92 protein-coding genes, 1 tRNA gene, 1 other RNA gene and 1 pseudogene are annotated in these 91,447 nt (G+C 41.7%); 39 read left to right on the top strand and 56 right to left on the bottom strand.

What is annotated here, in order from left to right; genetic code table 11:
• Positions 1-432 precede the first annotated feature (432 nt).
• Positions 433-1,077 carry an orotate phosphoribosyltransferase gene (gene pyrE, locus V7783_RS16370; RefSeq protein WP_335679621.1) on the bottom strand — a complete coding sequence of 215 codons (645 nt, stop codon included), beginning with the start codon at positions 1,075-1,077 and terminating at the stop codon, positions 433-435.
• 24 nt (positions 1,078-1,101) lie between these two features.
• Positions 1,102-1,815, bottom strand: coding sequence for a ribonuclease PH (gene rph / locus V7783_RS16365; protein WP_064667926.1), 714 nt, complete (start codon positions 1,813-1,815; stop codon positions 1,102-1,104).
• A gap of 178 nt (positions 1,816-1,993) precedes the next feature.
• Between rph and V7783_RS16360 the strand changes: the two genes are divergently transcribed.
• The 6 genes from V7783_RS16360 (at position 1,994) to V7783_RS16335 (ending at position 8,411) form a co-directional block, all read left to right on the top strand.
• Positions 1,994-2,854: a YicC/YloC family endoribonuclease gene (locus V7783_RS16360; protein WP_335679620.1), complete on the top strand. Its 861-nt coding sequence runs from the start codon at positions 1,994-1,996 to the stop codon at positions 2,852-2,854.
• A gap of 112 nt (positions 2,855-2,966) precedes the next feature.
• Complete coding sequence (gene gmk, locus V7783_RS16355; RefSeq protein ID WP_335679619.1) at positions 2,967-3,587, top strand: guanylate kinase; 621 nt, start codon at positions 2,967-2,969, stop codon at positions 3,585-3,587.
• A gap of 117 nt (positions 3,588-3,704) precedes the next feature.
• Complete coding sequence (rpoZ, locus tag V7783_RS16350; protein WP_064667923.1) at positions 3,705-3,980, top strand: DNA-directed RNA polymerase subunit omega; 276 nt, start codon at positions 3,705-3,707, stop codon at positions 3,978-3,980.
• A 128-nt stretch (positions 3,981-4,108) separates the two neighbouring features.
• Positions 4,109-6,214, top strand: a complete 2,106-nt coding sequence (gene spoT, locus V7783_RS16345) for a bifunctional GTP diphosphokinase/guanosine-3',5'-bis pyrophosphate 3'-pyrophosphohydrolase (RefSeq protein ID WP_335679618.1) — start codon at positions 4,109-4,111, stop codon at positions 6,212-6,214.
• Positions 6,215-6,226: 12 nt separating this feature from the next.
• Complete coding sequence (locus tag V7783_RS16340) at positions 6,227-6,619, top strand: RidA family protein (protein ID WP_335679617.1); 393 nt, start codon at positions 6,227-6,229, stop codon at positions 6,617-6,619.
• 187 nt (positions 6,620-6,806) lie between these two features.
• Positions 6,807-8,411 carry a DUF342 domain-containing protein gene (locus V7783_RS16335; protein WP_335679616.1) on the top strand — a complete coding sequence of 535 codons (1,605 nt, stop codon included), beginning with the start codon at positions 6,807-6,809 and terminating at the stop codon, positions 8,409-8,411.
• Between the two features lie 52 nt (positions 8,412-8,463).
• On the opposite strand, the gene asnA is transcribed toward V7783_RS16335, so the two are convergent.
• Positions 8,464-9,459 (bottom strand): aspartate--ammonia ligase, encoded by a 996-nt coding sequence (asnA, locus tag V7783_RS16330; protein ID WP_335679615.1) that lies wholly within the window; start codon positions 9,457-9,459, stop codon positions 8,464-8,466.
• A 198-nt stretch (positions 9,460-9,657) separates the two neighbouring features.
• On the opposite strand from asnA, the gene asnC reads away from it, so the two are divergent.
• From asnC to recG, 3 genes are read left to right on the top strand one after another with little or no spacing between them, the layout of a single operon-like run.
• A complete protein-coding gene (gene asnC / locus V7783_RS16325; RefSeq protein ID WP_064667918.1) occupies positions 9,658-10,116 on the top strand; it encodes a transcriptional regulator AsnC in 459 nt (152 codons plus the stop codon).
• Positions 10,117-10,170: 54 nt separating this feature from the next.
• Positions 10,171-10,857: a tRNA (guanosine(18)-2'-O)-methyltransferase TrmH gene (gene trmH, locus V7783_RS16320; RefSeq protein WP_064667917.1), complete on the top strand. Its 687-nt coding sequence runs from the start codon at positions 10,171-10,173 to the stop codon at positions 10,855-10,857.
• 60 nt (positions 10,858-10,917) lie between these two features.
• The gene (gene recG / locus V7783_RS16315) at positions 10,918-12,999 is read left to right on the top strand and encodes an ATP-dependent DNA helicase RecG (RefSeq protein WP_335679614.1); all 2,082 of its coding nucleotides are present in this window, start codon (positions 10,918-10,920) and stop codon (positions 12,997-12,999) included.
• A 50-nt stretch (positions 13,000-13,049) separates the two neighbouring features.
• Here the strand turns inward: recG and V7783_RS16310 are convergent, their stop codons facing one another.
• On the bottom strand, positions 13,050-13,967 hold the full coding sequence (locus V7783_RS16310; protein ID WP_335679613.1) for a porin: 918 nt from the start codon (positions 13,965-13,967) through the stop codon (positions 13,050-13,052).
• 158 nt (positions 13,968-14,125) lie between these two features.
• Positions 14,126-15,001 (bottom strand): LysR family transcriptional regulator, encoded by an 876-nt coding sequence (locus tag V7783_RS16305; protein ID WP_283710057.1) that lies wholly within the window; start codon positions 14,999-15,001, stop codon positions 14,126-14,128.
• 91 nt (positions 15,002-15,092) lie between these two features.
• Here V7783_RS16305 and V7783_RS16300 point away from each other — a divergent pair, with 91 nt between their 5' ends.
• Together V7783_RS16300 and V7783_RS16295 are read left to right on the top strand one after the other, a co-directional pair.
• Positions 15,093-15,467 carry a DUF413 domain-containing protein gene (locus V7783_RS16300; protein ID WP_283710056.1) on the top strand — a complete coding sequence of 125 codons (375 nt, stop codon included), beginning with the start codon at positions 15,093-15,095 and terminating at the stop codon, positions 15,465-15,467.
• A 90-nt stretch (positions 15,468-15,557) separates the two neighbouring features.
• Positions 15,558-16,793 carry a diguanylate cyclase gene (locus V7783_RS16295; protein WP_335679612.1) on the top strand — a complete coding sequence of 412 codons (1,236 nt, stop codon included), beginning with the start codon at positions 15,558-15,560 and terminating at the stop codon, positions 16,791-16,793.
• Here V7783_RS16295 and rarD read toward each other — a convergent pair.
• The gene (rarD, locus tag V7783_RS16290; RefSeq protein WP_335679611.1) at positions 16,790-17,713 is read right to left on the bottom strand and encodes an EamA family transporter RarD; all 924 of its coding nucleotides are present in this window, start codon (positions 17,711-17,713) and stop codon (positions 16,790-16,792) included. The genes V7783_RS16295 and rarD overlap by 4 nt on opposite strands.
• 52 nt (positions 17,714-17,765) lie before the next feature.
• Positions 17,766-18,221: a thioesterase family protein gene (locus V7783_RS16285; RefSeq protein WP_335679610.1), complete on the bottom strand. Its 456-nt coding sequence runs from the start codon at positions 18,219-18,221 to the stop codon at positions 17,766-17,768.
• A gap of 372 nt (positions 18,222-18,593) precedes the next feature.
• Here V7783_RS16285 and recQ point away from each other — a divergent pair, with 372 nt between their 5' ends.
• From recQ to V7783_RS16265, 4 genes are all read left to right on the top strand, one after another.
• The gene (gene recQ, locus V7783_RS16280) at positions 18,594-20,417 is read left to right on the top strand and encodes a DNA helicase RecQ (protein WP_335679609.1); all 1,824 of its coding nucleotides are present in this window, start codon (positions 18,594-18,596) and stop codon (positions 20,415-20,417) included.
• Positions 20,418-20,432: 15 nt separating this feature from the next.
• Complete coding sequence (locus V7783_RS16275) at positions 20,433-20,732, top strand: DUF3630 family protein (RefSeq protein ID WP_064667909.1); 300 nt, start codon at positions 20,433-20,435, stop codon at positions 20,730-20,732.
• Between the two features lie 65 nt (positions 20,733-20,797).
• Positions 20,798-22,507 carry a POTRA domain-containing protein gene (locus tag V7783_RS16270; RefSeq protein WP_335679608.1) on the top strand — a complete coding sequence of 570 codons (1,710 nt, stop codon included), beginning with the start codon at positions 20,798-20,800 and terminating at the stop codon, positions 22,505-22,507.
• A gap of 77 nt (positions 22,508-22,584) precedes the next feature.
• On the top strand, positions 22,585-23,127 hold the full coding sequence (locus V7783_RS16265) for a mechanosensitive ion channel domain-containing protein (RefSeq protein WP_335679625.1): 543 nt from the start codon (positions 22,585-22,587) through the stop codon (positions 23,125-23,127).
• An 80-nt stretch (positions 23,128-23,207) separates the two neighbouring features.
• On the opposite strand, the gene V7783_RS16260 is transcribed toward V7783_RS16265, so the two are convergent.
• The 3 genes from V7783_RS16260 to V7783_RS16250 are packed head-to-tail and all read right to left on the bottom strand — an operon-like array spanning position 23,208 to position 25,597.
• Positions 23,208-24,266: a succinylglutamate desuccinylase/aspartoacylase family protein gene (locus V7783_RS16260; protein WP_192541110.1), complete on the bottom strand. Its 1,059-nt coding sequence runs from the start codon at positions 24,264-24,266 to the stop codon at positions 23,208-23,210.
• Positions 24,253-25,158 carry a 30S ribosomal protein S6--L-glutamate ligase gene (rimK, locus tag V7783_RS16255; RefSeq protein ID WP_064667906.1) on the bottom strand — a complete coding sequence of 302 codons (906 nt, stop codon included), beginning with the start codon at positions 25,156-25,158 and terminating at the stop codon, positions 24,253-24,255. The genes V7783_RS16260 and rimK overlap by 14 nt, the downstream gene beginning before the upstream one ends.
• 10 nt (positions 25,159-25,168) lie before the next feature.
• Positions 25,169-25,597, bottom strand: coding sequence for an ATP-dependent zinc protease family protein (locus V7783_RS16250; RefSeq protein WP_283710052.1), 429 nt, complete (start codon positions 25,595-25,597; stop codon positions 25,169-25,171).
• Positions 25,598-25,747: 150 nt separating this feature from the next.
• On the opposite strand from V7783_RS16250, the gene V7783_RS16245 reads away from it, so the two are divergent.
• Entirely contained in the window at positions 25,748-26,719 is a 972-nt protein-coding gene (locus tag V7783_RS16245) for a zinc transporter ZntB (protein ID WP_335679607.1), read from the top strand.
• Here V7783_RS16245 and V7783_RS16240 read toward each other — a convergent pair.
• The 3 genes from V7783_RS16240 to V7783_RS16230 all read right to left on the bottom strand — a co-directional run bounded on the left by V7783_RS16240 (position 26,697) and on the right by V7783_RS16230 (position 29,546).
• Positions 26,697-26,921: a Rho-binding antiterminator gene (locus V7783_RS16240; RefSeq protein WP_335679606.1), complete on the bottom strand. Its 225-nt coding sequence runs from the start codon at positions 26,919-26,921 to the stop codon at positions 26,697-26,699. The two genes, V7783_RS16245 and V7783_RS16240, sit on opposite strands and share 23 nt — an antisense overlap.
• Before the next feature lie 80 nt (positions 26,922-27,001).
• Positions 27,002-29,152, bottom strand: a complete 2,151-nt coding sequence (locus V7783_RS16235) for a TonB-dependent siderophore receptor (RefSeq protein WP_335679605.1) — start codon at positions 29,150-29,152, stop codon at positions 27,002-27,004.
• Between the two features lie 319 nt (positions 29,153-29,471).
• Positions 29,472-29,546, bottom strand: a tRNA-Arg gene (locus V7783_RS16230).
• Positions 29,547-29,800: 254 nt separating this feature from the next.
• On the opposite strand from V7783_RS16230, the gene V7783_RS16225 reads away from it, so the two are divergent.
• On the top strand, positions 29,801-29,983 hold the full coding sequence (locus tag V7783_RS16225) for a hypothetical protein (RefSeq protein ID WP_064667901.1): 183 nt from the start codon (positions 29,801-29,803) through the stop codon (positions 29,981-29,983).
• Here V7783_RS16225 and V7783_RS16220 read toward each other — a convergent pair.
• The 3 genes from V7783_RS16220 to V7783_RS16210 are packed head-to-tail and all read right to left on the bottom strand — an operon-like array spanning position 29,980 to position 31,706.
• Entirely contained in the window at positions 29,980-30,798 is an 819-nt protein-coding gene (locus tag V7783_RS16220; protein WP_335679604.1) for a phosphotransferase, read from the bottom strand. The genes V7783_RS16225 and V7783_RS16220 overlap by 4 nt on opposite strands.
• A gap of 8 nt (positions 30,799-30,806) precedes the next feature.
• Complete coding sequence (gene pnuC, locus V7783_RS16215) at positions 30,807-31,430, bottom strand: nicotinamide riboside transporter PnuC (protein ID WP_335679603.1); 624 nt, start codon at positions 31,428-31,430, stop codon at positions 30,807-30,809.
• 24 nt (positions 31,431-31,454) lie between these two features.
• Positions 31,455-31,706 (bottom strand): hypothetical protein, encoded by a 252-nt coding sequence (locus tag V7783_RS16210; RefSeq protein WP_335679602.1) that lies wholly within the window; start codon positions 31,704-31,706, stop codon positions 31,455-31,457.
• Positions 31,707-31,838: 132 nt separating this feature from the next.
• Here V7783_RS16210 and V7783_RS16205 point away from each other — a divergent pair, with 132 nt between their 5' ends.
• Complete coding sequence (locus V7783_RS16205) at positions 31,839-32,078, top strand: DUF2960 domain-containing protein (protein WP_335679601.1); 240 nt, start codon at positions 31,839-31,841, stop codon at positions 32,076-32,078.
• 29 nt (positions 32,079-32,107) lie between these two features.
• On the opposite strand, the gene alr is transcribed toward V7783_RS16205, so the two are convergent.
• The 17 genes and pseudogenes from alr to V7783_RS16120 all read right to left on the bottom strand — a co-directional run.
• Complete coding sequence (alr, locus tag V7783_RS16200; protein WP_335679600.1) at positions 32,108-33,187, bottom strand: alanine racemase; 1,080 nt, start codon at positions 33,185-33,187, stop codon at positions 32,108-32,110.
• Complete coding sequence (gene dnaB, locus V7783_RS16195) at positions 33,187-34,566, bottom strand: replicative DNA helicase (protein ID WP_335679599.1); 1,380 nt, start codon at positions 34,564-34,566, stop codon at positions 33,187-33,189. The genes alr and dnaB overlap by 1 nt, the downstream gene beginning before the upstream one ends.
• 110 nt (positions 34,567-34,676) lie before the next feature.
• Positions 34,677-35,618: a DUF4097 family beta strand repeat-containing protein gene (locus V7783_RS16190; RefSeq protein WP_335679598.1), complete on the bottom strand. Its 942-nt coding sequence runs from the start codon at positions 35,616-35,618 to the stop codon at positions 34,677-34,679.
• An 11-nt stretch (positions 35,619-35,629) separates the two neighbouring features.
• A complete protein-coding gene (locus tag V7783_RS16185; RefSeq protein WP_335679597.1) occupies positions 35,630-36,112 on the bottom strand; it encodes a hypothetical protein in 483 nt (160 codons plus the stop codon).
• Positions 36,099-36,650 carry an RNA polymerase sigma factor gene (locus tag V7783_RS16180; RefSeq protein WP_335679596.1) on the bottom strand — a complete coding sequence of 184 codons (552 nt, stop codon included), beginning with the start codon at positions 36,648-36,650 and terminating at the stop codon, positions 36,099-36,101. Before V7783_RS16180 ends, V7783_RS16185 begins: the two co-directional genes overlap by 14 nt.
• A 138-nt stretch (positions 36,651-36,788) precedes the next feature.
• Entirely contained in the window at positions 36,789-38,624 is a 1,836-nt protein-coding gene (locus V7783_RS16175; protein WP_335679595.1) for a pilus assembly PilX family protein, read from the bottom strand.
• Positions 38,624-39,148 carry a prepilin-type N-terminal cleavage/methylation domain-containing protein gene (locus V7783_RS16170; RefSeq protein ID WP_335679594.1) on the bottom strand — a complete coding sequence of 175 codons (525 nt, stop codon included), beginning with the start codon at positions 39,146-39,148 and terminating at the stop codon, positions 38,624-38,626. Before V7783_RS16170 ends, V7783_RS16175 begins: the two co-directional genes overlap by 1 nt.
• Positions 39,148-39,561: a type IV pilus modification PilV family protein gene (locus V7783_RS16165; RefSeq protein ID WP_335679593.1), complete on the bottom strand. Its 414-nt coding sequence runs from the start codon at positions 39,559-39,561 to the stop codon at positions 39,148-39,150. Before V7783_RS16165 ends, V7783_RS16170 begins: the two co-directional genes overlap by 1 nt.
• Positions 39,561-40,010: a GspH/FimT family pseudopilin gene (locus tag V7783_RS16160; RefSeq protein ID WP_335679592.1), complete on the bottom strand. Its 450-nt coding sequence runs from the start codon at positions 40,008-40,010 to the stop codon at positions 39,561-39,563. The genes V7783_RS16165 and V7783_RS16160 overlap by 1 nt, the downstream gene beginning before the upstream one ends.
• Before the next feature lie 2 nt (positions 40,011-40,012).
• Complete coding sequence (locus V7783_RS16155; RefSeq protein ID WP_335679591.1) at positions 40,013-40,438, bottom strand: type IV pilin protein; 426 nt, start codon at positions 40,436-40,438, stop codon at positions 40,013-40,015.
• Positions 40,439-40,736: 298 nt separating this feature from the next.
• Positions 40,737-41,189: a 50S ribosomal protein L9 gene (gene rplI / locus V7783_RS16150; RefSeq protein WP_011329089.1), complete on the bottom strand. Its 453-nt coding sequence runs from the start codon at positions 41,187-41,189 to the stop codon at positions 40,737-40,739.
• A 36-nt stretch (positions 41,190-41,225) separates the two neighbouring features.
• Positions 41,226-41,453, bottom strand: a complete 228-nt coding sequence (rpsR, locus tag V7783_RS16145) for a 30S ribosomal protein S18 (RefSeq protein ID WP_002962753.1) — start codon at positions 41,451-41,453, stop codon at positions 41,226-41,228.
• Positions 41,454-41,465: 12 nt separating this feature from the next.
• Positions 41,466-41,783 (bottom strand): primosomal replication protein N, encoded by a 318-nt coding sequence (gene priB / locus V7783_RS16140; RefSeq protein WP_335679590.1) that lies wholly within the window; start codon positions 41,781-41,783, stop codon positions 41,466-41,468.
• Positions 41,784-41,837: 54 nt separating this feature from the next.
• Positions 41,838-42,179 (bottom strand): 30S ribosomal protein S6, encoded by a 342-nt coding sequence (rpsF, locus tag V7783_RS16135; protein ID WP_335679589.1) that lies wholly within the window; start codon positions 42,177-42,179, stop codon positions 41,838-41,840.
• Between the two features lie 249 nt (positions 42,180-42,428).
• Positions 42,429-43,175, bottom strand: coding sequence for a 23S rRNA (guanosine(2251)-2'-O)-methyltransferase RlmB (rlmB, locus tag V7783_RS16130; RefSeq protein ID WP_335679588.1), 747 nt, complete (start codon positions 43,173-43,175; stop codon positions 42,429-42,431).
• Positions 43,172-45,670: a ribonuclease R gene (gene rnr, locus V7783_RS16125; protein ID WP_335679587.1), complete on the bottom strand. Its 2,499-nt coding sequence runs from the start codon at positions 45,668-45,670 to the stop codon at positions 43,172-43,174. Before rnr ends, rlmB begins: the two co-directional genes overlap by 4 nt.
• A gap of 109 nt (positions 45,671-45,779) precedes the next feature.
• Positions 45,780-46,016, bottom strand: a pseudogene (locus tag V7783_RS16120) (response regulator transcription factor); the annotation flags it as partial.
• Positions 46,017-46,152: 136 nt separating this feature from the next.
• Between V7783_RS16120 and V7783_RS16115 the strand changes: the two are divergent.
• The 4 genes from V7783_RS16115 (at position 46,153) to queG (ending at position 50,237) form a co-directional block, all read left to right on the top strand.
• The gene (locus V7783_RS16115; protein WP_335679586.1) at positions 46,153-47,019 is read left to right on the top strand and encodes a DMT family transporter; all 867 of its coding nucleotides are present in this window, start codon (positions 46,153-46,155) and stop codon (positions 47,017-47,019) included.
• Positions 47,016-47,714 carry a glycerophosphodiester phosphodiesterase gene (locus V7783_RS16110; RefSeq protein WP_335679585.1) on the top strand — a complete coding sequence of 233 codons (699 nt, stop codon included), beginning with the start codon at positions 47,016-47,018 and terminating at the stop codon, positions 47,712-47,714. Before V7783_RS16115 ends, V7783_RS16110 begins: the two co-directional genes overlap by 4 nt.
• Positions 47,715-47,814: 100 nt before the next feature.
• Positions 47,815-49,032, top strand: coding sequence for a methyl-accepting chemotaxis protein (locus tag V7783_RS16105; protein ID WP_335679624.1), 1,218 nt, complete (start codon positions 47,815-47,817; stop codon positions 49,030-49,032).
• A 71-nt stretch (positions 49,033-49,103) separates the two neighbouring features.
• A complete protein-coding gene (gene queG, locus V7783_RS16100) occupies positions 49,104-50,237 on the top strand; it encodes a tRNA epoxyqueuosine(34) reductase QueG (protein ID WP_335679584.1) in 1,134 nt (377 codons plus the stop codon).
• A gap of 48 nt (positions 50,238-50,285) precedes the next feature.
• Here queG and V7783_RS16095 read toward each other — a convergent pair whose 3' ends face one another.
• From V7783_RS16095 to V7783_RS16085, 3 genes are all read right to left on the bottom strand, one after another.
• Positions 50,286-51,416: a response regulator gene (locus V7783_RS16095; RefSeq protein WP_335679583.1), complete on the bottom strand. Its 1,131-nt coding sequence runs from the start codon at positions 51,414-51,416 to the stop codon at positions 50,286-50,288.
• A 79-nt stretch (positions 51,417-51,495) separates the two neighbouring features.
• Entirely contained in the window at positions 51,496-53,412 is a 1,917-nt protein-coding gene (locus tag V7783_RS16090) for an ATP-binding protein (RefSeq protein ID WP_335679623.1), read from the bottom strand.
• A 146-nt stretch (positions 53,413-53,558) separates the two neighbouring features.
• Entirely contained in the window at positions 53,559-54,047 is a 489-nt protein-coding gene (locus V7783_RS16085) for a GNAT family N-acetyltransferase (RefSeq protein WP_335679582.1), read from the bottom strand.
• A 77-nt stretch (positions 54,048-54,124) separates the two neighbouring features.
• On the opposite strand from V7783_RS16085, the gene V7783_RS16080 reads away from it, so the two are divergent.
• The 6 genes from V7783_RS16080 to V7783_RS16055 all read left to right on the top strand — a co-directional run bounded on the left by V7783_RS16080 (position 54,125) and on the right by V7783_RS16055 (position 59,707).
• Positions 54,125-54,697, top strand: coding sequence for a glutathione peroxidase (locus V7783_RS16080; RefSeq protein ID WP_335679581.1), 573 nt, complete (start codon positions 54,125-54,127; stop codon positions 54,695-54,697).
• Between the two features lie 84 nt (positions 54,698-54,781).
• The gene (locus V7783_RS16075; protein ID WP_335679580.1) at positions 54,782-55,063 is read left to right on the top strand and encodes a peptidylprolyl isomerase; all 282 of its coding nucleotides are present in this window, start codon (positions 54,782-54,784) and stop codon (positions 55,061-55,063) included.
• 67 nt (positions 55,064-55,130) lie between these two features.
• The gene (locus V7783_RS16070) at positions 55,131-55,709 is read left to right on the top strand and encodes a glutathione S-transferase family protein (protein WP_335679579.1); all 579 of its coding nucleotides are present in this window, start codon (positions 55,131-55,133) and stop codon (positions 55,707-55,709) included.
• Between the two features lie 16 nt (positions 55,710-55,725).
• Positions 55,726-56,076 carry a DUF2750 domain-containing protein gene (locus tag V7783_RS16065; protein ID WP_016709461.1) on the top strand — a complete coding sequence of 117 codons (351 nt, stop codon included), beginning with the start codon at positions 55,726-55,728 and terminating at the stop codon, positions 56,074-56,076.
• Positions 56,077-56,165: 89 nt separating this feature from the next.
• Positions 56,166-56,846: a hypothetical protein gene (locus tag V7783_RS16060; RefSeq protein ID WP_335679578.1), complete on the top strand. Its 681-nt coding sequence runs from the start codon at positions 56,166-56,168 to the stop codon at positions 56,844-56,846.
• Between the two features lie 290 nt (positions 56,847-57,136).
• Positions 57,137-59,707 carry a M1 family metallopeptidase gene (locus V7783_RS16055; RefSeq protein ID WP_335679577.1) on the top strand — a complete coding sequence of 857 codons (2,571 nt, stop codon included), beginning with the start codon at positions 57,137-57,139 and terminating at the stop codon, positions 59,705-59,707.
• Positions 59,708-59,789: 82 nt separating this feature from the next.
• Here the strand turns inward: V7783_RS16055 and V7783_RS16050 are convergent, their stop codons facing one another.
• Positions 59,790-60,155, bottom strand: a complete 366-nt coding sequence (locus tag V7783_RS16050) for a hypothetical protein (RefSeq protein ID WP_335679576.1) — start codon at positions 60,153-60,155, stop codon at positions 59,790-59,792.
• Between the two features lie 71 nt (positions 60,156-60,226).
• Positions 60,227-61,096, bottom strand: a complete 870-nt coding sequence (locus V7783_RS16045) for a hypothetical protein (RefSeq protein WP_335679575.1) — start codon at positions 61,094-61,096, stop codon at positions 60,227-60,229.
• A gap of 115 nt (positions 61,097-61,211) precedes the next feature.
• Here V7783_RS16045 and V7783_RS16040 point away from each other — a divergent pair, with 115 nt between their 5' ends.
• The 3 genes from V7783_RS16040 to yjjG all read left to right on the top strand — a co-directional run bounded on the left by V7783_RS16040 (position 61,212) and on the right by yjjG (position 63,438).
• Complete coding sequence (locus tag V7783_RS16040) at positions 61,212-62,111, top strand: phosphoribulokinase (protein WP_335679574.1); 900 nt, start codon at positions 61,212-61,214, stop codon at positions 62,109-62,111.
• 107 nt (positions 62,112-62,218) lie between these two features.
• The gene (gene yjjX, locus V7783_RS16035; protein ID WP_335679573.1) at positions 62,219-62,764 is read left to right on the top strand and encodes an inosine/xanthosine triphosphatase; all 546 of its coding nucleotides are present in this window, start codon (positions 62,219-62,221) and stop codon (positions 62,762-62,764) included.
• Positions 62,764-63,438, top strand: coding sequence for a pyrimidine 5'-nucleotidase (gene yjjG / locus V7783_RS16030; protein ID WP_335679572.1), 675 nt, complete (start codon positions 62,764-62,766; stop codon positions 63,436-63,438). Before yjjX ends, yjjG begins: the two co-directional genes overlap by 1 nt.
• A gap of 61 nt (positions 63,439-63,499) precedes the next feature.
• Here yjjG and lpxC read toward each other — a convergent pair whose 3' ends face one another.
• The 16 genes from lpxC to mraZ all read right to left on the bottom strand — a co-directional run bounded on the left by lpxC (position 63,500) and on the right by mraZ (position 81,284).
• On the bottom strand, positions 63,500-64,411 hold the full coding sequence (lpxC, locus tag V7783_RS16025; protein ID WP_335679571.1) for a UDP-3-O-acyl-N-acetylglucosamine deacetylase: 912 nt from the start codon (positions 64,409-64,411) through the stop codon (positions 63,500-63,502).
• A gap of 104 nt (positions 64,412-64,515) precedes the next feature.
• The gene (gene ftsZ / locus V7783_RS16020; RefSeq protein WP_335679570.1) at positions 64,516-65,760 is read right to left on the bottom strand and encodes a cell division protein FtsZ; all 1,245 of its coding nucleotides are present in this window, start codon (positions 65,758-65,760) and stop codon (positions 64,516-64,518) included.
• 21 nt (positions 65,761-65,781) lie between these two features.
• Entirely contained in the window at positions 65,782-67,014 is a 1,233-nt protein-coding gene (gene ftsA / locus V7783_RS16015) for a cell division protein FtsA (protein ID WP_016709472.1), read from the bottom strand.
• Positions 67,011-67,790: a cell division protein FtsQ/DivIB gene (locus V7783_RS16010; RefSeq protein WP_335679569.1), complete on the bottom strand. Its 780-nt coding sequence runs from the start codon at positions 67,788-67,790 to the stop codon at positions 67,011-67,013. The genes ftsA and V7783_RS16010 overlap by 4 nt, the downstream gene beginning before the upstream one ends.
• Position 67,791: 1 nt before the next feature.
• The gene (locus V7783_RS16005; RefSeq protein ID WP_335679568.1) at positions 67,792-68,712 is read right to left on the bottom strand and encodes a D-alanine--D-alanine ligase; all 921 of its coding nucleotides are present in this window, start codon (positions 68,710-68,712) and stop codon (positions 67,792-67,794) included.
• Positions 68,709-70,157 carry a UDP-N-acetylmuramate--L-alanine ligase gene (gene murC / locus V7783_RS16000; RefSeq protein WP_335679567.1) on the bottom strand — a complete coding sequence of 483 codons (1,449 nt, stop codon included), beginning with the start codon at positions 70,155-70,157 and terminating at the stop codon, positions 68,709-68,711. Before murC ends, V7783_RS16005 begins: the two co-directional genes overlap by 4 nt.
• On the bottom strand, positions 70,158-71,267 hold the full coding sequence (murG, locus tag V7783_RS15995; protein WP_064667863.1) for an undecaprenyldiphospho-muramoylpentapeptide beta-N-acetylglucosaminyltransferase: 1,110 nt from the start codon (positions 71,265-71,267) through the stop codon (positions 70,158-70,160).
• Positions 71,264-72,439, bottom strand: coding sequence for a cell division protein FtsW (ftsW, locus tag V7783_RS15990; protein WP_064667862.1), 1,176 nt, complete (start codon positions 72,437-72,439; stop codon positions 71,264-71,266). Before ftsW ends, murG begins: the two co-directional genes overlap by 4 nt.
• Positions 72,436-73,761, bottom strand: a complete 1,326-nt coding sequence (gene murD, locus V7783_RS15985) for a UDP-N-acetylmuramoyl-L-alanine--D-glutamate ligase (RefSeq protein WP_335679566.1) — start codon at positions 73,759-73,761, stop codon at positions 72,436-72,438. The genes ftsW and murD overlap by 4 nt, the downstream gene beginning before the upstream one ends.
• Positions 73,762-74,844: a phospho-N-acetylmuramoyl-pentapeptide-transferase gene (gene mraY, locus V7783_RS15980; protein WP_335679565.1), complete on the bottom strand. Its 1,083-nt coding sequence runs from the start codon at positions 74,842-74,844 to the stop codon at positions 73,762-73,764.
• Positions 74,838-76,226 carry a UDP-N-acetylmuramoyl-tripeptide--D-alanyl-D-alanine ligase gene (locus V7783_RS15975; protein ID WP_335679564.1) on the bottom strand — a complete coding sequence of 463 codons (1,389 nt, stop codon included), beginning with the start codon at positions 76,224-76,226 and terminating at the stop codon, positions 74,838-74,840. Before V7783_RS15975 ends, mraY begins: the two co-directional genes overlap by 7 nt.
• Positions 76,223-77,728, bottom strand: coding sequence for a UDP-N-acetylmuramoyl-L-alanyl-D-glutamate--2,6-diaminopimelate ligase (gene murE / locus V7783_RS15970; RefSeq protein WP_335679622.1), 1,506 nt, complete (start codon positions 77,726-77,728; stop codon positions 76,223-76,225). Before murE ends, V7783_RS15975 begins: the two co-directional genes overlap by 4 nt.
• Positions 77,721-79,538: a penicillin-binding transpeptidase domain-containing protein gene (locus V7783_RS15965; protein WP_335679563.1), complete on the bottom strand. Its 1,818-nt coding sequence runs from the start codon at positions 79,536-79,538 to the stop codon at positions 77,721-77,723. The genes murE and V7783_RS15965 overlap by 8 nt, the downstream gene beginning before the upstream one ends.
• Entirely contained in the window at positions 79,535-79,861 is a 327-nt protein-coding gene (ftsL, locus tag V7783_RS15960; RefSeq protein ID WP_335679562.1) for a cell division protein FtsL, read from the bottom strand. The genes V7783_RS15965 and ftsL overlap by 4 nt, the downstream gene beginning before the upstream one ends.
• Positions 79,858-80,796, bottom strand: a complete 939-nt coding sequence (gene rsmH / locus V7783_RS15955) for a 16S rRNA (cytosine(1402)-N(4))-methyltransferase RsmH (protein WP_335679561.1) — start codon at positions 80,794-80,796, stop codon at positions 79,858-79,860. The genes ftsL and rsmH overlap by 4 nt, the downstream gene beginning before the upstream one ends.
• Before the next feature lie 29 nt (positions 80,797-80,825).
• Complete coding sequence (mraZ, locus tag V7783_RS15950; RefSeq protein ID WP_335679560.1) at positions 80,826-81,284, bottom strand: division/cell wall cluster transcriptional repressor MraZ; 459 nt, start codon at positions 81,282-81,284, stop codon at positions 80,826-80,828.
• Between the two features lie 507 nt (positions 81,285-81,791).
• Between mraZ and V7783_RS15945 the strand changes: the two genes are divergently transcribed.
• The 4 genes from V7783_RS15945 (at position 81,792) to V7783_RS15930 (ending at position 86,198) form a co-directional block, all read left to right on the top strand.
• Positions 81,792-82,133, top strand: a complete 342-nt coding sequence (locus V7783_RS15945; protein ID WP_335679559.1) for a DUF883 domain-containing protein — start codon at positions 81,792-81,794, stop codon at positions 82,131-82,133.
• 6 nt (positions 82,134-82,139) lie between these two features.
• The gene (locus V7783_RS15940) at positions 82,140-82,592 is read left to right on the top strand and encodes a hypothetical protein (protein WP_335679558.1); all 453 of its coding nucleotides are present in this window, start codon (positions 82,140-82,142) and stop codon (positions 82,590-82,592) included.
• A 3-nt stretch (positions 82,593-82,595) separates the two neighbouring features.
• Positions 82,596-82,853 carry a hypothetical protein gene (locus tag V7783_RS15935; protein ID WP_335679557.1) on the top strand — a complete coding sequence of 86 codons (258 nt, stop codon included), beginning with the start codon at positions 82,596-82,598 and terminating at the stop codon, positions 82,851-82,853.
• A 345-nt stretch (positions 82,854-83,198) separates the two neighbouring features.
• Positions 83,199-86,198, top strand: coding sequence for a bifunctional diguanylate cyclase/phosphodiesterase (locus V7783_RS15930; RefSeq protein WP_335679556.1), 3,000 nt, complete (start codon positions 83,199-83,201; stop codon positions 86,196-86,198).
• Between the two features lie 142 nt (positions 86,199-86,340).
• On the opposite strand, the gene rnpB is transcribed toward V7783_RS15930, so the two are convergent.
• An RNA gene (gene rnpB, locus V7783_RS15925) (RNase P RNA component class A) lies at positions 86,341-86,703 on the bottom strand.
• Between the two features lie 43 nt (positions 86,704-86,746).
• Positions 86,747-87,604 carry a 16S rRNA (cytidine(1402)-2'-O)-methyltransferase gene (rsmI, locus tag V7783_RS15920; protein WP_335679555.1) on the bottom strand — a complete coding sequence of 286 codons (858 nt, stop codon included), beginning with the start codon at positions 87,602-87,604 and terminating at the stop codon, positions 86,747-86,749.
• 62 nt (positions 87,605-87,666) lie between these two features.
• Between rsmI and V7783_RS15915 the strand changes: the two genes are divergently transcribed.
• The 4 genes from V7783_RS15915 to dolP are packed head-to-tail and all read left to right on the top strand — an operon-like array spanning position 87,667 to position 91,104.
• Positions 87,667-89,544, top strand: coding sequence for a penicillin-binding protein activator (locus V7783_RS15915; RefSeq protein ID WP_335679554.1), 1,878 nt, complete (start codon positions 87,667-87,669; stop codon positions 89,542-89,544).
• 33 nt (positions 89,545-89,577) lie between these two features.
• Positions 89,578-89,949: a YraN family protein gene (locus V7783_RS15910; RefSeq protein WP_335679553.1), complete on the top strand. Its 372-nt coding sequence runs from the start codon at positions 89,578-89,580 to the stop codon at positions 89,947-89,949.
• A 1-nt stretch (position 89,950) separates the two neighbouring features.
• Positions 89,951-90,538: an SIS domain-containing protein gene (locus V7783_RS15905; RefSeq protein ID WP_064667843.1), complete on the top strand. Its 588-nt coding sequence runs from the start codon at positions 89,951-89,953 to the stop codon at positions 90,536-90,538.
• Positions 90,538-91,104 (top strand): division/outer membrane stress-associated lipid-binding lipoprotein, encoded by a 567-nt coding sequence (gene dolP, locus V7783_RS15900; RefSeq protein WP_335679552.1) that lies wholly within the window; start codon positions 90,538-90,540, stop codon positions 91,102-91,104. The genes V7783_RS15905 and dolP overlap by 1 nt, the downstream gene beginning before the upstream one ends.
• Positions 91,105-91,447 lie beyond the last annotated feature (343 nt).

The following is a 91,447-nucleotide window of genomic DNA, read 5'->3' as shown; positions in this document are numbered from 1 at the left end:
TTAGAACTCAATCTGTACGAGTGCCCACACAGATGATTGCTTTATATTGTTAAAGAACGTTGCGATTAAAGCGCTTTACTTTACGTCGCTAGGGCTGCGCATATTACGCTTTCCTATTTTTTTGTCAACACTTAATTTTAAACTTTATTAAAAATCTAAACTCAAGTTTTACTCGACTTACTAAGTGACTCTTGCCTCGCTAAGCGTTGCCTGCTCTGCCGTCTCAGTGGGGTCGCATTATAGGGAGATCCAAAAACAGATCAACCCTTTTTTAAAGAAAACTTTAAATAAAGTACTGTTCGTTCAAAAATCAAACCAAACTCTACAAAAGAGATACTTTTTTAACTTCAAAATAACTTTATGCGGTTATAAAACGCAAAAGCCCGATGAAAATCATCGGGCTTTTGTTGGAAAGCTTTAAGTATACTTAGATTAAGCGATACCGTATTGCTCTCGGTAGGCTTTTACAGATGCTAGGTGCTCATTCATAGTACCTTTGCTTTCAAGGTAACTAATTAAATCAGCAAGCTTAACAATTGAAACAACTTTAGTTCCAAAGTCACGCTCCACTTCTTGAATCGCTGAAAGTTCAGCTTTACCTTTCTCTTGACGATCGAGGGCTATTAGTACGCCACTTAAGTCCGCGCCGTTTTGTGCAATGATTTCCATTGATTCACGAATAGCGGTACCGGCGGTGATCACGTCATCAACTAACATGATTTTACCTTTCAGCTCAGAGCCAACTAATGTGCCCCCTTCGCCGTGTGCTTTCTTCTCTTTACGGTTAAAGCAATAAGGCACATCTTTATCGTGATGATCAGCAAGTGCAACTGCAGTCGTTGTTGCAATCGGAATACCTTTATAAGCTGGGCCAAATAAAACATCATAGTCAATCGCGGCATCTTCAAGGGCTGCGGCATAAAAACGACCAAGACGCGCAAGATCACGACCTGTATTAAATAAACCCGCATTAAAGAAGTAAGGGCTAGTACGGCCAGATTTTAAGGTAAACTCACCAAACTTTAGCACCTGCTTTTCAAGTGCAAATTCAATAAACTCGATTTGATAATCTTTCATTACTATATAAACCTATTTTCTTTATTAAGCTAATGCTTGTTTTTGGACGTCAATGATTTCGCGAATCGAATGCTTAGCAAGAGTTAGTAACTCATCTAGTTCATCAAACGAGAATGGTTCCCCCTCTGCAGTACCTTGAATCTCTATGATTTTACCGGTTTCAGTTAGAATCACATTCATATCAGTTTCAGCGTCAGAATCTTCTAAATATTCTAAGTCTGTAATTGCTTGGCCTTTATAGATACCAACTGAAATTGCCGCGATCATAAATTTAAGTGGGTTTGAATTGATCATCCCCTTACTACGCATATGCGTTAACGCATCAACTAAAGCAACACATGCACCACTGATTGATGCTGTACGAGTACCGCCATCAGCTTGAATAACATCGCAATCGATAGTAATGGTATTTTCACCTAACGCTTTTAAGTCAACTGCGGCACGCAGAGCACGTGCAATTAAACGTTGAATTTCCATAGTACGACCGCCTTGCTTTCCACGCGCCGCTTCACGACCATTTCGAGTATGGGTTGAGCGCGGCAACATACCGTACTCAGCTGTGATCCATCCTTTACCTTGGCCTTTCATAAAACGCGGTACACCTGATTCAACAGTTGCTGTACAAAGTACTTTAGTGTTACCAAACTCTACCAACACAGAGCCTTCGGCATGCAAAGTGTAGTTACGGGTAAATGTAACCGGTCTAATTTGGTTAGGTGTTCTTTCGCTTGGACGCATTAACGATCCCCTTAATTCATAATTTTACGTATTATAAGTCGATGTGTACTCAGATGCCATGCTGATTTAAACAAAAGCCAATTGTAAAATTCTCATCAACAAAAATTTCCGCTAGAGCTTAGACGGTGTTACGGTATAATCACGTTAAAATTGTTTAAATAAAACTAGGAAACCATCCATGATCCACAGTATGACTGCTTACGCGCGTCGCGAAATTAAAGGCGATTGGGGCACTGGCACGTGGGAAGTTCGTTCAGTTAACCAACGTTACCTTGAAACCTTTATTCGCGCACCTGAGCAATTTCGTGGCATGGAGCCGGTAATTCGTGAACGTCTGCGTAAACATTTGCAGCGCGGCAAGGTCGAAGTATTTTTAAAGTTTGTCGCAAATCCAGCACACGTTGGTGAGCTTTCTATTAATGAAGCATTAGCAGCACAGCTAATTAATAGTGCTAAGTGGGTACAACAGCAAAGTAATGGTGACATAAACCCTGTTGATATCCTGCGTTGGCCTGGTGTTATGGAAGCCGAAGAGCTTGACATGGATAGCGTAAACACAGCACTTATTGCAGGTTTTGATCAAGTAATTGAAGATTTCAAATCAGCACGTGGTGATGAAGGTGCAAACCTTGAAGAAATGATCGCAATGCGTCTTGATGCTATTTTAGAACAAGTAGCTGTTGTGGAAACTCACATGCCAGAGATTGCCAAATGGCAGCGTGAAAAGCTCAACCAAAAATTAGAAGATTTAAAAACTGATATTGACGAATCTCGCCTAGAGCAAGAACTAATCTACCTTGCACAAAAGCAAGACGTAGCAGAAGAACTTGATCGTTTAAAATCACATGTCAAAGAAACTAAAAAAATCCTTAAAAAAGGTGGCGCATGTGGTCGTCGTTTAGATTTCATGATGCAAGAGTTTAATCGCGAAGCCAACACCCTCGCCTCTAAATCAATCAACAGCGACATCACCAATGCTGCGGTAGAACTTAAAGTATTGATTGAACAAATGCGCGAGCAAATACAGAACATTGAGTAACCACTAATTCGCTCAGCTTGAGCAAAATCACTTAAATAAAGTACAATATGAATATTAAAGGCTTGAGTTACTCGTAACTCAAGCCTATTTATTTTTAGTAGAGAACAAATTCATGACGCAAACTCGCGGAAACTTATTTATATTATCAGCGCCTTCTGGTGCAGGTAAATCAAGCCTAATTAATGCTTTATTAGCAAAGCACAGTGATATGAAAGTATCTGTTTCGCACACTACTCGCGCACCTCGTCCAGGTGAAGAAAACGCGGTGCATTATCATTTTGTTTCGGTTGATGAGTTTAAAGCTCTCATTGAGAAAGATGATTTTTTTGAGTGGGCGCAAGTTTTTGATAACTACTACGGCACCTCAAAACAAGCAATTGAGCAGCAACTTGCAGCGGGTATCGATGTATTTTTAGATATTGATTGGCAAGGTGCGCGCCAAGTTCGTGACTTGGTCGCTGATGTGGAAACTATTTTTATTCTGCCACCTTCAAAAGTAGAACTTGAGTCACGTTTAAATAATCGTGGTCAAGATTCGCAAGCAATCATTGCAGGTAGAATGGCACAAGCCCAATCAGAAACGTCACATTTCAACGAGTATGATTATGTAGTGGTTAACGATGATTTTGCCACTGCACTTAATGAAATCGAAACTATTGTGCTCGCCAAGCGTTTATCACTACAAAGCCAAGCCATTCGTCATCAACAATTGCTAACTGAGCTGCTTAAATAATCGTTATTTTTATTAAGCGCGTATTTTATTTGTTTAAATTAACCACAAGCTATTGGCGAATCTGACTGTGTGCAGTAAACTACGTCTTTGCTTAAAAATTTATTTGGAGTGCTGAAGATGGCTCGCGTAACTGTTGAAGATGCAGTAGATGCAATTGGTAATCGTTTTGACTTAATTTTAGTTGCGGCTCGTCGTGCCCGCCAAATTGCTGTTGGTGGTAAAAAACCATTAGTTGACCCTGAAAACGATAAACCAACAGTTGTTGCTTTACGTGAAATTGAACTTGGTTTAGTTGATAGCTCATCAATGGATCTTATTGATCGTGAAGAACAACAACACCAAGAAGCAGCTGAAATGGCTGCAGTTGCAGCAATTGTAGGCGGCAACCAATAATCTGACTTCCTTGTCTGATTTAGCCAACGGGGTAGTATTTCTACGCTAGCCGTTGGCAATCCCTTCTTTTCATCGTATATTCTTAACATACCGTTATCTATTTGCTTCACGAGAACATTGGAGTGTGAATGTATCTTTTTGAAGGTCTAAAAAAGAAAATCTCAGAATACTTACCTGCTGCTGATGTAGAGCTGGTACAAAAAGCGTACGTGGTAGCCCGAGAGGCCCATGAAGGTCAAACTCGCTCAAGCGGCGAGCCTTACATTACTCACCCTGTTGAAGTAAGCCAAATTTTAGCTGGCATGCACTTAGATCATGAAACGTTAATGGCTGCATTAATGCATGACGTGATCGAGGACACTGACTTTAGCCAACAAGATTTAGCCGAAATATTTGGCGATACTGTTGCCGAGTTAGTTGAAGGTGTTAGCAAACTCGATAAACTTAGCTTTAAAGATAAAAAAGAATTCCAAGCTGAAAACTATCGAAAAATGATTATGGCAATGACCCAAGACATTCGGGTTATTTTAATTAAGCTTGCCGATCGTACACACAATATGCGCACGCTAGGTGCACTACGCCCTGATAAACGCCGCCGTATTGCACGTGAAACATTAGAGATTTATGCACCCATTGCTAATCGCTTAGGTATTCACGATATCAAGAATGAATTAGAGGATTTAGGCTTTCAAGCGCTCTATCCTATGCGTCATCGCGCTTTAAAATCAGAAGTAGCTAAAGCACGCGGTAATCGTAAAGAAGTCATTTCTAATATTCAAACAGAAATAGCCGCTCGACTTGAAGAGGCTGGCATTAAAGCCACCGTTTCAGGGCGTGAAAAACACTTATATAGCATCTACAAAAAAATGCTGAATAAAGAGTTACTGTTTAATGAAGTGATGGATATTTACGCTTTTAGGATTGCCGTTGAATCAATGGACACCTGTTATCGCGTATTAGGCGTTGCACATAACTTATATAAGCCTATTGAAACACGCTTTAAAGATTATATCGCAGTGCCAAAAACTAATGGCTATCAATCGTTACATACCTCATTGGTTGGCCCACATGGTATTCCGGTGGAGATCCAAATTCGTACTCACGATATGGATCACATGGCAGATAAAGGGGTGGCTGCACATTGGATGTATAAAAAATCAGGTGATAGCGCAGGCCATACAGCACAGCAACGTGCACGCCAATGGATGCAAAGTTTACTTGAGCTACAGCAAAGCGCCGGCTCGTCCTTTGAGTTTGTTGAAAACGTTAAAACAGAACTATTCCCTGAAGAGATTTATGTGTTTACCCCAGATGGTCGCATAGTCGAGTTACCAATGGGTGCAACCGCTGTTGATTTTGCTTATGCCGTACATACCGATGTGGGGAATACCTGTGTGGGTGCTCGCGTTAACCGCAAGCCTCATCCACTTAGTAAAGCACTCGATACTGGGCAAACCGTTGAAGTTATTACTAGCTCTGGCGCGCATCCAAATGCAACCTGGTTGAACTTTATTGTCACCGGTAAAGCGCGTTTAGGCATTCGTAACTATCTGAAAAGTCAGCATCATGAAGAGGCTTTATTGCTTGGCCGTCGATTACTCGATTCAGCCTTAGGCGAGACTAAGTTTGATGACTTACCTGCAGAAAATATCAATCGCGTACTTGAAGAGCATGAGCTTAATACTGTACTAGAATTATTGGTTGAAATTGGCTGCGGTAATTTAATGAGTATGTTGATCGCACGCCGCCTATTACAAAGTGACAATGATGATTTAGGCGATATGACTAAAAATGCTAAAGCGACCATTATTGGTACTGAAGGCATGTTAGTTAATTACTCTAAATGTTGTAGACCCGTGCCAGGGGATGCTATTACAGCGCATATCAGCCAAGGTAAGGGTATAACTGTTCACCGCCAAGAATGTAAAAATATTCGCGGCTGGGAAACTGAACGATCTAAATACCTAGTGGTGAAGTGGGATGATAACCCTGAAAAAGAATATATTGCAGCACTGCGAGTGGAAATTATTAACCACCAAGGTGCATTGGCAAAATTAACCAATGTAGTGGCAACAACCCAGGCAAACATCGTGGAAATTGCCACTGATGAAAAAGAAAGTAATTTATACGTGATAGATTTAGGGATCACCGTTAAAAACCGTGTCCATGTTGCTAATATCATGCGCCGCATTCGCGTTATGCCTGATGTGCAAAAAGTCTATCGCAAAAAATAACATAGGAAAATCATGAATAAAGCATTTATTTCTACCGATCAAGCACCCGCTGCAATCGGTACTTACAGCCAAGCAGTTAAAGTTGGTACAGCCGTTTATTTATCTGGTCAAATCCCTTTAGTACCGGCAACGATGGAAGTGATCTCTGAAGATTTCTCAGAACAAACACATCAAGTATTTAAAAATATCAGCGCGGTATGTAAAGAAGCCGGTGGTAGCATTCAAGATTTAGTAAAAGTTAATATTTATTTAACTGACTTATCTAATTTTGCCACTGTAAATGAAGTAATGAGCCAATATTTCAAAGCACCTTACCCTGCCCGTGCAGCAATTGGTGTTCGTGCACTACCAAAAAACGTGCAAGTTGAAATTGATGGAATTATGGAATTACCTTCAACAAATTAAGTTCATTATACCCAAATCACATATTATGGTGATTTGGGTATTACGCCACATCTAAGAATAAAGAACTAGCTACACTAACCTATTCTAGTCTCACCTTCGATTTTCTTGACACCTATTGAAATCTCTAGCACTCTATCATTATATAATTATAAAAACCTTTAACTTAAATGTTGTAAAAGGATAGTCCGTGTTTAAGCTTGCTCATAACGGTAATGTATTACTCGATGTTATAGAACATTCACCACCCAGTGCCGCCTTTATTATTGAAGCGCTGGAAAAATCGACATTCTGTGAATGTCGGATAGATCATGACGCCATAAACGCTTTCTTTAAAGAACCCAATAGTGAACGTAGTTTAGTTGTAGCAAGTAAGCATGATGCCACCCTAATAGTGACTATCAGTGATGATAAAATGTTAGCCACTGGTGAGCTTACAACTGCACAAGGTGGTAAAGTTTTAGCCCTTGATCAAGCTAAACAACAGCTGATCAAAGCAGGTGTTGCCAGAGGATACAAACAGGCTTTTTTAGAACAGCTTTTACAGCAACAATTTGAATTACCAGCCGGCACAACCGCTAAAGGCATACTCGCGAAAGGTCGCTTGCCTGAAGACGGAAAATCATCAAAATTACTCCCTCAAGTACAAACGTTAAAAGAACGCTTAAAAACTCCGAAACTACGCGAAGACGGCACTGTTGATATGCGCGATTTTGGCAAATTAGCCAGTGTTGAACCAGGTGCGTTATTAGTTAGACAACAGCCTGCAACCCCAGGTAAAGAAGGCTTCACTGTCAAAGGTGATGTATTGCCAGCTAAAGCAGGAGAGAGCAATCCATTAGTCGCTGGTGATGGCAGTGAAATATCTAAAACGAATCCACTAGAACTAATCTCAACCATTGCTGGCGTGCCAGTAGAAATTCAAAATGGTATGCGCGTTGATGATATTTTTACTATTGCCGATGTAACAGTTAAAAGTGGCCACATTAATTTTGATGGCAGTGTGATTGTCACTCATAACATTGAGCCAGGCATGAAAGTTACCGCCAAAGGCGATATAACTGTTATGGGCACGGTTGAATCCGGTGAGTTAACAGCTCAAGGCGATATTACCATTAAACAAGGAGCTATCGGCCACCAACAAGATGATAAAACACTTTCATGTAAAATTATTAGTAACGGAAATATTCATCTATCCCACGCCCAATATAGCTACTTAGCAGGTAATAATATTTTTATTGAGCGCCAAGCAAGCCATTGTGCAATGAAAGCGACCCAGCTATTACAAATTGGTCAAGCAGACAATCCGCAAGGTAAGTTATTTGGTGGTGAAATCCTCGATGCGGGGATGATCATTGCGGGTGAAATTGGCAATGAGTCTGGTGCAAAAATGCTTATCAATATGGCAGCATCAGGGCAAGCTATAACTGCTGAAACAGATGAGTGCCTAAAAGAGCTTGCTAAAACGGATAGCCAGCTTGATACGTTGCAAGCCACCATCGAAAAAGCAGATTTACTCAAAGATGCTGAAAAGAAAAAGCTACTGCTAGCAAAAATAGGCGCCACTCAAACTCATTACTGCCAACAAGCTGAGCAATTAGAAAAACGCTTATCAAATCTGGAACAGCACTTATATGGGCTACTCAATAATGCTAATTTAGCGGTCAATAAGACCTTACACTCTGGGGTCGAGATCCATATTTTTGATAAAGTATTAAAAACCAATCGTAGCTACCCTCCTTGTAATGTAAAACTGCAAGAAGGAAAAATAGAGATTGAATTTAAAACCAGTTGATCACAAACAGTTAGAGACTAACCTTGGTTAGTCTCTAGTTGCTTAGCGCTACTTACAAAATACCCGCGATGCTTTGTTTTAAATCTGCCGGCCACACGCCTACTTGCACTTGCCCGATGTGCGACTTTTGCAATAACAACATAGCCAAACGTGATTGACCAATGCCACCGCCGATTGTTTGCGGTAACTCTTTGGCGAGCAACTGCTTATGCCAATCAAATTCTAAACGTCCTTGATCACCAGTGATTGCAAGCTGAGCAACTAATGCATCTGGCGATACACGGATCCCCATAGAAGAGATTTCAAATGCATCTTCAAGCACTGGATTCCATAATAAAATATCGCCATTTAAACCACTGTACTGCTCACAGGTTTGGGTTGACCAATCGTCATAATCTGGCGCGCGTACATCATGAATTTTGCCGTCTGCCAATGCGCCACCAATACCAATTAAAAACACCGCGCCGTATTCCTGAGTAATGGCTTTTTCGCGCTGCTTGGCAGTAAAGTCAGGATACATTTGACGTAATTGCTCACTGTGTACGAAGGTAATTTCAGCGGGTAAAAAAGGGCTGATAGCAAATTCATCAGCAACAAATTGCTCAGTTGCTTTTAAGCTTTTATACAATGCACGAACGGTTTCTTTTAACTTATCCAAAGATCGCTCAGTACTGGCACAAATGACTTTCTCCCAATCCCACTGATCAACATACACTGAGTGTATCGGGCTTAATGACTCTTCATCTGGGCGCAATGCTTTCATATGTGTATATAAACCTTCGCCAATTGCAAAGCCGTGATCAGCCAATGTTTTTCGCTTCCATTTCGCCAACGAGTGAACTACTTCAAATTGGCTCCCAGGAATGGTTTTAACATTTACCGCAACCGCATTTTCAGTGCCACTAAGGTTATCTTGAATACCATCGCCGACTTTAGCCAAAATAGGCGCTTGTACTTCGATTAACCCTAATTGCTGCTCTAATTGCTGTGAAAAATATTGTTTCACTTTACTAATTTGCTGCTGTTGCTGCATAAATTGTGAACTCATAATAATTGGCCTCATTCCCAGTTATTGTTACTTGCTAAAAGTGCATAGTTGCGCTGCAGCAACCATGTCGTTAAAGCAATCCTCAAGCATTTAGCAATTTAATTCAATAACCAACAACAAAAAGAGCTTTAATATATTAATTTGATTAATTTAATGGTATAAAAAATAAAGATTCAATAATTAAAGCGCTTTATTTATATGGAAAATTATCAAATCGATAATCTCGATAAACAGATCCTTCACGCTTTAATGGATAATGCCCGTATTGCCTATGCAGAATTAGCCAAACGTTTCGCTGTTAGTGCAGGCACTATTCATGTTCGCGTTGAGAAAATGAAACAAGCAGGGATCATCACCGGTACCCAAGTAAGCATTAATGCTAAGCAACTTGGCTATGACGTGTGCTGTTTTATTGGCATAAACCTTAATAATGCCCGTGACTACCCACAAACATTATTGCATTTGAAGGAGCTTGAAGAGGTTGTAGAGGCTTATTACACAACCGGTAACTACAGTATTTTTATTAAGGTAATGACGCGTTCAATTGATCATTTACAAGATGTGCTGATCAATAAAATTCAAGCAATTGAAGCAATACAATCAACCGAAACGCTAATATCACTGCAAAACCCTATTAGCCGCTCAGTAATGCCTTAAGGGGCTATTTCCCGTATAATATCGGCAATTTTATCAGTTCAGACAAGGCTAAAAATGGAAACCACTCGCTATCATCGTATAAAACACATACTCGATCGCCGTCAAACCGATTTAACCGTGTGCTTAGAAGATGTGCATAAACACCATAACTTGTCTGCTATTGTCCGTAGTGCAGATGCAGTGGGTTGCCATCATGTGCATGCGGTATGGCCAGAAAATCAAAAGTGGCTAACCAATAACACCTCCGGCGGCAGTAAAAACTGGATAGCCACGCATCTACATAAAGATATTGATAGTGCGGTGGCAATGATGCGTCAGCACAATCCTAAAGTACAAGTGCTTGCCACTAACTTAAGCCCTGATGCTGTTGACTATCGCGAGATTGATTACACGCTACCTACAGCGATTATTGTCGGCCAAGAAAAAACCGGTATCTCAGCGCAAGCACTCGCCCACGCGGATAAAAATATCATTATTCCGATGCAAGGCATGGCGCAGTCACTTAATGTGTCTGTAGCAGCGGCATTAATTTTATTTGAAGCACAAAACCAGCGCCTTAAAGCAGGTTTATACCAACGAACTATGCTTGACGAAACAATAAAGCATAAGATGTTATTTGAAGGCTGCCACCCGATCATTGCGCAAAAGTGTAAAGAAAAATCATTGCCTTACCCAATACTTGATGACAATGGTGAGATCATTGCGGATGAAGCATTTTGGCAGCGGTTAAAACATGCTTGATGACTAAAGCGTTCACACGTAAACTAAAAACCATCTAAAAATGAATGATTTGAGCCTATTTTGTCAAAGCCAACTTTAAGCCGCTACCCAATCACTGATCTCAAAGGCGTTGGCCCAAAAATGGCTGAGCGCCTTAAAAAGCTGGGGATCAGCACAGTACAAGATATGCTCTTTCATTTACCGCTGCGTTATGAAGATCGCACCCGAGTTTATAATATCTGTGATTTAGCGGTGCATAGCCATGTGACGATTGAAGCAAGCATAGAAACCAGTCAGATCACTTTTGGTAAGCGGCGTATGCTGGTGTGTCAGGTAAACGATGGTACTGGCAGGCTAACATTGCGGTTTTTTAACTTCAGCGCAGCACAAAAAAATGCCATGAGTACTGGTAAGGTGATTCGCTGTTTTGGTGAAATACGCCGTGGCAGAGTGGGCTTTGAAATGACTCACCCAGAATACAGCCTTAGCGATACACCAAGCGAACAACCAACAGCAACTACGCTAACCCCAGTTTACCCAACAACTGAAGGTTTAAAGCAACTCTCTATTCGGGCTTTAAGTGATCAAGCAATTGAATTACTGAATAAATATCACGTTGAAGAGCTGTTACCTAAGCAGTTTCAACATGGCAATATTAACTTAACAGACGCGCTCTTATTATTGCATCGCCCAGCGAATGACGTCGATTTAATAGCCCTTGAGCAAGGCTTGCATCCGGCGCAGCAACGGCTGGTATTTGAAGAATTGCTAGCGCAAAACCTCAGCCTATTAAAATTACGCCAACAAGGGCAACAAGTAAAAGCCGTGGCGCTAAATCCAATAAACCAATTAGAAAGTAAGTTTTTAGCACAACTGCCTTTTGCTCCCACCAATGCGCAAAGTAAAGTGGTTGCCGAAATTAAAGCTGATTTACAACACCCCTATCCGATGATGCGCTTAGTCCAGGGGGATGTAGGCTCAGGTAAAACATTAGTTGCCGCTTTGAGTGCCCTAACGGCTATCGCACAAGGCTATCAAGTCGCGTTAATGGCCCCCACAGAGATTTTATCTGAGCAGCACGGCATTACCTTCGAAAATTGGTTTCAGGCTTTAGGTATCACTACAGCTTGGCTAGGCGGCAAAACCAAAGGGAAAGAGCGCAGCGCAACACTTGAGAAAATAGCCTCTGGTGAAGCGCAAATGATTGTTGGCACCCATGCATTATTTCAAGAGCAAGTGGTGTTTAACAACTTAGTATTGGTCATCATCGATGAGCAACACCGTTTTGGCGTCCACCAGCGCTTATCGCTACGAGAAAAAGGCCGTTTTGGTGATTGCTATCCACATCAACTGGTGATGACAGCCACACCCATTCCACGCACACTGGCGATGACCGCTTATGCCGATTTAGAAACCTCCGTGATTGATGAGTTGCCACCCGGACGTACCCCAATTAAAACCATTGCACTACCTGATACCCGTCGTGATGAAATTATTGCGCGCGTAAAAACAGCCTGTACCGAGCAAGGCCGCCAAGTTTATTGGGTATGCACCTTAATTGATGAATCGGAAGCATTACAATGTCAAGCAGCAGAAGATAGCGCACTGCAGTTAACTCATGCACTGCCTGAGTTAACTGTAGGGCTAGTTCATGGCCGGATGAAAGCAGCTGAAAAGCAAGCCATTATGAGTGAATTCAAAGCTGGGAACATTCATATATTAGTCGCGACGACAGTCATTGAAGTCGGTGTAGATGTGCCGAATGCCAGTTTGATCATCATTGAGAATCCTGAACGGCTTGGCCTTGCGCAATTACATCAGTTACGTGGCCGAGTTGGCCGCGGTACAATCGCATCCCATTGTGTGCTTTTATACCACGCCCCCTTGTCTCATACGGCACAAAAACGTTTAGCTGTGCTAAGAGATAGCAATGACGGTTTTGTAATTGCTGAACGCGATTTAGAAATTCGTGGTCCAGGTGAAGTGCTCGGCACTAAACAAACAGGTTTAGCGGAATTTAAAATTGCTGACTTAACCAGAGATAAGCACACACTCAACTTAGTCAGACCTATCGCACTACAAATGCTCCGCCAGTATCCTGAACAAGTAGAACAACTTATCAATCGCTGGCTTGCGGGTAAATCAGTGTATGCACAAGCTTAATAGTAAACAGCCTTACTGTAAGAAGTAAGGCTTTTTCAATAGTCTCAAGACTAAAACTTGTATTCCATGCCAACACCTAAGTAATCTTGATCAACATTGCTGTCCATATCAAAATTAGTATAGAAGGCAAATAACGTGGTGTTTTTGCTCAATGAGTGATCAACACCAGCAGAGATAGCAGACTTTTTATCACCCGCATCAAAATCCATTACTTGGTATTGCACTTTAAATGTATTGCTATCAAGGGTGTAAGCCGCATTAACTAAATAACCATCGGCATCACCGCTACCATCCACTTTTTCTTGGCTTTGGTACATTGCACCTAGTTTAAAATCAGCTACTTTGCCTTGCACGGTAGCGCGTACAACATCATAACCATTAACTTCACTGTCGGCAGCAACTGATGCATAAACGTTGCTTTTCTTCAGTCCAGCATCGCCATAAGTAAGTGCTAATGAATAACCGCTATCGCCTTCGCTGTCTTTTTCAGCAATGTAAGTTGCAAGCACTTTAAAGCCACTTAAATCCTTTGATGAATAAGTTAGCGTATCACTCAGGCGGTTTTCACCTTTAAATAAATTTTTGATATCACCTTCAAGGTTATCAAATAAATCTAACTTCCCTTGTGATTGCTTCAAAGCGGTATCATTACGGCCAATCACAAGTTGACCAAACCCACCTTTTAAACCAACGTATTGATTACGTGACGTAATCGTGTCTTTTGAATCATCAGAAACATTAACTTGAAATTCGAACTTATAAATAGCTTCTAAGCCAGCACTGATGTTTTCAGAACCTTTAAAACCAATTCGCGATGCATTACTTTTAATTTCGCTGAATGACCCTTCACCATCATCCGAAGATTGCACAGAGACATTTGCTTTACCATACACATCAACATCAGCAAATGCAGGACACGATAAACCACTTAACACAGCTAGTAATAAGGTCGACTTTGCAAATTTCATATTATTTCCTCAATAAACGCAACAGACTAATTTTTAATTCGCCGCATTTTGCCTGCGGTAAATGACATAAATATTACAACTGAAATATTTTTGTCTTATATTATTCATAAAAAGGCATAAAAAAGACATCAAATAAACATAAAAATGTCATATATAGCTTACTTAGCGCTAAATTCACTGCTTATTGTGGGTGTTAATTCCAGCAATAAATTAACCAACGTCTCAAGCAAGGGTTTTTGTTCATTATCTCTGTGATAAGCGACAAAAATATCCCGGGACGTATGTTCCACATCAGGTACCCGATGTAGCTCTCCTTTATCTAGATGGCTTTTAGCTAAAACTTCAGGAATAAATGCACTACCTCCACATTGTAGTATCAAATCTAATGCAATGCGCCCTGTGCTGGTACGAAAATAAGGGGGTGTCCGCCCAGTAAATTGTCGCGCATGCCAAAGGGAGAAGGTAGTTCCCCAGTCAACATAGACATATTGATTATCAAAAAAGTTTTCATTTGCTGCACCTTCAAATGCACTAATTGGAATAATCGGCAGTGTACATATGCGCTCGACAACTAACTCATCAACTTTAGGCGGATCAAATAAAATGGCGAGATCTAAAGTACGCTCTAATAATAACCGTGTACTTTCTTGCTGCGCTTTAACTTCTGCAACCAACGATACGCCAGGCATAGCTGACACAATATTAGTAATACCAAATTGTAAAAAGGCATCCCAAATATTAGGAGTACCTGCTAAACTCACTTGCTTATGCATATTATCAGCGAGTGCTACATCGACTTTAGCCCGTTGCATACCGGTTATAATCATTTGCGCATGGGGTAACAAGCGCTCACCAGGGGCGGTCAATTGAATATTATTGCGTTGGCGGATAAATAAATTAACACCTAACCCTTGTTCTAATTGACGAATACGAAAACTCACCGCAGACTGTGTAATATAAAGGTTTTCAGCTGCTTTACCGAAGTGACGAGTTCGCACCACCTCGACAAAGGTTTTTAATAAATCTATATCCAATTATTTATCCTCACGATAAAAATTTTTTGTTTAATAAATTGCGCAACTTGATCCATACTCCAGCCAGTAAATAGGGCATGAGGAAACAGCCATGAGCAATGATATTTCACTACTTCGCCAAGCATTTGTAAGCCAACGTCAGTTTTATGATGACCAAAATTTTCCACGCGGATTCGGTCGCAGTGGTAACTTCACCTTACTAGAAGCCAGTATTCTTGAGCAACACGGCGTGGTACTCAAAGGGTTATACAACAAAACCCTTGAACCACAAAACGAAATTCAAGCACAATTTCTTGCTGTTGTTTCAGGTAGTCAAGAGCCAACTAACGCAATTGAGCGAACTTGGATAAAATACCTCAAGCTAACGACCTGTAAAACTAAATTTCATACGTTATTTGGGCGCTCTCGGATCTCAAGTCCAACGCCACAGAGTCAAGACTACTATTCGGAGTCAGATAGCCTATAAAAGTAATGGTGCTATTTGCTTTTTCGTGTTTTAACAGTTACAACTTGTATAAGCAATACTATTTGGTCCGGCCAAAAAACAAGGTGTTACGTGACACGGAAAATACTCATCATTGAAGATACGCCAACTATAGCGCGAGTGCAAAAACACATTGCAATTAAAGTTGGCTATGATGCCGATATAGCAGACTCATTAGCGCAAGCGAAAGAGTTGATCAGTAAAAATCGCTATTTTTGCGCTGTTGTAGATTTTATTTTGCCTGATGCTCCGCAAGGTGAAGCAGTTCCCTGCACTATTGCAGCTGAAATCCCCACGATTGTAATGACTGGCAACATCGATTTAAAAACCCGTAATACTGTTGAAAAATACCCTATCATTGATTACATCACTAAAGAGAATAAACAAGCTTATCTATATTTAGAAAAACAATTGCAACGCCTACCTCGCAACGAAAATGTTAAAGTATTGGTGGTTGATGACTCAGTTGCTACTCGACGCCATATTTGTAACTTACTTAAACGCCATAAATATCAAATTTTAGAAGCCAACGATGGTGTTGAAGCACTCGCCATGCTTGAACACACCCCCGATATAGCGGTGATCATTACCGATAACGAAATGCCCAACATGAATGGTGATGAGTTATGTAGTGAGATCCGCCGTTTATACAGCAATGATGAAAAAGCCATCATTGGCATTTCCGGTTCTGATACATCTCACCTTTCAGCACGCTTTTTAAAAAATGGCGCCAACGATTATTTACGTAGACCGTTTAACAATGAAGAGTTTTACTGTCGTTTGAGCCAAAACGTTGACATGTTAGAGCAAATTACCACCATTCGCTTGCAAGCCAATACTGACTATTTGACTAAATTACCTAATCGCCGTTACTTCTTTGAAGAAACCGCAAAATCGTTAAAACAACTGAAGAAACAAGAATTAACACCTTCTTTAGCAATGTTTGATATTGACCACTTTAAATCAATCAACGATACCTACGGCCATGATGCCGGCGATGAAGTACTCAAGGGACTGGCTATCTGCTTTGCTAAATATTTTAAAAAGCACTTAGCAGCTCGTTTAGGCGGTGAAGAATTTGCAGTTTATTTTAGTGATACTGATAAAAATGAAGTAGTAAAACGCCTAGAGGGTTTTCGTCATTTCATTGAGCTCAATAGCCCTGAATTTAGTCAACAGAAAATTAAATTCACGTTATCTATTGGTTACGTACACCAACCTGTTTATCAAATTGATGAATTATTAAAACAGGCTGATATTAAGCTTTATGAGGCTAAAGAAACTGGCCGTAATAAAGTCAGTGCTTAAACAGGCTTAGTTACTGGTGGGATATTTTCACGCTTGCGCTTTTGTGATTGCCGATACGAATCACAACTAAAAATTGCCAAAGCACTCCAAATACAGGCAAATGTTACTATACGTTCACCGCTGAATACTTCACCATAAAACACCACCGCTAAAATAAACATTAAGCTTGGCCCAATGTACTGAAAAAATCCTAAGGTAGTATATTGCAATCGCTTAGCGGCGCCTATAAAGCACAACAAAGGTAACGTCGTAATAACGCCCGCGCTGATCAATAACACATTGGTATACCAATCATTCGCAGAAAAATCGGAGCTTGCTGTAGGCACCATTAACCACCAATAAACTAAAGCAACTGGCAATAATATTAACGCTTCGAGTAACAACCCTGGCAATGATTCAATGGGCAATTTTTTACGTAGTAAGCCGTAGATTGCAAATGAGCTTGCTAATGACAAGGCAACAACCGGGAAAGAACCAAAGCTAATCACTTGGATCAGTACGCCACACAATGCCAACGCAACAGCAAACGCCTGCCATTTACGAAGCTTCTCTCCTAAAAATAACATGCCGAGCAAAACATTTAATAAAGGATTAATGTAATAACCTAAGCTCGCATCAAGCATATGATCATTATTTACCGCCCAAATAAACAATCCCCAATTAAACCCCAGTAATGTGGCTGTAATTACCAACATGGCAATTAACTTAGGTTGCTTGAAAATATATTGGACTTTATGCCGCTGCTGCAACACAGCAACTATGATAGCGATAAATAATACTGACCATACAACTCGGTGCATCAGTATTTCAAACGCAGAAATATGTTGTAGTAATTTAAAGTATATAGGCGCTAAGCCCCACATAAAAAAAGCCATACAGGCTAAGATAACGCCTTTACGCTGTTCAGGATTAGTTGGCATAAATAAGTTCTAAACGTGTAAAAGGCGGCTAGTTTACTCTTCGAGTACAGTTTTATCCAACTAAATAAGTCCCTGTACCAAATGCTATTTGCACACTTTGTTCATTATGCAGCTCCATTCTACAGACACACACCTTGTTACCTGAACGAATAAGTTTTGCACTCGCAGTAAATTCGCTACCTTTACCTGGTCGCAAATAATCAGTTCGTAAGTCGATGGTACCTAAAGTAGCCAACTTTTTTTGCACACTTGGCAGATCAAGCTCAGTGAGTTTATCTATCATTGCAGCTGCAGCAAGCATACCGCCAACATTATCTAGCACCGCTGAGATCACCCCACCATGAAGAATCTTTTGCGCCGGATTACCTATAAATACATCCTGCCAGGGGAAACTTATTTGCGCTTGCTCTGCATCTAAAAATTTTACTTTAATTTGTAAAAACCGATTAAACGGCATTTGTTCAACAAATACTTTTGCAACTTGATCAATTAAAATAGCTTTATTCATTATTATTAACCGCTTTTTATACCCAAACCACCTCAAAATACACGTTTCAGTTGGAATTAAAAGTGATTTAGGCAAGGCATTGATTGCAGGTAATAGTGGTTCTATTGTTAAAATCAATAACACAGTATAAATCGCTTTTAAACCAACTCCTTGGGCGTTTCACAGGCACTTACTCTCATCGTTGTTACTTCTTAAAAGGGAGTGCCATTCTTGCAAAGTAACGCCTTGATATTAAGCACCTGTGAAACGCTGAATTCTGCATCTTGAGGTGGTTTGGGTATATGACTGGTAAGATGAGTAAAGCACAACTAAAAAGAAAGTGCGATAAAAAGCACCTATGCAAGGTCGCCTAAAAGCTCTAAAATGAGCGCAATGAATACACCAATCCCCACACCAAGCGCCGTTGTGCGCAGCCCCGCCGCTATACTCAAACAAGTGTTTGGTTATAGCGAGTTTCGTGACGGCCAAGAAACGGTAATTAATGCAGCCCTTAACGGCCAAGACACCCTAGTATTATTACCCACAGGTGGTGGTAAATCTGTTTGCTATCAAGTACCAGCATTAGCGTTGAGTGGCTTAACCGTAGTGATTTCACCGCTGATCTCATTAATGCAGGATCAAGTGTCACAACTGCGAGCGCTTGGAGTAAAAGCGGCGTATATCAACAACAGCCTTAACCGCGACGAGCAACAACAGATATACCAACAACTGCACAGTGGTTTGATCAAACTTCTGTATGTTGCGCCTGAAAAAGTACTACAGCACGAATTTAAAGAGCGCTTAAGTCACCTGAATATTAGTTTATTTGCAATTGACGAAGCTCACTGTGTGTCCCATTGGGGCCATGATTTTCGCCCACATTACTGTCGACTAAGCGAGCTTAAACAGCATTTTCCACATGTGCCGATGATGGCACTAACCGCCACTGCCGATAAAGCCACCCGCTTTGATATTGTTCAGCAGCTTGGTTTAACCACCCCCTATATTCATACTGGCAGTTTTGACAGACCCAATATTCGTTACACCATAGAAGAAAAGTTCAAGCCGCTGGCGCAATTACTTCGCTACTTAAAAGAACAACAAAATCAAAGTGGCATCATTTATTGCACCAGCCGTAAACGGGTTGACGAAATAGCAGAAAAAATTGCCGATGCAGGCATAAATGCAGCGGCTTACCACGCAGGGATGAGTAATGAACAGCGCCAATTTGTACAAACAGGCTTTGCTCGCGATGATATTCAAATCGTGGTTGCCACCGTTGCCTTTGGCATGGGGATTAATAAACCCAATGTACGGTTTGTACTCCATTACGATATTCCAAAAAGTATTGAGTCTTACTATCAAGAAACTGGGCGAGCTGGACGTGATGGTCTTGCGGCAGAAGCAATCATGTACTTTGATCCTGCTGATATTGGCCGGGTAAGACGTTTTTTTGAAGACATTGAAGATGAACAGCGCCGCCGCGTTGAAGAGCAACGCTTTAATGCCATGGCAAGCTTTGCAGAAGCACAAACCTGCCGCCGCCAAATACTGCTTAACTATTTTAGTGAATACCAACGTGAACCCTGTGGTAACTGTGATATTTGCCTGAACCCACCAAAAAGCTTCGATGGTACCTTAGTTGCCCAGCAAGCTCTGTCATGTGTGTATCGCGCCGAACAGCGCTTCGGTTTAGGTTACATCGTAGAATTACTACGCGGAGCTAACACCAGCCGTATTCGTGATAATAATCACCACCAGCTCAGTACTTATGGCATAGGCAAAGATCACAGTAGTGAATTTTGGCTGAGTATTTTACGCCAACTCATTCACCAAGGTTTGCTAAGTCAAGATATCACCCAAGGCTCTGCGCTGCGCTTAACTGAAGGCGCACGTGCCATTTTTAAAGGTGAATATGCGCTGCAATTGGCTGAGCCGCGCCTACAAGCTAAACACGTTTACCAAGATAAATTGGCTCAATTTAACTATGATAAAAAGCTGTTTGCCAAACTTCGTGCTCTGCGTAAAGAGCTTGCTGATGCCGATGATGTGCCGCCATATGTGGTATTTAACGATAAAACACTCGCTGAAATGGCGCAGTTAATGCCAACCAATGACAGTGAGTTTCTCAAAGTCTCTGGGGTTGGCTTTACCAAACTTAACAAATACGGCAGCCCCTTTTTACAAGCTATTCGTAACTATTTAGCGGCTTCCTAAGTACAGAGTAACAGCATGACTGAATTTCAATTAGACACCCGCCATAATGCAATCATTATTAGCCCGAGCGAAATGCCTAATGATGATGACTTTGAACTATGGGCGCATTTATTTCTCCACGCACCCGAGATCACAATAAGCGAGTTTGCCAGTGGCGCGGACCGCCATCAATGCCGCTTTAGCTATGCAAACCAAAACTTTAATTTAAACTTCGAGCATTATAGTAATAGTGTCTGGATCAATGCAGAAGGTGTTGAAGCTGAGCAATTATTAGCTGTACTTGTCCATTATTTTCTTACCCAAATGCAACAATGAGGTGGACTTATACTGCAAGTTAGTGTGTAGTAAGCACAGACTAAAGTTCATTTTCAAGGATTTAAATGGCCGTAAGCAGATGTTTTAAGTTTCTACTTTTTAGCTGTTCAAGCTACCTGCTCTATGCCCCCTATTGTCTTGCGCAATCTGAGGCTCAAACCCAGCAAAGCTGTGATAAGCAACAGACTATTACTGCATCTGAAAAGAACTTATACCGCCAACTTGATGGCGAAGAGCTATTACCAGAAAAAACCCCCGATGCCAAAATAGCAAACATCAAACTTAATCAGCTCAACGTGTTTAATACTGAACTCGAAGAAGAAAATAACGCGCTATTTCGATTTGCTAATCGTGCACATATGACCACAGAACCTGATGTTATTAAAAGCATTCTGTTATTTGCCCCTGAAGATAACTATGAGCCAAGAAAACTGGCTGAATCAGAACGTTTATTACGTCGCCAAGGTTACTTATATGATGCCAATATTAGTGCCGAAACTAATTGCGATGGGCATATTGATGTCACTGTAGAAACCCGCGATTTATGGACATTACTGCCTGAGATAAGCTTTAGTCGCAGCGGCGGCGAAAATAAATCGAGTATCGGCTTTCGTGAGTCTAATTTACTTGGCTGGGGGAAACGCCTCTCACTGTCACGCACATCCGATGCCGAGCGCAATGGGTATTTATTTGTATACGATGATCCAAATATACTGTCTAGCCGCTACCGTGGCCGCGTTGAGTATTCTGATAACGATGATGGAAAACGCCATTTACTCGAGTTAACTTACCCGTTTTATTCCATTGATACACCTTATAGCTATGGATTGTTGAGTTACTCAGATCAACGCACCGAGTCGCTCTATAAAAGAGGCGAAGTGTTCAGCCAATTCTCCCAAAAAACCGAGTATAACCGTATTTACTTTGGCCACTCCAAACACCTTAGCAATAATTGGACGCAGCGTCTCAATGTAGGTTATACCCACGAACAACAAAGCTTTGCTAGCACTTCAGAAACCAATACGCCACTGGCTGAAAAACGAGAGTTAAGTTACCCCTATATAAGCGGCCACTGGTTTGAAGATCGCTTTGTAAAAGTAAGAAATTTCGACAGCATTTATCGCACTGAAGATCTCAATTTAGGGTGGAATCTACAAGCTTTACTCGGTTACTCCAGTGAAGAAGTAAGCAATGATGCAAGTCGTGCCATTTATTCCTTCAATGCTAAGAAAGCGCACTTTAGCGGTAATGATACGTTGTGGCGCTTTCATGCCAGCCTCGATGGTTATTGGAACGAAGAGCAAGGCAAAGTAGAGAACCTGTTAGCTAGTAGCCAAGTGCAATATTATTTAAATACCAGTTTAGAGCAATCCTGGTATGCCAGAATACGGCTTGATTATGCCAATAATCTTACTCCAGATCAGCAACTGAGCCTAGGCGGTGAAAATGGTTTACGTGGCTACCCGTTAGATTATCAACAAGGTGATCGCAGCTTTTTGGTCAATTTAGAAAAACGTTACTACTGGCAGTACGACTTGCTGCAACTTTTTAAGGTCGGTGGCGCTGCGTTTTTTGACATTGGACGTGCATGGTTTAACGATAAAAATAACGGCGATAATGGTCAAGTATTGAAAAATGTTGGCGTAGGTTTAAGACTCGCACCTAGCAGAGCCAATGCCGGTACAGTGATCCATTTAGATATTGCCGCTCCCCTTGATAAAGATGATGATGTGGATTCAATCCAATGGCTTGTCACGGTAAAAAGTACCTTTTAAAGGTCATAAAAAACGCTAAAATACGGCTCTGATTAAACTGATTGGGACAACGTGTGGAACTACTTGATATTCTTAGTATGCAATATAGATGGGTGGTAACATTAGTTGCCTTACTGGTATTCCCATTGCTGTTAAAACTTACCAAAAAGCTGCTCGAAAAAACCATCAAAGGTAAGGTCGATATTCATCGTAAATACCGCGCAGAACTGCTACTAAAAATTATCCTCGCATTTGTAATGCTTTGTTTAGTCTTGGTGTTTTGGGGCATAGAGTTACGCGGTTTACTGGTACTTGGTTCATCCTTATTTGCTATGCTTGGCGTGGCACTTTTTGCTGCGTGGTCACTGCTAAGCAATCTAACCTCCTTTTTACTAATGTTTATTCAAAATGACTGCCGTGTTGGTTATTGGGTCAGAGTGATTGATGGCGCTAACTTTGTGGAAGGACGTATTGTTGAAATGGGTTTAATGAATGTGGTGCTCGAGCATATTGATGGTCATCGCGTTATTTACCCAAACAACTTGTTTGTTACTCGTCCAGTGATGGTGTTAAGCAATGAGCCAAAACCCAGCAAAACAGCCCCTATTAAACGTATTATTGGGCCAAGAAAACCATTATAAATGGTGATAGTGGCAGAACGTAAAAAGCCGCCGAAGAAAATTTCTTCGGCGGCTTTTTTAATCACAGCTTAAAATAACGGTTAATTATTTAAATCGGCCGTTTTTAACTCATCTTCAATATCACTAATTTCATCAATAAAGGTTTCTAATTGCTGTTCAACTAAGCTATTTGCATGAGCAAAATACGCTAAGTGGAACACTGCATCACCTTCATTAACTAACGGCATGGTTTGCTGGCCGATCACGATACCACTGCGTGGTGCTAATAGCTCAAGCTCTGAGTCACCTAATGGGCTACTGATATACGCCAATATTTGGCCTTTCATCACTCGCTCACCCAGTGAGACTTGCGCGCGGACAATACCATCAACCTCGGCACGCACCCAACTAGTGGAGCTTGCAATAATCGGTTCAGGTAACTTTTTAGCGCGCTTACCACGGATCATTTTTAAATGTCGCATAACGTAATCTACGCCTTGCATACCTGCTGCAATGGCTATTGGATCAAAGCGTAATGCTTCACCGGCTTCATAAGTAATGACTGGAATACCAAGGTTAGCAGCTTCGCTGCGAAGTGAGCCATTACGTAAAGAAGCATCTATTACCGCCGGCGTACCAAATGCTTTCGCCATTTGTGCCGTGGCTTCATCACTTAAATTGGCACGTATTTGTGGCAAGTTAGTGCGATGAATCGCCCCGGTATGTAAATCAATAATGTGCGTACAATGAACAGCCACTTGCGAGAAGAACATATGTGCCATACGCCCAGCAAGCGAACCACGAATAGAACCCGGAAAACTACGGTTCATATCGCGGCGATCAGGTAAATAACGTGACTTATGGATAAAACCAAATACGTTAACAATCGGCACAGCAATCAGTGTACCACGTAGCTGGTTAGCATCTATTTTTGCTAATAATTGGCGCACTACTTCAACGCCATTGAGTTCATCACCATGAATTGCAGCACAGACCATTAATACTGGTCCTGCTTGCACACCATTCACTACTTCGATAGGAATATTTAACGGTGAGTGGGTATATAGCTTTGCTGCTTCCAAGGCTAGGGTTTTACGCTCGCCGACCCCCACCGTTTCACCTAATAAAGTAAACGCACTATTGATTTTAACCTTTGCCACGCGTTGCGGTCCTTTTAGTCGCAGCGGTTTTTTCGATAAATTCGATCACCATTCCTGCTATATCTTTTCCTGTTGCCACTTCAATACCTTCAAGACCCGGCGATGAATTCACTTCCATTACCAATGGCCCGCGAGATGAACGAAGTAAGTCAACCCCAGCTACATTCAAGCCCATAGCTTTAGCTGCAGCCACAGCTGTTTTACGTTCTTCAGGGGTAATACGCACTAATGTTGCGCTGCCACCACGGTGTAAATTAGAGCGGAACTCACCATCTTGTGCTTGACGCTTCATCGCGGCAATCACTTTATCACCGAGTACGAAACAGCGGATATCTGCACCGCCAGCTTCTTTAATATATTCTTGTACCATGATGTTAGCTTTTAGACCCATAAAGGCTTCAATAACACTTTCAGCCGCTTTACGCGTTTCAGCTAATACCACACCGATACCTTGCGTACCTTCCAGTAATTTAATTACAACCGGAGCACCACCCACCATTTCCAGTAAGTCTTTTACGTCATCTGGCTTACTAGCAAAACCCGTTACCGGCATGCCTACGCCTTTACGTGACAATAACTGTAATGAACGTAATTTATCTCGCGAACGTGAAATTGCCACTGATTCATTCACAGGAAACACATTCATCATTTCGAATTGGCGTAACACCGCACAGCCATAAAAAGTAACCGAAGCACCAATACGCGGAATGATAGTGTCAAAGTCTTTTAGATTTTCACCGCGATAGTGGATCTCTGGTTGTTCCGAGTTAATGTTCATATAACAACGCAGCGCATCAATCACTTTCACTTCATGGCCACGCAGCTGGGCAGCTTCGATTAAACGACGTGTTGAATATAAATTCTTATTGCGAGATAAAATACCGATTTTCATAGTTAAAACCTTAACTATCTAATAAATGAGATAAAGCCGGATCAACGACTATACGATTTTCCATGGCTGTGCGCCCTAATAACATTCTGAACTTCATGCTTGCTCGGCTTGTTAAAGTCACTTCTATAGGCCAACTCTTACCACCAGCATGGAGCGTTGTTTCAATAAAATACCGATACTCACGTTGCCCACTTGAGCTGGTAACATACTTTCTGTTTTTAACCTTAGCATTGCACTCAACTTGGGTGTGTTCATCTTCTTGCAAAGGCTGAGCAATAAACTTCACCCATTTTTCACCTTCTAGTTCATATTCTTCAATATTAAGTGCATGGATACATGAGGTACGGGCTCCCGTATCAATTTTAGCTTTAATTTGATTAATGCCAAGCTCAGGTAAACTTAACCACTCACGCCAACCAACAATTATCTTTGCCGTCATAAATGTGCCCTTTAATAAAAAACTGTCTTATACGCTACACGCACTAAAACACCAATGAAATAATTTTATTAATTCGATAAATAAATTTTATTGACCTAATCTACTCTTTAGTCAAGTATATTAACCATACAGTATTAACGAGATATTACTATGTTCAATGGTTTACTACATGCACTTATCCTTGATGAACAAGGCGGGGCACATACAATAGAGAACAGTGCAGAGCTAAATAATTGGCAACCAGCCCAAGGAAAACTTTGGGTTCACTTGGATTATAGTCAAACTGAAGCGATTGAGTGGCTAAGAAACAGCGAACAACTGACTGATTATGAACTTGCTTCATTAACAGCAGATGAAACACGCCCACGCATAACCCAAGCGACTAACGGCTGTATGCTTTTTTTACGCGGTGTTAATTTAAACCCAGCACAAAGCCCTGAAGACATGGTGTCGATTCGTTTATTTATTAACGAGAATATCGTTATCACCACCCGTAAACGCCGCCTTCTTTCAGTGCAAGATGTGCTTGCGTCATTAATAGCAAAAACCGGCCCGAGCAGCATCTCTGAACTGATTTGCCAATTAACACATAATCTCACTTCGCGAATGCAAGATGTCATTGATGGCTTGGACAATAGCTTGGATGAGTTTGAAGATGAAATTGACGAGCCAACTAAACGCTTCGATAACCAAGGCCTATCGCAATTACGTCGTCAAACTATTGGTTTAAAGCGCTATCTAAAGCCGCAAAAAGAAGCGCTAAGTACGCTAATAGTAAACAAATATAACTGGTTGGATGAAAGCGATAAAGCAAAATTGAATGAAACAACTCATTTGCTGATCCGTTTTATTGAGGAACTAGACAACTCAATCGAACGTGCGCAGATTATTCAGCAGACCGTTACCAATCAAGTTTCTGAGCAACTCAACCAGCGTATGTATGTGATGTCAGTGGTCGCCGCGTTGTTTTTACCACTTGGCTTTTTAACCGGCTTACTCGGCGTCAATGTGGGTGGTATTCCAGGTACCGAAAGCCCTTATGCATTTAGTGCATTTGTGATCTTTTTAATCGTATTAACGGGCGGGATCGGCGTGTATTTTAAAAATAAGAAATGGCTTTAATTTCATCAAGGCGGACTTTATGTTCGCCTTGCTCTTGGCATTCAATGAGTAAAAACTCACCTTGTCCCTTTAGGTTAAGTAAGTTTTTTGCGTTGCCAATTAACTCCTGATCATCTGTGGTGATAATTTTAACCCGCGCTGATTGCATGCAAAGCAGCTCATATTGATCATAATCGCCACATTTTATTGGTTGGTATTTCATAAATGTCCACTGTGAGTAAAAAGCTAAGTATAGCAAGCACAGCAAAAGAAAAGGCGCTATTACAGCGCCTTTATACTAACTTAGAAGTTGTAGCTAAAGCTTACTGATACACTTCGCGGTGCACCATAGCGATATAGGTTTGAGCTACCCGCAGTCATATAGTTATAGTACTTTTCGTCAAACAGGTTGTTCACGTTAGCTTGTACTTTCATTGCTTCGTTGATGTTATAACGAGCCATTAAATTAACCAGCGCGTATGAACCTTGCTCTACGTTAACAGTACTGCCTTTGGCATAGGATTTACTTTGCCAATTCAGGCCACCACCAATTGTTAGCTCAGGTAATTGATCAACAAATTGATAGGTGGTAAATAATTTAAACTGCTTACGAGGTGCTGTGGTGTTTATTTTAACATCATCAGCATCTTCAGCTTCAAACTGTGAATAACCGGCAGAGATGTTCCAACCATCAACAGGCTCTCCTATCGCTTCAAACTCAAAACCACGACTTTGCGTACCCTCAGCACCATAGTATGCTGACATTTGTTCTGCAGTCGGTACGTAATTAGGATCTTCAACGGCTAAGTTGTCTTGTTGAATATCAAAGATCGCAATTGAAGTTTGTAAGCGATCGTCAAAGTAAGCACTCTTTAAGCCAATTTCACTTGCTTTACCATCGATTGGATCTAAGTATTCACCGCTCGCATCTAAGTTATTCTGCGGTTTGAATATTTCAGTGTAGCTTGCATAAATACGGTGCTGAGAGTTCAGATCATATAAAGCACCAAAGTAAGGTACAAACACACCAGAATTACCGTAGTCTTGCTGTGCACCATAGTAGTAACGCTCGCGCTCCCACGATGAAATGCGACCACCACCAATCACTTTAAATGAATCGGTGATCGAAATACGTGTTGCAACGTAAAAGCCTTTTTGCTCAGTGTCATTATCATCTTGCACTGTCGCTTCTTCAGTCCAGTTTGGCTCTGCAATTGAGTCACCTTGGAAGTTATAAAAGTCTTCAATTGGAACAGCATCCCATGCAGAGCCACCAATAATAGGATCTGGGTCACGTGTACTTGTATCTCCTTTTTGTTTTGAATAAAGCGCGCCAACTACAAAGTCATGAGTTTGTTCAAACAGGTTATATTGACCTTTAAGTTGTATATCAACACTGTCTTGCTCTGTTGTGCCAAATGCAAAGTAACGTTGCCCAGTAAGCCCAGCCCCCGTCTCTTTATCTAACGCACCATATACATAAAATAATCGACTCTCTTTATCATATTTTGAGTGATTGTAATTTGCTGTTAGCTGCCAACCATTTGAAAACAAGTGATCAACCGAGGCAAAGTAGTTGGTATGTTCAGTCTCCCAGCGAGTCCAATCAACCGCCGTGGTCTTTGATACATTCCAATCAGTCTCTGTACCATCGGTATAGTAAGCTGGCAATGCGCCCCACACAGGCCCATGAGGATCACTTTTTTGATAGCTTCCGCCTACGCGAAAAGTGGTATCTGCAGATAAATCGGTTTCTAATACACCGTAAAAAATCTTTTTATTTTCTTCGTATAAGTCAATGTAAGATTCACTATCAACCACTTTAGCAACAACACGTCCTCGCACTGAACCACTGTCATTCAAGCCATTGGCAAGATCAACTGTTAGCTCCTTTTTATTCCAGCTTCCTATCGATAAATCAACATAGCCAGTTAAATCAGTATTACTCGCACGCTTACGAACGAGGTTTATTGAAGCAGACGGATCACCCGCTCCTGTTAATAAGCCTGTTGCACCGCGTACAAACTCGACACGCTCATAGATGGCGACATCTGCGGAGGTTTCCCCTGAATCACCAGCTAAGCTCCATGATAATGGCACACCATCAATTTGATAATTAGATACGCTAAATCCACGTGACTGCATGGTGTTACGGACGTTATCCATTTTTGATGATGATAAACCCACAGTGTTATCAACCGCATCAATAATGGTATCAAGATCTTGGTCGCGAATACGTTCAGCGGTAAAGACCGTAACTGACTGAGGTGTTTCACGGATAGATAGACCTAAACCGGTCGCAGTATCTATATTTTCATTAACAACATATTTGCCATTAACAGTGATTTTTTCAATTTTATTTTCATCTTGGCTATCGTTTTCTGCGGCAGCTAGATTCAATGACATAAGCGCGACACTCACAGCTGTCGCAATTGGCAGTAGGGTAAAATGCATGGTAATACTCTAAGTAAAAAGAAAACAACAGCACCAATTTATCACGAATGATAACTAATTTCATCTTGATTTGTAGTATAATACACATTTAATTAAACTATTTTGCACCCTCACTTAATGTCTTATCAAAAACGAAAATGGCGAGGCGGAAAATAATTGCAACAGAATTAAAGTTTTATTTCAGAGTACGACTGGCAAATGGAGATTAAGCTCTTTATTAATATGAAAAGCAAAAACGATGAGGTTTGCAAGATAAGCATGAATGATGGAAACAACAAGAAGAGTATATTATTAAGTTAGGGAAAACTAAATAAGCAAATGGCGCTCTCGGTAGGGATCGAACCTACAACTCAGCCTCCGGAGGGCCACGTGATATCCATTTCACCACGAGAGCACATTTGTGCCACCACACCAACTCGCGATATCAGTGTTTAGGCGCTGCAATAATAAAGGCATCTGCAACTAAATACCAGCATCTATCGCCTAGATGATTATTAATTAAGCGAAATAGAATAAATTACTTCACAAGCAAGCAAAAAACAGCTATTAAATTATACTTAATAAAAATTAATAACCATTTTGCAACAATTCCATGCCTGTTTCATTATTTAAAGGTACTTGTAAAAGGTTTAACACGAGGAAGTATTTATGAGTTTAATGTCAACCGAGCAAGTGGCAGAGTTTTTAGGCGTTAAAGCCGAGCGTGTAAAGCGTTTAGCCAGAGAAAGCTTACTGATTGCAAAAGGTGAAGACGCTAATGGCGAACCACAATTTGATGCCGATGAAGTCGCAAAATATAAAGAACTTGCTGCTCGTTTTGGTGGCCTCTAATCGCTGCTTTTTGAATTAATCAAACTATCTAACTGCGTACGTAACAATGTCACTTTATCTTCGACTGAGCGTGCGCTGTACCAGCAAATACACAAGACTAAAAATACTATTTGATAACACTCTAGCTTGTCCACGCTGTGATAAAAACCCTGCGTATTAGGTAAGTGTCGTTGATAGTCTGCCAACAAGCGCTGTTTTTGTTCGTTATCGAGTGTAAAACTAACAACCAAGGCGGCTAGATCAAAGTAGACGTCATTGCTTTTTGCGTATTCAAAATCAATTAAAAACATGCCTTGTGGGTTTACTATGATGTTTTCTTTAACCAAATCATTATGGCAAAAACCTTCATCACGAGGTAATAAGGCTATTTGCTGCAATGCGTTAGTCACACTTGCTTGGTAATGCTGGTATAAAGATGTTTGCTGGTAAAAAGCTAACTCAGCGCCGATATCCATTGGCACTGTCTGCACATTATAGTCATGTAACGCCACTAGCTTTTGTAACAACTCTGGACTGTACTCGCCTTGTGCGATTTCACCCTCTAGATAATCAAAAATAGCGATTTTATTGGCGGCATCAGTCCAAAGTGGCTGTGGACATATACCTTGTGCTGCAAAAACAGCTTGCGCTGTTAAGCCAGTTACAGGCCAATGATCCCGATAACACTTTAATAAATAAGCCTGTGGCTGTTGCTGCAACTGGGCACGCACTAAAAAGTTATCGTTGCTTAAACCACTGTGTAATCGCTCATTGCTAAGGAGGTTTAATTGCGGGTTAAAAGCGGCAAAAAAGCCGCTAATTTCATGACCTGTCATACTGCTTCTTATAGTTGCGCTAACGGCTTGGCTTGTGTTTGCTCGTATTCTTCGTACCAGGTTTTAAATGCCCACGCAGCCATAATGGTATAGAACACAAACAGCACAAGTGTTGGGTAATAACCTTTCTCATAGTATAAGTACATTGATGCGGCATCAATCACTATCCAATACAGCCAATTTTCCAGTACTTTTTTCGCTACTAAATAAGTAGTCACAACCGCAAAACACGTTGTAAAACTGTCTAAGTAGGCAAAGTCTGCGTGGGTATAATTACTCATCACATAACCCAATATCACAGCCACAAAGGACGTGCCGGCAATAATGAGTAAATGCTGATTTATACGCCATGAAGTAATTGCTAATTCAAGCTTGTTTGCCCCTCCCCTACGCCATGCAAGCCAACCATATACTGCCATATACATATAATAAAAATGCAATAGCGACTCCATTAACAAAGCGCCATTCCAATACATAATGGTATAAATTAGGGTGCTAAAAAATGCCGCAGGCCAACACCAAAGACTTTCTTTGATTGCCAGTAATAAATACGCCATCGACAAAGCTACAGCGATATATTCCCAATGGGACATAGCCGTAAAGCCTGTAAGCGTTTGAGTAATAAAGTCCATATTGGCTCGCTAAGGGATTAAGGTTTATTCTGGAGAAAGATCACCATTGAGAAATTTACACACAAAAATAGCTTTACCAAATTCTTCATATGAGCGCTTAATTTCGGTGTTAAGAACCGACATAACGAGATCATAATCGCCAAAAATTTGTGTCGATAAGGTATTAGTAATGACTTTTAAATCATCGTAAGTATTTAATCGGTCGATAAACCCTTTAATAAATGGAATGTAATCTTGGTGCAGTGGGTACTTACTGATCTCAACAGATAATTTCATGATGTTCCTTAGCATTGGCTACAAAATAGGTCGCCATTGTAACTTGAGCTTGGCCACAAGTCATTCAAAGGTAGAGCAGATGGCGAAGAAGGTGTAAAATCAGGGTAATTTAATTCAATTTACGAGTTCCTCATGGCACGACGCATTACGTACAAGTTTAAAAACCAACCACGTGAGATTAACTTCGCTAAAGATAAGTACCACGACATGTACCAAGCAATTGCTGCAGCCGAAGGCATTGATCTAACAAGTTACTTAAACATGGTCCAACAAATAGAAATGACCTCTAAAGGCTCTGCGGCGGTGCGTAACTTTCGTGATGAAGAATTTGCCCGAATGGGTTTTAGTGATGTGTATTTTATTAAAGAGTAACGCTTAACGTTACTCTCATTAGACAAAGTTTAAGTTAAATACTCATAACTTACCCGTGGGGTGATATTACACAGTAACTCATAAGGTATTGTTGTGGCGCACTGGGCAATTTCTTCAACGGGAAGCTCTGGACCCCACATTACCACCTCATCCCCCACCTTGATATTGTCGCTGTTATCGCCAATATCAACACTGATCATATCCATTGAGACGTTACCAGCAATGCCGTAACGCTTATTACCTATAACCACTGGCGTACCATGTTTAGCATGGCGCGGATAACCATCGCCATACCCCATAGCCACAACAGCAAGCTTGGTTGCCTTAGCACTTTGCCAACGCCCCCCATAGCCAACGCATTGCTGAGCTTCTACATCACGGATTGCAATAACCTTGGTCGTTAAACGCATTACTGGCTTTAAATTATGCTGCTCCCCGGTGCAATTAAGCATAGGTGAAACGCCATACAGCATTAAACCAGGGCGCACCCAGTCACCATGCCCTGCAGGCCACGCAATTATGCCAGCTGAATTTGCAAGACAATGCGCTTGTTGTTTGCCTGTGACTAGCGAGTCAAACAGGCTAATTTGCTGCGCAGTTTTACTGTCACTGATATCGTCAGCACAGGAAAAATGAGTCATTAAATTAATATCATTCTTGGCATTGTTAGTCGCACGTAAACGCTGATAAAAATCGTCAAATTGAGCCGCGGCAATGCCTAAGCGATGCATACCGGTATTAATTTTCAGCCAGCAATTGATCGGGGCATCCAGCTGAGCTTTTTCAAGCGCGGCCAATTGGTTTTCATCATGAATAATTGTTTGAAAGTTATTCGCCAATAAAATAGGTAAATCATCTTGATGAAAAAAGCCTTCTAACAACACAATTGGTTTTGTTAAACCACCAGCACGCAGTGCTAAAGCTTCATCTATACGGGCAACAGCGAAGGCATCTGCGGCATTTAAATGTTGCGCGATTTTTACTAAGCCATGGCCATAAGCGTTGGCTTTTAAGACCGCCATAATTTTACTATGAGGGGCAAACTGGCGCACTTGCGCTAAATTATGCGCAAGTGCCTGTAAGTTAATTTCAGCTATGGCTAAACGCATTAGTAATCATCGTCTATCGCAGGACCTGCGTAATTATCAAAACGCGAGAATTGGCCTTGGAAGGTTAACCGTACTTTACCGATTGGGCCGTTACGTTGCTTACCTATAATGATCTCTGCAACGCCTTTTTCGGTGCTGTCTTCGTTATATACTTCATCACGATAGATAAACATGATCAAATCGGCATCCTGCTCGATAGAGCCTGACTCACGTAAGTCGGAGTTAATTGGCCGTTTGTCGGCACGTTGCTCTAGAGTACGGTTTAGCTGCGACAGTGCAACCACAGGGCATTGCAGCTCTTTTGCTAATGATTTGAGTGAACGTGAGATTTCAGCAATCTCTAAGGTACGGTTATCAGACAAGCTCGGTACGCGCATTAACTGCAAGTAATCGACCATGATCATACTGATACCACCGTGATCCCGAGCAATTCGACGTGCTCTTGAGCGCACATCAGTAGGGGTTAGGCCTGATGCATCATCAACATACATCTTACCTTTTTCCATTAATAAGCCCATGGTGGATGATAAACGCGCCCAATCTTCATCATCTAGCTGACCGGTACGTACTTTGGTTTGGTTGATGCGACCAAGGGATGCCAACATCCTCATCATGATTTGCTCTGAGGGCATCTCTAATGAGTAAATTAACACCGGTTTATCTTGGGTCATCGCAGCGTGCTCAGCTAAGTTCATCGCAAAGGTGGTTTTACCCATTGATGGACGCGCGGCAACGATGATCAAATCTGAAGGCTGTAAACCTGTGGTCATTTTATCTAGATCGGCATAACCCGTGCTTACCCCTGTCACACCATCTTGCGGTGACTGGTAGAGTTCTTCAATTTTATCAACGGTTTTTTCTAGAATACTATGTAAGCTTTGTGGCCCATCGTTGCTTTTAGTGCGCTGCTCAGCAATTTTAAAAACGCGACTTTCCGCAAAATCGAGTAAATCGTGGCTGGTGCGCCCTTCTGGGTTAAATCCAGCTTCGGCGATTTCATTGGCCACGCCAATCATTTCACGCACTACAGCACGTTCGCGTACGATGTTCGCATAAGCGTCGATATTCGCCGCACTTGGTGTGTTTTTGGCTATTTCTGCTAAATAAGCAAAACCACCAATGCCGCTGAGCAGGTTCTTTTTCTCTAGGCTTTCAGAAATAGTGATCAAATCGATTGGATCACCGACCTCGGCAAGCTCGACCATGGCCTCAAAAATCAGCTTGTGAGTTCGGGTATAAAAGTCTTGTGAGACAACCAGTTCAGCAACACGGTCAAAGGCTTGATTATCAAGCATTAAGCCACCTAAAACAGATTGCTCTGCTTCAATGGAATGAGGAGGAACTTTTAGAGTGTCGACTTGTTTATCTGGTTTAGCCATATTTAGCCATAACTTCGCAATACTAACAATTAATGACGTCTATTCTATCGACTTGGCTAAGCCGTGCAAAGAGTAAAGCAGGATTTCTTTTCCTGCTTTACTACGGGAGATTACTTTTGCTTACGTAATTCAATGCGCCCGCTGATAGTATCGATTTCAATATCAGCGTTACCACCGTTAACAGCAAACTCTAAATCACTAGAGGGGCCGTACTTAGCTTTTCTAACCTTATCATTGCTCAGCTCATTAACGATTTTGCCATTGGCATGGGCTTCTATTTCAAAGCGTGCAGAGACGCTAGTAGGGAAATAAAATTCGGCATCGCCACTGACTGATTCATAGCTAATTTGCGCACCTTTTAATAGCTCATTGATATGAATTTCACTTTCCCCATTCACAGTGCTAATGCGTAAACTTTTTAATGCCTTAAAAGCAAAGTCGATATCGCCATTCACGTTTTCTAAGCGTACTTCTTGCGCTGCGGTTTTTGATTTAATATCGCCATTAACGGCGGTAAAGCGCAGTGTTCCTTCAGAGTCTTTGTCATTAATTTCACCGTTAACGGTTTCATAGCGAATATCGCCTTTTAAGCCAATCGCACTGACATCTCCATTGACGGTATCAACACTAATATTGCCGCTGATAGTATGTAAGTTGATATCGCCATTAACAACGTCGATATCAGCTCCGGCATGTAAATCTTTGGCATTGATGTTGGCATTAACCCCAGTAAACTCAAGTTCACTGCTTTTTGGCATATAAATCGTCAACTGTGAGCCATCACCACTGTTCCAACCATTATTGTTGCGCGGCATTTTCACGATAAATTCAATGCGGTCGTTTTCCACTTCTAAACGGTAACCTTGTGCTTTATCATCAAGTTCACCAGTGATCTGTAACTGCGGCTTATCCCAACCCTCAATACGTATATCACCGCGTTGATTATCGATAAAAATGCGTTTATTGGCTGGCACTTCAATTTGTTCATTGATTTTTTCGCCTGCTGCGGCTAAAAACGGCAATAAAGTCAGTGCTAATACTAATATTTTCATGGTTTTTACTCCTAAATTTGTTGCCATTTCGGTGCATGCACCTTATTGATTAAGTCTAATTGTTGCTGATAAACCTGTGCGAGCATTTTTAACAGTGCAGGGTTTTCAGGCTCATTTTCAAGCGTTTGCTTGATTGCCCGTTCAGCCTCTTCTAATTCAGCCAATTGCTGTTGCCAGTTATCAGTCAGTGCCGGTTGGTTTTGGTACTGCACTAACAAGGTTTGTTTTTGTTGAGTAAAATAATCACTCATCACCACGCTGGTTGCCGGCTCAGCGCCTGAAAATAACAACTGCACAGTTAATAAAGCCGCAACTGAACATGCAGCTACACCAGCAAGCTTTGGCCACAGAACGCTCTTAGCCTGTGATTTTGGCGCTTGTGCTAACGCTTTTTCTATACCTGGCCATAAATCTTTTTGTGGCGTAATCTCTGAGTCAGCGTTATTAATAGACTCTGCTAAAAAGGTGTCAAAATCTGGCTTATTCATTTTCATACCACTCTTTTAATAACTGACGGGCGCGATGAAATTGTGACTTACTTGAACCCACTGCCATGTCTAGCATAGCGGCAATTTCTTCATGGCGATAACCTTCAATGGCGTGCAAAACAAACACCATCCGCGCTCGCTCTGGTAATCGTAAAACTAACTTATCAAGACCATTTAGCCCTTGGCAATCGAGTGCACTTTGTTCGTCCATGCCGCTTTGCTCGAAGCTCACTACTTTTTGCAACCAGTTTTTATGCTTGCGCAAGTAACTAATAGCAATATTGCTGGTTACACTGTGCAACCAAGTAGAAAACTGCGACTGCCCTTCAAAGCTGGCGATTTTGTGCCACAGTTGCACAAACACTTCCTGAGTTGCATCTTCCGCGTGTTCGCGATCCGCCAATAAGCGTAAGCACAAACCATAGACCCGCTTTACATGTAACTCATAAAGTGCCGCATAAGCATTTTGGTCGCCACTTTTAACACGGGTAATAAGTGTCTCTTCACTTAGCTGTGTAAAAGCCTGTTTTGCATCTATCAACATCTTAGATGTTGTCCCTTTATGATTATTGTTCTGAATTTAGTGTATTAGACGCAAGGTAGGATCGAAAAGGTTTAAATGAAATAAAATTATTTTGATAAAACGGCTAACTGAAAAATTAACCGTTATTAGAGAGGAGGATTATATTGTCGGTTCTATTGGCTCTTCAACAGGCTCTTCTGTTCGTGGTGTTGGAGCTTTATAAGACCAGCCAAGAAAAACCAATTTACCTGTAGTGGCATTACCACCGCCATTACTCACATTTGATAAATTTAAATCATGGTGAATACCACCTAGCCCAGAGGCTGTTACAGTCTTTCCGCGAATAGAGCCACTAAATCCGCCATTAGCCACAACACTTACATCCGTTTTAGGTGCATAAATTGCTGCATATAAATCAGAGTCAGCACTAATATCTATGCCATTAGCGTCTGAATAACCTGAGTAAATACTAAAAACAGGCTTACCCGTTACAGTTAAACCATGCTTCATAGTGATGGCACCTTCAGCTGCATTGATAGCAACAGTACCAGATATATAAAGCGTTAAACTACTGCCAGGTGTGATATCAATATACGAATCACCTGTCATGGTAAAGTCACCATTTACAATTAGAGTAACATCACCACCGGTTACTTTTAAAATGCCATTATTTAAAGTGAAACTACCGGATTTAAGTACTTTTTGATCAATTTGCTGGTTAATCGTCGCCAGTTGATAATTTAACGTTGCCGGAGGCTCACCTAACCAATTTTCCCATACATAAGTCCCTGGGTTCTCTATTTTAGATTGACCAATTTCAGGGGTTAGTTCATAAATCACTCGTGTTTCAGGCTTGCCGACAACCAAGGTTGTGGTACTGTGCTTTACTAAAATATCTTCTGCTGCAGGATCAGTAAGCGCATTTACAGCGCTTGCTATATCAATAGGATCGCATTGCACTTTACTGGCTTCAAAGTTATCTGGATCTTGAAAAGGCACCAATTCAACATTTGGCGATTGCTTAAACTTAGCATCAGAATACGCAATACCATCTTGCTTAAGATGTTCAGCTAAGCCTGCTGGCGCTTTTAATGCATTACCATACATAACATCAAGTGCTTCATTATTTTTATTTACGAGGATTGTGCTTGCACTGTTATTTGGAAAAGTTAAATCATTATTAGCGCGAATAACCCCCAACACTTTACCTTGTTTCCATATTACATCACCAGCCGATAATACGTCACCGCCAACAGCCGTATCTAAGGGAAAGCCTTCAGGTAAAAGTGGGTCTGTAGACACCGTGAAATTAGAATCTATGGTGATAGTATTATTTGCACGCAGCGAACCTGTGATAGGTGATGAGCCACTGAAAATAATGCTACCCGTAGCATGTACACTACCCCAGATAGTGGAAGCGCCTGATAATGTTACGTCTTTGTCTTTATAAACAGTGCCAATAACGGCTGCGGCTTCTGCATTATCTGGATCGTAGTCGCCCAAACTTGAGTCATAACTATCGATACGGCCACTTGCACTTAATGAAACCCCTTCACAACCCACAATTGCATTTTCAAAAACAGAGCCTCCTTTACCTGGTGTAAAACCAAACCGTGCCACTAAGTTGCTCTGCGCATCGCCTTCATAACGTTCGCCAATACTGGCGATTTCCAGCTCGCCTGCTGCATTTTTACTAATACTTGCGTTGTAGGTTGCATCACTACCAATTAAACCTGTGCCTGAGGCATTACCTGTTGCAGCAATTAAGCCATCGATATCTAGAGTTTGATCATTTAGTAAAGCTTGCTGCAATAATTTGGCTTCTTCAAAAACACCTTTTTCAGCCAGTAACCGACTATTCATTTTCTTTTGAAAGTTACCGCTCATTCGCTCTTGAACAATGTTTTCACGTAATGAATTAAGTACCACAATACTTGCCATACTGGTGAGGATCAATACTGTTATTAATGTAAAACCGTGCTGTCTTTTATTCATTACACACCACCAAATGCATTGTTTAAAATTACATTAGATACTGCAATATCAATGGCAATGGTGTTACCAAATTGAGCTGGTAAATTTTCAGGCCCAACATTAATGGTGACAACATTATTATTAAGCGCAAAACTCAACTGCGTGACCCCAGTTAGCAACCGCTCGGCAGGTTCAGCCCCTATGGCACACATTAAATTATTACCGGTTAGGCTATAAATCTCAGTAACATCAGCACCCGATACGCTGCCATTACAGGTAATAACTCCAGTAGGCTGAGAAATAGTTATTGATGAACCATCTGCGGCAATGGTTGGAGCACTAGGTGTTTGTTTAATGCTACGCGTAAATACTTTACTAGTGTAACGGATCACTTCTTGCGCATTTTCAAGCTCTTTGCCCACCAAAATAGTACTTTTGATTGCTGAGTATGACAGGCTAACGCCAGCTAATAAGAAAGCCCCTGCGGCAAGTGCCACCATTAATTCGACAAGGGTATAACCTTGGCCGCGTGATAAAGTGCTCATTAGATACACCCTGCAGGTAGCTCAGGATAGCTAGCGTTTAAAGTAATCTGGTTTTCTAATTGAGCGGGATCTTGCTGTTTAATTCTCTCATCGCTCCAAGAAACTGTAATTTGCATATCATTCGCGTACGCCGCAGGTAAGCTCAGCTGGTAGTCATCGATTTGTGGGTCTAAAGAAGCACGAAAATTAGCATCCGTGAATAATGCTGGGTTTGTTGTTTGTAATTCACACAACCGTGGCCAAATGCGCTCCAAGGTATTTTGCCCTTGCACCAAAGAGACAGTGTAATTAAAACTATTGGTCGCATATTGCAACGACTTCAGTTGCGCCGCCGCCAAGCCTAATAAAGCAATACCGGCAATAACCACTGAAAGCATTACTTCTAACAACGAAAACCCATTTTGCTTATTCATTACGCACACGCCGCTGACTGTTCAGCCAACCAATTTTGGCCGCTTTTTAAGATACAAAGGTAATAATCTACCGTGTTGTCGTTACCATCTTTAATCAATATTTCGCTAGCCGCAGATATTTCACCTGTAGACCATACGGTACGATCGACTAAGCCAACCGTTACACCTTGGTGTTGGATCACAAATTCTTTTAAAACAGTTTCAACGCCATCAACAGCTGCTTTTACTTGCCAATTAGTACCGCTGACCACCAACTTCACATCACGGTCACGTTTGACGGCTTCACTGCGCGCATATTTATAGACACTGTTGAGTTGATTAGCGGTAGTCACTACACGGTCTTGCATGATTTGCTGACTAAATGATGGAAACGCTAACACCGCCATAATTGCAACAATACCAACTACGACCATTAGTTCAACTAATGTAAAACCAGTTGTTCGAGTCATTGTTATTCCCAGCAGTTATTCGCGTCAGCTGATTGTGTTCCATCATGCTTGATCACTAAAGCACCACAGCGATCTCCCGCTTGGGCAGAGCCTAGTTTTGGGGTTGCAGTTAAGGTAAACGCGCGGCTTTTAAAATTAGCGTCCGCTGCCGCACCTGTAGCACGGTTTAACGCTGTATAAGTAAACGTGTAAAAATCTGTACTTACGCCTGCATCAAAAGTATTTGGATAGCCACCATTGCGTGAATAAATACGTTCCAGTGATGCGCCATGTTGCAGCATAACTTGTTGAATATCAGCACGACGGCTACGCTCCATATGTTCGACATATGAAGGCATGGCAACGCTATATAAAATGCCTAAAATGGCGACTACGATTAGTAACTCTATTAATGTAAAACCAGCAGGTGGTTTGGTATTTCTCATCATGTGTTGTTTCAATTCTTACATCCTTAACACTATGCCCAGTGCACAAACAATATACACTGACAGCGCTGTCACTGTCAATTAACTGAAACATTGTTACACCATAGCCACATTTTAGCAGTTATAAATCATTAGTTTTAATTGTTTGAATTTTACAACAGGTAACATAGTTAACCAAGGTAGGTACAATACTGTATTTTACCCAATTTTGATACTAAAGAATGATGAGGCTTGGATGTGGTAATCATTTTAAACAAAAAAGCCGCGCTTTTCAGCACGGCTTTTTTCGCTTAATTAAAAATTAAGCTTCAGCGATCACGATTACTTTGATAGTAGCCGTTACTTCTGAATGAACTGCGATTGATACGTCAAATTCGCCAGTCTCACGGATAGTACCTAGAGGTAAACGAACTTCTGACTTAGCAACTTCAACACCAACAGCTGAGATAGCGTCAGCGATGTCGCGAGTACCGATAGAACCGAATAACTTACCTTCGTCACCGGCTTTTGATACTAATGTAACTTCAGCTAATGCTTCAAGTTTATCAGCGCGTGCTTGTGCAGCAACAAGCTGGTCAGCGATTTTCGCTTCAAGCTCAGCACGACGTGCGTCAAAAGTTTCAATGTTAGCTTTAGTTGCAGGAACTGCCTTACCTTGTGGGAAAAGGAAGTTACGTGCGAAGCCAGATTTAACTACAACCTGGTCACCTAGGCCACCTAGGTTTGCGATCTTATCTAGTAGAATAACTTGCATGTTTCTACACCTTTTAAAAACGTGTTAATCCGCTGCTTACTTATGTAAGTCAGTGTATGGAAGAAGGGCTAAGTAGCGAGCACGCTTAATAGCAGTTGCTAGCTGGCGCTGGTATTTAGCGCTAGTACCTGTGATACGGCTAGGTACGATTTTGCCACTTTCTGTAACATAGTTTCTAAGAGTAGCTAGATCTTTATAATCGATTTGTTGTACGCCTTCCGCTTTAAAGCGGCAGAACTTACGACGTCTGAAATAACGTGCCATGAGATAAATTCCTCAAATAATTCTTTCTATATGCTGAGCATGCAAAACCAATTGGCTAAGGCCGTTACGACCTTCGTGACGGTTTAAAAAACCGCTCACTTGCAATGCCTGCCCAACGTGCAAATGTTGAGTCTGTTGTTGCATTTGCTTACCACTGGCAACCACTTGAAGCCTAACATAACTATTACGGTTAAGGTCTGCTTCAACTTGCATTGATTTATGTTCTACAACAAAAATACAATGCGGGATACCAGCAGGGCTTTGGCTAAACTTAGGTGTTTTACAAACAACCCCAGAGATAATCAGCTGATTCATAAAAGGACTGACCATATGGTTTACCTTAAAATTCTCGCGGATCAAACGCCATGCTTGGACTCAAAACAATTAAGCAGCTGGTGCTTCTTTCTTCTCTTCTCTTACAAGAGGAGATGCTTCAGTTACAGCGTCTTTAGTACGCATAACTAAGTTACGAAGCACTGCATCGTTGTAGCGGAAAGTAGTTTCTAGCTCGCTGATTACTTCAGTAGGTGCTTCAACGTTCATAAGAACATAATGAGCTTTATGAAGCTTGTTGATTGGGTATGCCAATTGACGGCGACCCCAGTCTTCAAGACGGTGGATAGTACCACCAGCTTCAGTGATAGAACCAGTATAACGTTCGATCATACCAGAAACTTGCTCACTCTGATCTGGGTGAACCATGAATACGATTTCGTAATGACGCATGGATATTCCTTACGGTTAATAGAGCCTTCTACCGTTTCAGCCGGTCGGTTTAAGGCAAGGAATTAATATTAATTAGGCCGAAATGAGCGCGCATTTTACGCTTAGTTGGAAAATTAAGCAAGCAGGTTTTTTAGCTTTAAGTGGTAAGCTTTAAGTTATAAGTGTTTTGGAGTGATGCGACTCTATAAAAGTAAGCTGATGCTATGATTAACATCAGCTTAGGGCTTAAAGCTTATACCTTAAAGCTTTTTAAGCTTGTGTTGCATTTCTCTGACGTAGTACTTCAAACAAACAAATACCTGTGGCTACAGATACATTTAAACTTGATACTGTGCCCGCCATTGGAATTTTGACTAACACGTCACAATGCTCACGCGTTAAACGGCGCATGCCCTCGCCTTCAGCGCCCATTACAATTGCCATCGGGCCGGTTAGGTTAGCATCGAATACATGCACATCGGTTTCACCCGCAGTGCCAACTACCCACACGCCTGCGTCTTTCATTTCACGCAAAGTACGCGCAAGGTTAGTCACTTGGATCAGCGGTACTGTTTCAGCTGCGCCACAGGCAACTTTACGTGCTGTGCCATTTAATTTTGCTGACTTATCTTTTGGAACAATAATCGCGTGCACGCCAGCGGCATCAGCACTACGTAAGCAAGCGCCTAAGTTATGCGGATCGGTAATACCGTCTAAAACCAGTAAAAATGGGGTTTCTTCGCGGGCAATTATTGCATCTAAATCTTTTTCATTGAAAGTAGGAGCTGCGATCACGTTAGCAATAATGCCTTGGTGCTGCTCGCCTTTCGATTTGTTATCAAGGGCTTTACGCTGCATAAATTGTACAGAAATACCAAATTTACGCGCTTCTTCAATAATTGGAGATAAGCGTTTGTCATCACGTCCTTTTAGGGCATAAATTTCAATAAAACGCTCAGGCTCACTTGCGAAAATTGCTTCAACAGAGTGAAAGCCAAAAATTAATTCATTACTCACGTATCACTTGCTCCTGAACTCTTACTTTTCCGGGCATTTTTGCCGGGTCTTTTTGGCTTTTTAACGGCCTTTTTTTTCGGTTTTTTTGCTGTTGTGGTAGTCGTGGTAGCAGCAGCTGACTTCCCTGCTGGTTTCTTTCTACCTCGACTGGCACTGCTTTTTTTTGGCTTTGGCTTACTCTGTTCAGAACGGCCTTTATGCTCAGCAGATGCTGTTTCATCCGTTTTTTTACCTGGTATTTTGCCGCGCTTTAACTGTGAACGAACGCTTGCAGGAGTGTGGCCTTTCGCGTCACTACGCCGACGAGCATATCTATCTTGTGCTGCATTGCCATCTATCGTTAAGTTGATACGACGCTCATCTAAGCTTACTGATGCGACCTGAACCGTTACTTTATCGCCTAAACGATATACCTTGCGAGAATGCTCGCCAATTAAGCAATGTTTCGCACCATCATGTTGGAAGTATTCATCGCCAAGGTTTGTCACGTGGATCAAGCCATCTATTTGTAAATCAGCTAAGCGAATAAACAAACCAAAGTTGGTAACCGATGAGATCACTCCTTCAAATTCATCGCCCACATGGTCCTGCATATATTCGCACTTGAGCCAATCGGCGACTTCGCGCGTCGCATCATCCGCACGACGTTCGGTGTTTGAACACTGCTCACCCAGCTGGGCAACTTCTTCATCACTGTATACATAAGCGCCGGATGTCACCATACCCTGGGCTTTTAAAATACCTTTAATAGCACGATGTACCACTAAATCAGGGTAACGACGAATTGGCGAGGTAAAGTGTGCGTATTCACCTAGCGATAAACCAAAGTGACCAATATTTTCCGCTTGATACACTGCTTGTTTCATCGAACGCAGTAACATAGTTTGAATAAGCTCAGCGTCGGGACGATCGCCAAGTTTAGCTAATACGTGAGTAATTTCTTTCGGCGTTGGCTCGTCACTCAGGGTAGATTCGATACCCAGCTCAGAAAGGAACTGCCTAAAGTTCCCCAGTTTTTCGCCATCAGGTTCGGCGTGTACACGGTACAGTGCACTGGCTTCATGTTTTTCCAGCATTTTGGCTGCAGATACATTAGCCAAAATCATACATTCTTCGATCAGCTTATGCGCATCGTTACGCACCACTGGCACAATTGACTCAATTTTACGCTGGGCGTTAAACACAAAGCGAGTTTCGAGGGTTTCAAACTCTATCGCGCCACGCTCTTGGCGGGCTGCTTTTAACGCCATGTACATTTGCTGTAAATCAGTTAAATGCGGCACCACAGCGGCATACTCGGTACGGAGCTTTTCATCATTTTGTAAAATAGCGTTTACTTTGGTGTAGGTTAAACGCGCGTGTGAATTCATCACAGCTTCATAAAAACGATATCCCGACAGCTTACCTTGCGCCGATACCAGCATTTCCGCAACCATACATAAACGGTCAACTTTTGGGTTTAATGAACATAAACCATTGGACAATACTTTTGGCAGCATAGGGATAACTTGCTCAGGGAAATACACTGAGTTACCACGCTCGATTGCCTCGGCATTAAGTGGAGTATTCATTCCTACGTAATGAGATACATCAGCAATCGCGACCCATAAGCGCCAACCACCCGATTCAACAGGCTCACAATAAACCGCATCATCAAAGTCACGCGCATCTTCACCATCAATTGTTACTAAAGGCAAATCACGTAAATCAACACGATTTTGCTTGTCAGCTTCTTCAACAAATTCACCTAAGTGCTCAACTTGCTTTTCAACCGCTTCAGGCCAAACATGTGGGATATCGTGATTACGCAGCGCAACTTCGATTTCCATACCTGGAGCTAAATGCTCACCCAATACATCAATGACTTTACCTACCGCATTCATATTGCGATTAGGGTTTTGAGTGATTTGCACTTGCACCATTTGATTATGACGCGCGCCATTTTCACTGCCTGGTAGAATAATAATATCTTGCGTAATGCGCGGATCTTCCGCCACCACCACGGCAATACCATGCTCAACAAAATAGCGGCCAACAATCGGGGCGCGTTCGCCGGACAACACTTTAATAATACGTGCATCACACTTACCACCAGAACCGCGTTTGGTGCCTTTAGCAAGTACAATGTCACCATGCAGTACCATGCTCATTTGGTGCTTGGCAATAAACCAGTCTTTACTTTCGCCTTCGACTTCTAAAAAGCCAAACCCGTCACGATGACCAATGACTTTACCTTTAACAAGCCCTGCTTCATCGATTAAGGCGTAGCATTTGAATTTATTAAAGAACAATTGACCGTCGCGCTCCATAGCACGTAAACGACGCTTGAAAGCAATTTGGCGCTCATCATCGTTTACTGCTAATTCTTCGCATAATTGATGGAAGTTAGCAGGTTTAGCGCGCTCTTTTAGGTGAGTAAGTATAAACTCACGACTAGGGACAGGGTTTTCGTACTTTTCTTGTTCTCGACTGAGATTAGGATCTTGGTTTGACATTCACTATCTTGTTAGTTGGTTATGTTGTTATTTTAACCCATAACCAATCAATGAGACAGGCAAAAGCTATGAAACTTTTAAGAAAGCGTATTTAGATGAGCTAAAAAGGCTATAACCAACCTTTTTGTTTAGCAATACGCGCCGCATCGACTCGGTTACTGGCATTGAGTTTAGCAATTGCGTCCGATAAATAATTACGTACCGTGCCCTCGCTTAAATATAACTTTGCGGCAATATCAGCGGTTTTCAACCCTTCACCTGCTAATTGTAATGCTTTGCGCTCTTTCGCTGACAAAGGATCACTATCAGCTAATGCGTTTAAAGCCAACTCGGGCGCAATCATCTTTAATAACATAACTATCTCTTTTAATGATGCCAGAGTGTAGTGTAAATTGTCATAAGTAAAGATACAAAATGCTACAAAAACAAGCATGTTTATAACATCTGAAATGTTAGTATTTACCAATCTAAAAGGGTTCTAGATGCAGGCTCAACAGCAAAGTTTAATTTATCTACACATCGCAGTATTGCTGTTTGGTGGCACCGCGTTGTTTGCCAAGCTAATAAACTTAAATGCGCTAGATATAACGGTCTATCGAGCCGCGATTGCGAGTATGGCTATTTTGCTGTTACTGCTTTGGCAAAAAAAAGCCATTAAACTTAACAGCACTAAAGATTACCTCATTGCGTTATTTTTAGGAGCCACAGTAGGTATTCATTGGGTAACCTATTTTGCAGGAATGCAAATGGCGGGAATTGCAGTGGGTATGATTGCTTTTTTTACCTACCCAGTGATCACCGTTTTTATTGAACCCTTTTTTAATGGCAAAAAACCTAAAGTAAACGATTTGCTCAGTGCGTGCGTAGTAATAACCGGGATCTATTTGCTGATCCCAAGTGCGGATATGGGCAATGATGTCACCTTAGGGGTGATTACAGGGGTAATTTCGGCGTTCTTCTTCGCATTTAGAAATATTGTCCATAAACGCTATTTCAGCCAATATGGCGGGCCACAAACTATGTTTTATCAAACTATAGTGGCAAGTATTTTATTATGTGCTTTTATAGAAGTACCAGTGATTAATGTATCCACCCGCGATATGGGACTGTTACTAGTTGCAGGAGTAATATTTACCGCAACCCCACACTCTTTATTTGCGGCAAGTTTACAATATTTATCCGCATCAACAGCGGGGCTTATTTCTTGTTTACAGCCTCTGTATGGCACATTTTTAGCATTTTTATTGTTGCATGAGCAACCTTCACTGCTGACCTTACTTGGCGGTGCGATGGTGATCAGTGCAGCATTTTATGAAACATGGTCAGTTACTCGGAAACACACATTATGATTAAAGTTTTTGCTCATCGCGGCGCCAGCGGTACTTACCCTGAAAATACCCAAAGTGCAATTACAGCGGCTGTAGACATCGAAGTTGATGGTATTGAAGTTGATGTCCAAAGTTGCTTAGATGATTACATGATCATTCATGATAGCTGGCTAGAACGCACCACCAATGGTCATGGTAAAGTAAACAAACTCACTAGAGAGCAAATTCAATGTTTTGATGCTGGTAATAATGAGCGTGTCCCTACCTTACAACAAACCATTGATTGGGTTAATAATAAAACATTATTAAACCTAGAGCTAAAGCACACTTTTGCGTTGGATAAGTTTGTTGAGCTGATTGAAGCAAATATTGCTGCTAAAAAACTGTCTCGTGACAACCTTTTAGTCTCTTCATTTGATCACCATCAACTCATGTGGCTAAAACAACAGTTACCATGGGTGAAAATTGGCGCTTTAACAGCCTCTATTCCTATCAACTATGCAGAATTTGCTCAGCGCTTACATGCTTCAAGTATTCATATTGATAAAAACTTTATTAATCATGAGTTTGTCACTGACGCAAAACAACGCGGTTTGGCTGTTTATGCATACACCGTTGATAAACAAGAAGATATAGAAATGATGCTTAATTATGGTGTAGACGGTATTTTTACTAACTACCCATGCAATACGAAAATGATTTTGAATTCACTTTAAATCAGCCGCACTTACTAGCGCCATTCGTCCTATATTCTTGAATTAAAGTGAATTTGAACGATACTGAGTAAAACTGATGCAACAGCCAAGCGGGCGATTAATGAGTGGGTATATGCGTATTTATAACTTTATTGAACAAAGCTTCTTTTTTACTTTAACTCGTAAAATTATTGGTAACTTAAGCTTTGTTTTTGCTTTTCAAGCTATTACGTTAATTTGGTTATATAAAAGCCTCATCTTGCAAAATGCTGATACGCAACTATTCTGGTTGCTCACAGCAATTATAATTGCAGGCTTTGCTTTCACTGTGTTTTATATGCGTTTTTTAATTGTTCGCCCGGTTACGGCAATGCGCGATACTTTGGTACAAATTAACAGCCAAGATGCCAACTTAACAGCCAAGCTCCCGCATTTTACCTATGATGAGTTTCGTGAGATTAGCCAGCAATACAACACGTTTACTGATCATCTCAGTCAATTACTCGCGACAACTTATCAAAGTGCACAAGCCAGCGCACAGAGTAACAATCAAGTGACCGTATCAATGCAACAAACGGCGCAATTAAGCGAGCAACAAATCGATTTTAGCCAAACAATTACCGCTGCAAGTAATCAAATAACCGATAGTTTGCAAAGTATCGTTACCAACACCGATAGTGTTCATCAAGTAAATAGTGAACATGTAAACTTTGTAACTCAATCTGCGCAAGAATTAACTGAACTCGTTGTCCAAGTTAAATCGATTAGCCAGGTGTTAAGCAGCTTCTCAGAGACGATTTCAGGTTTAAAACAAAACAGCGACAATATTCGTAGCATTTTAAAAATGGTGGAAGAGTTTTCAGATCAAACGAACCTGCTGGCACTCAATGCAGCCATAGAAGCCGCTCGCGCTGGTGAGGCTGGTCGTGGTTTTGCTGTTGTAGCCGATGAAGTAAGAACACTATCAGTTAAGGTAAGCGATGCAACTCGTCAGATCAGCGATTTTATCAATCAAATGGATTCACTGGTAAATCAAACAAATAAAGAATCAGAGCAGCTTGTTAGTTATTCCCACAATGCAGAAACCACTATCAGCAATACCTCTCATGGCTTTACTGAGCGATTAATTGAGTTTGAGCATAATCAACAACAATTACAGCAAATTGTCAGTGCAGTGCATTTACTCGAACAAACGCAACATCAAACCCATCAATCAGTTGAGCAGATTGTGGAATTAGGCTCACAAGCTAAGTCACAAATCGATATCGCACTCGCTGATTGCCAGCAATCACAGCAGTTGAGTAAACAAACTCAACAACAGTTAAAGCGTTTTGTTTAACCTATCAAGCGTGATATTAATAGCTTAATGTGTTAAATTACGCAGCTATTTTTTGACCATGATGTGCCTGTGTGACTAGCCTATCTCCTGATTACAAACAACTTGCTTTAGATATAAAGAAGTGGGCCTTAGAGCTTGGCTTTAGTGAAGCTGGTATTACTGATATTGATTTGAGCAAACATGAAGCTCAGCTGCAACGTTGGCTAGACTTAGGCTATCACGGTGAAATGGATTACATGGCTGCCCATGGTATGAAACGCGCTCGCCCCGCCGAGCTGGTGCCTGGTACTGTGCGCGTTATTTCGGTTAAAATGAACTACCTTCCCCCCGATGCAAGCTTTGCTAAAACTCTTAAAAATACCGATAAAGCGTATATTAGCCGCTATGCACTTGGCCGTGATTACCACAAACTCATGCGTAATCGAATTAAGCAACTTGCTCTAAAAATTGAGCAATATGTTGATCAATTGGGCTTTCGCCCTTTTGTTGATTCAGCTCCCGTACTTGAGCGACAACTAGCTGAAAAAGCCGGACTGGGTTGGCAGGGGAAACACAGTTTATTGATCAATAAAGAAGCCGGATCTTGGTTCTTTTTAGGTGAACTATTTGTTGATATTCCACTGCCCATTGATAAACCAAATGAATTTGAAGGCTGCGGTAAATGTGTTGCCTGCATAACCTTATGCCCAACGGGTGCTATTGTTGAGCCTTATGTGGTTGATGCGCGTAAATGTATCTCTTATTTGACGATTGAGCTACAAGGCTCTATTCCTGAACAATATCGGCCATTACTAGGCAATCGTGTTTATGGTTGTGACGACTGCCAACTTGTCTGTCCGTGGAATCGCTATGGGCAAATCACCGATGAAACTGACTTTCACCCACGCAAACAATTAAAAGATAAAGACCTGCTCGAGCTATTTAGTTGGGATGAAGCTACCTTTTTAAAAAATACCGAAGGCAGTCCAATTCGCCGCATTGGTCATGAGCGTTGGCGCCGTAATATCGCTGTAGGTTTAGGTAATGCCCAGTTTAATCAAACAATTGTTGATGTACTCACCGCAACTCGTGAACAATCTAGTGCTATGGTTATTGAGCATATCGATTGGGCACTTCAGCAGCAGCGATCAAAACAAGATAAATTATTACGAAAAACCGCGCGCTTAATACGTATCGTAGAAAAAGGCCTACCAAGAGATGCATAGCTTGCTATCTCTTGATATTTAAGTATTAACCTTGTTATTTACTCAACATTATTTACTCAACAGAGTAGACAAGTCTTGCTCAATTTCATGAAAAGCCACTTTTACGCCCTTAACAGACTCTTCTCGAGCCACTGAGTTTTGAATCGCTTCATCAACTTTACGATAAATAAATACTTCCTGATCTTCATCAAGTCCCATTGAAGGAATTCGCTCTTCAAGCTCTTCTTGCAGGCGCTTAAATACCGCTTCGTTATTTTTGCGGTTGTCATTCAATAGATCAATTAAGCCATGAAATTTACTATTTACCATAGTAATCGCATCATTTAGTTTTGATTGCTGCAACTGTAAAGCTTCACGAGTCATAATTGCTCGTAACTGTTGCTCTGTAACACTAACAATAAAACAAACATGATCACGAATTCGCCCATGTTTATCAGGGTCATGATCTGGCATGTTTAAAATTAATAAACTTATCAATTCATAGTTAACTAAGATCCGATGAGAAAATTCATGCAGTCGGCCTTTGTGTTTAAGCATATCAAACAGCTCAATTACAATGGGTGAACAGGTGCCATTTAAGGAGAAGTGCTGAGGTGCGGAAAAGGGGGTTCTAAACTCAACATTACTTTGTAGATCAAACGATTTTAAACAGTGAACTAAAGCGTCGCCGAGCGCTTTGCTATTATTAATCGTTCCTATATTTTCAATATAATTAACGATTTGTCCCATTTCACTGCTATTTGCCATAGCATTAAATGCCGTGGAGGTAGCATCTTCAACTTGTTGTTCGAGATTCTCTTTATCAATAAGAACTTGATTCAAGATCCTCAATTTTGATCTCAGTTCATCGTGGCCAAACGGCTTAACAATGTAATCTTCGCCACCAACAGAATAACCTTCCATACGTTCTTCTACAGTGCCTCTGGCTGACACAAACATTACGATAATATGAGCTGTGCTGGGATTTGCTTTGAGTTTTCGACACACCTCATAACCGTTCATTTGTGGCATGCTCACATCCAGAAGAATAACCTGGGGTGCAAAGTCTTCTACTGTCGCAAGGCACTCAGGCCCGCTATTTACCATCTTCAACTCAAACTCAAGATCGAGCAATATCTCTTCTATAATTTCTAAATTAAAAGGCTCGTCATCAACAGCTAGTATTCGTGTTAAAGGCATTATTATCATCCATTTCATAATTCATTTTAATAGTTTAGTCGTAAACATTGCACTTACCAGTACAACTAAGTAATTTATTTCACTTAACTGAATTTTTTATTTCGAAAGGCAAACTGACACGAATAGTAGTGCCTCCATAACTGTTATTATGAGCAGTAATTTCCCCATCATGTAATGATACAAATTCACGACATAAAGCCAGACCGAGCCCAGTTCCACCAGCCCCGCTATTTGTTTTGCTGCTTTGTACAAATTTTGCAAATACATGCTCAAGTTCATTATCGGGTATGCCAATACCACTGTCGATCACTTCAATAATTACGTGCTCTTGCTGATTAGTTAAAACTACTTCAATGCGACTATGAGGTTCACTGAATTTCAACGCATTACCTAATATATTTCGTAATAACTGACTTATTTGTTCTTCATCGCAGTCAATAATGATTGCGGGTTTTGGTGGTAAAAATCGTACCTCAATCTCTTTTTCCATCGCAGTACCTGAGACATCATCAATACTGGCTTTAACAATACTATTAAGATTATGTGGACGTGGATTAAAAGGAAATTTACCGACATCTAGTTTCGATAAGTCGAGTAAGTTATTAAGTAATGACAGTAACCGCTCACCACTGCATTCAATCCGCGACAAATATTTTTGTAATTTTTCGACCGCAATATCTCCTTTGCCAAGCTTATCTAAACCAAAGCGGGCAAAACTTAAGATTGAATGCATAGGTGTACGTAATTCATGGGACATATTGGCAAGAAATTCCGACTTACTGAGGTTTGCCGCTTCTGCAACATTTTTAGCATGCTCTAATTGCGAGGTGCGCGCTCGCACTTGCTCTTCAAGCATATCTTTTGCCTCTAATAAAAGGTCTTCTTTATGTTTTAGGTGCGTAACGTTTTTAAAAATCACAGCCAAGGCAATTTCACCATGGTGATCTATTTCATTAAACGAGCCAACTAACGGTATGCTTTCTTCCCCTTCCATAGGCAAATTCAAGTCACAACTAAATTGACGGTTTTGATTTAAAGTCGCGACTTTCTCCTTAATTTTTTCAGCCGAGGCACCATCTAACAAAGTAAAGACAGAGCGGCCCTGAAGCTCCTTCGCGGACAACCTAAACAATTTAGAGCAAGCATCATTTGCTTCAATAACTTCGCCATTACGCTCAAACAGCATGATCGCATCAGGAGTATGCTTATAAATAACACGTAGCAAACTATCTTTATCAATAAGTGCATCAACAGTATCTTGTAGACGTTCAACCAGCTCAATATTATGGCGCTTTAGTAATTCGGTTTGCCAAAGCTTATGCACTGATTGCAGTAACATATTTTCATTGATGGGCTTTACTAATACGTCTTCAACACCTTGGCGAATTGCTTCAATCATGGATACTTGATTTGGCTTTGAGGTAAAAAGTAAACAACGACATTGCGGATGATGGGCTTTGAGTGTTACAAATACTTCAATTCCTGAGCCATCAGGCAAGCTAAAGTCACTCAATAACAGATCAATTTTCTGACCATGGGACTGGCTTACCGCAGAGCTAATACTATTGGCGGTAATCGTTTTAATATGGGCGCCTAACAAACTGTTAGCTACCTTCTCAAGCCGCTCAGGAATATGGTCAACGAGTAACACTGTGGGTAACTGTAAAGTGCTATCAGTGCCAAGCTCTAAAACACTTTCCAGCAAGGTGCTAATTTCTTTATTCGCGAAGAAGGGGTAGATCACAATCGCATTAGGTACTAGTCGGTTCAGCTCGCTAAATGCAGATAGCTGCTCACTATTTTCAACTTTAGGTGCCAACAGCAAAATATGTTCTGAGCTTACCTCTGCGACCAATAAACTTGCTATAGCCACTGGCACACCATGTGCAACAGCCACTAAATCGTAGGAGTTAAATGCTGTGCATTCTTTTAGCATTGAAAAATGAATTAATTCAACTTCACAGCCAATTAATTCTAGCAATACCTTGATCCGCATTGCTAAAACACTACTGCTATCAACAATTAATATTTTTCGCACTACTTTGACCACACTCTCATCTACTTAACCAGATAAAAGCGTAGCCTAAGTTTTCTGTATTCACATAATCAAAAAGATTATTTTCCTAGTATAACTAAAAAACACTATTCTAAATGCTTACCTAATATCGTTAAGCTATAGTGGTTGCCATCCATAATAGCCACGTTAGGGAGCTTTCCCCACTGTTGATATTTAAACACTTCAAACAATTTAATGCTGGGAATATTGTGGCTAAATATAAAGGCTAATAACACTTTAATATTTAGTTGCAGAGCTTGCTTCTCTGCAAATTTGAGTAAGAGCTTACCCAGCCCTTGTCCTTGTGCACTGCCAGTAATATAGATACTGATTTCAACGGTACCATCGTAGGCTGGACGACCATAAAATGATTTATAACTCAACCACGCAACCACTTTAGCATTTTGCTCATACACATAAATAGGCCGCATCGCAGTATGGCTATCAAACCAACTTTGTTTTTGTGCTACTGTTACTTCTTCGGTGTCAGCGGTGACCATTCTGCTGGCGATGGTTTCATTATAAATTGCAACAATGGTTGGCAAGTCACTACTAGTCGCTAATCGAGTTGTCATTAAATTTTTTTGTGGTTATTGATCAGTTGCGCACATAATAACGTATCAGCTATAGCAACCACCAGCTAGGAATCGCTATGTTTAAAAAATTATTACTCTGTACCGCATTATTTAGTAGCAGTATCTATGTTCATGCTGAAACAAGTTCACCGACTGAAGAGCCCGAAGCCCAGTGCGAAGACTTTACCAATGTCAGCATGCGTAAATTACGCTCTAAAGAGAGCATCAATCTATGCCAATTTAAGAACAAACCATTGTTAATCGTCAACACCGCCAGCAACTGTGGCTTTACTCCACAATTTGAAGGATTAGAGGCACTGTATCAAAAATATCAAGATCAAGGCTTAGTGATCTTGGGTTTTCCATCAGATGATTTTTTTCAAGAAGAAGATGATGAAAAAGACACCGCAAAAGTCTGCTTTATCAATTATGGTGTAACCTTCCCAATGTTTGCTACCACCGCAGTGCGCGGCAGTGATGCTAACCCTATTTTTCAACATTTAAATGCTCAAACCAGCTCACCCAATTGGAATTTCTACAAATATTTAGTCTCTGCAGATCGTAAACAGGTAACCCGCTTTAACAGCAAAGCCAAACCAGATTCTGACGCTATCGTAAAAGCCGTTGAGCAAGCAATTTCGGATATTTAAATTAATACTGGTACAAGGCATTAGTATTAGACTAGAATAACTAAAGATTTGATTAAAAAAACACCACCTTAAACGGGAGATTTTATGACAGTGGCAAGTGCAAGACACATATTAGTAGACAGCGAAGCGCAGTGCTTAGATTTAAAAAGCAAAATTGAGCAAGGTGAAGACTTTGCAGAATTAGCTAAACTACACTCTAACTGCCCTTCAGGTCAGGATGGTGGCGCGTTAGGTGAATTTGGCCCAGGAATGATGGTGCCTGAATTTGATAAAGTGGTATTTTCAGCTCCAATTAATCAAGTACAAGGCCCAGTACAAACTCAGTTTGGTTACCACTTACTTGAAGTAACCAGCCGCTCAGAATAATATTAGTTTTCAACTAATTTGAATAAAGCCGCCTCTGCGGCTTTATTTTTATGTTACAGGTAAGCATATGCAATTATTAGGCTCAACAACCTCACCATTTGTACGCCGCATTCGTATTTGGGCATTATTAAATCACTGCGAATTGGAGTTTATCAATCTCGATATTTTCGCTGAGCACGATCGCCAATTAATGATCAAAAACAACCCTGCCCGTAAAATTCCGGTGCTAATCACCAAGCAGCACACACTTGCGGATTCAAATAACATTATCCGTTTTTTACTTGAGCAGCATGCTCATCCTCGCCTTAGCTGGCAACAGGAGCACTTACTTAGCACTATTAATGGCTGCAATGATTCGCTTGTTGAACTGTTATTGTGCCAACGCTCAGGCTTTGATACCACACAAGATAAATTATTTTTTAATCTCCAAAACGAACGCATTGCTGAAACATTAAGCTATTTAAATAGTCATTTAACTGATCATGAATTTAAAAGCTGTGAATACTTGTGCATCAGTTTATACTGCTTACTTGATTGGATTTGCTTTCGTGAGCTGGTTGATCTTACTCCATTTAGTAACTTAATTGAGTTTCACCGTTCATACAGTCAACATACTGTCGCACAGCAAACTGATCCTCGAATTTAACATTAAGGGTAAACACATGAGTGATATCGAAATAGAATCAGAACTAGTTAGTTTTGTAGAAAAAGTACGCCTAAGTGAAAAACTATGGGCACTCGGTGCTGAAGATGGCGGTTTTGTGGTTTGTGATTCTAACCAATTTGAAAACACCGATGTACTGCTATTATGGGAAAGTGAAGCTACGGCAAAAGCCCAGTGTAAAGAAGAATGGGCTGATTACAGTCCGCTTGAAATTACCTTAGATGAATTTTTAGATGATTGGGTTGAAGACCTTAAAGAAGATGATGCACTTGTAGGCCTAAACTGGAATGACGATCAAGTCTGTGTTGAAATCGAACCAGTTGGATTAGCACGCGCGTTAAGCGAATAAGCATTATTTAACATTGCTTTAATGCGTTGGTTTATTTCCCGAACACTTGGGTATAAACTAACGCACATATTTACTTTCAGGGTATTACGTTGAAATCCCATCTTGGTCGTCGCCCTTTTTCCGCTATGGAACTACATACGCTTTACCATGGCTATATTTATGGTGATCAACGTCTACCTCGTGAACAAGCAAAACATTGGCATTTTTGGCTGCCATTAATCGCCTATTATAGCGGTGCCTACAGTGACGAAATTGGTCATTTGCAACTGGATGACATCGTTGAACACCAACAGGTATTTTGTTTTCATTTTCATACTCACGGTAAAATTAAGGCGCGTATTGTGCCTATTCATCAAGCCCTGTTTGATGCCGGTTTAAATGACTATATCGCCTTAGTAAAACAACAAAATCACACTCGATTACTATTTGACTTACCTGCAAAATCAGGTCGTTACAGTGAGAAGGTGCGCATTTGGTTCTCTGGTGAAGGAGAACGTGCCGGCTACTTACAAAAGTGTGATATCCCCAGTATCGATCAACTCGGCATGAAAACCGCGGTCAGTAGCTTACGGCTCAATTTTGAGCAGCAAATTCGTATTTATGCCATTCAGGCAAATAATAAAGATGCTTTTAATTATTTGCTTGGCTTTAATGAATACGAGCAGTACGAGTTTAACGACTTAGCACAGCTAAACCACATTACCCAACAGCTTCGCGTGGTTAACCCACAGATCCACTGGCAGCGCTTTGTGCAACGTCACGCAGTTTGACAAACTTTGTTACTAACTAGCTCATTATACCAATCGACTTAAATATTTAACCATTCTAGCACGCTAAATAAAGCGCTAACTGCGTTAGTAATTTTTCATGTAGAACAACTACATGTCAAAATTTCTGCCTTGTTATCACTATATTTTTCTGTCGCTATAAATGGTCAGTAACTTAACACGATTGGTATTACTCATAGATAAAAAAACTGCTAGGATAGAAAAGACGCTGCCAAAGCACTCTTTTTAAAGCTTTGGTACATAACTTCTAACAAGAAAAATCCAGGTGCCCTATGTTTATTAAAAGCCTACTGACTCTGAGCGTGGCCGTTGCTGTCAGTTCAGCCCATGCCAATGAGTTTGTCCTCGAAAAACTCGCCAAACCAAGCTCACAACACGTTTCTTTAACCCTCGACCCTGCTCAAGATACGTTCTCAGGTATGACCGAAATAGCCCTTGAAGTGCTTAAACCAACTAACTATATTGAGCTTAACGGTGTTGACTATGCAGCACAAATGGCAAAATTATTAGGTGATGAAAACTGTGATTTAAGCACTGAAATGCTTAAAACTGGCAAAGTTAAGTTCAGCTGTGAAGAACAGATCCAACCTGGAAAATACACTCTAAAAGTTGATTTTACCGCGCCTTATAACCGCCAAAGTGTTGGTTTATATAAAACCTTAGATCAAGGTGTGCCTTATTTATTTACTCAGTTTGAAATGAGCGATGCGCGCCGTGCTTTTCCGGTATTCGATGAGCCAAGCTATAAAATTCCATTTCAACTAACGATTACAGCGCCTAGTTCACAAAAAGTGTATGCCAACACCCCAGAACTAAAAACCACTGAAAATGGTGAAATGACCACCCACTACTTTGATAAGACACCACCAATTCCATCGTATTTAGTAGCAATGGCAGTGGGTCCATTTGAAGAGCGTGAAGTCAAAGGGATGCCTATTCCAGGGCGAGTGATCACTCCACAAGGTAAAATTCATTTAGGCGCCTACGCCGAGCAAGCAATGCCAAAAGTATTGGCTGCCCTTGAGAATTATTTTGGCATTCCGTACGTATATAAAAAGCTAGATTCAGTCGCGGTGCCAGAGTTTCCATTTGGCGCGATGGAAAATGCAGGTTTAGTGACCTACCGTGAAGATATTTTACTGCTTGATTTAGCCACCGCTACGCGCAGTAAAAAACAACGTAATGTGTCGATTATTGCTCACGAACTTGCTCATCAATGGTACGGTAACTTAGTCACCATGAAATGGTGGAATGACTTATGGCTAAACGAAGCGTTTGCAAGTTGGATGGCAGCCAAAATCACTGCGCAACTTAATCCAGAGTTTGAGTCACATTTAGACCTGCCGCAAAATAATGTTATGGCATTAGATGCGCGTTTAAGCACCAAGCCAATTCGTAAGCCTATTAAAACTGAAGCTGATATCATGGATGGCTTAGGGCTTGCTTACAGCAAAGGTAGCTCAGTACTAGCGATGGTTGAAAACTGGATTGGCGAAGAGGCATTCCAACAAGGTATTCAAGCATATTTAAAAGAGTTCTCTTATAAGAATGCGGAAGCGGCTGATTTATGGCAAGCACTTGGTAAAGCATCAAACAAAGATGTAGCAAGCGTATTAAAGTCGTTCATCGAACAGTCTTCATTCCCACTTGTTAAAGTGACTCAGCAAGGTAAAACGCTGAGCATTAATCAAAGCCGCTTTACTAATGCAGGAGTTGACGCGCCAGCACAGCTTTGGAATGTACCTGTAGCAATAAAATACGGTGCAGGCGACAAAGTTAAAACCGCTAATGTATTACTAAGTAAAGCCAACCAAACTGTTGAGCTTGAATTTGAGCCAGAGTGGATTTATCCAGATCAAGGCGCCTTGGGTTATTACCGCTGGGTAATGGATGATAAACAATTTGCTTCACTAATTGAGCATGCAGCCGAGTCACTCACTGTGCGTGAGCGCTTAGCGTTGCTCTCTGCCGCTGATGCATTATTGGATGCCGGTGTTATTTCAGCAGCCCATTTAATGCAAACGTTAGAAGTATTCGTAAGTGATAAACACCCTCGCGTTGCCAACACTGCACTAGGGTATTTAGCTGCGCAAAAACGTACTTTTGAAGATGAAAGCAACCAAGACCTGTGGCCTGAATTTATTCGTAAAAGCATCATGCCTGCAGCAAAACAATATGGTTTAACTGCGAAAGTCGATGAAGATGCTGCCATTGCACAATTGCGTACGCAAGTAGTGACCCGCTTAGGCTTTGATGGTGAAGACAAAAGCGTGATAAACACCGCCAAAGCACAAGCCCGTGTATACTTAAACAATCCTGAAAAAGTTGATCCATACTTAGCATCAACTTACTTAAATTTAGCGGCATTTCATGGTGACCAGAACTTACTTGATGCCTATATAAATACCTTTAAAACCACTAAAGATCCGCAAGTGCGCACAAAAATGCTCGCTGCAATGAGTTACTTTGGTAAAGCAGAGCTGCAAACTAAAGTGTTAAATTACAGCTTAACTGACGATGTTACTGCATCAGATATGCGTACGATCATGTCGGGTCAAATGTATAGCAAACCCCGTGAAAGCTTATTTATCAATTGGGTATATGAAAATTACGATAAAGTAGCGGCTAATTTGCCACCTTTCTTTGTGCCTAACCTACCTTACTTTACAACTTCAGGTTGTAGTGCAAGCAGCTTAGCGAAAACGCAAAGCTTCTTTATGAGTAAAATTGCTGACGAACCAGGTTATGCGCGTACTTTAAGTAAACTTGAAGAAAGCGTGAATAATTGTATCTCACTTAAAGAGCGTGAATTAGATTCTGTTAATAGCTTCTTAAAACGTTAATTTATATATCAACAAAAACGGCAAGCCAGTGGCTTGCCGTTTTTTATATCTATTACTTAGCTTTACTATCAATAAGCTCAAGCTAGCCGTTAATAATTTTGATGAGTGAAGTGATAAATTCTTTCGCGCCTTCAACGCTGCTCATTTTAAAACCAATACCATAGTGAATTGGGTTGGTGCTTTTAAATATACGAGTTGGAAAGCGAGTCATCTCACTACTATGAAAAAAACCTGCGATGCGGCTAACACCCTCTATTTTATTAAAATCATCACTAAAAACTTCTAACGCAGGGCGAAGTACTAACTTAGCTTGCCCCCCTTCTATATGCAGATAAATAGCTTCTTTTGATTTAGGTAACATGTATTCAGTAATGTTTTTAATTTTAAAATTGCTGCGGCATTCTAATGCTATTAGTTGCTCATTGATTTGCTCTGGACTAGCTGACATTATTATCCTTGTTTCTCATTAGGCTGTTAGCTGTAAACTACAGTACAGCTAAGTTCTTGCAAAGTATTATCTTATTTAGCACATACAAAGGCGAGCTGTTCATTTAAATAGCTCATACGGGTAATATGACTATCGCAGTAAGGCGTTAAATCAAGCCACAGTGAAACCGGTTCTGGGTTAGTTAACCGGCGTTGGTAGACACGGCCACCGACGGCATAAATAACCGTGTTAGCGTCTTTAAATGCGTAATCTTGCACATGCTGTGGTAAACGAAACAGATCAGTTACGGCATCTTGTCGCGGATCATAACTGGCTAACCAGTGCTGGTTTGCTTTGTTATAACTAAATGTATAAGCCCCAAGAGTCTGGTTGAAAGTCAATGTACGCCCTATATTCTGCGCAACAACCTTAGGCTTCGCCGCTGCTACTTGAGTATATTGTAAGGTATGAGGTTCGCCTAAAATAAACATTACCATGTCATTTTTAGCTCCCCAAGCATGGTAACCAACTGGCTCTACCCACTCAAAAATACGACTCGGTGTTATGTTATGATCAAACGGGTATTGCCATAATTTTTGCTTTCCATCAGCCTCAACCACAATTGCTGAAAGTGCATCACCAGTTGGGGTTAACGTTGGCGAGTATTCACTGACAGGCGTATTTGTTAAGTTTACAACTTGCTGATTACTAAAATCATAAAAAGCCAGATCGGTTTGGCTTTGACCATCGATTAGCACTTCTTTGGTAAAATAAATACCACTTTGAGTAAGTAACGGTTGGTTATTATAAACATCATTATTAGTTATACGGCTTACTTGTAACCCGTATTCCGTGTTAAGTTTAGCAAGCAGAATTTCGCTCTTTGGCATCGCTGCCAAAGCTGTATAAGGGGTAGTTACAAGGGTGGCAACTAAACTTAACCAAGGTGAAATCAATTTCATGTGGGTCTCTCGTTATTATTCTCACTCTATAATAGCGTTAATTAACTCCCTCTGTCACTTGACCTACTCTACTAAGCCCTTTATAAATGACTAGACCATAATAACGAGAACAATTATGTCAGCTAAACACCCTATTATTGCGATCACTGGTTCATCTGGTGCAGGTACTACCACCACGACAAGTGCTATTAAGCATATATTTCGTAGTCTTAATATTGAGGCCGCATTTATAGAAGGCGACAGTTTTCATCGCTATACTCGCCCTGAGATGGATAAAAAAGTTCGCGAAGCACAGCAAGAAGGTAAGCACATAAGTTACTTTGGTCGTGAAGCGAATGATTTTGCCGCTCTGGAAAGCTTATTCAGCACCTATGGCGACACTGGCGCAGGTAAGTTACGCCGTTATTTGCACACTTTTGATGAAGCAGTACCATACAATCAATTGCCCGGTACGTTTACGCCGTGGCAAGAATTAGAGGCAAGTACTGATATTTTATTCTACGAAGGGCTGCATGGTGGCGTTGTCGATGAAAATCATGACGTAGCAAAACATGTTGATTTACTCATTGGCATGGTGCCAATTATTAACCTTGAGTGGATCCAAAAACTGATCCGCGATACTTCTGAACGTGGTCACTCTCGAGAAGCCGTAATGGGCTCAATTGTGCGCAGTATGGATGATTACATTAATCACATTACGCCACAGTTCTCACGCACGCACATAAACTTTCAACGTGTACCAACTGTTGATACTTCCAACCCATTTAGCGCAAAAGATATTCCATCGCTTGATGAAAGCTTTGTGGTTATTCGTTTTCGTGGCATAGATGACGTCGATTTCCCGTATTACCTACGTATGATTGAAGGCAGCTTTATGTCACGGATCAACACCTTAGTTGTACCAGGCGGAAAAATGGGACTTGCCATGGAGTTAGTATTAACACCACTTATCAAAGATATCATCCTTAAAAAGCGCGCGCTTGCCGAATTAGCCCCGGTTGATTTACCAATTTAAGCTCAAGGTTAATTTATTTAGCTACTGCCCAGCTGATCAGAAAACTCCCTTGCTGAAATAAATAGCTTATGTAAACTGCTGACTTCATCATAAAAGGAGATGTCAGCATGGCACAATCATTACGCATTCTTGTTGGTTCAAAAAATCCGGTTAAAATAAATGCCGCACGCAGTATTTTCTCTCTCTACTATCCTGATATGACAATTGATTGCCAAGGGATTGATGCGCCTTCACAAGTACCAGATCAACCAATCGGTGAAGATGAAACCCGTATTGGCGCAGAAAACCGTGTACTACATTGTCAACAGCATCACCAAGCAGATTATTACGTAGCAATGGAAGGTGGTGCTGAGCAGTTTAGTTATGGCCCAGCAACCTTTGCATTTGTGGTGATCGCCAACACCCACCAGCGCGCAATTGGTCGCAGCAGTAACTTGCCTTTACCACCAAGCCTGTATAACGCGTTATTACAAGGCAAAGAACTGGGTGATGTGATGGATAGTGCATTTAATACCACCAACATCAAACAGCAAGGTGGAGCAATCGGCTTATTAACCAATCATATTGCCACCCGAGAAAGTACCTACACCCAAGCACTCACTCTTGCCATGGCGCCTTTTTTACACCCTGCACTTTATGCTAAGGAAGTTTAATGAAATATACCCACGTATTATTTGACGCCGATGAAACACTATTCAGTTTCAATGCCTTCGCGGGCTTAAACAGAATGTTCTCCAATTACGGTGTGGATTTTACTGACAGTGATTACCAACATTACCAAGTAACCAATAAATCACTGTGGCTTGCCTATCAAGACAATAAAATCACAGCGTCGCACTTACAAATAACACGTTTTAGTGAGTGGGCAGCTAAACTAAACGTGCCAGCTCAAACACTCAATGATGATTTTTTAACAGCAATGGCTGAAATTTGCCAGCCCTTACCTGGTGCTGTAGAGCTGCTCACTAAACTTAAACCTCATGCGAAGCTTGGTATCATTACTAATGGCTTTACGCAGTTACAAGCCCGTCGCTTAGCGCACACGGGATTAAAAGATATGTTTCATTGGCTGGTTATCTCAGAGCAAGTAGGGATAGCAAAGCCTGCTGTAGAAATCTTTGACCACACATTTGAGCTTATGGGTAACCCTGCTAAAGAGCATATTTTAATGGTCGGTGATACTGCCAGTAGTGATATTCTCGGTGGTATGAATGCAGGTATAGATACCTGTTGGTTACAGCACCCAAATATAGAGTTACCTGCTGATATAAAGCCAACCTACCAAGTAACTGAACTGGTGCAGTTACAAAGGCTTTTAGGCTTGTAGAAAAAGCAAAAAAATGACGCTATTAAGCGTCATTTTTTATAACTGTGGTAAGCGGTTGCGATTAAGCTATCGCTACTTCTAGGCCCGGTGCTGGCATAGTAACTGGGGTATCAAATGTAGCCCATTCCCATGCTGACTCAGTTGCCATAATTTTACGCAGTAACTTGTTGTTTAAGTCATGGCCTGACTTATAGGCAGTAATTTTGCCTAAAATGTTGTGACCTGTCATAAACATGTCACCAACACAGTCTAGAATCTTATGCTTAACAAACTCATCGCTGTAACGCAGACCGTTAGGATTAAGTACTTTAAACTCATCCAATACTACCGCGTTATCCATGCTGCCACCTAAAGCTAGGTTGTTGGCATGCATATATTCAATGTCTTTCATAAAACCGAAAGTACGCGCGCGGCTAATTTCTTCAGTGAAGCTTTGTGCCGTAATATCTAAACCGATACGTTGGCGGCTTTCATTAATTGCCGGGTGGTCAAAAGCAATTTCAAAGTCGATATGGAAACCATCATAAGGTTCGATCTCGGCCCATTTATCGCCTTCTTCAATACGTACTTTCTCTTTAATACGAATAAAGCGCTTAGCCGCATTTTGCTCTGCAATGCCGCCTTTTTGTAACAAATATATGAATGGTAATGCACTACCATCCATAATTGGCACTTCTGAGCTATCTAATTCAACGATCAGATTATCAATACCCATTGCCGCTACTGCCGCAATAAGGTGCTCAGTCGTAGATAAGCGAACGCCATCTTTGTTAGTTAAACAGGTACACAATTGCGTATCGCCAACGGCTTCAGGCGTTGTTTCAAAATCAACAACCGGATCAAGGTCGACACGACGAAATACAATCCCAGTATTTGCGCTCGCAGGTCGGAGAGTTATTGTGACCTTCTCACCTTTATGAAGTCCAATTCCTATGGCTTTGACTATTTCTGCAATCGTACGCTGTTTAATCATAGCTTCGCTCACTTATAGTTACAGTTAGACTACCGATTGTATCACATATACGACCAGCTGCCAAATTCGATTACTTTTCAAGCAAAATAATTTTATTTATTTGCTTAATCGGCCTGTTTTCTTAAAAATGCAGGGATGTCGAAATAATCGCCACCTTCTGATTTATCAGACTTTTTACTGCTTTCACTCGTTTTTGATAAACTACTATTACTTTGCGTTGTCATGCTTGACTCATGTTTTTCAACACTGGGTGCAGCGGTTACTTCTTCACTGCTACCTTGGCTGGCAAAACTTGGCACATACATGCTGCTTGTTTGGCCTGCTGAACCGCTAACATCAGAGCCTGATGCTTTTTTAAAGCCGTTATCAACAATACCAAACTGTGGACGACGATCGCCACCTAAGCCAGTAGCAACAACCGTTACACGTAATTCATCAGTCATTTCAGGGTCAATCACGGCACCCACAACAACCGTCGCGTTTTCTGACGCTAGTGCTTTAACGTGGTTACCAACAATTTCAAATTCTTCAATCGCGATATCCATACCGGCGGTGATATTAACCAAGATACCTTTAGCACCTGTTAAATCAACGTCTTCAAGTAATGGGCTTGAGATAGCGGCTTCTGCTGCTTCTTGTGCACGATCAGGACCAGACGCTGACGCTGTGCCCATCATGGCAGTACCCATTGCTGACATTACTGTACGTACGTCGGCGAAATCCACGTTGATCAAACCAGAACGAGTGATCAGTTCCGCAATACCTTGTACCGCACCAAATAGCACATCATTCGCTTTAGCGAACGCATCTAATAGTGTAGTCCCTTTGCCTAATACTTTAAGCAATTTATTGTTAGGAATTGTAATAAGAGAATCTACAATTTCTGACAATTCGTTAATACCTTGTTCAGCCGCTGCAGCACGCTTTTTACCTTCAAAATCGAACGGACGCGTTACTACTGCTACAGTTAGAATGCCTAACTCTTTAGCTATTTTTGCAACCACAGGTGCAGCACCAGTACCAGTACCACCACCCATACCAGCGGCGATAAATACCATATCGGCCCCTTCAAGGCTGGCACGAATAGTTTCCGCATCTTCTTCTGCTGAATTACGGCCGACTTCAGGATTTGCCCCAGCACCTAAACCAGAGGTGATCTGCGTGCCTAGCTGTACGGTAATATCTGCCGATGAATTACGTAATGCTTGTGCATCCGTATTGGCAGCAATAAAACGTACGCCTTCAATTTGTTGCTTAACCATGTGCTCGACTGCGTTACCGCCGCCACCGCCCACGCCAATTACTTTTATGACAGCTTCTTCGCTGTGTTGTTCCATCATATCAAACATGTTTACTCTCCGACTTGAGTATTAAAACTCGCCTTGGAACCACTTCGTAATACGGTTCCACCAATTGTTATCGCCTTCAGGTTTCGATTTTTGTGCATTCATCGATTGCATTGTGCGGCCATACTGTAATAAGCCCACCGCCGTTGCATATGAAGGGTCATCTACATAATCAGTCAAACCAACCATCCCGATTGGTTTGCCTATTCTCACTGGCATCTGGAAGATGTCTTCTGCCACTTCCATCGCGCCAGCCATTTTAGCACTACCGCCAGTAATGACGAGTCCTGCTGCAATTTGGTCTGCTAATCCTGAACGATGAATTTCTTCCATCGCCAGTTCAAATAATTCTCTAAAACGTGGCTCAACCACCTCTGATAAGGTATGACGCGACATTAATCGCGCAGGTCTACCGCCAACACTTGGTACTTCTATTGTCTCTTCGCTGCTGGCCATTTGGCTACTTGCACACGCGTATTGTACCTTGAGTGATTCAGCATGTGATATCGGTGTACGAAATATTTTTGCAATATCGCCCGTCACTTGATTACCCGCTACAGGGATAACAGCTGAATGACGCAGCGCACCATTGATATAAATGGTGATATCCATAGTGCCGCCGCCGATATCGAGTACCGCAACACCGAGTTCTTTTTCATCATCGGTTAATACCGAGTAACACGAAGCAAGCGCAGTGAAAATCAGTTGATCAACCTCAAGACCACAACGCTCTACACATTTTTCAATGTTTTTCGCCATATCGTTTGAGCAAGTAATGATGTGAGCACGGGCTTCCATTCGTACGCCACTCATACCACGCGGGTTTTTAATCCCTTCTTGCATATCAATACTGTATTCTTGCGGTAGCGCATGGAGCATTTTTCGCTCAGCCGAAACCGGTACTGAACGAGCAATATGAATTACATTCTCAATATCTTCGTCGGTGACTTCGGTGTTATTGATTGCCACCACACCACTTTCGTTTTGACATTGAATATGTTTACCCGAAATCCCCAAATACACAGAGCTGATACGGCAATCAGCCATCAGCTCTGCTTCATCGATTGCACGACGAATAGACTCAGACACTAAATTAAGATCGTTTACGCCGCCTTTATCCATACCATGGGATACTTGGCTGCCAACCCCAACAATGCTGAGTTTGTTATCTGCGGTGATTTCACCAACCGTGGCCACTACTTTTGAGGTGCCAACGTCTAATCCAATCACGAGGTTTCTTTCTGCTGACTTAGTCATGCCTTACTCTTATTTTGTAATTGCGCTTCTTCCAGGAGCTTCCAGCTCACCGCAAGGCCGGTATCATACCGTAAATCCACTACATCTACTTGTGCATCTGCACGTTTTTCCATCCGCGGGTAAACATCGATAAACCGCTGTACCCGCTTAGCTTTCTCTTTGCGCCCTAATTTAAGGCGAATACCGTTATCAAGCCATAATTGCCATGAGAATCGCTCCGACAATGCCAAACTCGTTAACTTCAAATTGTTCACTTTAAGCATGTCATCAAACTGCTTAAAGGCGCCCCATGCTTCAAGCTCGCTACCTTCAGGGCCATAAAGTTGAGGCAATTGCTCTGCGAGCTTATCGCTACTGGCTTCAAACACTTCACCGCTTTGGTTCAGTAATAAATCACTGTTCCAAATAGCCACTGCGTGATGCTCAACCACATACACTTGTAATGTATCTGGCCACTGTTTACGCACTGATGCTGTTGCAACCCATGGCAAGTCCTGAACTAAATGCTGTATTTTTTTTACATCTAAATCAAAAAAACTCGATAAGTCGGCTTTTTTAATCGCACTAATAATCGCTTTTTCGTCGGTATACTGAGGCTTACCCAATACCGATAAATGCTTTATTTGTGCGTCTTTATTTTCAACCAACCACTGCCTAACGCCACTGGTGATTTGCACTATGCTAAAAACCACAACCAGAAAAAAACTTACTCCAAAAATCAGCGACCAATTTAGTTGCTGTTTTAATTGTTGCGCTTTTTCCAAAAAGGGATGCATATTAAAGTGTTTGCCCCAAAATGCGAACAACTAATTGTTCAAAGCTTGCGCCATTTGCTTTCGCAGCCATTGGCACTAATGATTTTTCGGTCATACCAGGTACGGTATTTACTTCTAATAAGTAAAAGTTGCCATCAGCATCTTGCATAGCATCAACGCGTCCCCAACCACTAGCACCTACTAATTCAAATGCTTGTAGTGCCATTGTTTGTAACTTTTGCGTATCACTTGCTGATAAATCAGCAGGACAATGGTATTGCGTGGTATTTGATTGATATTTAGCTTGGTAATCGTAAAAACCATTCGGTGTGGTCATTTCAATAACTGGCTGTACATCATCGCCTAAAATTGCCACGGTAAATTCACGGCCTGTTATCCACTGCTCTACTAACACTTGGCTATCAAATTTAAATGCTGCCGCTAATGCATCTTCTAGCTCTTGTGCGTTATTAGCTTGTGCCATACCGATACTTGAGCCTTCATGTGAGGGTTTAACCATCACTTTTTTAAGCTCATCCATAATCGTATTCGCATCAAAACCATATTTATTATCAACAACCGCATACGGCGCAGTACTCAAACCTGCTGATTTAAATAAATGCTTACAGCGAATTTTATCCATCGCCAGCGCTGAACCTAAAACGTTACTACCGGTATACGGTAAGCCCATAAATTCTAATGCGCCTTGAATAGTACCATCTTCACCGCCTCGGCCATGCAAAGCAATAAAAACACGCTCAATACCTAATTCTTTTAATTGCCATAATGGCTGTTCTTTTGGATCAAACGCGATGGCATCAACACCAGCATTTTGCAATGCGTTCAATACGGCTTGCCCTGATTTTAGTGATACTTCGCGCTCTGCTGAGTTACCGCCGAGCAACACCGCCACTTTGCCAAATTGTGTGTTTAATTGCGTCATACCTTTACCTGCTTAAGTTGCTCAATTGATAGCGATGTCGCTGCCAATGTTTTTACTAATTGACCAATATTACCAGCGCCTTGGGTTATAACTAAATCATTATCTTGCAATGTATCAGCTAAAACCCCAGCAAGCTCTGAGCTACTAGCTACATGCAATGGTTCTTTACCGCGCTGGCGTAAACTGCGGCACAGGCTCTTACTATCCGCACCAACTATTGGCTCTTCACCGGCGCTGTACACATCCAGTAGTAGTAGTTGATCAACATCGGCAAGTACTTTTACAAAGTCTTCATATAAATCACGTGTACGCGTAAAACGGTGCGGTTGATAAATCATCACTAAGCGCTTATCAGGCCAACCCTCGCGAATTGCAGCAATGGTCGCTGCAACCTCTGAAGGATGATGGCCATAATCATCAACTAACATCACTTTGCCACGCTCGTTTTCATAGTCACCATAATGCTGAAAACGACGGCCGATACCTTCAAATTTCTGCAATGCTTCTAAAATTGCATGGTCGGCAATTTTTTGATCTTTTGCCACAGCAATGGCGGCGGTTGCGTTTAACGCATTATGTTTACCCGGCATATTTAAATGCACAGTTAACTCATCACCTTGCTTGTTACGTACTTTAAACTGACTGGTATTAGCTGTTTGGCTAAAGTCAGTCATACGGTAATCGGCGTCAACCGTTTCACCGTAAGTGATCACTGGGCGAGCAAAGCGTGGGATAAGCTCTGCCGCCACTGCTGAGTCAATACACACCACGGCTAGGCCATAAAACGGTAGGTTATGAATGAAATCCACATAAGTGTCTTTCATTTTTTCTAAGCTACCGCCGTAGGTATCCATGTGATCTTCTTCAATATTGGTGATCACCGATACCATAGGTTGTAAATGCAAGAACGACGCATCACTTTCATCAGCTTCGGCGATTAAAAAATCACTTTTGCCCACCTTGGCATTACTGCCAGCACTATTTAGTAAGCCACCTATTATAAACGTTGGATCAAGCCCTGCTTGAGCATAAATACTGGCAATTAAACTGGTTGTTGTGGTTTTGCCATGCGTGCCTGCAATGGCAATACCGTGGCGAAAACGCATTAACTCGGCCAACATTTCTGCACGACGTACCACAGGAATACGTGCAGCTTTTGCCGCAATGATCTCAGGGTTAGCCTCATCAATCGCACTCGATACCACCACTACGCTGGCATCTTTTACATTACTTTGATGGTGACCAATAAACACTTCGGCGCCAGCTTGGATCAAACGTTCAGTCATTGCACTGTGCGCTATATCAGAACCGGTAATACGGTAGCCCTCAAAAGCGAGTACTTCGGCAATCCCTCCCATCCCTGCGCCACCAATACCAATAAAGTGGATGGTGTTAATACGGCGCATTGCCGGACGAGTACTTTTCTCTGTTGACGTTTCTTTCACTTAATAATCTCTTTTTTCTGTAACTTGCTGTGCAGGTGGAGCAACACCGGCCGCATCCATACAATGCCATGCGACATTAGCGGTAGCGTCAAGTGTTGCCAGCTGTTTTGCATTATCAGCAAGTTCACTAATTAATTCTGGTTTGGCTAAATATGGGCGTAATAGTTCAACAATACTCTGTTCGTTAAACTGCCCCTGCGGCATTAATAATGCAGCTTTGCCATCGACTAAAAACTTTGCATTGGCGGTTTGATGATCATCCACCGCATGAGGAAATGGTACAAACACCGCCATTTTGCCAGCTGCGGCAATTTCGCTGACAGTTAAAGCACCAGCGCGGCAAACTACAATATCAGCCCAGCCGTATGCGGTATCCATATCATCAATAAACTCTGCCACTTTCGCTTGCTCAACACTAAAACCTTGTTGCTGGTATGCAAGTGTTACTGAGCCAAGCTGTCCTTTACCTGTTTGATGCCAAACATTAAGTTGAAAATCATCATTTAGCTGCTTAAATGCCGCAGGTAATGTTTGATTTAGTACTTGTGCGCCCAACGAGCCACCAACAACTAGTATGTTTACAGGCGTAGATGCCACGCGTGTTGCCACACTCGCCACACTAGCACGTACTGGATTACCGACAACGTCGCTGCGACCTGCTGCAAATGCTTGCGGAAATGCCGCCAATACCTTATTAGCAACCTTAGCGAGGTATTTATTACTCATACCTGCTACCGCATTTTGCTCATGGATCACCAATGGAATTCCTAAGCTTTTTGCAGCCATACCGGTTGGCCCTGTTACATAGCCCCCCATTGCAAGCACAACATCTGGACGTTGTTTTTTTAATACTTTACGTGCTTGTAAAATCGCATTTATAACCATAAATGGTGCTTTTACTAACCGCGCAAGGCCATTGCCTCGCACACCTTTAACATTAATAAAATCAATATCAATGCCATGCTTTGGAACCACTTGCGCTTCCATACGGTCGGCCGTGCCAATCCAACTAACCTGCCAACCTTGTTGCTTTAAGTGATCTGCCACTGCAATACCAGGAAAGATATGCCCACCCGTGCCACCAGCAACAACGACTAATTTTTTGCTCATCGCTTACCTCCGCGAGATGTTGCTTGTTTAGTGGCCATTTTAGTTTCAAAATCCACTCGTAATAAAATAGCTGCCGCTATGGTCATGATAAGTAAGCTAGAGCCACCATAAGACACAAACGGTAAGGTGAGGCCTTTGGTTGGTAAAATACCGGCACTTGCGCCCACATTCACCATGGTTTGAAACGCAAACCAAATACCAATCGCGAATGCAAAATAGCCTTCATACTCTTTGCCGCACTTTAATGCTTGTTGACCAATTAATAAGGCTCTAAATACAAAGGTGCCAAATACCATCAAAATGCTCACGATGCCGATAAAGCCGAGCTCTTCGCCTATAACGGCAAAAATAAAGTCATTATGGGCTTCTGGTAAGTATTGTAATTTTTGTACGCTGTTACCTAAACCTTGACCAAACCAGCCACCTTGGCTGTAAGCCATTAACGATTGCACTAACTGATAGCCTTTACCAAATGGGTCATCCCAAGGTTCTAAAAAGCCCACCACTCGCGCCATACGATACGGCTCAATAATGATCAGTAAAACGACCAAGCCAATACCCGTTAAGATCAATACAAAAAACTGCCATAACTTAGCACCAGCTAAAAATAATAACCCTACCGTGGTGACAAACATCACAACGACAGTCCCTAAGTCGGGCTGCAATAAAATTAATGCCGCGTACACTGCAAATACCGCAATAGGTTTAGCAAAGCCTTTAATGTTCTCTTGTACTTCTTCGCGCTTACGCACTAAATAACCAGCGATATAGCTGAAAAAAAACAACTTAGCCGCTTCAGCAACTTGAAAGCCAATCGGACCTATTGGGATCCAACGTTTTGCACCGTTTACCTCACGTCCGACAATAAGCACAATAATCAACAGCACCATGCCGAGCATTAATAAATAGGGGTTAGAGCGCTTCCACCATGTCATAGGCACACAGCAAGTGATCCAAAACAACACAAAACCCATCGCCAAAAACATGCTGTGGCGAATAATAATATGATACGGATTATCAAACAGCCGATCGGCAGTGGGCATAGAGGCACTGGTCACCATTACGAATCCCAAACCGATGAGCATAATCACGCAATACAGTAGAGGTACATCATAAAGCTGCGCCGATGGTTTAGGGGTCAACGTGTCACGAATATCAGCAAACGCAATCATAGCGCCTCCGCTAAAACACATTGACTAAAGTGATCACCACGTTGCATGTAATTGTTATACATATCGATGCTGGCACAAGCAGGTGCAAGCAAAACAATATCGCCGGCTGTGGCTAGTTGCTTGGCAAGCGCAACCGCTTGTTCCATGTTATTTGTTAAGTGTCCTTTGTCGCTCAACGCAACCAAAGCTTTGGCATCTTTACCAAAACAAATTAACGCTTTAACTTGTTGCTGCAAATACGGCTTTAAACTATCAAGATCCGCGCCCTTAGCATCGCCTCCGGCAATAACCACGAGTTGCTGAGCTTGATCCGCTAAGCTTTCTATCGCCGCAATGGTCGCTCCGACATTAGTGGCTTTAGAGTCATTAAAGTATTTAACGCCCGCTTGCTCTGCTACAAACTGACAACGATGAGGCAAACCAGTAAATTCACCAAACGCCTGCGCATATTGTGCTGGGGTAATATCAAACGGGCTAAGTAAAGCCATAACCGCCAAGGCATTAAGCTGATTGTGACGACCCACCACAACTAAACTGCTCACCGGTAACAGTGGCGTACTTTGATAACTAAAGTACTGCTCGCCTTGGTGCGACATTAAACTGTAGTCACCGCTGTCTAAGCCAAAGCTCAGCTGTGGCATGACTTGGCTATGCGTTGCCGCATCAGCGCTATTAACTACTGCCAGTGCCGTATTGGCATAAATCGTTTGTTTGGATTCTATGTATGCTTGATAACTGGCATATCGATCTAAGTGATCTTCTGAAACATTCAGTACCGTAGCGCTTATTGGTTTTAAGCTACGTGTGGTATCAAGTTGAAAACTTGATAACTCTAATACATAAACATCAAAATCATCGTTTAATAAGTCCAGCGCTGCGGTGCCAATATTGCCACCAAGGCCGACTTTATAACCGGCGCTTTTTAGTACTTGATAGGCTAGCGTCACCACCGTTGATTTACCGTTAGAGCCAGTTACTGCCACCACAGGTTTATCAGTTAAGCGGGCAAATAATTCAATATCACCAATTACTTCCACGCCAGCTTGCAGTGCCGAGACAACTGCTGGCAGGGTCAAGCTTAGGCCTGGGCTGATAATGATCATATCAGCACTATCAAGCTTTGCCGAAGCTAGATCACCAAAGTGCGTATTTAAATTTGGGGCATGTTGTTGCAACCAATCACAACCTGGTGGCGATTGGCGGCTATCAACTACATTCGGTGTCAAACCTTGAGACAATAAAAAACGCACAATGCCCAGACCGGTTACACCGAGTCCGAGCACTGTTAGTTGTTTATTTTTTATCTCGTTTAAATACGTCATTTACCTGATCTTTAATGTCACTAGGCCAGCAAGTACTAGCACGATAGAAATAATCCAAAACCGCACGATCACACGAGGCTCTGGCCAACCTTTTAATTCATAATGGTGATGAATGGGCGCCATTCTAAAAATTCGTTGACCGCGTAATTTATAAGAGCCAACTTGTAAAATGACTGATAACGCTTCCATCACGAACACGCCACCCATAATGATTAGTATCAATTCTTGGCGCACCAATACTGCAATAATTCCCAGCGCACCACCTAATGCCAGTGAGCCTACATCGCCCATAAATACTTGCGCAGGGTATGTGTTAAACCATAAAAAGCCCAAACCAGCACCAACAATGGCAGTACATACCACCACTAATTCGCTAGCCAGTGGTAAATGTGGAATATGTAAATAAGCAGAGAAGTTCACGTTACCAGTAAGATAAGCAATAATAGCCAATGCCGCAGCCACCAAAATAGTTGGCACTATGGCTAAACCATCAAGGCCATCTGTTAAGTTAACGGCATTCGATGTACCCACAATGACAAAATAAGTCATAACTATGTAGAACAAGCCTAATTGCGGTAACACATCTTTAAAAAATGGCACCACAAGTGAGGTTTCATTGGCGTGATTAGCGCTAAAAAATAACGCACATGCAACGACTAACGCGATCACTGATTGCCAAAAATATTTCCACTTCGCGATAAGCCCTTTTGGATCTTTACGGATCACCTTGCGGTAGTCATCAACAAAGCCAACAATTCCTAAAGAGCCAATCACAAACAAGGTAGCCCAAACATATTTATTCGCTAAATCAGCCCACAGCAAAGTGCTGGTAAAAATGGAGGCTAAAATTAAAATGCCCCCCATCGTGGGTGTACCTTTTTTAGAGAGGTGAGATTCAGGTCCATCGTTACGAACTACTTGGCCAATTTGCATTCTTTGCAACGCACGGATCAATTTAGGGCCAAAATATAAAGAAATTAATAGTGCCGTTAAAATACCAAATACAGCACGCACCGTTAGGTACGAAAACACATTAAAAGCGCTGTAATATTGAGTTAAATATTCGGCCAGCCAAACTAACATTGAGATACTCCATTGCGGCCAATTTGCTGGCTGTTAACTAAATCTTGTACTAATAATTCCATTCGAGAACTGCGTGATCCTTTCACGACGATAGTGGTTTTTTGTGCTGAATCAGTTAACTCTGCTTGCAACTGTTGCAACAGTTCCTCACGGCTTGAAAAGTGCCGCTGTGGTTTAGCAAATTCATCACTTGCGTATTGACTTAATACACCTAAGCTATACAGCTCATCGATACCTTGTTGTTTGGCATACACGCCAACTTGTTGATGATAAAGTGCGGCTTCATCACCTAGTTCGCCCATATCACCTAAGGCCAAAATACGCTTACCTTGTAGATCTCGTAAAAGGTCTATTGCGGCCTTAACTGACTGCACGTTGGCATTATAGGTATCGTCAATCACGGTTAAGGTGTCATTAACTGGAATTATATTTACTCGGCCCTTCACTTCAGCCATGCTTGCAAGTGCACTGGCAATCGCCTCAAGCGATACCCCAAACTCACTAGTCAGTGCTGCTGCAATCAGCGCATTAGTAATATTATGACGACCAGGCAGTGCAAGCGTTACTGGCACACGTTGTTGCTCAGTACAGATATAAAAGGAAGCATGTGCTTGTGCATCTAAGCTGATATCTTCAGCCCAAATATCCAATTTTGCAGTGCTTGATAAACACTTAACTTTGCGCCCGGCAAGCTTACTAAGCCAGCCGTCGCTAAATTCACTGTCACAGTTAACAATCGCAGTGCCGTGCTGTTTTAAGCCGTCGTAGATTTCACTTTTAGCGGTAGCTACGCCCTCAAGCGAGCCAAAGCCTTCAATATGCGCTGCTGCTACATTACATACTACAGCCACATCGGGTTTGGTCATCGCAGCGGTGTATGCAATCTCACCAAGATGATTAGCACCCAGCTCGATAACGGCATACTTGTGCTGTGGTTCAAGGCGTAACAAAGTCAATGGCACGCCAATATCGTTATTAAAATTGCCATTAGTTGCAAGTACATCACCGTGAGCGGCTAAAATAGCGGCGCACATTTCTTTTACTGTGGTTTTACCCACACTACCGGTGATTGCAATAGTTTGCGGGGCGACACTGGCCATAACTGCAGCGCCTATTTCGCCAAGCGCAATGCGCGTATCGTTAACTAAAAACTGGGGAATATCAACGGCAACTTTTTGACTCACAATGGCTGCGATTGCGCCTTTGTCTTTCGCTTGTTGTAAAAATTTATGGCCATCAAAATTAGGGCCTTGCAGCGCTAAAAACACCTCACCCGCGCAAACTGTACGAGTATCTGTATTAATATTTTTTACGGGTTGATTATCACCTTGATAATCGGTTGCCAGCACTTTCGCCAGCCAATCAAAATCCATAGGGATCATAACTGCGATCCTCTGAGTTGTTGTTCTTGTAAATCTAGCTTTTGTGCTTGTTGTAAGTGCTGCTGAACAAACTTTCGATCGCAAAAATCAATCCGTTGCGTACCAATGATTTGATAATTTTCATGGCCTTTACCCGCAATTAACACCACGTCTTGGGCATTTGCATTATCAATAGCAAAGGCAATAGCAGCGGCACGATCCGCTTCTAAATGGACTTTCTCTGGTTGGCTAAAACCAGCGGCAACATCTTTAATGATCTGCCACGGATCTTCACTACGTGGATTATCACTGGTGACAATAAGTTGATCGGCATATTGCTCAGCTGCTTTTGCCATCATCGGGCGCTTGCCTTTATCGCGGTCGCCACCACAGCCAAATACACAACTTACGCCACCTGGCACATGTTGTTGTAATGCTTGCAGTGCCAATGCTAAGGCATCAGGTGTGTGAGCATAATCAACAATACACGTTGGTTGATTTGGCGCGCTAAATGCCTGCATCCGACCCGCAACAGGTTGTAAACTGGCACAGCCAGCAGCTAGTTTCTCAAGCGGATAACCCATACCCAGTAACGTAGCCATGGCTGCGGCTAAATTATATAAATTAAACTCGCCAAATAATGGACAAGTGATGGCAATATCACCCCAACTTGTGGTTAATTGTGCCGAAATGCCGGTTTTATGATAATTAACATCAGTAAAATAAACAAACCGCGCATTTTTAGGCACTAACGCTTTACGGCCATAACATACTAAGTTACTAAAATCGTACTGCTCTAGCCATTGTTGTACTTGGCTGTCATCTTGATTGAGTACCACCAATTGCGCATCAAAGTCGCGCATTAGCATGAGTTTCGCGTCAGCGTAACTTGCCATATCACCGTGGTAATCTAAATGATCGCGGGATAAGTTAGTAAACACCGCCGCTTTAAAGTGGGTATTAGCAACACGCTGTTGCACAAGTCCATGGGATGATACTTCCATCGCCACTAAGTTATTATTTTGCTCAGCCAATTGCGCTAATATTCTTTGTAAATCAACACACGATGGCGTGGTGTTAAGTAATTCAGTTAAATTATCTGGCTGGCCATAACCTAATGTGCCGATAACCGCTGATTGGGTGTCGCAAAACTTAGCTAAATGAGCAAGCATTGCAGTGGTGGTTGACTTACCATTAGTGCCAGTCACACCTATCACATCTAAATGCTTACTTGGCTGCTGATAGAAATGGCTCGCTAATGCGGGTAGCTTTTTATCCAAGTCAGTAATTAAATACAGCGGATCGAAATCCGATTCAAACTCACATAAACGATCGGCAATAACTGCCACAGCACCATTATTAATGGCTTGCTGGATAAAATGCCCACCATCTAACTGATGACCTTTAATCGCTACAAACACGTCTCCAGGGGTGACATCGCGGCTATCTAGACGCAAATGTTTTACTAGCAAGCTTGCAGCTGCCACTTCTATTTTTTGTAAAATTATTTTTAAATCACGCATCATCATCTATGCCCTTCACGTAGGCAACCGAGCCTTTATCAGGCGCTACGTTTAAAATTCTTAATGAATTAGAAATTATTTCAGCAAACGCCGGCCCTGCCGTTGCGCCGCCGTAATAAACATCTCCACCGGGCTCATTAATTAATACTACTACAGCTAAACGTGGGTTACTGGCAGGTGCTAAACCAGCAAAATAACCAACATACTCATCCCCATAACCACCTACGGCGGCTTTTTTAGAGGTGCCTGTTTTTCCTGCTGCGCGATAGCCATCGACCTTTACACGTCTCGCTGTACCATCGTCTTCAAATACGCTTTCCATCATATGTACAACAGCTTCAACATCTTTTTGTTGAAATATTCGTTCACCTTCAGGAATACCCTCTTGCTTTAAGATTGTAAGTGGACGATTCACACCGCCAGCACCTAGCATGGCGTAAAAACGTGCCATTTGAGCGGTGCTTACTGCAAGGTTATAGCCAAATGATAAGGCTGCTATTTCATGATCAGACCAACGTCGATTTGGATAAAACAAACCACTGCTTTCTCCCACCATACCGGTGCCTGTATCTGAGCCGAAGCCCACTTTTTGGAATAACCCAACAAAGTAATCCTTCGGCACTGTTTGACTAATTTTCGTCACGCCCATATTACTGGAGTACTTTAAAATCTCACGCAGCGTCATTTCGCCGTGGTTACGCGTATCTGACACTAAACTACCGCCTAATCGCATCCAGCCTGGATAAGTATCAATTTTATCATCCGGTTGAATTGTGCCGTAGTCTAAGCCAGCTAAAATGGCTAGAGGCTTAACGGTTGAGCCTGGTTCGAACAAATCAGTAATTGCGCGATTACGGCGCTTATGTGGCGCTGCATCATTTAAATTATTGGGATTAAAAGAGGGGCTGTTAACCATAGCTAACACTTCACCGGTTTTTACATCCACAACCATTGCAGAGCCAGACGTTGCTTTATAGGTAAGCACAGCTGATTTAACCGCTTTATAAGCGATTGCTTGAATACGTTGGTCGATACTGAGTTGGATATTTTCAGGCTCAATACGTTCACGCTCATCAAGCACTTCTACTTCACGCCCTTGTGCATCTTTACGAATAGTACGACGCCCTTCAACACCGGTTAATGCGCTTTCATACAGTTTTTCGATGCCTTCAATCCCTTTACCGTCAATATTGGTAAAGCCAAGTACATGCGCAGTTACTTCTCCAGCAGGATAGTAACGTTTTGATTCATCTAATAAATGAATACCTGGTAGGCGTAAATCACCAATATAATTGGCAACGGCTGGGGTTACTTGGCGTTTTAAATACACAAAACGGCGGCTGGCATCATCACGTAAACGGCCATTTATTTTTTTCGGTTCAATACGCAGTACATCAGCAAGTTCGCGCCAACGTAAGTCATTTTTGTAATACTCGCTAATGCGCTGGTCAAGCAATGCTGTATTTTCAGCTAACGCTTTATCGTCTTCGCCGTTTTTACGCGCCTGTTTAAGTACTTTGCCACGCAATGATTTATGCAATGCTTTAGGATCAGCATACACACTCACTACTGGCACACTCACCGCCAGCTCTTTACCATGGCGGTCAAAAATCATCCCACGCTGCACATGCAATTTTTCAACCCGCACGGTACGCTTATTACTTTCTGAACGTGCTTTATCAGGCTCGATAACTTGTAAGTACGCGGCACGTGACACCAAGGTTACAAAAACGAGCAGCACAACAGAGCACACCAGCATAAAGCGCCATGTGATCAAACTATTGACTGGTTTTTTCCCTCTGCTTCTCATGGCAGTACTATCACCTGTTCATCTTGGCTGGTAGGCCGTTTCATCTCAAGTTGCATGGTGGCAATTTCTTCAATGCGCGCATGCTGCGAATAAAACTCTTCTTCAACTAATAAATAACGCCACTCTAAATCCAGCTCATCACGCTCTTGCAGCAACTGATCTTGTTCAATCAGCTCTTGGCGAGCAAAGTGGGTGACCTGCACCACACTCAAACTTGATGCAAATATCACAACCAACAAGGCCGAGGTAAGCTTATTTGCTCCTAGGCCTTTGAGTATTTCTACAAATAAATTGGGCTGTCGATGACTCGCTTTTGGCTTCATCCCAATCTCTGAGCCACTCTAAGTACTGAACTACGTGAACGTGGATTACGCTCAATTTCAGCTTGGCTTGGCTTAATAGCTTTACCCACTGCTTTTAACGTTAGATTTTGATTTATTTGTGCATCAGTTAAAGGCAGACCTCTGGGTAATGCTGCTCCCTTACTCTGTTTTTTAATAAACTGTTTAACAATACGATCTTCAAGTGAGTGAAACGAAATCACCACTAAACGGCCACCAGGTTTTAACACCGCTAAGGCAGCTTGTAATGCCGTTTGAATCTCTTCTAACTCGCTATTGATATAAATGCGGATCGCTTGGAAAGTACGCGTAGCAGGATGCTTAAACTTATCCTTTACAGGCACAGCTTCATCAACTAATTCTGCGAGCTGTTTAGTCGTTGTGATCGGTGTATGCGCACGTACTTCCAATACTTTGTGAGCAATACGACGACCAAATTTTTCTTCGCCGTAGGTTTTGATCACATGCACGATGTCTTCAAGCTCAGCTTCAGCTAACCATTGCGCTGCGCTGCGACCACTAGTTGGGTCCATACGCATATCGAGTGGCCCGTCTTTCATAAAACTAAAACCACGCTCGGCATCGTCTAGTTGCGGGGATGACACACCGATATCTAACAAAATACCATCCACCTTACCTAACAGATCGTTTTCCTGCGCTACTTCGTACAAGTTAGAGAAACGTGTATGCGCAATAGCAAAACGGCTGTCGTCTGCAAATTTTTCAGCTGACTTAATGGCCTGTGGATCTTGATCGATCGCTTGCAACCGACCATGTTCACCAAGGCGCGCCAAAATTTGTCCAGAATGTCCGCCACGGCCAAATGTACCATCCATGTAGATGCCGTCTGGCTTAATTGCTAGCGCATCGATGGTTTCGTCCATTAGTACGGAAATGTGTTCAAATTGCGCTGTCATTAGCTATTGTTTGCCTTTTTATTGTGTGATCAGAGTGAGAAGTTATCTAAGTCTGGTGTAGATTCAAATTCACCGAGTCGTTCTATTTCGGTGTCTTGACGCATTTGCTCATGCCAACGCTCTTCATCCCAGATCTCAAATTTATTCATCAAACCAACCAACATGATTTTTTTGCCTAAATCTGCATGAGCCCGTAACGATGGCGCCAGCAAAATTCGGCCATTTTTATCTAATTGGTATTCAGTTGCGTTACCTAACAACATCCTTTGCATGCGTCGAGCGCGTGGATTCATATTAGAAATTTTAGCAAGGCGATCTTCTATATCTTGCCATTGCGCGAGTGGATACAACCACAAACAAGGCTCGTTCAGTGCAACGGTACAGATCACCGTGCCCTGATCTTCAGACAACAAAGTATCTCGGTACTTAGTAGGTACCGCAAACCGTCCTTTGTCATCCAAACTGAGCGAACTCGCGCCACGGAACATAAAAAGCCTATTCTAAAAGTTGATAATTAATCTATTTTGATTAATTTGATCCAATTTGATCCACTAAAAACCACTTTTTACCACAGTGCTCCAGTTTAGGGCTTGACAAGCGGTTTTGTCAAGTCGGTAAAATCCTATTATTGACTGTGAAAGCCAGAAAAAATAAGGCCTCACGCAAAGCTACTGAATTACGTGGGAAAAAGTGGATAACTTCAAAAAAAATATTTTATTCTCAGATAAAAACAAATAAACGCAGTGAAGTGATTAATGAATAATCAATGAATAGTTACAAAATAAACAGTACTAAATACCTACTCACCAGCGCTTGTAAAATTTACGCGATCGTTTTGCAATAGTTACTTAAAACGCTGTTATTTTAAGCATGGAAATTTTAAATGAAAAAAATAAACCCATGATTTTAATGTGAAATTTTTTGAAAGCAGAACTGGTACGAAGGATGCAGCAAGTATTGCACTATTTAATTTTAATATTTAAGGAATGATTATTATGGCTACTTCAACATCAAGTACTAATTCAGCTTCAGCAGCTAACAAGAAAGTGGAAGATCTTGCACCTCATACTGATGCACCACTAACTGATAAAGCAACTTCAGCAGCGCACCTAGCGGTTGACGCGCTTTCTTCGAGAGCAGCAACAGCAGAGCAAGGTATCCGCCATGGTGCAGCCAGTTCAGCTGAAACACTGTCTGAAAAGCAAAAAATAGCACGTGAAAAATTGACCGAATACAGTGGTAAAACACGTCAACTAGCGTCAGAAAACCCGCTTGCAACAGCAGGTATTGCATTTGCCGCTGGTATGCTAGTTACTGCGCTACTACGTCGCAAGTAGGTAGTTATGCAACAAGACACTGATCTTAAAGATAACCAACATCAGGATCAGGCCACTGATCCTGCACAGCAAAGTGCAGATCAGTGGCAAGATCACCTCGCTAAACTAACTCAATATGGTGAACAACTTTATCAGGACTATCGCCAGCAAGCAGGTATTTGTAGGGAGTTAGCCAGTGCTGAATGGCGACTATCAACTCGCTCGTTAGCACTGACAATTATTTTGTTAGTTAGTTTTGCAGGTGGCTTGGTACTTTTATGGGCAGGCTTACTAGCCACACTTGGCTTAGCTATTTTTGCCTTTAGCCAATCAATATGGCTCAGTGCCCTGTGCTTAATTAGTTTGCAATTGATTTGTTTATTTTGGTTGTGGAAAAACATTGGCTATATCAGCAGTAAGATTGGCTTTGATAAAACCAGCCATAGCATTAAACAATTGCTCAATATTTCCAAGGAGTGATAAATGCTGATTGATTATTTTATTCTCAAACCAAATCGGAAAGTGGCTCATTTAACTCAAAAAATGAACACCATACAAAGTTTAAAGCAGCAACATCATCAAGCTTTAAATTACCGACTAAAACGCTTTGCGGTAACCAAAGTGGGTATTGCTAGTGCATTTACAGCTGGTGCAGGTTATCAAGCATTAAGCGGTAGCAGTGGCAAAAGTAATAAACTCTCTCAGCTTGGCCAGTTTAGTTGGTTACTCCGCTTGCTATAAATTTTTACTATATGAATTTTATAGCAAGCAAATTAGCCTGTTACTTATAAAAATTTACTGCTATCCAAGCTCATAACCTATTCATACTCATTCTATTAATCACTTACTTCTCATTGCTTTAATCGATAAATGAGGAAATTTCATTAATTATGTTTAAAGCAGCTTTTCATTACCCAGTTTGTATATTAAATTAACCTTATAATAGATATGGTTATTTAGGCAATTTTTGGCTACAATTTTGGGCCAAAAGTACATTAAAAAGATGCAATTATTTTTACTCTATCGTTAAAACATCGATTGTACCGCTTGTTTATTTTATTAAGCTTGCCTGGACTTATCGTAATTTTGTTTAGCCTCTGGCATGCAAAGGAAACTGCGCTGCAAGAAAGTCGGCAGCAGGCTTTAACGATCGCCAAACAACTTGCTGAACAACAAACCGAGCTATTAAGAGAAATTGAAAACTTTACGGTGCAATTAGCGCTGTTAAGAAACGTGGACGTCACCAGCAGTAACCAAGGCTGCCCTGATTATTTGTCGAAAATACAAAAATTAAAACCTGAAATAGCCAATATCGGCATTGTTAATTTACAAGGCGATGCGACCTGTATTATCAAAGGCCGTGCAGATATCAACATTGCGGACCGCGAGTATTTTCAAAATGCCATAGCAACAAAAAGCTTTGCTATTGGCTTTTTCCAAAATGATCGCAGTATGAATATTCCCTCAGTCAACTTCGCTTACCCTTTAATAGATCAGCACCAGCAAGTATATGGCGCGGTTGTTAATGTGATCACTTTAGACTGGTGGAGCCAAGAACTGGCTAATTTTCATTTACCATCAGATGCCTTAGCAGTTATAACAGATGATAATGATCGTATTATCGCTAACTACCCAAACGATCCATCACGCTTTGGTAAAAACATTAGTATTTATGGCTTTAACTCTAACTTACCAATGTTGAGTAGCACCATTGATTTGCAAGGTATTAATCATGTTCTGCACAGTAAAACCATGTATCAAGATGCCACCGAAAATAGCTTAAATGTCTATGTTGCCATACCATTTAATGACGCTATCAACGCCGCTAATCAATTATTTGTGAACACCTTAATCGCCTTTATCGGTATGATTATAGTCTTATGTATTTTTGCCTATATAAGTTTAAAACGTGATGTATTTAAGCCAATAGCGCGCCTTACACACGCAATTGGGGAGCTCGCTACAGGTAAACTCCCAAAACAGTTTCCGCTTAATAGCTCAGAGCTCAGTACGCTTTACTCACATTTTAAAGAAATGGCAAAAACTCGCCTAGCGGCGGAAGCGAATGTAAAACGCCAACACGATGAGTTAAGTAGCTTATTAAATGCCCTACCTGATAGCTATATTCGCATCAATGTCCACGGTGACGTACTTAACTTAGGTGGCAATATTGCACTGTTAAACCCAGCAAACTTTAAGCGCACTAAATTACACCTTAGAGAGCTGTTTGACGAAGAAAGAAGTCGTCTTCTATTAAGTCGCTTGCCGACAAAAAACGACACCTCGCAATTTGAGTTACCAGTGCCAAATAGCCCAACCGAACAAATATTTGAAATGCGTATCAGCGCTCAATCCAACAGCAATGAATACACAATTGTAGTGCAAGATATTAGCCATCGAAAACATGCTGAAAAAGCCTCCCACTTAGCTTCATTAGTGTACTCCAACAGCAGTGAAGGCATGGCAATCACCGATCCCAATGGCCTGATACTCGACGTAAACCCAGCTTTTTGTGCCGTCACCCTTTATAGTAAAAGTGAAGTCATCGGCAAAAGCACCTCAATATTAAGTTCAGGCAAGCACAGCAAAGCGTTTTATCACGCAATGTGGTTACAACTTCAAGAAACAGGCCGCTGGCAAGGCGAAGTAATAAACCGTCGTAAAAATGGCGAATTGTTTACTGAATGGCTGACTATCGATACTGTTTACAACGAACACCATGAAGCACAGCGCAGGGTGGCTATTTTTACTGATATCACCGAGAAAAAAGCCGCAGATGAATTAATTTGGCATCAAACTCACTTTGATCATTTAACCAATTTACCGAATAGAATCGAACTCAAAAAGCGTTTAAATCAATACTTAAATAACGCATTAAATCCTGATGAACCACTGGTGATCATGCTCCTCGATGTTGATCATTTTAAAGATATAAATGACACCTTAGGTCATTTTTACGGTGACGAATTGCTTAAATTAATCGCCATACGTTTGCAGCAAGAAATTGTTGATATTGAGTTTATTGCACGTATTGGTGGTGATGAATTTGTGATAGTACATGCTAAGTTGGTCACTGAAGAACACATCAAAAAAGTAGCCAACGACATCCTTACTACAATGACAAAAGCATTTACACTCGAAGGCGAAGAATTGCATATTGCCACCAGCATCGGTATCGCTATTGCGCCCACAGATGGCAATAGCTCAGAGCTGCTATTAAAAGCTGCCGATCAAGCTATGTATCAAGCCAAACAAAATGGTCGCAATGGCTTTGAGTTTTTTAATCTCAATTTACGTGAACAAGCACAAGCGCGCATGGATTTACTTAAAAATATGCGCAGCGGTATTGAGCAACAACAGTTTGATCTTTATTACCAGCCTATTGTGAACCTTGATTCTGGGCATATTCATAAAGCGGAAGCCCTGATCCGCTGGCAACACCCGACTCGCGGCATAATTAGCCCCGCAGAGTTTATACCTTTAGCCGAAGAATCTCGCTACATCAACCCATTAGGACAATTTGTATTTACTCGAGCATTACAAACCCTAACGATTTTACGAACACAGGTTGATGCAGACTTCCAACTTAGTATTAACGTCTCGCCGGTGCAATTTAGTTGTCTTGATAGTGGTATTGATCTGTGGCCAACGCTATTAAAAGACGCTAACTTGCCACCAAGTGCAATTGTCGCCGAGATCACCGAAGGGTTAATGATAGCGCCCGAACAGCTCACTCAACAGCGCTTAAAATCACTGGTAAAATCAGGTATGGAATTAGCACTGGATGACTTTGGTACTGGCTATTCATCCCTTGCCTACTTACAACAAATGGACGCCGATTATTTAAAAATTGATAAATGTTTTGTTGATCATATTCAAGCGGGCAATCAAGATCTTGCGTTATGCAAAGCCATTATCACTATGGCCCACCAGTTTGGTTTAAAGGTCATTGCCGAAGGCATTGAAACCCCAGAGCAACAACAATTACTACTCGGCTTAGGCTGTGATTATGGCCAAGGCTATCTATTTTCAAAGCCATTACCCGAACAAGAATTTTTAGCACTAGTGAAAGCAATTAAGCAATAGTGATTATGTAATAGATTATGAGGTGTTAATCGACTTAATTGGAAACTCACTTTTGTGATCTGACAACTGATAGCTAAAATCTGATAGCTTGTTTGAAGCACAAAAAAGCCCACAGTGTTAACTGCGGGCTTTTTTGTTGAATGAGTGAGTCAGCCGTATAAGCCGGGTTCTGTCCTTTCCGAAGAAAGTGATAATCATTCGTCTAGGCCATAAATCGCTCTATGGCTCAAGCAACCTACCCGGTTCCAACGTGGGCCACGCCATAAGGAACCCTATTTGGTCTTGCTCCGGGTGGAGTTTACCTTGCAACCAACTATTGCTAGTGGCCCGGTGCGCTCTTACCGCACCCTTTCACCCTTACCAACCGAAGTTGGCGGTCTCCTCTCTGCTGCACTTGTCGTAGGCTCACGCCCCCCAGCCGTTAGCTGGCACCCTGCCCTATGGAGCCCGGACTTTCCTCCCCCTGCGCATTTTCGTTGCAGGCAGCGATCATCTTGGCTGACTCGGCGCGCAGTATACCTGAGCACAGACTTATGTGCAGTAAAGATTTAGCCTTTTTCGTCAATAATTGTTTTATATAAGGCGTTTTTCTTCATACCGAAATAATCAGCGACAATTCCACAGGCTTTTTTCATTGGCATTTCATTTTCAAGTAGCGCTAACATTTTACGCGCTTCTGGCGGAATATCATCAACCTGCTTAGGATTACCAGGTAACATAAGCACAATTTCACCGCGTTGCTTAGTTGGATCGTCGGTTAAAAACTGCTTTAGTTCGCTGACTGTGCCATTAAAAAACGTTTCAAAGGTTTTGGTGAGCTCTTTGGCGAATACCACTTGTTGTTCACTACCAAGGGCAATCTCTAAGTCATCTAGGCTTGCCATAATGCGATGGGTACTTTCGTACATAATACTGGTTATGTTGGAATTAACCGCTTCAATAAAAAAGTCTTGGCGCGCTTTGCTTTTTGCAGGGGTAAAACCAATAAACTGAAAGCGATCCGTTGGTAAACCTGAACAACATACAGCTGTTATGGCGGCGCATGCTCCTGGTATGGGGGTGACATGTGCGCCTTGCTCACGGCATAAGTTTACAACTGCATAGCCGGGATCACTAATAAGCGGTGTGCCAGCATCAGAAACCAGTGCTATATTTAAACCTTGGTTGAGCTGGTCAATAATTTGTTGCGCTTTTTGTTTTTCATTATGATCATGTAAAGCAAAGGTTTTAGCTTTAATGCCAAAGTGACTGAGCAGCTTACCGGTATGGCGCGTGTCTTCAGCAGCGATTAAGTCTACTTGCGATAATGTCGCGATTGCACGCTGACTTAAATCGTCAAAATTGCCGATTGGGGTGGCTACAATGTAAAGAGTGCCGATTTTCTGTGAATTCTCCTCATTTAACATTGAGGTCTCCTGCGTCAGTCAGTAATATAAGCAAATCGCGTTTAACGTATTGGGAAATCATTGTGCGACTTAAACTTGTTAGTCTAGTTATCATATTGTCAGGGTTATCGGCCTGTAGTACAACCGAAAAACCGACTAAAACCACTGAAAATCTCAGTTCAGCGAATAGCACGTCACAAATTCAAGCGACTGATGCACAATCACTGTACCAACTAGCTTTAAATCGCCAAGGTGCAGACAAAATTCAACTCCTTTATAGCGCACGCGATGCCGCTATCACCGAGCAGCAATGGCCGCTACTAGAGCTAGTATGTACTGAATTAGAACGTACTCCAAGCGTAGACCAAGTGCAAAATAAGCTGTATATCGCTTTTGCACAAAAACAACAAAATAAGAATACAGAAGCGCTGGAGATTTTAGCCAGTTTAGACAATCAACTAACTCAGCCTGAACATTTTGCTTGGCACCAATATTTAACCGCCAGTGTGTATGCGTCACAAAATTTACCTAAAGAGGCCATGACTTATTTCTTTCACGCCTCTGAAACCGCCAGTAAAAATAATTTAACGATCCCACAACTCAACAAAGATCTATGGCAAAATCTACAACAATTATCATCCTATGCGCTGGAGCGCTTTAATCGCGGCTCTGTGGTACAACAAGGCTGGGTTAATTTAGCACTTTATCACCAAGTGTATTTAGGTGCGCCGGTAGAACTTGATCAAGCGATTAATAATTGGCAGCGCCGCTACCCTGGACACCCTGCAATTGATGTCTTACCGAAGAAAGTGGCCGAGTTAATGGCGATTGAGCCGCTTAAGATTGAGCGCTTAGTGGTGTTACTGCCGCAATCTGGCGCGAATGAGCGCTTAGGTGATGCCTTAAAAGCAGGCGCATTAGCTGCGTTAGATAATGCATCAATTGGTGAAACCATTTTTATTGACGAAATGCTCAGCCCTGCAGAGATTTCGGCAAAGCTACTTGAAATACAACCCAGTTTTATAGTTGGGCCGCTACTTAAAGGTAATATTGATAAGCTTGCAGTTAGTAAAACATTACTTGATTACCCTGTTTTACACTTAAACTCTTATGATGGTGAACGCCAATCTGCGCAACATTTTTTCTTTGCGCTAAACCCTGAGCACGAAGTACAACAAGCTCTGGAGCACTTTTTAACAGTTGGCTACCAAAAACCTCTGCTTTTAGCACCGAACAATAGTGCAGGACAACGCTTAGTTGATTTTTTCAACATGCAATGGCAGCGCTATAGCGAAACCGCTCCACAAGTCGGGCTCTATAATGATAAAAAAGATATGCCTACCACCATTGTTAGCCTGCTCGAAGTAGATAAATCAAAAGAGCGAATTGCCACTGTTAAAGCATTATTTAAACAAGAAGTAGAGAGTGAAACTCGCTCTCGCCGCGATATTGATGTTATTTATATTCTTGGTGATGCGATAGAAACACGGCTGATAAAACCGTATTTAGATGTCAATGTTAGTACCTTTGCTGATCGCATACCTCTTTACGCCAGCTCAAAAAGCCATAGTAAACAAATTGATAGTACGGATAAAGGCGATCTTGATGGATTATATTTTACTGAACTGCCATGGATGCTCAGCGGGCAAATAACCGATCATGCCCTGCGTCAGCAATATAATTCACTGTGGCCTGAGCAAGCCGATATAAGCCAACGTTTATTTGCTATGGCGTATGATTCGGTGGCGATGCTAGGTAATATTACGCAATTAAGTATGATCCCAGGTAAACGATTTAATGGTTTAACCGGTCAATTAAGCATTACCAGTGATGGACAAGTTAGTCGCAACCTAAATTGGGCACAGTACAAAGACAGTCAGATCCAAGCCGTGCAATTAGAAACAACAGCGCCGCTGCCCCTATTCATGCAGTCAGCGACTACCATATCAGACAGTGAGTAGTTACTAGCTAATTTATAAAACAAGGATGTGGTCATGTCGTGGTTTAAACAGCTGTGGCAAAATAGCCGAGAGAAAGGCCAGTATTATGAGCTAGAAGCTCAAAAATACTTAGTGACGCAAGGGTTAATACCAATAGAGCGTAACTATAACTGCCCTTACGGGGAGCTAGATGTAATAATGCGCGATGGCAAAACCTTAGTGTTTGTGGAAGTGAAATTTCGCAGTAGTCATGTTAAAGGTGGCGCACTCCATGCTTTAGGTAAACAAAAGCAGGAACGTTTAAAGCGCACCATTTACCATTATTTAGCAGCTAAAAAGCTGAGTGATCAAGCTATAAGAATTGATTTTGTCGCTATAACCGGCGAAGCATCGCAACAACTTAATTGGATAAAAAACGTATTTTAATATGCAAGATACCATTAAAGAAATTTTCACAGAAAGCATTCAAGTACAAATCGCTGCAGGTGAAGTACTCCCTAGCGCCTTAGAAGCAGCTGCATTTACTATAGCGCAAAGTCTGATCAATGGTAACAAGTTGATTTGTTGTGGCACTGCAAGCTGTCACATGCTTGCTCAGCATATGGCTGGCGTATTGATCAACTATTACGAAACCGAGCGCCCTTGCTTGCCTGCGATCGCGCTTTCTCAAGAACATATTAATCTTGGTCAAAGTAATCAAAGTGACGACCAAGAAACCTTCGCTCGCCAAATTCGTGCCTTTGCTCAACAAGGCGACTTACTACTAGTGCTAGCAATCAATGGTAATGAAAAAAACATCATCAGCGCTGTTGAAGCGGCACTTACCAAAGATATGAAAGTCATTGTGTTAGTTGGTGATGATGGCGGTGAATTAGTCGGTTTATTAGGCGCTAATGATGTAGAAATACGCGTGCCATCAAAACGTCCGAGTCGCATTATAGAGTCTCATTTGGTTAATCTTCATTGTTTAAGCGAACTCGTCGACTTAACCCTATTCCCACAGGAAGAAAATTAATGTTGAAACAATCTCTTATCGTTATCAGTACCGTTTTATTATTACAAGGTTGCGCCGCGGCTGTGGTTGCAGGTACCGCCGGTGCCGTTACTGCGGCCAATGATCGTCGCACTATTGGTTCGCAAATAGATGATAGCAATATCGAAATCAAAGCTGGAGTGGCAATAAACGATGTGCCTCGCCTTGCTGATCATGCCAATATCAGCGTGGTTAGCGTTAATGGTATCGTACTACTAGTTGGGCAAGTAGCTAATCAAGAAATGAAAGACGAAGCTCAGCGTGTCATTGAGGGCCTGCCTGCTATACGTAAAATACATAACCAGCTGCGCATTGGCTCTAACATTAGCATGAGCACCCAGACCCACGATTCTTGGTTAACCTCAAAAGTAAAAACGCAATTACTCACCACTGACAATATCAGCAGTAACAATATCAAAGTGGTAACTGAGAACGGTGAAGTGTTTTTAATGGGCTTAGTGTCTGATGCCGAGTCAAACACAGCCGTAGACGTTGCTCGTAATGTATCTGGTGTAGAGCGTGTAATTAAAGTATTTGAATATTTGTAAAGGTATCAGGTTCGAGGTTCGAGGTTCGAGGTTCGAGGTTCGAGGTTCGAGGTTCGAGGTTCGAGGTTCGAGGTTCGAGGAATTAAAAAGCCTTGCAGTTAATATCGCAAGGTTTTTATGGCTGTAGGCGCGAGTTTACCTCGCGCAGCTCTTGGCATTAAACCAATCTTAAAATCATAACGTAGGAAATGGCTTTAGCCATGAATGGTATAAATTTGCGCGGCATAAAGCCGCACCTACGCAAATCCAAATACCAATGCCAACCCGTAGGCGCGAGTTTACCTCGCGCAGCTCTTGGCATTAAACCAATCTTAAAATCATAACGTAGGAAATGGCTTTAGCC

It is taken from the genome of Pseudoalteromonas sp., from assembly GCF_036960685.1.
Lineage (GTDB): Bacteria > Pseudomonadota > Gammaproteobacteria > Enterobacterales > Alteromonadaceae > Pseudoalteromonas.
The sequence above is the reverse complement of the archived record's forward strand: the minus strand, read 5'-3'. Positions and strand labels throughout refer to the sequence as shown.

Excerpts from the sequence above, each read along its gene's own strand:
- pyrE (WP_335679621.1), bottom strand. The coding sequence starts at position 1,077 with ATGAAAGATTATCAAATCGAGTTTATTGAATTTGCACTTGAAAAGCAG.
- rph (WP_064667926.1), bottom strand. The coding sequence starts at position 1,815 with ATGCGTCCAAGCGAAAGAACACCTAACCAAATTAGACCGGTTACATTT.
- V7783_RS16360 (WP_335679620.1), top strand. The coding sequence starts at position 1,994 with ATGATCCACAGTATGACTGCTTACGCGCGTCGCGAAATTAAAGGCGAT.
- gmk (WP_335679619.1), top strand. The coding sequence starts at position 2,967 with ATGACGCAAACTCGCGGAAACTTATTTATATTATCAGCGCCTTCTGGT.
- rpoZ (WP_064667923.1), top strand. The coding sequence starts at position 3,705 with ATGGCTCGCGTAACTGTTGAAGATGCAGTAGATGCAATTGGTAATCGT.
- spoT (WP_335679618.1), top strand. The coding sequence starts at position 4,109 with ATGTATCTTTTTGAAGGTCTAAAAAAGAAAATCTCAGAATACTTACCT.
- V7783_RS16340 (WP_335679617.1), top strand. The coding sequence starts at position 6,227 with ATGAATAAAGCATTTATTTCTACCGATCAAGCACCCGCTGCAATCGGT.
- asnA (WP_335679615.1), bottom strand. The coding sequence starts at position 9,459 with ATGAGTTCACAATTTATGCAGCAACAGCAGCAAATTAGTAAAGTGAAA.
- asnC (WP_064667918.1), top strand. The coding sequence starts at position 9,658 with ATGGAAAATTATCAAATCGATAATCTCGATAAACAGATCCTTCACGCT.
- trmH (WP_064667917.1), top strand. The coding sequence starts at position 10,171 with ATGGAAACCACTCGCTATCATCGTATAAAACACATACTCGATCGCCGT.
- V7783_RS16310 (WP_335679613.1), bottom strand. The coding sequence starts at position 13,967 with ATGAAATTTGCAAAGTCGACCTTATTACTAGCTGTGTTAAGTGGTTTA.
- V7783_RS16300 (WP_283710056.1), top strand. The coding sequence starts at position 15,093 with ATGAGCAATGATATTTCACTACTTCGCCAAGCATTTGTAAGCCAACGT.
- rarD (WP_335679611.1), bottom strand. The coding sequence starts at position 17,713 with ATGCCAACTAATCCTGAACAGCGTAAAGGCGTTATCTTAGCCTGTATG.
- V7783_RS16285 (WP_335679610.1), bottom strand. The coding sequence starts at position 18,221 with ATGAATAAAGCTATTTTAATTGATCAAGTTGCAAAAGTATTTGTTGAA.
- recQ (WP_335679609.1), top strand. The coding sequence starts at position 18,594 with ATGAATACACCAATCCCCACACCAAGCGCCGTTGTGCGCAGCCCCGCC.
- V7783_RS16275 (WP_064667909.1), top strand. The coding sequence starts at position 20,433 with ATGACTGAATTTCAATTAGACACCCGCCATAATGCAATCATTATTAGC.
- V7783_RS16270 (WP_335679608.1), top strand. The coding sequence starts at position 20,798 with ATGGCCGTAAGCAGATGTTTTAAGTTTCTACTTTTTAGCTGTTCAAGC.
- V7783_RS16265 (WP_335679625.1), top strand. The coding sequence starts at position 22,585 with ATGCAATATAGATGGGTGGTAACATTAGTTGCCTTACTGGTATTCCCA.
- rimK (WP_064667906.1), bottom strand. The coding sequence starts at position 25,158 with ATGAAAATCGGTATTTTATCTCGCAATAAGAATTTATATTCAACACGT.
- V7783_RS16250 (WP_283710052.1), bottom strand. The coding sequence starts at position 25,597 with ATGACGGCAAAGATAATTGTTGGTTGGCGTGAGTGGTTAAGTTTACCT.
- V7783_RS16245 (WP_335679607.1), top strand. The coding sequence starts at position 25,748 with ATGTTCAATGGTTTACTACATGCACTTATCCTTGATGAACAAGGCGGG.
- V7783_RS16240 (WP_335679606.1), bottom strand. The coding sequence starts at position 26,921 with ATGAAATACCAACCAATAAAATGTGGCGATTATGATCAATATGAGCTG.
- V7783_RS16235 (WP_335679605.1), bottom strand. The coding sequence starts at position 29,152 with ATGCATTTTACCCTACTGCCAATTGCGACAGCTGTGAGTGTCGCGCTT.
- V7783_RS16225 (WP_064667901.1), top strand. The coding sequence starts at position 29,801 with ATGAGTTTAATGTCAACCGAGCAAGTGGCAGAGTTTTTAGGCGTTAAA.
- V7783_RS16220 (WP_335679604.1), bottom strand. The coding sequence starts at position 30,798 with ATGACAGGTCATGAAATTAGCGGCTTTTTTGCCGCTTTTAACCCGCAA.
- pnuC (WP_335679603.1), bottom strand. The coding sequence starts at position 31,430 with ATGGACTTTATTACTCAAACGCTTACAGGCTTTACGGCTATGTCCCAT.
- V7783_RS16210 (WP_335679602.1), bottom strand. The coding sequence starts at position 31,706 with ATGAAATTATCTGTTGAGATCAGTAAGTACCCACTGCACCAAGATTAC.
- V7783_RS16205 (WP_335679601.1), top strand. The coding sequence starts at position 31,839 with ATGGCACGACGCATTACGTACAAGTTTAAAAACCAACCACGTGAGATT.
- alr (WP_335679600.1), bottom strand. The coding sequence starts at position 33,187 with ATGCGTTTAGCCATAGCTGAAATTAACTTACAGGCACTTGCGCATAAT.
- dnaB (WP_335679599.1), bottom strand. The coding sequence starts at position 34,566 with ATGGCTAAACCAGATAAACAAGTCGACACTCTAAAAGTTCCTCCTCAT.
- V7783_RS16190 (WP_335679598.1), bottom strand. The coding sequence starts at position 35,618 with ATGAAAATATTAGTATTAGCACTGACTTTATTGCCGTTTTTAGCCGCA.
- V7783_RS16185 (WP_335679597.1), bottom strand. The coding sequence starts at position 36,112 with ATGAAAATGAATAAGCCAGATTTTGACACCTTTTTAGCAGAGTCTATT.
- V7783_RS16180 (WP_335679596.1), bottom strand. The coding sequence starts at position 36,650 with ATGTTGATAGATGCAAAACAGGCTTTTACACAGCTAAGTGAAGAGACA.
- V7783_RS16175 (WP_335679595.1), bottom strand. The coding sequence starts at position 38,624 with ATGAATAAAAGACAGCACGGTTTTACATTAATAACAGTATTGATCCTC.
- V7783_RS16170 (WP_335679594.1), bottom strand. The coding sequence starts at position 39,148 with ATGAGCACTTTATCACGCGGCCAAGGTTATACCCTTGTCGAATTAATG.
- V7783_RS16165 (WP_335679593.1), bottom strand. The coding sequence starts at position 39,561 with ATGAATAAGCAAAATGGGTTTTCGTTGTTAGAAGTAATGCTTTCAGTG.
- V7783_RS16160 (WP_335679592.1), bottom strand. The coding sequence starts at position 40,010 with ATGACTCGAACAACTGGTTTTACATTAGTTGAACTAATGGTCGTAGTT.
- V7783_RS16155 (WP_335679591.1), bottom strand. The coding sequence starts at position 40,438 with ATGATGAGAAATACCAAACCACCTGCTGGTTTTACATTAATAGAGTTA.
- rplI (WP_011329089.1), bottom strand. The coding sequence starts at position 41,189 with ATGCAAGTTATTCTACTAGATAAGATCGCAAACCTAGGTGGCCTAGGT.
- rpsR (WP_002962753.1), bottom strand. The coding sequence starts at position 41,453 with ATGGCACGTTATTTCAGACGTCGTAAGTTCTGCCGCTTTAAAGCGGAA.
- priB (WP_335679590.1), bottom strand. The coding sequence starts at position 41,783 with ATGGTCAGTCCTTTTATGAATCAGCTGATTATCTCTGGGGTTGTTTGT.
- rpsF (WP_335679589.1), bottom strand. The coding sequence starts at position 42,179 with ATGCGTCATTACGAAATCGTATTCATGGTTCACCCAGATCAGAGTGAG.
- rnr (WP_335679587.1), bottom strand. The coding sequence starts at position 45,670 with ATGTCAAACCAAGATCCTAATCTCAGTCGAGAACAAGAAAAGTACGAA.
- V7783_RS16115 (WP_335679586.1), top strand. The coding sequence starts at position 46,153 with ATGCAGGCTCAACAGCAAAGTTTAATTTATCTACACATCGCAGTATTG.
- V7783_RS16110 (WP_335679585.1), top strand. The coding sequence starts at position 47,016 with ATGATTAAAGTTTTTGCTCATCGCGGCGCCAGCGGTACTTACCCTGAA.
- V7783_RS16105 (WP_335679624.1), top strand. The coding sequence starts at position 47,815 with ATGAGTGGGTATATGCGTATTTATAACTTTATTGAACAAAGCTTCTTT.
- V7783_RS16095 (WP_335679583.1), bottom strand. The coding sequence starts at position 51,416 with ATGCCTTTAACACGAATACTAGCTGTTGATGACGAGCCTTTTAATTTA.
- V7783_RS16090 (WP_335679623.1), bottom strand. The coding sequence starts at position 53,412 with ATGCGGATCAAGGTATTGCTAGAATTAATTGGCTGTGAAGTTGAATTA.
- V7783_RS16085 (WP_335679582.1), bottom strand. The coding sequence starts at position 54,047 with ATGACAACTCGATTAGCGACTAGTAGTGACTTGCCAACCATTGTTGCA.
- V7783_RS16080 (WP_335679581.1), top strand. The coding sequence starts at position 54,125 with ATGTTTAAAAAATTATTACTCTGTACCGCATTATTTAGTAGCAGTATC.
- V7783_RS16075 (WP_335679580.1), top strand. The coding sequence starts at position 54,782 with ATGACAGTGGCAAGTGCAAGACACATATTAGTAGACAGCGAAGCGCAG.
- V7783_RS16070 (WP_335679579.1), top strand. The coding sequence starts at position 55,131 with ATGCAATTATTAGGCTCAACAACCTCACCATTTGTACGCCGCATTCGT.
- V7783_RS16065 (WP_016709461.1), top strand. The coding sequence starts at position 55,726 with ATGAGTGATATCGAAATAGAATCAGAACTAGTTAGTTTTGTAGAAAAA.
- V7783_RS16055 (WP_335679577.1), top strand. The coding sequence starts at position 57,137 with ATGTTTATTAAAAGCCTACTGACTCTGAGCGTGGCCGTTGCTGTCAGT.
- V7783_RS16050 (WP_335679576.1), bottom strand. The coding sequence starts at position 60,155 with ATGTCAGCTAGTCCAGAGCAAATCAATGAGCAACTAATAGCATTAGAA.
- V7783_RS16045 (WP_335679575.1), bottom strand. The coding sequence starts at position 61,096 with ATGAAATTGATTTCACCTTGGTTAAGTTTAGTTGCCACCCTTGTAACT.
- V7783_RS16040 (WP_335679574.1), top strand. The coding sequence starts at position 61,212 with ATGTCAGCTAAACACCCTATTATTGCGATCACTGGTTCATCTGGTGCA.
- yjjX (WP_335679573.1), top strand. The coding sequence starts at position 62,219 with ATGGCACAATCATTACGCATTCTTGTTGGTTCAAAAAATCCGGTTAAA.
- yjjG (WP_335679572.1), top strand. The coding sequence starts at position 62,764 with ATGAAATATACCCACGTATTATTTGACGCCGATGAAACACTATTCAGT.
- lpxC (WP_335679571.1), bottom strand. The coding sequence starts at position 64,411 with ATGATTAAACAGCGTACGATTGCAGAAATAGTCAAAGCCATAGGAATT.
- ftsZ (WP_335679570.1), bottom strand. The coding sequence starts at position 65,760 with ATGTTTGATATGATGGAACAACACAGCGAAGAAGCTGTCATAAAAGTA.
- ftsA (WP_016709472.1), bottom strand. The coding sequence starts at position 67,014 with ATGACTAAGTCAGCAGAAAGAAACCTCGTGATTGGATTAGACGTTGGC.
- V7783_RS16010 (WP_335679569.1), bottom strand. The coding sequence starts at position 67,790 with ATGCATCCCTTTTTGGAAAAAGCGCAACAATTAAAACAGCAACTAAAT.
- V7783_RS16005 (WP_335679568.1), bottom strand. The coding sequence starts at position 68,712 with ATGACGCAATTAAACACACAATTTGGCAAAGTGGCGGTGTTGCTCGGC.
- murG (WP_064667863.1), bottom strand. The coding sequence starts at position 71,267 with ATGAGCAAAAAATTAGTCGTTGTTGCTGGTGGCACGGGTGGGCATATC.
- ftsW (WP_064667862.1), bottom strand. The coding sequence starts at position 72,439 with ATGATTGCGTTTGCTGATATTCGTGACACGTTGACCCCTAAACCATCG.
- murD (WP_335679566.1), bottom strand. The coding sequence starts at position 73,761 with ATGACGTATTTAAACGAGATAAAAAATAAACAACTAACAGTGCTCGGA.
- mraY (WP_335679565.1), bottom strand. The coding sequence starts at position 74,844 with ATGTTAGTTTGGCTGGCCGAATATTTAACTCAATATTACAGCGCTTTT.
- V7783_RS15975 (WP_335679564.1), bottom strand. The coding sequence starts at position 76,226 with ATGATCCCTATGGATTTTGATTGGCTGGCGAAAGTGCTGGCAACCGAT.
- murE (WP_335679622.1), bottom strand. The coding sequence starts at position 77,728 with ATGCGTGATTTAAAAATAATTTTACAAAAAATAGAAGTGGCAGCTGCA.
- V7783_RS15965 (WP_335679563.1), bottom strand. The coding sequence starts at position 79,538 with ATGAGAAGCAGAGGGAAAAAACCAGTCAATAGTTTGATCACATGGCGC.
- ftsL (WP_335679562.1), bottom strand. The coding sequence starts at position 79,861 with ATGAAGCCAAAAGCGAGTCATCGACAGCCCAATTTATTTGTAGAAATA.
- rsmH (WP_335679561.1), bottom strand. The coding sequence starts at position 80,796 with ATGACAGCGCAATTTGAACACATTTCCGTACTAATGGACGAAACCATC.
- mraZ (WP_335679560.1), bottom strand. The coding sequence starts at position 81,284 with ATGTTCCGTGGCGCGAGTTCGCTCAGTTTGGATGACAAAGGACGGTTT.
- V7783_RS15945 (WP_335679559.1), top strand. The coding sequence starts at position 81,792 with ATGGCTACTTCAACATCAAGTACTAATTCAGCTTCAGCAGCTAACAAG.
- V7783_RS15940 (WP_335679558.1), top strand. The coding sequence starts at position 82,140 with ATGCAACAAGACACTGATCTTAAAGATAACCAACATCAGGATCAGGCC.
- V7783_RS15935 (WP_335679557.1), top strand. The coding sequence starts at position 82,596 with ATGCTGATTGATTATTTTATTCTCAAACCAAATCGGAAAGTGGCTCAT.
- rsmI (WP_335679555.1), bottom strand. The coding sequence starts at position 87,604 with ATGTTAAATGAGGAGAATTCACAGAAAATCGGCACTCTTTACATTGTA.
- V7783_RS15910 (WP_335679553.1), top strand. The coding sequence starts at position 89,578 with ATGTCGTGGTTTAAACAGCTGTGGCAAAATAGCCGAGAGAAAGGCCAG.
- V7783_RS15905 (WP_064667843.1), top strand. The coding sequence starts at position 89,951 with ATGCAAGATACCATTAAAGAAATTTTCACAGAAAGCATTCAAGTACAA.
- dolP (WP_335679552.1), top strand. The coding sequence starts at position 90,538 with ATGTTGAAACAATCTCTTATCGTTATCAGTACCGTTTTATTATTACAA.